At 70.2% G+C, this 115,343-nt stretch carries 96 protein-coding genes and 1 pseudogene (1 of these 97 running past the window's edge); 56 read left to right on the forward strand and 41 right to left on the reverse strand.

The genetic code is table 11. From position 1 onward, the window contains the following. Positions 1 to 657 precede the first annotated feature (657 nt). Positions 658 to 1,512 (forward strand): class II glutamine amidotransferase, encoded by an 855-nt coding sequence (locus tag KIP79_RS19680; RefSeq protein ID WP_250213504.1) that lies wholly within the window; start codon positions 658 to 660, stop codon positions 1,510 to 1,512. A 30-nt stretch (positions 1,513 to 1,542) separates the two neighbouring features. On the opposite strand, the gene KIP79_RS19685 is transcribed toward KIP79_RS19680, so the two are convergent. Beyond that, positions 1,543 to 2,352 carry an SAM-dependent methyltransferase gene (locus tag KIP79_RS19685; protein WP_214106322.1) on the reverse strand — a complete coding sequence of 270 codons (810 nt, stop codon included), beginning with the start codon at positions 2,350 to 2,352 and terminating at the stop codon, positions 1,543 to 1,545. 77 nt (positions 2,353 to 2,429) lie between these two features. Beyond that, positions 2,430 to 3,686, reverse strand: coding sequence for an alpha/beta fold hydrolase (locus tag KIP79_RS19690; protein WP_214106323.1), 1,257 nt, complete (start codon positions 3,684 to 3,686; stop codon positions 2,430 to 2,432). A gap of 63 nt (positions 3,687 to 3,749) precedes the next feature. Between KIP79_RS19690 and KIP79_RS19695 the strand changes: the two genes are divergently transcribed. Continuing rightward, a complete protein-coding gene (locus KIP79_RS19695) occupies positions 3,750 to 4,655 on the forward strand; it encodes a hypothetical protein (protein ID WP_214106324.1) in 906 nt (301 codons plus the stop codon). 10 nt (positions 4,656 to 4,665) lie between these two features. On the opposite strand, the gene KIP79_RS19700 is transcribed toward KIP79_RS19695, so the two are convergent. Then, positions 4,666 to 6,183 (reverse strand): serine/threonine-protein kinase, encoded by a 1,518-nt coding sequence (locus KIP79_RS19700; protein ID WP_214106325.1) that lies wholly within the window; start codon positions 6,181 to 6,183, stop codon positions 4,666 to 4,668. 238 nt (positions 6,184 to 6,421) lie between these two features. Here KIP79_RS19700 and KIP79_RS19705 point away from each other — a divergent pair, with 238 nt between their 5' ends. Both KIP79_RS19705 and KIP79_RS19710 read left to right on the forward strand, forming a co-directional pair. Then, positions 6,422 to 8,668, forward strand: coding sequence for a serine/threonine-protein kinase (locus KIP79_RS19705; RefSeq protein WP_214106326.1), 2,247 nt, complete (start codon positions 6,422 to 6,424; stop codon positions 8,666 to 8,668). 169 nt (positions 8,669 to 8,837) lie between these two features. After that, entirely contained in the window at positions 8,838 to 10,247 is a 1,410-nt protein-coding gene (locus KIP79_RS19710) for a CHAP domain-containing protein (protein WP_214106327.1), read from the forward strand. 139 nt (positions 10,248 to 10,386) lie between these two features. Here the strand turns inward: KIP79_RS19710 and KIP79_RS19715 are convergent, their stop codons facing one another. Further along, complete coding sequence (locus KIP79_RS19715; protein ID WP_214106328.1) at positions 10,387 to 11,385, reverse strand: acyl-CoA dehydrogenase family protein; 999 nt, start codon at positions 11,383 to 11,385, stop codon at positions 10,387 to 10,389. Between the two features lie 338 nt (positions 11,386 to 11,723). On the opposite strand from KIP79_RS19715, the gene KIP79_RS19720 reads away from it, so the two are divergent. Together KIP79_RS19720 and KIP79_RS19725 are read left to right on the forward strand one after the other, a co-directional pair. Then, a complete protein-coding gene (locus tag KIP79_RS19720; protein WP_214106329.1) occupies positions 11,724 to 13,736 on the forward strand; it encodes a DUF11 domain-containing protein in 2,013 nt (670 codons plus the stop codon). A 161-nt stretch (positions 13,737 to 13,897) separates the two neighbouring features. Next, complete coding sequence (locus KIP79_RS19725) at positions 13,898 to 16,540, forward strand: ATP-binding protein (RefSeq protein WP_214106330.1); 2,643 nt, start codon at positions 13,898 to 13,900, stop codon at positions 16,538 to 16,540. A 321-nt stretch (positions 16,541 to 16,861) separates the two neighbouring features. On the opposite strand, the gene KIP79_RS19730 is transcribed toward KIP79_RS19725, so the two are convergent. Continuing rightward, positions 16,862 to 20,284, reverse strand: coding sequence for an NACHT domain-containing protein (locus KIP79_RS19730; protein ID WP_214106331.1), 3,423 nt, complete (start codon positions 20,282 to 20,284; stop codon positions 16,862 to 16,864). Between the two features lie 259 nt (positions 20,285 to 20,543). Here KIP79_RS19730 and KIP79_RS19735 point away from each other — a divergent pair, with 259 nt between their 5' ends. After that, positions 20,544 to 21,608, forward strand: a complete 1,065-nt coding sequence (locus tag KIP79_RS19735; protein WP_214106332.1) for an enolase C-terminal domain-like protein — start codon at positions 20,544 to 20,546, stop codon at positions 21,606 to 21,608. Between the two features lie 3 nt (positions 21,609 to 21,611). Here the strand turns inward: KIP79_RS19735 and KIP79_RS19740 are convergent, their stop codons facing one another. Then, the gene (locus tag KIP79_RS19740) at positions 21,612 to 22,112 is read right to left on the reverse strand and encodes an STAS domain-containing protein (protein WP_214106333.1); all 501 of its coding nucleotides are present in this window, start codon (positions 22,110 to 22,112) and stop codon (positions 21,612 to 21,614) included. Between the two features lie 248 nt (positions 22,113 to 22,360). Between KIP79_RS19740 and KIP79_RS19745 the strand changes: the two genes are divergently transcribed. Together KIP79_RS19745 and KIP79_RS19750 are read left to right on the forward strand one after the other, a co-directional pair. Then, complete coding sequence (locus KIP79_RS19745) at positions 22,361 to 22,510, forward strand: GPGG-motif small membrane protein (protein WP_214106334.1); 150 nt, start codon at positions 22,361 to 22,363, stop codon at positions 22,508 to 22,510. Positions 22,511 to 22,806: 296 nt separating this feature from the next. Further along, positions 22,807 to 24,198 carry a glycosyltransferase gene (locus tag KIP79_RS19750; RefSeq protein ID WP_308169796.1) on the forward strand — a complete coding sequence of 464 codons (1,392 nt, stop codon included), beginning with the start codon at positions 22,807 to 22,809 and terminating at the stop codon, positions 24,196 to 24,198. On the opposite strand, the gene KIP79_RS19755 is transcribed toward KIP79_RS19750, so the two are convergent. From KIP79_RS19755 to KIP79_RS19765, 3 genes are read right to left on the reverse strand one after another with little or no spacing between them, the layout of a single operon-like run. Continuing rightward, entirely contained in the window at positions 24,193 to 24,843 is a 651-nt protein-coding gene (locus tag KIP79_RS19755; RefSeq protein ID WP_214106335.1) for a MerR family transcriptional regulator, read from the reverse strand. The genes KIP79_RS19750 and KIP79_RS19755 overlap by 6 nt on opposite strands. Positions 24,844 to 24,876: 33 nt before the next feature. Next, positions 24,877 to 25,827 carry an SIS domain-containing protein gene (locus tag KIP79_RS19760; protein WP_214106336.1) on the reverse strand — a complete coding sequence of 317 codons (951 nt, stop codon included), beginning with the start codon at positions 25,825 to 25,827 and terminating at the stop codon, positions 24,877 to 24,879. 12 nt (positions 25,828 to 25,839) lie between these two features. Further along, positions 25,840 to 26,916, reverse strand: a complete 1,077-nt coding sequence (locus KIP79_RS19765; RefSeq protein ID WP_214106337.1) for a hypothetical protein — start codon at positions 26,914 to 26,916, stop codon at positions 25,840 to 25,842. Positions 26,917 to 27,067: 151 nt separating this feature from the next. On the opposite strand from KIP79_RS19765, the gene KIP79_RS19770 reads away from it, so the two are divergent. From KIP79_RS19770 to KIP79_RS19780, 3 genes are read left to right on the forward strand one after another with little or no spacing between them, the layout of a single operon-like run. Next, positions 27,068 to 27,922 carry an ABC transporter permease gene (locus KIP79_RS19770; protein WP_214106338.1) on the forward strand — a complete coding sequence of 285 codons (855 nt, stop codon included), beginning with the start codon at positions 27,068 to 27,070 and terminating at the stop codon, positions 27,920 to 27,922. Further along, positions 27,915 to 28,700 (forward strand): ABC transporter permease, encoded by a 786-nt coding sequence (locus tag KIP79_RS19775; protein ID WP_214106339.1) that lies wholly within the window; start codon positions 27,915 to 27,917, stop codon positions 28,698 to 28,700. The genes KIP79_RS19770 and KIP79_RS19775 overlap by 8 nt, the downstream gene beginning before the upstream one ends. Next, positions 28,697 to 29,731, forward strand: coding sequence for an ABC transporter ATP-binding protein (locus KIP79_RS19780; RefSeq protein ID WP_214106340.1), 1,035 nt, complete (start codon positions 28,697 to 28,699; stop codon positions 29,729 to 29,731). Before KIP79_RS19775 ends, KIP79_RS19780 begins: the two co-directional genes overlap by 4 nt. Here the strand turns inward: KIP79_RS19780 and KIP79_RS19785 are convergent. Continuing rightward, on the reverse strand, positions 29,728 to 30,387 hold the full coding sequence (locus tag KIP79_RS19785; RefSeq protein WP_214106341.1) for a TetR/AcrR family transcriptional regulator: 660 nt from the start codon (positions 30,385 to 30,387) through the stop codon (positions 29,728 to 29,730). The genes KIP79_RS19780 and KIP79_RS19785 overlap by 4 nt on opposite strands. 192 nt (positions 30,388 to 30,579) lie before the next feature. Between KIP79_RS19785 and KIP79_RS19790 the strand changes: the two genes are divergently transcribed. Together KIP79_RS19790 and KIP79_RS19795 are read left to right on the forward strand one after the other, a co-directional pair. Then, the gene (locus KIP79_RS19790) at positions 30,580 to 31,881 is read left to right on the forward strand and encodes an NAD(P)/FAD-dependent oxidoreductase (protein WP_250213506.1); all 1,302 of its coding nucleotides are present in this window, start codon (positions 30,580 to 30,582) and stop codon (positions 31,879 to 31,881) included. Between the two features lie 32 nt (positions 31,882 to 31,913). Further along, positions 31,914 to 33,311: an aldehyde dehydrogenase family protein gene (locus KIP79_RS19795; protein WP_214106343.1), complete on the forward strand. Its 1,398-nt coding sequence runs from the start codon at positions 31,914 to 31,916 to the stop codon at positions 33,309 to 33,311. 217 nt (positions 33,312 to 33,528) lie between these two features. Here the strand turns inward: KIP79_RS19795 and KIP79_RS19800 are convergent, their stop codons facing one another. The 6 genes from KIP79_RS19800 to KIP79_RS50100 all read right to left on the reverse strand — a co-directional run bounded on the left by KIP79_RS19800 (position 33,529) and on the right by KIP79_RS50100 (position 40,948). After that, positions 33,529 to 36,162, reverse strand: coding sequence for a DUF5682 family protein (locus KIP79_RS19800; protein ID WP_214106344.1), 2,634 nt, complete (start codon positions 36,160 to 36,162; stop codon positions 33,529 to 33,531). Continuing rightward, positions 36,159 to 37,265 (reverse strand): ATP-binding protein, encoded by a 1,107-nt coding sequence (locus KIP79_RS19805; RefSeq protein ID WP_214106345.1) that lies wholly within the window; start codon positions 37,263 to 37,265, stop codon positions 36,159 to 36,161. Before KIP79_RS19805 ends, KIP79_RS19800 begins: the two co-directional genes overlap by 4 nt. A 9-nt stretch (positions 37,266 to 37,274) precedes the next feature. Next, the gene (locus tag KIP79_RS19810) at positions 37,275 to 38,534 is read right to left on the reverse strand and encodes a VWA domain-containing protein (RefSeq protein ID WP_214106346.1); all 1,260 of its coding nucleotides are present in this window, start codon (positions 38,532 to 38,534) and stop codon (positions 37,275 to 37,277) included. Then, the gene (locus KIP79_RS19815) at positions 38,531 to 39,895 is read right to left on the reverse strand and encodes a hypothetical protein (protein WP_214106347.1); all 1,365 of its coding nucleotides are present in this window, start codon (positions 39,893 to 39,895) and stop codon (positions 38,531 to 38,533) included. Before KIP79_RS19815 ends, KIP79_RS19810 begins: the two co-directional genes overlap by 4 nt. Beyond that, positions 39,895 to 40,386 (reverse strand): hypothetical protein, encoded by a 492-nt coding sequence (locus KIP79_RS19820; protein ID WP_250213507.1) that lies wholly within the window; start codon positions 40,384 to 40,386, stop codon positions 39,895 to 39,897. The genes KIP79_RS19815 and KIP79_RS19820 overlap by 1 nt, the downstream gene beginning before the upstream one ends. Before the next feature lie 148 nt (positions 40,387 to 40,534). Beyond that, complete coding sequence (locus tag KIP79_RS50100) at positions 40,535 to 40,948, reverse strand: helix-turn-helix transcriptional regulator (RefSeq protein ID WP_372453617.1); 414 nt, start codon at positions 40,946 to 40,948, stop codon at positions 40,535 to 40,537. Between the two features lie 192 nt (positions 40,949 to 41,140). Here KIP79_RS50100 and KIP79_RS19830 point away from each other — a divergent pair, with 192 nt between their 5' ends. The 5 genes from KIP79_RS19830 to KIP79_RS19850 all read left to right on the forward strand — a co-directional run bounded on the left by KIP79_RS19830 (position 41,141) and on the right by KIP79_RS19850 (position 44,867). Then, positions 41,141 to 41,290 carry a hypothetical protein gene (locus KIP79_RS19830; RefSeq protein ID WP_214106349.1) on the forward strand — a complete coding sequence of 50 codons (150 nt, stop codon included), beginning with the start codon at positions 41,141 to 41,143 and terminating at the stop codon, positions 41,288 to 41,290. A 198-nt stretch (positions 41,291 to 41,488) separates the two neighbouring features. Continuing rightward, on the forward strand, positions 41,489 to 42,802 hold the full coding sequence (locus KIP79_RS19835; RefSeq protein WP_214106350.1) for an AAA family ATPase: 1,314 nt from the start codon (positions 41,489 to 41,491) through the stop codon (positions 42,800 to 42,802). A 74-nt stretch (positions 42,803 to 42,876) separates the two neighbouring features. After that, positions 42,877 to 43,407, forward strand: coding sequence for an RloB family protein (locus tag KIP79_RS19840; RefSeq protein WP_214106351.1), 531 nt, complete (start codon positions 42,877 to 42,879; stop codon positions 43,405 to 43,407). A 90-nt stretch (positions 43,408 to 43,497) separates the two neighbouring features. After that, on the forward strand, positions 43,498 to 44,181 hold the full coding sequence (locus tag KIP79_RS19845; RefSeq protein ID WP_214106352.1) for a TetR/AcrR family transcriptional regulator: 684 nt from the start codon (positions 43,498 to 43,500) through the stop codon (positions 44,179 to 44,181). Further along, complete coding sequence (locus KIP79_RS19850; RefSeq protein ID WP_214106353.1) at positions 44,178 to 44,867, forward strand: DNA alkylation repair protein; 690 nt, start codon at positions 44,178 to 44,180, stop codon at positions 44,865 to 44,867. The genes KIP79_RS19845 and KIP79_RS19850 overlap by 4 nt, the downstream gene beginning before the upstream one ends. A 45-nt stretch (positions 44,868 to 44,912) precedes the next feature. On the opposite strand, the gene KIP79_RS19855 is transcribed toward KIP79_RS19850, so the two are convergent. From KIP79_RS19855 to KIP79_RS19875, 5 genes are all read right to left on the reverse strand, one after another. Then, on the reverse strand, positions 44,913 to 46,298 hold the full coding sequence (locus tag KIP79_RS19855) for a cellulose binding domain-containing protein (RefSeq protein WP_250213508.1): 1,386 nt from the start codon (positions 46,296 to 46,298) through the stop codon (positions 44,913 to 44,915). Between the two features lie 69 nt (positions 46,299 to 46,367). Further along, a complete protein-coding gene (locus KIP79_RS19860; protein WP_214106355.1) occupies positions 46,368 to 47,657 on the reverse strand; it encodes a beta-N-acetylhexosaminidase in 1,290 nt (429 codons plus the stop codon). A gap of 18 nt (positions 47,658 to 47,675) precedes the next feature. Further along, complete coding sequence (locus tag KIP79_RS19865) at positions 47,676 to 48,500, reverse strand: carbohydrate ABC transporter permease (RefSeq protein ID WP_214106356.1); 825 nt, start codon at positions 48,498 to 48,500, stop codon at positions 47,676 to 47,678. After that, positions 48,497 to 49,465 carry a carbohydrate ABC transporter permease gene (locus KIP79_RS49525; RefSeq protein WP_214106357.1) on the reverse strand — a complete coding sequence of 323 codons (969 nt, stop codon included), beginning with the start codon at positions 49,463 to 49,465 and terminating at the stop codon, positions 48,497 to 48,499. The genes KIP79_RS19865 and KIP79_RS49525 overlap by 4 nt, the downstream gene beginning before the upstream one ends. 462 nt (positions 49,466 to 49,927) lie before the next feature. Next, entirely contained in the window at positions 49,928 to 51,199 is a 1,272-nt protein-coding gene (locus KIP79_RS19875) for an extracellular solute-binding protein (protein ID WP_214106358.1), read from the reverse strand. A 136-nt stretch (positions 51,200 to 51,335) separates the two neighbouring features. On the opposite strand from KIP79_RS19875, the gene KIP79_RS19880 reads away from it, so the two are divergent. Beyond that, entirely contained in the window at positions 51,336 to 52,070 is a 735-nt protein-coding gene (locus KIP79_RS19880) for a GntR family transcriptional regulator (protein ID WP_308169797.1), read from the forward strand. Here KIP79_RS19880 and helR read toward each other — a convergent pair. From helR to KIP79_RS19895, 3 genes are all read right to left on the reverse strand, one after another. Continuing rightward, entirely contained in the window at positions 52,062 to 54,221 is a 2,160-nt protein-coding gene (gene helR, locus KIP79_RS19885; RefSeq protein WP_214106359.1) for an RNA polymerase recycling motor ATPase HelR, read from the reverse strand. The two genes, KIP79_RS19880 and helR, sit on opposite strands and share 9 nt — an antisense overlap. Positions 54,222 to 54,543: 322 nt before the next feature. Continuing rightward, positions 54,544 to 54,999 (reverse strand): hypothetical protein, encoded by a 456-nt coding sequence (locus KIP79_RS19890; protein WP_214106360.1) that lies wholly within the window; start codon positions 54,997 to 54,999, stop codon positions 54,544 to 54,546. Continuing rightward, entirely contained in the window at positions 54,996 to 55,715 is a 720-nt protein-coding gene (locus tag KIP79_RS19895; RefSeq protein WP_214106361.1) for a winged helix-turn-helix domain-containing protein, read from the reverse strand. Before KIP79_RS19895 ends, KIP79_RS19890 begins: the two co-directional genes overlap by 4 nt. 402 nt (positions 55,716 to 56,117) lie before the next feature. Here KIP79_RS19895 and KIP79_RS19900 point away from each other — a divergent pair, with 402 nt between their 5' ends. From KIP79_RS19900 to KIP79_RS19945, 10 genes are all read left to right on the forward strand, one after another. Then, positions 56,118 to 57,446 carry a hypothetical protein gene (locus tag KIP79_RS19900; protein ID WP_214106362.1) on the forward strand — a complete coding sequence of 443 codons (1,329 nt, stop codon included), beginning with the start codon at positions 56,118 to 56,120 and terminating at the stop codon, positions 57,444 to 57,446. A 64-nt stretch (positions 57,447 to 57,510) separates the two neighbouring features. Next, positions 57,511 to 58,857, forward strand: a complete 1,347-nt coding sequence (locus KIP79_RS19905) for an alkaline phosphatase D family protein (protein ID WP_214106363.1) — start codon at positions 57,511 to 57,513, stop codon at positions 58,855 to 58,857. Between the two features lie 73 nt (positions 58,858 to 58,930). Then, positions 58,931 to 60,427, forward strand: a complete 1,497-nt coding sequence (locus KIP79_RS19910; RefSeq protein ID WP_214106364.1) for a glycoside hydrolase family 3 protein — start codon at positions 58,931 to 58,933, stop codon at positions 60,425 to 60,427. A 58-nt stretch (positions 60,428 to 60,485) separates the two neighbouring features. Beyond that, the gene (locus KIP79_RS19915) at positions 60,486 to 60,797 is read left to right on the forward strand and encodes a hypothetical protein (protein ID WP_214106365.1); all 312 of its coding nucleotides are present in this window, start codon (positions 60,486 to 60,488) and stop codon (positions 60,795 to 60,797) included. A gap of 47 nt (positions 60,798 to 60,844) precedes the next feature. Continuing rightward, entirely contained in the window at positions 60,845 to 61,105 is a 261-nt protein-coding gene (locus KIP79_RS19920) for a hypothetical protein (RefSeq protein ID WP_214106366.1), read from the forward strand. A gap of 103 nt (positions 61,106 to 61,208) precedes the next feature. After that, on the forward strand, positions 61,209 to 62,027 hold the full coding sequence (locus KIP79_RS19925) for an ATP-grasp domain-containing protein (protein WP_214106367.1): 819 nt from the start codon (positions 61,209 to 61,211) through the stop codon (positions 62,025 to 62,027). Between the two features lie 85 nt (positions 62,028 to 62,112). Then, complete coding sequence (locus KIP79_RS19930) at positions 62,113 to 63,366, forward strand: aspartate aminotransferase type Ic (RefSeq protein ID WP_214106368.1); 1,254 nt, start codon at positions 62,113 to 62,115, stop codon at positions 63,364 to 63,366. A gap of 655 nt (positions 63,367 to 64,021) precedes the next feature. Further along, a complete protein-coding gene (locus KIP79_RS19935; RefSeq protein WP_214106369.1) occupies positions 64,022 to 64,777 on the forward strand; it encodes a GntR family transcriptional regulator in 756 nt (251 codons plus the stop codon). A gap of 266 nt (positions 64,778 to 65,043) precedes the next feature. Further along, on the forward strand, positions 65,044 to 65,649 hold the full coding sequence (locus tag KIP79_RS19940) for a GNAT family N-acetyltransferase (protein ID WP_214106370.1): 606 nt from the start codon (positions 65,044 to 65,046) through the stop codon (positions 65,647 to 65,649). A 72-nt stretch (positions 65,650 to 65,721) separates the two neighbouring features. Continuing rightward, positions 65,722 to 66,399, forward strand: coding sequence for a copper homeostasis protein CutC (locus KIP79_RS19945; RefSeq protein WP_214106371.1), 678 nt, complete (start codon positions 65,722 to 65,724; stop codon positions 66,397 to 66,399). Between the two features lie 10 nt (positions 66,400 to 66,409). Here the strand turns inward: KIP79_RS19945 and KIP79_RS19950 are convergent, their stop codons facing one another. From KIP79_RS19950 to KIP79_RS19970, 5 genes are all read right to left on the reverse strand, one after another. After that, on the reverse strand, positions 66,410 to 67,606 hold the full coding sequence (locus tag KIP79_RS19950; RefSeq protein ID WP_214106372.1) for a DUF6986 family protein: 1,197 nt from the start codon (positions 67,604 to 67,606) through the stop codon (positions 66,410 to 66,412). Between the two features lie 25 nt (positions 67,607 to 67,631). Continuing rightward, positions 67,632 to 68,888, reverse strand: a complete 1,257-nt coding sequence (locus KIP79_RS47120; RefSeq protein ID WP_250213510.1) for a helix-turn-helix transcriptional regulator — start codon at positions 68,886 to 68,888, stop codon at positions 67,632 to 67,634. Beyond that, positions 68,888 to 69,322 (reverse strand): hypothetical protein, encoded by a 435-nt coding sequence (locus tag KIP79_RS19960; protein ID WP_214106373.1) that lies wholly within the window; start codon positions 69,320 to 69,322, stop codon positions 68,888 to 68,890. The genes KIP79_RS47120 and KIP79_RS19960 overlap by 1 nt, the downstream gene beginning before the upstream one ends. Positions 69,323 to 69,389: 67 nt before the next feature. Continuing rightward, positions 69,390 to 73,427, reverse strand: a complete 4,038-nt coding sequence (locus tag KIP79_RS48975; protein ID WP_214106374.1) for an nSTAND1 domain-containing NTPase — start codon at positions 73,425 to 73,427, stop codon at positions 69,390 to 69,392. A gap of 41 nt (positions 73,428 to 73,468) precedes the next feature. Then, positions 73,469 to 74,824, reverse strand: a complete 1,356-nt coding sequence (locus tag KIP79_RS19970) for an FAD-dependent oxidoreductase (protein ID WP_214106375.1) — start codon at positions 74,822 to 74,824, stop codon at positions 73,469 to 73,471. A gap of 147 nt (positions 74,825 to 74,971) precedes the next feature. On the opposite strand from KIP79_RS19970, the gene KIP79_RS19975 reads away from it, so the two are divergent. From KIP79_RS19975 to KIP79_RS19985, 3 genes are all read left to right on the forward strand, one after another. Beyond that, positions 74,972 to 75,400, forward strand: a complete 429-nt coding sequence (locus KIP79_RS19975; RefSeq protein ID WP_308169799.1) for a hypothetical protein — start codon at positions 74,972 to 74,974, stop codon at positions 75,398 to 75,400. A 271-nt stretch (positions 75,401 to 75,671) separates the two neighbouring features. Beyond that, a complete protein-coding gene (locus KIP79_RS19980; protein ID WP_214106376.1) occupies positions 75,672 to 76,247 on the forward strand; it encodes a hypothetical protein in 576 nt (191 codons plus the stop codon). A gap of 59 nt (positions 76,248 to 76,306) precedes the next feature. Further along, positions 76,307 to 78,049 carry a proline--tRNA ligase gene (locus KIP79_RS19985; RefSeq protein WP_214106377.1) on the forward strand — a complete coding sequence of 581 codons (1,743 nt, stop codon included), beginning with the start codon at positions 76,307 to 76,309 and terminating at the stop codon, positions 78,047 to 78,049. 124 nt (positions 78,050 to 78,173) lie between these two features. On the opposite strand, the gene KIP79_RS19990 is transcribed toward KIP79_RS19985, so the two are convergent. After that, positions 78,174 to 78,683, reverse strand: a complete 510-nt coding sequence (locus KIP79_RS19990; protein ID WP_214106378.1) for a ferritin-like domain-containing protein — start codon at positions 78,681 to 78,683, stop codon at positions 78,174 to 78,176. Then, positions 78,680 to 79,213 (reverse strand): hypothetical protein, encoded by a 534-nt coding sequence (locus tag KIP79_RS19995; RefSeq protein ID WP_214106379.1) that lies wholly within the window; start codon positions 79,211 to 79,213, stop codon positions 78,680 to 78,682. The genes KIP79_RS19990 and KIP79_RS19995 overlap by 4 nt, the downstream gene beginning before the upstream one ends. Before the next feature lie 106 nt (positions 79,214 to 79,319). On the opposite strand from KIP79_RS19995, the pseudogene rimP reads away from it, so the two are divergent. The 14 genes and pseudogenes from rimP to dapB all read left to right on the forward strand — a co-directional run. Next, a pseudogene (rimP, locus tag KIP79_RS20000) lies at positions 79,320 to 79,835 on the forward strand (ribosome maturation factor RimP); the annotation flags it as partial. A 104-nt stretch (positions 79,836 to 79,939) separates the two neighbouring features. Beyond that, complete coding sequence (nusA, locus tag KIP79_RS20005) at positions 79,940 to 80,941, forward strand: transcription termination factor NusA (protein ID WP_308169800.1); 1,002 nt, start codon at positions 79,940 to 79,942, stop codon at positions 80,939 to 80,941. Continuing rightward, a complete protein-coding gene (locus tag KIP79_RS20010) occupies positions 80,925 to 81,215 on the forward strand; it encodes a YlxR family protein (RefSeq protein ID WP_214106381.1) in 291 nt (96 codons plus the stop codon). The genes nusA and KIP79_RS20010 overlap by 17 nt, the downstream gene beginning before the upstream one ends. Before the next feature lie 224 nt (positions 81,216 to 81,439). Beyond that, entirely contained in the window at positions 81,440 to 84,649 is a 3,210-nt protein-coding gene (gene infB / locus KIP79_RS20015; protein ID WP_250213530.1) for a translation initiation factor IF-2, read from the forward strand. Between the two features lie 90 nt (positions 84,650 to 84,739). Continuing rightward, a complete protein-coding gene (locus KIP79_RS20020) occupies positions 84,740 to 85,048 on the forward strand; it encodes a DUF503 domain-containing protein (RefSeq protein ID WP_214106383.1) in 309 nt (102 codons plus the stop codon). Between the two features lie 48 nt (positions 85,049 to 85,096). After that, complete coding sequence (rbfA, locus tag KIP79_RS20025; protein WP_214106422.1) at positions 85,097 to 85,600, forward strand: 30S ribosome-binding factor RbfA; 504 nt, start codon at positions 85,097 to 85,099, stop codon at positions 85,598 to 85,600. Further along, the gene (locus tag KIP79_RS20030) at positions 85,597 to 86,607 is read left to right on the forward strand and encodes a DHH family phosphoesterase (RefSeq protein WP_214106384.1); all 1,011 of its coding nucleotides are present in this window, start codon (positions 85,597 to 85,599) and stop codon (positions 86,605 to 86,607) included. The genes rbfA and KIP79_RS20030 overlap by 4 nt, the downstream gene beginning before the upstream one ends. After that, positions 86,604 to 87,497: a tRNA pseudouridine(55) synthase TruB gene (truB, locus tag KIP79_RS20035; protein ID WP_214106385.1), complete on the forward strand. Its 894-nt coding sequence runs from the start codon at positions 86,604 to 86,606 to the stop codon at positions 87,495 to 87,497. The genes KIP79_RS20030 and truB overlap by 4 nt, the downstream gene beginning before the upstream one ends. Before the next feature lie 75 nt (positions 87,498 to 87,572). Beyond that, on the forward strand, positions 87,573 to 88,520 hold the full coding sequence (locus KIP79_RS20040) for a bifunctional riboflavin kinase/FAD synthetase (RefSeq protein ID WP_214106386.1): 948 nt from the start codon (positions 87,573 to 87,575) through the stop codon (positions 88,518 to 88,520). A gap of 189 nt (positions 88,521 to 88,709) precedes the next feature. Continuing rightward, positions 88,710 to 89,726, forward strand: a complete 1,017-nt coding sequence (locus tag KIP79_RS20045; RefSeq protein ID WP_214106387.1) for a DUF6461 domain-containing protein — start codon at positions 88,710 to 88,712, stop codon at positions 89,724 to 89,726. A 124-nt stretch (positions 89,727 to 89,850) separates the two neighbouring features. Then, positions 89,851 to 90,120, forward strand: coding sequence for a 30S ribosomal protein S15 (gene rpsO, locus KIP79_RS20050; RefSeq protein WP_214106388.1), 270 nt, complete (start codon positions 89,851 to 89,853; stop codon positions 90,118 to 90,120). 319 nt (positions 90,121 to 90,439) lie between these two features. Continuing rightward, positions 90,440 to 92,764: a polyribonucleotide nucleotidyltransferase gene (locus KIP79_RS20055; protein ID WP_214106389.1), complete on the forward strand. Its 2,325-nt coding sequence runs from the start codon at positions 90,440 to 90,442 to the stop codon at positions 92,762 to 92,764. Beyond that, positions 92,761 to 94,083, forward strand: coding sequence for a M16 family metallopeptidase (locus KIP79_RS20060; protein ID WP_308169802.1), 1,323 nt, complete (start codon positions 92,761 to 92,763; stop codon positions 94,081 to 94,083). The genes KIP79_RS20055 and KIP79_RS20060 overlap by 4 nt, the downstream gene beginning before the upstream one ends. A gap of 130 nt (positions 94,084 to 94,213) precedes the next feature. Then, positions 94,214 to 94,951 (forward strand): 4-hydroxy-tetrahydrodipicolinate reductase, encoded by a 738-nt coding sequence (gene dapB / locus KIP79_RS20065; RefSeq protein ID WP_214106390.1) that lies wholly within the window; start codon positions 94,214 to 94,216, stop codon positions 94,949 to 94,951. 11 nt (positions 94,952 to 94,962) lie between these two features. Here the strand turns inward: dapB and KIP79_RS20070 are convergent, their stop codons facing one another. The 4 genes from KIP79_RS20070 to KIP79_RS20085 form a co-directional block, all read right to left on the reverse strand. Continuing rightward, a complete protein-coding gene (locus tag KIP79_RS20070; RefSeq protein WP_214106424.1) occupies positions 94,963 to 95,835 on the reverse strand; it encodes a 1,4-dihydroxy-2-naphthoate polyprenyltransferase in 873 nt (290 codons plus the stop codon). 84 nt (positions 95,836 to 95,919) lie between these two features. Beyond that, complete coding sequence (locus KIP79_RS20075) at positions 95,920 to 96,525, reverse strand: GNAT family N-acetyltransferase (RefSeq protein ID WP_214106391.1); 606 nt, start codon at positions 96,523 to 96,525, stop codon at positions 95,920 to 95,922. 38 nt (positions 96,526 to 96,563) lie between these two features. After that, the gene (locus KIP79_RS20080) at positions 96,564 to 97,100 is read right to left on the reverse strand and encodes a CGNR zinc finger domain-containing protein (RefSeq protein ID WP_214106392.1); all 537 of its coding nucleotides are present in this window, start codon (positions 97,098 to 97,100) and stop codon (positions 96,564 to 96,566) included. A gap of 191 nt (positions 97,101 to 97,291) precedes the next feature. Beyond that, positions 97,292 to 98,677 (reverse strand): aminotransferase-like domain-containing protein, encoded by a 1,386-nt coding sequence (locus KIP79_RS20085; RefSeq protein WP_214106393.1) that lies wholly within the window; start codon positions 98,675 to 98,677, stop codon positions 97,292 to 97,294. On the opposite strand from KIP79_RS20085, the gene KIP79_RS20090 reads away from it, so the two are divergent. Continuing rightward, positions 98,676 to 99,629 carry a DMT family transporter gene (locus KIP79_RS20090; RefSeq protein ID WP_214106394.1) on the forward strand — a complete coding sequence of 318 codons (954 nt, stop codon included), beginning with the start codon at positions 98,676 to 98,678 and terminating at the stop codon, positions 99,627 to 99,629. The genes KIP79_RS20085 and KIP79_RS20090 overlap by 2 nt on opposite strands. On the opposite strand, the gene KIP79_RS20095 is transcribed toward KIP79_RS20090, so the two are convergent. The 4 genes from KIP79_RS20095 to KIP79_RS20110 all read right to left on the reverse strand — a co-directional run bounded on the left by KIP79_RS20095 (position 99,575) and on the right by KIP79_RS20110 (position 102,276). Then, positions 99,575 to 100,060: a GntR family transcriptional regulator gene (locus KIP79_RS20095; RefSeq protein ID WP_214106395.1), complete on the reverse strand. Its 486-nt coding sequence runs from the start codon at positions 100,058 to 100,060 to the stop codon at positions 99,575 to 99,577. The two genes, KIP79_RS20090 and KIP79_RS20095, sit on opposite strands and share 55 nt — an antisense overlap. A gap of 37 nt (positions 100,061 to 100,097) precedes the next feature. Then, positions 100,098 to 100,574 (reverse strand): GntR family transcriptional regulator, encoded by a 477-nt coding sequence (locus KIP79_RS20100; RefSeq protein ID WP_214106396.1) that lies wholly within the window; start codon positions 100,572 to 100,574, stop codon positions 100,098 to 100,100. 198 nt (positions 100,575 to 100,772) lie between these two features. Then, positions 100,773 to 101,453 (reverse strand): JAB domain-containing protein, encoded by a 681-nt coding sequence (locus tag KIP79_RS20105; protein ID WP_308169804.1) that lies wholly within the window; start codon positions 101,451 to 101,453, stop codon positions 100,773 to 100,775. A 100-nt stretch (positions 101,454 to 101,553) separates the two neighbouring features. Beyond that, entirely contained in the window at positions 101,554 to 102,276 is a 723-nt protein-coding gene (locus tag KIP79_RS20110; protein WP_214106397.1) for a GntR family transcriptional regulator, read from the reverse strand. 134 nt (positions 102,277 to 102,410) lie between these two features. Between KIP79_RS20110 and KIP79_RS20115 the strand changes: the two genes are divergently transcribed. The 3 genes from KIP79_RS20115 to KIP79_RS20125 all read left to right on the forward strand — a co-directional run bounded on the left by KIP79_RS20115 (position 102,411) and on the right by KIP79_RS20125 (position 105,610). After that, positions 102,411 to 102,716, forward strand: a complete 306-nt coding sequence (locus KIP79_RS20115; protein ID WP_214106398.1) for a hypothetical protein — start codon at positions 102,411 to 102,413, stop codon at positions 102,714 to 102,716. Between the two features lie 225 nt (positions 102,717 to 102,941). Next, positions 102,942 to 103,862, forward strand: coding sequence for a 4-hydroxy-tetrahydrodipicolinate synthase (dapA, locus tag KIP79_RS20120; protein WP_214106399.1), 921 nt, complete (start codon positions 102,942 to 102,944; stop codon positions 103,860 to 103,862). 62 nt (positions 103,863 to 103,924) lie between these two features. Next, positions 103,925 to 105,610: a ribonuclease J gene (locus KIP79_RS20125; RefSeq protein WP_214106400.1), complete on the forward strand. Its 1,686-nt coding sequence runs from the start codon at positions 103,925 to 103,927 to the stop codon at positions 105,608 to 105,610. 65 nt (positions 105,611 to 105,675) lie between these two features. On the opposite strand, the gene KIP79_RS20130 is transcribed toward KIP79_RS20125, so the two are convergent. Both KIP79_RS20130 and KIP79_RS20135 read right to left on the reverse strand, forming a co-directional pair. After that, on the reverse strand, positions 105,676 to 107,223 hold the full coding sequence (locus tag KIP79_RS20130; RefSeq protein WP_214106401.1) for an MFS transporter: 1,548 nt from the start codon (positions 107,221 to 107,223) through the stop codon (positions 105,676 to 105,678). Between the two features lie 90 nt (positions 107,224 to 107,313). Next, positions 107,314 to 110,595: an AfsR/SARP family transcriptional regulator gene (locus KIP79_RS20135; RefSeq protein ID WP_214106402.1), complete on the reverse strand. Its 3,282-nt coding sequence runs from the start codon at positions 110,593 to 110,595 to the stop codon at positions 107,314 to 107,316. 43 nt (positions 110,596 to 110,638) lie between these two features. On the opposite strand from KIP79_RS20135, the gene KIP79_RS20140 reads away from it, so the two are divergent. The 5 genes from KIP79_RS20140 to KIP79_RS20160 all read left to right on the forward strand — a co-directional run. Continuing rightward, positions 110,639 to 111,148, forward strand: coding sequence for a DUF402 domain-containing protein (locus KIP79_RS20140; protein ID WP_214106426.1), 510 nt, complete (start codon positions 110,639 to 110,641; stop codon positions 111,146 to 111,148). 116 nt (positions 111,149 to 111,264) lie between these two features. Continuing rightward, positions 111,265 to 112,752 (forward strand): aldehyde dehydrogenase (NADP(+)), encoded by a 1,488-nt coding sequence (locus KIP79_RS20145; protein WP_214106403.1) that lies wholly within the window; start codon positions 111,265 to 111,267, stop codon positions 112,750 to 112,752. A 138-nt stretch (positions 112,753 to 112,890) separates the two neighbouring features. After that, a complete protein-coding gene (locus KIP79_RS20150) occupies positions 112,891 to 114,306 on the forward strand; it encodes a xylulokinase (RefSeq protein WP_214106404.1) in 1,416 nt (471 codons plus the stop codon). 414 nt (positions 114,307 to 114,720) lie between these two features. Beyond that, positions 114,721 to 115,074, forward strand: a complete 354-nt coding sequence (locus KIP79_RS20155; RefSeq protein ID WP_308169806.1) for an effector-associated constant component EACC1 — start codon at positions 114,721 to 114,723, stop codon at positions 115,072 to 115,074. Next, positions 115,064 to 115,343, forward strand: partial view of a caspase, EACC1-associated type gene (locus tag KIP79_RS20160; RefSeq protein ID WP_214106406.1) — the beginning only. It continues 1,034 nt past the right edge of the window; the window shows 280 of its 1,314 coding nt (coding positions 1-280); it begins with the start codon at positions 115,064 to 115,066; the stop codon falls past the right edge of the window. Before KIP79_RS20155 ends, KIP79_RS20160 begins: the two co-directional genes overlap by 11 nt.

Raw genomic sequence — 115,343 nt, forward strand, 5'->3', positions numbered from 1 at the left:
CCGCACGGAGTGCCCGCCTCCAGAGGGAGGCGGGCACTCCCCACCGGACGCACCACCGCCGTGCCTGAAACGCTCGAAAATCTTGAGTTGATCGCTTTGTAAGCCTGTGACCTGCATCGTCTCGCTCAAAGAGACCGTCCTTGACGAGGTTCAGTGTCAAGTGAGCTACGTCCAGTGCGTCCATGCCGTCCACCCAGCGGTGGGGAAATCCGACGAATCCAGGCTCCTGTTCGCTTAAGAAGCGCAATCCCGGTGATCAGAGACGGGATCGTCGGGATGAGCGGCAACAGTTTTCCTAGTGGCAGGGCCGAAAAGGAATCTGGACCTGGAGAGCTGCCCCTTGGCAGGTGGAAGCCCTCCCGGCGACCGATCGTTCGTGTGCAGCCTGATCGTCCGCCGCACAGATGGACTCACTCACCGCCTGCCCAGGTCCCCATCTCTACCACCGCGCCCGGAGAACCATCCGCTCCGACGGAGGGCGCTACCGCCTCGTCTCGCCAGGGCGAGCGGGCCGGACAAGGGTCTCGTCAAGCCTTCCTATCGGGGTTGATAAGTCCGATTCGAGGGAGGCGTCCGGGAGGAACGTTTGTCGGAATACCCAGAGAGGAGAGGGCAGGGTCCAGCACCGGGCTGAGCTGGGATGACGGGGGAACCGGGATGTGTCGGTTGTTTGGGTTGAGTGGTGCTTCTCGGCGTAGTCGGGCGACCTTCTGGTTGCTGGAGGCGCCGGACAATCTGATGGTGCAGAGTCGGCGTGAGCCGGATGGTGTGGGGTTGGGGTACTTCGGGGAGGATGGCAGGCCGCGGGTGTACAAGGCGCCTATCGCGGCTTATGAGGATCGGTGTTTTGCTGAAGAGGCGCGGGAGGTGGAGTCGACCACCTTTATTGCGCATGTGAGGTACGCGTCCACGGGTGGGCTGGAGATGCGGAACACTCACCCGTTTGAGCAGGATGGGCGGTTGTTCGCGCACAACGGGGTGGTTGAGGGGCTTGATCTGCTTGACGAGTATCTGGGGGAGGACATGGCGCTGGTGAGCGGGGACACCGATTCTGAGCGGGTGTTCGCGCTGATCACTCGGGAGGCCCGGAAGAACGGCGGGGACGTGGGCGCCGCCATCGAGAGCGCCGCTCGCTGGATCGCGGACAAGCTTCCCCTGTTCGCCCTCAACCTGATCCTGATCACGAAAGACGACCTGTGGGCCCTCCGCTATCCCAGCACCCACCAGCTCCACGTGCTGTCCCGGAAACCCTGCGACCGCGACCTCGAACACGCAGGAACCGGCGGGCGTATCCACGTACGCTCGCCCGACCTGAGCACCACGTCCACCGTCGTCGTAGCGAGCGAGCAGATGGACGACGACCCCCACTGGCGCATGCTGGAATCCGGCGAACTCCTCCACGCGGGTCCGGACGCCACGCTGACCTGCCGGGTGATCCTCCCCGACCTGCCTGCCCACCCGCTGACCCTGTCCGACCTACGCCCCGAGGCCGTTGCCTCGCAACGGAGTTGACGGCTCAGGGGTTAAGGGGGGCGGTAGAGGTCAGGGAAGCAGGCCGACGCCGGTGTAGCCGTCCACGCCGGGGAGGGCGGGGAGTTGCGGCTGGCGGGGGTCGGGGCGCCAGGTGTCGGTGGAGACGAGGCCGGGCTCGACGAGGGTGAAGCCGTCGAAGTAGCGGAGGATCTGCGCGTGGGAGCGGGGGCGGACGGCCCCGGCGCTGGTGCGGGTGTAGACGGCCTGGCCTTCGGCCAGTTGGTCTTCGTCCAGGTCGCCGTAGGAGAGGTGGCTGATGACGAGGCCGCTGCCGGGGGCGAGGCGGTCGCGGAGGGTGCCGACGATGGACTCGGCCAGGTCGTCTTCGGGGATGAAGTGGAGGACGGCGAGTAGGAGCACGGCCACGGGCTGAGTGAAGTCCAGGTGGGCGTTGACCCGGGGGTCGTCCAGGATCGCCCGGGGTTCGCGGAGGTCGCCGTCCAGGACGATGGTCTGCTTGTTGTCCTCAAGGAGGGCCCGGCCGTGGGCGAGCACGATCGGGTCGTTGTCGATGTAGACGATCCGCGCGTCGGGGTTGGCCCTGAGGGCGACCTGGTGGACGTTCTCCTGGGTGGGCAGGCCCGCGCCGATGTCCAGGAACTGGCGGACGCCGGTGTCGGCCAGGAAGCGGACCGCGCGGCTGAGGAAGCGCCGGTTGGCCTGCACGCCTTCCCGGACGTTGGGGGTCAGGTCGATGATCTTCTGCGCCGCGGCCCGGTCGGAGGCGAAGTTGTCCTTGCCGCCCAGCAGGTAGTCGTAGATCCGCGCCACGCTCGGAACGGCGGGATCGATTCCTACCGGTGCCTGCTCCGCTTCCATCGGTCCTCCCAAACCGCCATGATCGTTGCCGATATTAACCTATCGGCAAATATGAGGACCCATCGCCTTATTTCCGCTCATATGTGGCCTGTCGCCATGTCCATCAACCGCGCCAGCACCCGCCCCCCGGACACCCGCGCCCCATCATGCTCGTACTCATTCGTCACCCATGTACGGACATTTCCGACTCGTTGGGCGGTTTCCAGGGAGAACGCCGTGTCCACGTACATGTCATCGAAGTAGACCGCCGCCACCACCGGCACCTCGTTGGCCGCCAGGCGTACCGGATCGTAGAGCGCCGGCCAGTCGTCGACGGCGGCCAGCCGGTCGGCGGCCGACCGGAAGGGGCGGAGGGCGCGGATGTCGTCGAACATCCAGGGATAGATCATTTCACCGGTGAACCGCACGGGGTTCGCGTCCTCGGACAGTTCCGGAGGGAGCAGGCGATCGGCGGACCAGTTGGTGGCCGCCCCCTGGGCGTAGATCGACTCGTGCATGACGGCGTAGAGCGGCCCGGCGGCGAAGCTGGTCTCGGCCATGACCTCGTAGCGGAACTCGTCGGAGAGCGAGGACCCGTGGAACGCCTCGGTCAGCAGCCAGTGCAGGCGCTCGGAGCCGTCCCCGCTGCCCAGCTCGATGCCCAGCATCTGGAACCGCCGCACGGTGAGCGGGTCCCCGTCGGGCAGCACCACCTTGGTGGTACGGAGATGCTCGGCGATGGCCTGAATCCGCCCCTCATCCTCGGGAAAGCGGGACAGGTGCCGCCGCACCTTCTCCATCACCTTCGGGTAGGTCCGCGCGTACACGTCGTCGGCCGTCGCGTCCAACCCCGCCAGCCCACCCGTGACGTAACAGGTCCGCAGGCCCTCGGGAGCCCGCGACAGGTACGTCAACGTGATGAATCCCCCGTAACTCTGCCCCAGCGTGTCCCAGGGACGGTCACCGATCAACCGCCGCCGGATGATCTCGGCATCCGCGACAATGGAATCCGCCCGAAAATTCCGCAAATAGTCGGCTAGGGCGGCGTCGCTGAAGCCGCCGATGGTCACCCCCGTGACCGGGCTGCTCCGGCCGGTCCCCCGCTGGTCGAGCAGCAGCACCCGATGCGTGCGCAACGCCTGCCCCAACCACCCGTCCCCGCCGAGCGGTCGCGGCGCCTGCCCCCCTGGCCCGCCCTGCAGGAAGAGCAGCCAGGGCAGATCGTCACCGCGCCGGGCCGGATCGACCGCCTCCCGCGCGAACACCTCGATCGTGGCACCGCTGGGATCGTCATGATCGAGCGGAACGGTGAACACATGATCGGTGAGCGCGACACCGGGGAACAGAACGGTCATCGCGCCAACTTATCGTTAGCGACGCTCAACCCCGCTGTAAGCGGCCTGGCGAGAATCGGAGACATGACGATTTCTCCCTCCGTCTCCCGCCTGGCGAAGCCAGCCGTCGCAATTGTGTTCTTCAGCCTGACGCTCGCCGGATGCGGTGCCATCAACCCCGCCTCGAACGCCGGCGACGCGGCCACCCCCGAGGTGGTCAGCACCGCCACCCAGGAAGCCGCGGCCCCCGTCGAGACCTCCGACACAACGACCGCCGAAGAGACCACCGAAGAGACCACTGAGCAGTCCACGGACACCGGTGCGGCGACCGGGAACACCGTCCAGCCCGGCGGCACCCTCACCGACGGCAGCGTCGTCTCGGCCGAGCTCACCCGGGCCGGTCAGAAGGACGTCTTCAAGCTCGACCTGGGCGATGCCCGCGAGTTCTACATCGCCGACATGCACGGCGACAACATCCAGTTCCAGGCCTTCTCCGACGTCGACGACCAACCGGTCGGCCTGCCGAACCTGAGCCTGTCCTTCGGGACCTGGGTGATGAAGTTCACCAAGTCCGGCACCCACCGCCTGGAGATCTGGGGCGACACCAACGTCGTCGGCCAGTACGGCTTCCGCATCGCGACCGTGAAGCCGCGCACCTTCCCGGTCGCCATCGGCATGAAGATCGGCGAAGGCTCCCCGGCGGGCGCCGGACGCCTGGACGTCTCCGGACGGGTCGAGCGTTTCGAGTTCGACTCCGACGGCGCCTCGGCCATCAAGGTCATCGGCGGCACCGGCGCCTGCACCGCCATCGAGCTGGAGCTGGTGGACGCGGCCTACACCGAGATCGCCAACGCCCGGATGCCGATCCCGCTCTGCGGGTACGAGTCCGACCTGCCACTCTCCAACGGGGACGGCAAGTACGCGCTGATCGTCCGCTCCAACACGGCCAAGACCGGCCCGTACTCCTTCCAGATCGTCCGGGGCGGCTGAGCGGCGGGGCTCACGGGCGGCGGCTGAGTTCTCCCCGGTACGCCAGGGCGCTGCCGCCCTCCTGTCCATCGAAGATCACCTTTCCCCCGGCGGCCAGGGTCAGCGTGATGTCGCCCCCGATACACAGGTCCTTCTGCTCCAGGGTCATGTCGATCGCGTTCCTCCGGTTCCGGGTCAGCTGGACCACCTGGTCGCACTGGTCCCGGACCATCCGGCCCGCCGGGTTGCCCGCCTCCAGGGTGAGGGCCAGCCGGTAGGTGTCCTTGCGCGTGTCCTGGGAGGTGACTTCGCCCTCCCAGGACCCGGCGAACGCCTGCGGCACCCCGGAACCGGCGGCTGCCGGGGCGGTCGACGCACCGGCGCTTTCCGATGCCCCTGTGTCGTCCGACCCGCCCGCGTTCTCCGCGTCACCGGTGCTCCCCGAATCGGCTGGTTCGGCACTGTCCAAAGCCTGCTCGCCGGAACCGGTCACTTCGGCGGCCGGGGTACCGCCGTTTCGCTCCCGTTCCAGCAGCACCGTTCCGTACACCAGACCCGCCGCGACGACCACGGCCACCAGCCCGGTGAGCGCCGCCACCTTGCGGCGCGGGCGACGGGGGGCGGGGGGCATCCCCGGTTCGGCCGCCAGGGTCGGCGCCGTCTCCGCCACCATCGTCGGCGCCATTCCCGCCGCCATGGTGGGCGCGGTGGCCGGCGCGGTGAACTGCGGAGGCCCCACCCGGGTCTGGTGGGCGTCCGGGTCCACCAGCCGGATCATCAGCTCCTTCGCCGTCGGCCGCCGCGCCGGATCCTTGGCCAGGCAGGCTTCCAGCGTCCCCCGAAGACTGTCGGGCACCCCGGTCAGGTCCGGGGGCCGGCTCAGGATGCGGTGGAACACCGCCGCCACCGTGTCGATGCCGAACGGCGCCCGCCCGGTCGCCGCGACCGCCATGGTGGCCGCCCAGGAGAACACGTCGGCGGCCGGCGAGGCGGGCTCCCCGCGCAGCTGCTCGGGCGCCATGTACGGCGGCGTGCCCGCCAGCTGCGAAGTCGCGGTATCGGCGTCCAGCGGGCGGGCGATCCCGAAGTCGACCACCCGGGGACCGTCGGGCCCGAGCAGCACGTTGCCCGGTTTGAAGTCACGGTGCACGATCCCGGCGGCGTGGATGGCGGCCAGGGCGGACGCCGTGCCGACCGCCAGCCGGTCCAGGTCCCCGCCCTGCAACGGCCCGCCCGCACGCACCCGCTCGTGCAGGGACGGCCCCGCCACGAACTCGCTCACCACGTAGGGCTCGGCACGGTCCAGGTCGGCGGCGAGCACCCTGGCGGTGCAGAACGGGGCCACCCGCTGGGCGGCGGCCAGCTCGCGGGCTAGGCGGCGGCGGGTGTCGGGATCGGTGCCGCCCTTGAGCACCTTGATGGCGACCCGCTCGCCGGAGACCGCCCAGCCTTCGTAGACGATGCCCTGACCGCCCTCGCCCAGCCGGGCCACCACGTCGAAGCCGCCCAGCGAGCGCGGGTCGGTGGGGTGCAGCGGGCCAGCCGCCATCGGGCTCCTCCTCGTACGGCTCCGCGTAAGCGCCTCCACCGTACCGAGAAACCCGGATTGGCACCCCTTTCGGCCTCACCGGAAATGACGGACGCACGTCCGGTCGGCCATACCCATTCGGTTTGCAGCTAATAGGTGACATTTCTGCTCCGGTGACAAGCTGGCGGCCAGGTGAGACCTTCGTATGAGTACGCGGCGATAGATGCGTCTTCGCCGGGTGCCCACTGAAGGGGGTTCGGTGAGCGCGTGGGTGGTCCCGGGATACCGGGAGGTACGGGAACTCGGCGTCGGCGGCAGTGGCAGGGTCGTGCTGGCGACCTACGCGTCCACCGGCGCCTACGTGGCGATCAAGTACCTGGGCGAGCGCCTCCGTACCGACCCCGGCTTCCTGGCCGGCTTCCAGCGCGAGGCCCGCCTGATGGTGGAGCTCCAGGACCCGAACATCGTGCGCCTCTACGAGTACGTGCAGTCCCCGTACGGCGACGCCGCCATCGTGATGGAGTTGGTGGACGGGGTGCCGCTCCGCCGCATCCTGGCCGAGCACGGCACCACCAGCCCGGAGGCGGCCCTGGTGGTGCTGAAGGGTTCGCTGCTGGGGCTGTCCACCGCGCACGCGCAGGGCATCGTGCACCGAGACTACAAGCCGGAGAACGTGCTCATCCAGGCGGACGGCTTCAGCAAGCTGGCCGACTTCGGCATCGCCGCGCACAGCGGGGAGTCGGGGGTGACCTCGGGCACGCCCGCGTACATGGCGCCCGAGCAGTGGCAGGCCAACCCGTCCAGCCCCGCGACCGACGTGTACGCGGCGACCTGCGTGTTCTTCGAGTGTCTTACCGGGCGCCGGCCGTACCGGGCCGACCATGTGGCGGGGCTGCGGCACGCGCACCTGTACGCGCCCATCCCGACCATGGAGGTGCCCTCCTCGGTGCGGGCGCTGGTCGGGCGGGGCATGGCGAAGAACCCGATCGACCGGCCGCCGACCGCGCGGGCGTTCGTGGCCGATCTGGAGGCGGCGGCGGTCGCCGCGTACGGGACCGACTGGGAGGAGCGGGGGCGGCGGCACCTGGCCGAGCTGGCCACCCTGCTGGCGCTGTTCTTCCCGCTGGCCCGGCCGTCGGAGACGCCCCAGGTGGGCACCTCGCTGGCGCGTACCGTGCTGTCGGACCGGCTGGGCGCGTTCGCGCCGCGGTTCGCCATCGGCGGGTCGCTGATCGCGGCGGCGGTGATCGCGGTGCTGGTGGCCTCCAACGGGCAGACGCCGGTGGCGGAGGGAACCACGCTCACCACACCGCCGACCACCCGGTCCTCGCCCGCCGTCCCGGCCCCGGAGTCCCCGGAGGAGGAGACGGCCGAGCCGGCGACGACCCCGGCGCCGCCCGAGGAGGCGAGCGTCGAGCCCACCAAGCAGGCACCCGGGGTCGCGCAGCCGCCGGGCACCACGGAACCGGAACCCGTGCCCACGGTGACGGCCACCGCGACGGCGACCGCCACCGCCGCCCCGATCAAGGTGACCGGGCTGGCCATCTCGTCCTTCGACGGGCAGTCGGCGGCGCTGCGGGTGCGCGCGTCGGGGTCGCGGCCGGTCACGCTGACCGTGCGGTTCGCGGAGGGGCCTGACGCCGATCATCTGGTGGCCCGGCCGGATCAGGTGCTCCCGCTGTCGGGGATGACCACGTACACGCCGGTGGTGCAGGCGGCGTTCACCGCGCCCGCCTGCGGGACCAGCGTCCTGCGGCGGATCACCGTGGTCACCGTGCCGAAGGCGGGGCCGGTGAGCAAGAGCAAGGAGGTCAAGGGGGAGCCCTGCCCGCCGCCGGCCGTGGAGAGCGTCGCCATCTCCGGCTGGGACGGCAAGTCCGCGGGCATCGACGTCAAGACCGATGGTCTGGGGCCGGTGAAGGTGGTCGCCGAGTTCACCAGGGACGGCAAGGGCATGGGGGCCAAGTCGACCACGGTGTCGGGGAAGAAGGCGTACCCGCTGACCGTCAAGGCCCCCGACCTGGGCGAGGTCGCCTGTGAGACGAGTGCCCGGCTGAGCGTACGGGTGACCACGACCCCGGCCGCCGCCAACGGCCCGCAGACCAAGGAGGTGACCGTCACCGGGCCGAAGTGCGCGCCCCCGGCGGTGGCCATCGGCTCATGGAACGGGTACACCGGGCTGGTCAACTTGACCTCCGGGTCCACGGCGCCGGTGCGGCTCAATGTGACGATCACGCAGGAACTCACCTACCAGGGGCGTACGCTTCGGCTCAGCGCACCGGAGCAGCAGGCCACCCTGGAAGGGGACAAGAAGTACAGCAGGGAGTTCTCGGCCTCCTTCAAGCAGCCGCAGTGCGGGTTCGCCGATGTCCGGACGATCACGGTCACCGCGTCGCCCGGGGGTGCCTCCGCGAGCCGGTCGTTCACCATCGAGGGTCCCGCGTGCCCGGAGCCCGACGACGAGCCCTCGACCACCCAGGACTCGCCGGGCCCCATCCTGCGCTAGCCGTTCCGCCGTCGCCCCAGTGATTGATTCCCGATCACTGGGGCTTTTTGGTCATGTTTGGGCAAAGTTCGTTGACTTCGTACTGGTATGTCATTGAACATCCCTTTTCAGGAGATTTTGTCTCTTATGACCGTATGCCCCCGGACGGAACGGCAGGCCCCTGCTGCTCATGAGCCCCGAGATGAACAAGCTGATCGCCCTGCTCACGAAAGAGATCGGCTACACCGAAAAACCGGACGGGTACACCAAGTTCGGCGACTGGTACAACAACGTCGAACAGGACGCGGACTACTCGACCCAGCCGTGGTGCGACATGTTCCTCTCCTGGGGAGCGAAGAAGCTCGGCTACGAGTCGTGGTTCGGCACCTTCGCGTACACCGTGGACCACGCGCGCTGGTTCCAGGCGCAGGACGCCTGGGGTTACACCCCGAAGCCTGGCGCGGTGGTCTTCTTCGACTGGGGTGGCAGCGACTCCATCGACGCGATCGACCACGTCGGCATCGTCACGGCCGTGCACGGCAACCGGATCACCACCATCGAGGGCAACGTCGACGGTTACTACGTCAAGGAGAAGAACCGAGGTCCGGAGACCATCGTCGGGTACGGCTACCCGGACAAGATCAAGCAGCGCCAGGAGGCCGAATCGGCTCCTGCTCGGGACCGTACCGAGCGGAACAAGGAGCACGGGAGCAAGCCGGAGCAGCGTCCCCAGGACCAGCGTCCTCAGGACCAGCAGGGCGAGTTCCCGGGATACGACACGACCGACCCGGAGATCTTGATCGAGGACGACCCCGGGCCCGACTTCCCCCAACCGGACGAGCCCCCTCCGCCGGACGAGACCGCCTCAAGCACCCCCCACCCCCGCAAGACCGAACACAGCACGACCCCCGAACAGAGCAAGACCCCGGAACAGGGCAAGACCTCCGAACAGGGCAAGACAAAGGAACAACCCGCGAAGCCGTCCCACAAGGCGCAGCAGCCTGCTCCGAAACACCAGCCCAAGCAGGCCCCGAAGAAGGATGAGGGCCTGCTCAGCCAGCTGACGTCCATCCCCGTCGCCGCCATCCAGGAACTCCCCGCCGGCGGCCTGGGCGCCTCGGCCCTGCTCGCCCCCGTCCTGGTGGCGATCGTGGCCATCTCCTACACCAAGACCCGCGCCCGCCGCCTCCGCCTGGCCGGGGCCTCCGCCACGCGCCCGGCTCCCCGTACCCGCTCGCGCGCCCGGGCGGCCGCCCGGCCCGCGAACGACCCCAAACACCGCCGCACCGATTCCACCCCCACGCCCCCTCCGCCGCCCCCGGTCCGGCGGACCTCCGAACCCACCGCCGTCTACTACCTCCCGCCCGACCCGGCCGGCCCTCGCCACGCCGGCCCCAGCGCCGACAGCGCCCCGCACCCCAGCCCCGGCTACCAGGGCAGACGTCGCAAGCATCAGGACCACGACCTCTACCAGAGCGGCGGCCTCGCCGACGCCCTTGAGAAAAGCTGGACCGCCGCCCGCCAAGCGGAGACCCAGCCCTTCCCCGCCCAGGACCCCGAGGAGACCCAGCAGTTCCACTGGTTCCGAACCACCGACTGACAGGAGCGAATCATGAGATTCCGCGGCCGCCTCCACACCCGCCGGCGCATCTTATTAGGACGCGGCGGACTCCCCGGCTCGGGCGCGAAAGGAGGCTTATTACTCTGCCAGTCCTGCTAACCCACCAGTGAGAATGCCCTCACCAGCCCGGACATGATCCGGGAGATTCCGGGCGATGATCGAGCAGCCACCGCCCGGACCCGGAATTCGCGGTGGTCAGCCGGGTGCGGTGCAGATCGGTGGCCCCGTAGGCGGAGGCCAGGGACCAGACGCGGGCGAGCCAGGGGTACAGGTCGGAGTTCCGGGCGATGGAGCCGTGGATGTGGAGCGCGATCCGGGTGGCGTCGGCGGCCGCCTGTCCGGCGGTGGCCTTGGCGGCGCTGACGACGGGACCGGGTTCGCTGCCCCCGCTGCCGAGGGCCGCGGCGGCGGCGTAGACGTGGGTGGCGGCGTAGTCGATGGCCAGGGCCACGTCGGCGAGCCGGGGTTTGAGATCAGCGTAGGACGGGCCGGTCCTGGCCCGGGTGACCGAGGTCTCCAGCAGGTGGCGGGCGAGACCGACCAGCTGGGCGGCGACGGCCACGGTGGCGGCGCGGAGGGCGGGGACGCTCTGGGCGCGGGTGGCAATCTCGGTACCGGGGGGAGGGTCGGTCACGGTGAACAGGCGGCGGACGGGGTCGACGCCGGGTTGGGGCGTGAGCCGTACCGAGTCGCGGGGGACGGCGTGCACGGCGCCGCGGTGGCCGACGATGAGCAGCTCGGCGAGGTCGGCGTCGGGGACGTGCACCTGATCTCCGAGGCGGGCTGAGACGCGGAGCCCGCCTCGGGCCAGCTCGTCGAGCTGGTCGGCGGGAAGCAGGCCGGGGGCGATCACGGCGGTCTCCACCACGGGCCCGGGCAGGGCGGCCCGGCCGGTCTCCTCGAAGGCGAGGATGGTGTCGGCCAGGCGGCGGCCCTCGCGGCGCACCCCGAACAGCCCGGCCGCGGCGAGTTGCCGCCACCCGGGCAGCCGTTCGCCGCTCCGATCCGTGCCTACGGCGCGCACCGCGCCCGGCGGGCAGTGCTTGGCCAGCACGCCGCGTACGGCGGTGGCGAGGGCCAGCTGGTCGTCGGTGAAGGGGTATTCCGTCCTCACCATCAGAGATGTACGGCCGTCGCGGTGCGAAGACTATGGCAGTTGCTGCCGAAGATGGGGGATTGACCCCCGTATCAGATGTCATGCGACGCTGACCGCGACCACAGAGTGTGAGCATCTTCGAGTGAAGGCCAGCAGACAGCCCGGGAACGGTACGCGCCGCCTCAGGGCCCCATTGTCCAGGCCTTCACCGGCAAAAATGGGCAAGCCTCTCCCAGCGCGCGGAACGGCCTCTCGACGGAGCGACAAGCAATTGTTACGCTCCGTAATCGCGTGAACACGCAAAGGGGATCGGGGGATTTCTTAACATGGCCATGGTTCGACGTGGGCGGAGACGGTGGTTGCCGGTCTTGATCGGTTGTCTGCTGGTCGGTGTGGTGGTCGGGCTGGTGCTACCGGCGGCGGCCAGCCGCAAACCCAGCCGGAAGCCGGCGTTGACCGTCCGGGTGACCGACAACCGGACGTACGTGGGGCCGCACAGCGAGATCACCTACCGCGTGACGGTGCTCAACGAGGGGGAGGACCGGGTCTCCGCTATTGACACCCGGCTCCGGCTGGCCTCCGGTTTGTCCTTCTTGGCAGCATCCCATGGGGGCACCGGCCGGGGCACCTCGGGAGCGTGGTCCAAGTTCTCGCTCGGCGCGGGCGAGCAGCGCACCTTCACCTTGCGGGCCAGCGTGCCGGACAAGCCCGAGGCGGGCACCCGGTACGAGTCGACGGCCACCGCCACCGCGCCGGGGGCGATCGCCGACGCCACCGACGAGACGTTCGTGGGAGCCGCCCAGCTCGCCGTGCGCATCACCGACAACGCCCAGGAGGCGGGCAGGGGCGACACCCTGAGTTACACGGTCATCGCCGCCAACTCGGGCACCCTCCCGCTCCAGGACGTGCGCCTGACCAGCACGCTGGCAGCGGGACTGAGCTTCGTCTCCGCCGACCACGCCGGCTCCTGGACCGCCGGCGACCGCCGGGTGGCCTGGGCGCCGTTCGCTCTCGCCGCAGGGGAGGAGCGGCGGTTCAACATCGTGGCCACCGTGCCGGCCGGCGCCCGCTCCGGGCAGGTGCTGCGCACCTCGGGCGAGGCGACCGCGCAGGGCCTGAGCCACTCCGCGCTGGACGAGACGCTGGTCACCGTGGCCACCGGCCTGGCGCTGAGCAAGACCGACGGCCGCGCCGACGCCCAGCCCGGCGAGGAGCTCACCTACACCATCACCGTGCGGAACACCGGCGAGGTGGACCTGGACGACATCTCGCTGCTGGACCGGTTCGGCGACCGCCTCAAGTTCGTCTCGGTGTCCGGGGGCGGCAGCCACCACGCCGGGCAGGTCAGCTGGCCCAAGTTCGGGCTGCAGTCCGGGGAGATCCGGGACTTCTCGGTGGTGGCCCGGGTGCTGGAACAGGGCGAGAACAACGTGATCACCAACGAGGTGATCGCGACCACCCCGAGCGGGCGGCGCAGCCGGGCCGAGGACCGCACCCTGGTGGTCCGGCCGGCGCGCATCCAGATCCGGCCGACCCGGGAGCACGTGCCGGACAAGCCGGAGAAGCCCTGCCGACCCCACATCCCGCGGCGTCCCGGGGCGGACACCTCCCGCTCGCACGGCGAATCCGGCTGGGCCAACGGGCCGGAGGACACCGGGAACCCGGGCCGCTCGCACGGCGGATCCGGCTGGGCCAATGGGCCGGAGGACACGGGGAACCCGGGCCGCTCGCACGGCGGATCCGGCTGGGCCAATGGGCCGGAGGACACGGGGAACCCGGGCCGCTCGCACGGCGGATCCGGCTGGGCCAATGGGCCGGAGGACACGGGGAACCCCGGCCGCTCGCACGGCGGATCCGGCTGCTGCGGCGGGCCCGACGGAACCCCGGGTCGTTCCCACGGTGGATCCGGCTGCTGCGCCGCGCCGGACGGAACCCCGGGTGGTTCCCACGGCAAATCCGGCTGCTGCGGCGTGCCGGACGACACCGGGAACCCGGGCCGCTCGCACGGTGGGTCCGGCTGCTGTGGCGGGCCCGGCGACACCGGCGAGCCGGGGCGGGGCCACGGCGGCGGGGGCTGCTCCCCCCGTCACCCGTTCGGGCCTGACCGCCCGTACCAGCCCGGTCACCCCGGCTACCCAGGTGGGCCGTACGGCCGCGGGGGCTTCGGGCCGGGCGGACCTGGCGTCCCTGGCGTTCCGGACCTTCCAGACGTTCCGGACGTTCCGGACGTTCCGGATGGGGGCGGGCCTGGCCTGCCGCAGTTGCCCTTCACCGGACCGTCCGTGCTCCCGGTGATCGGCATCGCGGCGCTGCTGCTCGGCATCGGCGGCACCGTCCTGTTCGTGAACCGGCGGCGCAGGTTCCGCGCCTGACACATCACGATCAAGGCCCCGGAGCGATCTCCGGGGCCTTTCGTCTGTCCCGATCCCCTTGTGACCGTTTACGATTTCCAGGCCCAATCGGTCTGCTGGGTGAACGTTGAACCAGATCACGGCGTCACTTCTGTGACACACGTGAAGGGGGTGACGTCAGGATGGTCAGCGGGAGCCGGGCCCAGCTGGTGGACGAGCTGGAGTCGGCCATCCGTGACACGCCGAAGACCGTTCTGGTCACCGGCGCCGCCGGAATCGGCAAGACCCACCTGCTGGGCGTGCTCACCGCGCGGACCACCGGCTTCCGGGTGCTGCGCGGCCGGGCCCGCGAACTCGACGAGGGCCTGGCGTTCGCGCCGCTGGTGGACGCCATCGAATCGCTCGGCCGGGACAAGGGCGTGCAGACCGGGCTCTGGGAGCTCTACGACGCCATCGACCGGGCCGCGCTCGGCCACCCCGGCAAGCAGGTGCCCGGCAACCCGGTCGGCGCCCCGGCCGTGCTCGCCGCCCAGTTGCTGGAGTCGCTGCCCGGCCGCACGCTGCTGGCCATCGACGACATCCACCACGCCGACGCCGACACCCTCCGGCTGCTCGCCGCGCTCCCGCGCAGCGCCCCCAGCCTGGCCATCCTCTGCACCGCCCGCCAGGTCCCCGCCCTGGACGTGGACCTCACCGTACGGCTGGAGCCGCTCTCCCGCGCCGAGGTCACCGACCTGATCACCACGCTGCTCGACCGCACCCCCAGCGACGCGATGATCGACCGCATTCTCACCGAGAGCGGCGGCAACCCCTGGCTCGTCCAGGAGTCGGTGCTGGCCCTGGTGCAGGGCGGGGCGGTCCGCTCCCCCGACCCGGGGGCCCGCCGGGGCGCCATCCTGTCCCGGGTGTTCCAGCGCGACCGAGCCGGGCGCGACCTGGCCCGGGTGCTGGCCACGCTGGGCCGTACCCGGGACACCAGCGCCATCGACACCCCCGGCACCCTGGAGGCGATCGCCGAGGTGGCCGGGCTGGACGCGCGGGCCGCCGAACGCGCCCTGGTCGGCCTGGTCAGGGACGGCGTGCTCGTCTACACCGGCGACGGGTACTCCTTCGCCCACCCGCTGGTGGCCGAGGCACTCTACGCCGACCTGAACGCGGGCGAGCGGCGGCGCCTGCACGCGCGGATCGCCGAACTGCTCAACCGGCAGGGCCTGGCCGGCGCCCGCCGCGTCCTGGAGTGGGCCACCCACCTGGCCGAGGGCGGCAAACCGGCCGACGCGCTGGCCGCCATGCTCCGCGCCGCCGAACTGACCCGGTGGACCGCCCCGCTCTCGGCCGCCCACTGGTACGGCCGGGCCGCCGAGGTGGCCGATCCCGCCCAGCGTGGGGAGTTGCTGGCCCGCCAGTCGCTGTCGTACTGGAAGGGGTCCCGGCCGGCGCTGGCGCTCAACTCGGGGCAGCGGGCGCTGGCGGTGCTCCCGCAGGGGCGGCGGCACACCCGCACCGCGTACACGGTGGTGGGCGCGGCGCACGCGATGGGCTGGTACGACGTGGCCCTGACCATCGCGGCCCAGCAGATCCCGCGGGCCGACGACCCGACCGCGCTGGTGGCACAGCGGGCGCTGCTCCTGGCCGAACTGGGCCGCCCGCTCGGCGACCACGTGGAGCGGGCCTGGCGCGGGCTGCCCGCCTGCCCGCCGGAGGACCGGATCATCACCGCCGGGTGCCTGGCGCTGCGGGCGCTGATCGACGGAGCCTGGAGCGAGGCCCAGCGGGCGGTCGACGACCTGCTCGGGTTCGCCGCCGCGCTGCCGCCGGGGGCTCGGCTGGCGGCGCTGGAGTCGGCGGCGCACGTGATGAGCACGGCAGGGGTGCGGGGGCGGGCCACCGCCCTGCTGGAGCAGGCCGAGCAGATCCACCGGGGGCTTGGCTGGCACGACATCGCGGGACAGAACGTGCGGGTGACCGCGGTGATCCGGCGGCTGGCCGGGGAGTGGGACAGGGCCCTCGCCGACATCAGGGCCGGGGCGGGGCCGCTGGCCGAGGCGGGCCTGCTGGAGAACCACGCCCTGCTCCGCAACATCGAACTGGACATCCTGCTCGACCAGGGACGGTACGAGGAGGCGTCGGCGGTGCTCGACGACCCGCCGCCGTCCTGCGCCCTGCACAACGGACTGCGCCACCTGCTCAGGGCCCGGCTGGCGCTCGGCCTCGGGGACCGGGCGGCCGCCCGCACCTGGGCGGAACGTTCGCTGGCGGTCGCCCCGCCGGACGTCTCGCACCGGGCGATGGCCGTGCTGGTCCTCATCCACGCCGCCGCCGACGACCGGGAGTCCGGCCGCGCGGTCGCCCGCGAACTCGACGAGCGCGCCACCGACTCCACGCCCCGCGCCCGCCTCGCCGCCGACCTCGCCATGGCCTGGGCCTTCGAGGACCCCGCCCGGGCCGGCGCCGCCCTGGAACAGGCCCGCGCCGACAACCTCCCCTTCGAGGAGGCCCGCGCCCGCCTCATCCTCGGCACCCTCGGCGACCACCCCCAGCTCACCCGCGCCCACACCACCTTCACCGCCCTCGGCGCCACCCCCTGGCGCAACCGCACCGCCCATTTGATGCGCACCGCCGGCCTGGCCCCCACCGGCGCCCTCACCCCCGCCGAACGCCGCGTCATCGAACTGGTCGCCGGCGGCCTCAGCAACCCCCAAATCGCCGACGAACTCCACTACAGCCGCAAAACCGTCGAGGTCTACCTGACCCGCGTCTACGCCAAAACCGGCCTGAAGTCCCGCGTCGAACTCGCCCTGGCCGTAGAACGCGGCGAACTGTGACTTCGGGTCTGTCCACCGAGACCTATCGGTGAGCTTGCGGTCCAACCCGGTGGCGCCGACCCCGCCGTCCGCGTCGTCACCCTCACTGTGACGGAGAAGGGGTACCGGCTGGCCCCGACCGGCCGCCTCGACCACCAGGACGACAAGACCCTTCGCGACCTGCTGATCCACCACACCTGGCGCCTTCTCTCGCGGAGCCTGGGACCAGATCGATCCGAAGATCTCGTGTGGTGGATGGCAAAACGCCGATCCTCATAAGTCGCGATAGGCGCCACATCCAACCTCGATAAGAAGGCTTGACGAGACCCTTGTCCGGCCCGCTCACCCTGGCCAGACGAGGCGGTAGCGCCCGCCGTCGGAGCGGATGGCTCTCCGGGCGCGGTGGTAGAGGTGGGGATCCTCGGTCTGGATTTTGAGCAGGTCATCCGAAGTCATGCGCCGGACGACTTCGAAGGCCGTTACTCCGGCTTCGCCGGGGTCGATTTCCATTTCGATCAGAGCGGTGGCCGCTTCCAGGTGGGAGCGTTGCGGGAGTTCCGGTTCGTCAAGGATTCTGTCGAGAAGGGCAAGGTGCGTCCGGTCGCGGGCGACGAGCGCCAGCGCGCAGTACGCCAGTCGGTGACAGGTCCAGCCGTCTCGCAAGGACATTGAGTTATCAGACAATATTTCCATAATTTGGGAGAGGATGTTGGCGCCTCCTTTTGGAGGCATTGAATTCACATCCAAGGCGAATCGATCGATCGTGAGCGGTATGAGGGAGTGGGAGTATTGGGATAGCTCTCTAGCTATTTGTAAGAATTGTTCGTAGGCGGCGAGTCGATCGGGGAGGTTGTCGTAAGATTCGGCCATTTTTGATTGCTGTTCGTGAGGCTTCCATATCTTAAATGGGAGGTGTATGTCCATTATAATGGCAAATGCCGATCTGGACCGGCCGAAATCCGGAATGTAGAAGTATGGCATGCCTGATGTCCAAAACATGTTCATTACTCTGGCGAACACTTCTATGTTCACTGATCGTCCTGCTCCGATATCCAAAGAAGTGTGGGCCGGAAATGCTTCCCAACGATGCGAATCGGAACCTGGAGGGCGGTTATGTGCCCAGTCGAGGGTGTCCGAAGTCATCTGTATCGCCTGTTCTTCCTGCTGCCCGTTCAGCTCTGACGAGACGGAGCGAGGGGGCAGAGTTATATGTGACCCCGTCCAGAAGACGGTGAGTTCACGTTGTTGTCCGGACCAGGAGCGCGCGATATCAAGAGTCTCCGACAGGCTTGGCCACTCGTCTTCGCCGTGTGCTCCGGCCCGCCAGAGATCCACCAGATGTTGCCACTGCCAGATGGACTCCTCGCCCTTTCCGAACAGCTTGGCCGCAGTCACCGGGCCCGTCATGACGACGGCCAGCAGAACGAGATTGGTGGTGTGCCGGGCAAGTCGTTGCACTGCGGTTCGTCGCATCGGCTCGTATTCGGCGGTAGGGAGGCCGGTGCCGAAGTAGCTGTGCTGGAACCACCGGATGAGCAGCGACTTGAGCTCCTCCTGCTGTTCCGCTGTTTCGTGGAGGAAATTCAGGATGGGCGAGCGGGTAGAGAGGACTCCGAACGACAGCAAGGCACCGAGTAGCTCCGGCTCGGGCCGGGTACCGGTCATGCCTCCCAGGATGTCTTGCTGGTCGAGAGCCTCCCGCCGGACGGCTTGGCGGAGCAGGCCGCGGATCAGCCGGGCGATCAGGTACTCGCCGAAGGTCGAATGCAGGAACTCGTAGGTCCTCAACTCCTGCGAATCCTGCACAGCCCGTGTCTGATGGATGAAGAAGAAGCGCCCGATCACCGTTTGCGCTGCGGAGAGCGGACGGTGGAATCCCTGTCCGGCAGCAGGCGAAAGGTTGGGCAGGAGGGTGGTCAGATCCTGGTCCAGTTCTTCGTGGGTCACCCATTGCTGACCACGGTTGAACATGGCGAAAGCGGCGATGGAGAGCCGGTGTAGCTCCTTCTCCACGGCCGTCGCCTGGGCGTCGGCGGGTAGTCCGGGCTCGTGCTTGGCGACCTCCCGCGCGGCGAAACGCCGGAGCAGGCGTTCGTAGAGTCCGGCTCGGCTCAACTGACCGACGCCCGCCAACGATCCTTCCCCGGCGTTGGGGTCGGCGTCGTACAGGGCGAGCATCAGCAGGAGCAAGGGTTGTTCGGCCAACTCGCGGTGGGCGAGGACGTTTTCGGCGCTCAGCGGGCTCCGCCCGCGCCGTTCGAAGTAGCTCCTGTTGGTGTCGTTCCATGTCTCTATCCACTGCCCGACCTGGGCGTCGGAGAACGGTTCGAGCCGTATCGCCAGGGTGCCGGGGGAGAGTCGGCAGCGATCCGCGACAGCGGTCCGAGTTGTGACGATCACGGCGACCGGGGACCCCATATCGGCTTCCCGCGCCTGGAACTCGGCCACCTGGATCAAGTAGTCGGCTCGGTTTACGCCGGTTGCCTGGAGGAGTTCGTCGAGGCCGTCGAGCAGGATGACCGGACGGGCGCCGTTCACGCTTCGGGCGATGTCCCGCCAGTTCACGGTCTCGCCGGTGGTGACCCGGATCGCGGCTTCGACCTGTTCCTGGATTCCGGCGTCAGCGGGAACCTGGCGGAGGGGGACGCGGATGGGCAGGAAGTCGGCCTCGGGCAGCCGGGCGGCGAGCATCCGGGTGAGCAGGGACTTGCCCACGCCTGGCTGGCCGAGCACCAACAGAGGGGCGGCGGTCGCCGCCATTGAAGTCAACCAGCCGGCGAGGAACTGCTGAAGGTCGTCCCTGACGGACTCCGCTGCCCAGGTTTCCTCAAGACTGAGATCCCGGTCACCGGTGGACAGCCGGAAGGCGGGGTTCACGTAGGCGTCGGCGAGCTTGGGGAGCGCGAGCCCGTCGGGAAGGTCGTCGCCTGGGGCGATCGCACGACCCAGGGCAGCCTTGTTCACGGTCAGGATGGTGTGGAGCTTGGGCTGAGGAACCTGGCCGGAGGCCAGCGGCGTCAGCAGGTCCGCCAGTCCGCCGAGACCACACCGGGTCTCTTCCTTGGCACTTCGCTGCTCCCGCAGATTCGCCCAGAACGCGAACTCCGGGAAGTCGCCGGCCAGCCGCAGATACAGATCTTCATAACGGGCCAGTGCGGCCACCCGTAGCTTGTGCCCCAGCGTCAGGGTGACGTGTTTCCGCTGGTCATGAGATAAGGAGTCCCAGATCGCCAGCCCTTCACAGAACCGCAGCAGCATCGTCCCCGCCATGACGTAGACGATCGAGAGATCGGTGTTCGCCGGATCCCCGGGGAGCTTGAGCTCCTTTCTCTTCGGCGTTGTCGCGGACCCTCCCGGAAGGAGGTACGCGAGGTCTTCCCACTGGAAGATGAAGCACTGCTCGATCCGGTCAAGCTGAAGATCCTTCAACCCGAACGGCAGATCGATGTCATCGAGCGCCTCGAAGAAGGCGGTGACGACGATGACCGCGTGCGCGGCCTGCAGACGCTCACTCCTGGTGTGCCTGCTGACACCGGTGATCTTGTCCCGGAGCGCGCCGACCAGTCGATGCCCCAACCGGATGCCCTCGGCCTTGGCATCGAAGAGGCTCAACGCCAGAGCCCCCGCAGCCGCGGTGGCAGGGAGGCCCCCCACGGCAGCCGTGCCGATAAGCGTCCCACCCAAGGCGACATCCAGAGCCCTGAGACTCTTCGTTTCGCCTCCCAGGATGCGTACCGCGTCGGCGTAGGTAAGCGGCTTGGCCATGGGGGCTCCTGAGTGGCTGATAACGGCTCTGCTTCAGGTGGAGAGATCGGTATCGCGTGCTTCCCAGGATGCCCATCGAGTGGCGTAGGCGCGCGGTTTCCGGCCGTGAGCCGGGACAAGCCAAATGGCCGGTGACAGTGCCGCCACCGGCATCCGCTCACGCTGACGAGCACGCCCTGGGCTTTTGAAGCGCATATGACTTTGGGGTGGAGGGACGGGGGAAGGCTGGGGATGGTTCGTGGAGGTTGGGGGTAAGGCGATGACTCCGATCGGTGGGGTTGAGGCTGCTGTCTACACCGTGCCGACCGACCGGCCGGAGGCCGATGGCACGCTCGACTGGGATCGGACCACGATGGTGCTGGTCCATACGGTGGCGGGCGGGCAGCGCGGGATCGGGTGGACCTACGGACCGGCCGCCTGCGCGTCGGTGGTCGTGGGGGAGCTTGCGCCGGTGGTCTGCGGTATGGACGTGTTCGATATCCCGGCGGCGCTCGCCGCGATGGTCCGGCGGATTCGCAACGCGGGGCGCACGGGGGTGGCGGGGTATGCGGTCTCTGCCGTGGAGACGTCCCTGTGGGATCTCAAGGCGCGGCTGCTGGGGTTGCCGTTGTGCAGTCTGCTCGGTCAGGCCAGGCCGGAGCTGCCGGTTTATGGCAGCGGGGGCTTCACCTCCTATTCCGACGAGGTGCTTCAGGAACAGCTCATCGGGTGGAAGGACCTTCCCCGGGTCAAGATCAAGATAGGCCGGGGGCGGGATCTGGACCGGGTACGGCTCGCGCGTGCCACCCTCGGTCCCGGTACCGAGCTCTTCGTCGACGCCAACGGCGCCTACAGCGCCAAGGAGGCGATCAGGATCGCCCACGCGATGGACGACCAGGACGTGCGCTGGTTCGAGGAGCCCGTCTCCTCCGATGATCCGGACGGCCTGCGTCAGGTCCGCGACGCGATCCGCGCCGACGTGGCGGCCGGGGAGTACGGCTGTGATCTGACGGCGTTCGCCCGGTTGACGGGCGCGGTGGACTGTCTGCAGATCGATGTGACGCGCTGCGGTGGCGTACTGGAGTGGCAACGTGCGGCGGCGCTGGCGGCGGCGGCCGGGCTTCAGGTGTCGGCCCACTGTGCTCCCGGCCTGCACCGGCACGTGGCGTTGTCCGTCCCGAACGTACGGCACGCCGAATGGTTCCACGATCACGTGCGGATCGAGTCGATGTTCTTCGACGGGTTCCCGGAGCCGGTCAACGGCGCCGTTTCGCCAGATCTGTCACGGCCTGGGATGGGCCTGGAACTTCGGGGGTCCGACAGCGAGCGGTATCGCGTGAAATGAGCTCTAGATCATCTTCGGGAGTGGGGGTCGTGGATCGGCGTCCTGGGCGCGGGGACGCAGGAGCATGTCCAGGAGGAAGCGCATTCGGGGCGGGATGTTGCGCAGGCTGACGTTCTCGCGGTCGAGGATGATCAGCAGCCGGGCTCCGGCCACGTCGACGAAGGTGACACGGCCGACGTCGACGATGAGGGGAAGGTCGCGTCGCCGGACGAGGGTGAGGGCGTTCTGGACGGCGAAACTGTTGGAGATGTCGAGTTCGCCGGACAGCCGTACCAGCGAGGAGTCAGGTGTCGCCACGTGGGTGACGTTCAGGATGGCGTCGGTGTGGAGCACCTGGATGTTGGCGCAACCCTTGACGGAGAGGGAGGTGCCCTGGGTTGCCGGTCGGTCGTAGCTGGTCATCGCGTCCTCCGCGCGTCCGGTGCAGGCAGACGGCGGGCTCCCGGACCGGCTCGCCCGGGCCGCGTCCATGTAGTGCCGCCGGTAGTGGTGCGTGCGGGACATCGTGGTCTCCAGGTCACGATGATCTAGATGAACGTTGCTTACCTGCCTTTTCACCATAAGACCGTATACAGATTGCCGGAACAAGTTTTCGGTATAAGGACCTCCGGCATTGGGTAGAGATGTGCAAACGCCGCGACAGATCCTGGTCGTAGGCGAAGGGGCGGGCGAGGCCGCTGGGGTCATTCCATCTGGACATTCCTGACCGACCACGCCCGTTAGTGACCCGTTCGCGGGGGCAGGGGAGAACTATGAGTACTCTGCTATGGCTGATCGCCGTAATTCTGGTAATCGCCGGGATCTGGGTCATTCTGGCCCGCAGGCAGATCCTCTGGGGGATCGTCCTCATCATCGTCGGGCTCCTGGTCGGACCGGGGGGCATCAGCATCTTCCATCCCTAGCGGGGTGAGACCGGCCGAGATGGCGGCGGCACGCGGGGCCCGACCGAGGTCACCCGGGCGGAGCCGGTCGCCGACCTGATCGCGGCGGTTGGCCTGCTGCCAGCCGGGCGATGATCGTTCCGAGGGAAAAGACGACCTCTGTAAACACCCACTTTAAAGTCAATTCCTGAACGCCTCCCGATATAGCGAGACCTGCGGGTAGTGCGGCTGATTTGCCGAGAATCATCCCCCCGGGACGGTCGGGACCTGAGGTTTGGTGCTGGTTTCCCCGGATAGAGCCCTATTCATTCGCATTCGTGGGCGGTTGGCGGTCGGGAAATGTCCTGCTCGCCCGTCTCGACAGCGTCGGGGATGTGCTGCTCACCGGTCCCGCCGTACGGGCGGTGGCGGCACGCGAGGCGGTCCTGCCCGACGCGGGCGTGCCCTCCACCGACCCCAACCGCTTCCTGGTGGACGGGGGACCGGCTACTCCAGGAGGTGACCCGGTGAGGATCGCGATGATTTCCGAGCATGCCAGTCCGCTGGCCGGGCTCGGCACGTCCGATGCGGGCGGCCAGAACGTGCACGTGGCCGCGCTGGCGAGCGCCGTCGCCGCCCTGGATCACCAGGTGACCGTCTACACCCGCCGCGACGACCCCCGGCTGCCCGAGCAGGTGCCGCTCGCGCCGGGGGTGACGGTCGTGCATGTCCCGGCCGGGCCGCCGGAGCCGATCCCGAAGGACGAGATCCCGCCCTGGGTGCCGCACTTCGCCAAGTGGCTCCAGGAACAGTGGCTGTTCGAGCGGCCCGACGTGGTGCACAGCCACTTCTGGATGAGCGGGCTCATCGCGCTCGCCGCCGCCCGGCCGTGCGCCGTGCCCGTGGTGCACACCTACCACGCGCTCGGCACGGTCAAGCGCCGCCACCTGGGGACCGCCGACACCAGCCCGCCCGGCAGGATCGAGGCCGAGGCCCGCATCGGCAGGACCGCCGACCTGATCCTCTCCACCTGCCCCGACGAGGTGGACGAACTGGTCCGGATGGGCATTCCCCGGCAGCGCGCCCGGGTGGTGCCGTGCGGGGTGGACCTGGACCTCTTCCATCCCAACGTGGTGCCGGGTGACCAGCCGGACCGCCCTCGGCTGCTGTCGATCGGGCGGCTGGTACCGCGTAAGGGCATCGAAACGATCATCCAGGCGTTGCGGTACCTGCCGGAGGTGGAGCTGGTGGTGAGCGGCGGGCCACCCCTGGCGCGGCTGCACTGCGACCCCGATGCCACCCGGCTGCGCGGGGAGGCCGACTGGGCCGGGGTGGCCGACCGGGTGGTCTTCACCGGGCAGGTGCCCCGGGCGGAGGTGCCCGCGCTGATGCGTTCGGCCGCCGCCGTGGTCACCGTGCCCTGGTACGAACCCTTCGGCATCGTCGCCCTGGAGGCCATGGCCTGCGGCGTGCCGGTGATCGCCTCCGACGTCGGCGGCCAGAAGGACACCGTCGTCAACGAGGTCACCGGCCTGCTGATCGGCCCGCGCCGCCCGCGGGCCCTGGCCCAGGCGGTCCGCCGCCTCCTGGACGACCAGGACCGGAGCACCGCCTACGGCATCGCCGGCGCCGACCGGGCCAGATCCCGGTACGGCTGGGACCGCATCGCCCGCGAGACCGTCACCGCCTACCGGGGAGCGCTCGCGCAGACGAAAAGAGACGCCTCATGAACCGGTGACGGGCCGTCCGGCCAGGGTGCGCGCGGAGACGGACTCCTCGGCCAGGAGGCGGATGGCGTCGAGCACGCGGCCGTACATGACGGTGCCGATGACCAGGGCTTCGACGGCCGACTCGCGGGGGGCGTCCAGGGGGATCTTGTGGATCTCGTGGGTCTGCACGAGGGTCTGCGCGGCCGTCGCGTACGGGACCAGGTCGGCCAGGGTCGGTTCGGCGCCGAGTTGCCGGAGGGTGAGCAGGGTGTGGGCGAGTTCCTCGCGGGCAGGTGCGTCCGGGGTGATCTCCCAGCCGAACTCGTCGATCAGCTGGTTGACCAGCTCGTACGCCTCCGTCCACGCGGGCGAGTCCTCGTGGGGTTCGACGGCGGGGCTGAGGGCGTAGTGGGCCGTGCCGAGCATCGCGTGCATGCTCAGCGACTCGTCGTCCACGGCCTCCAGGATCTTGCCGATGGCGGCGACCGAGAGGCGGCCGACCTCGAGCAGGGCGCGGATCAGGCGGAGGCGGCGCAGGTGGGCCTGGCCGTACTCGGCGCGGGTGGCCGAGGTCTGCTCGCCCGGCGGGAGGATGCCTTCCCGGAGGTAGTACTTGATGGTCGGGATGGGCACCCCGGATTCGGCGCTGAGCTGGGAGATCCGCATGGGGCCAGGGTACCGGCTGATTGGATAGAAAGACTATCCAATGCGCCAGTAGGCGGCGGCGATCAGCTCGGCGACCAGGGTCTCGGTGAGCAGGGCGACGTCGGGGTCCTCGTCGTGGCGGTAGCGGATCGAGCCGGATTCGCCGTCCAGGGAGCCGCCGACCGTCAGGACGGTCGAGTTCCGTTGCCGGATCCAGTCCATGGCCTGCTCGTCGTACGGGGAACCGGGGAAGACCAGGGCGCGGTAGTCGTAGGTCTTGGTGAGGTAGACGTCAACGTGGGCCCAGTCGCCGGTTTCGCAGGCGTCGGCCTGGCGGCGGGGGCCCTCGCGGAACATCAACGCCGACTGCCGGGCGGAGGAGAGGCGTTCGGCGGGGGCGATCGTGTAGACGCCGTGGGGGCCGTCGAGCAGGGCCACCGCTTCGTCGAGCCAGGCGCCCCGCCGGTCGAGCAGGTCCGCCGTGGCCTCCGCCGCCCGCCGCACGAGTCCCGAAATATCGGGATGAGTTCCGGTTAGCTGGTCGACGAGGGCCAGGAGCAACACCAGCGTGTGCTGAAATGTCCGGCAGGCTACGCCGCCGGTCTCCTCGCCCGCCAGCATGGGCACCACCAGATCCGCGCCCTCGGTGATCGCCGACCCCGGCTTGTTGGTGAGGGCGACCACGAACGACCGCCCCCGGTACCGGGCGACCGCGTCCAGGGTCTCCCGGCTTCCCCCGGACGCGGAGATCGCCACGACCAGGGTGGACGGATCGGCCGGGTAGCCCAGCCGGGCCGAGGCGTACTCCGCCACCGCGTCCACCCCCGCAGCCCGCAACCGGGACGCCGCCACGTCGGCCGCGTACCGCGAACTCCCCATGCCGAGGAAGACCACCCGGCGCACCTGCGCGGGAACGCCCGCGAAGGGGCGGTCAAGCGCGTCCGCGAGGGTGTGCAGAGCCGGTGGCTTGGCCTCCAGATCGGCCAGGAACAGAGCGGCGTCCATCGATCAATCCTCCTAGAACCAGCTGCGCAGTACGCCCATCGGGGCGTACCGCCACCGGGGCAGATGTCGGGCCGCGTAGATCAGCTCCCGGCACTCCTGTTCGACCTCGAACGGCCGGATCAGCGCCCGGTCGAGCAGATCCTCCCGCCCGCCCGCCGCCAGCCGTGCGACATACGCCCCCTCCAGGGACTCCCGGGTCATCCACACCCAGGCCGCCATCGACTGGGGATCGGCCCCGCGCCGCTTCACCGCCACCTGCGCGACATGCTCCAGGCTCGTGGTCAGCTGGGCCAGGTCCCGCGCCACCGGCTGGTAGAGCGACTCACCGGAAACCGTCGGATTCCCATCGAAGTCCACGATGGCGTACCCGTCCCGCCACTGGAGCACCTGCCCCACGTGCAGATCCCCGTGGATGCGGATGACCGGGGTCTCCTCCGCCACCGCCAGTGGGGCCAGCTCCCGCCGCAGGTCGTCGGCGTGCTCGGCCAGCCACCGGGAGTCCTCCTGGTCCTCGGTCACGGCCAGCGCCTCCTGGAGCGCGTGCGACGCCCGCGCCAGCCAGCCCCCCGCGGCGCTGCGGACGGGCTCTCGGAACACGCTGGACGGGGTCGCCATCGCCAGGTGCAGTTCGGCGGCGAGTTCGCCCAGTTCGGCGGCGAAAGCCGTACCGCCAGAGGCGGCCTCGTCCACGCACCACTCCCAGCCGTCCCGCGCCCCCGGCAGATACCCGGTCACCAGCGCGATCAGCAGGTCATGGCAGAACACCGCCGCGTACGGCTCGGCGGTGCGCGCGAACCCCACCTCCGACAGGTGGGCGAGCAACTCGGGCGCCGGGCCGGCGGCGGGCCGGGGGAACCACTTCACCACCACGGTTTCGCCTACGATCACCGAGTGGTTGGTCTGGTCGACCGGGATGTCCTGTTCGCCCGGCGGGACCGCCGGAAGGGAGCGGAACGACCGCACCGAGAACGGCGCCGGAGCCGTGCCCAGACCGCGGAGCAACGCCTCCGACAGTCCAGGCGATATCTGGACGTCCTCCGCCACTCCGAGGACGGCCGTATCCGAGAGTCGCCACCGTGCCGTACCCACCCGTGCTCCTGAACTTCGCTTCAACAAGAAACACGAACTTAAAGCTCATCGTGCCCGGCAAAGTCTTGTCTAAGTTGACGTCTCCTGCAACACTCGCGAATCATCGTGAAGGGAGCACCGCTTGTCCGGAAATCTCACAGAGACTTCCAGGATGTCGCGCAGGTCGGGAAGGACGCTGGCCCGGCTGGTCTTCCTCGGCCCCGGACTGATCGCGCTGGTCACCCTGGCCGTCGTGCCGATGATCCTCACTCTCAGCTTCATGTTCCTGAAGCGCGGCCGGTTCAACGGTGTGATCTACGAGTTCACCACCGAGAACTTCACCCGCCTGATGGACCCGCTCTACCTGGGCGTGATCGGCAACTCGGTGCAGATCGCGGGCACCGTCACCCTGCTGGCGCTGTTACTGGGCTACCCCACCGCGTACGCCATCGCCCAGCTCTCCCCGAAGTGGAAGACGATCGCGCTGATCGCGATCATGCTGCCGTTCTGGACCAACTTCCTGATCCGCATCTACGCCTGGATCATTCTGCTCAGCGGTCCCGGGCTGGTGAACAGCACGCTGACCGGGGTCGGCCTGATCGACAAGCCGCTGGAGTTCCTCTACAACGAGGGCACCGTCGTGGTCGGCCTGCTCTACGGCTACCTTTCGCTCATGGTGTTGCCGATCTACTCGGCGGTGGAGCGGGTGGACCCCCGGCTCAGGGAGGCCTCCGCCAACCTGGGCGCCACCCCGCTGCGTACCTTCCTCAGCGTCACGCTCCCGCTCACCCTGCCCAGCGCGCTGATCGGCTGCGTGCTGGTGTTCGTGCCGAGCTTCGGCAACTACGTGGTGCCGGAGCTGCTCGGCGGCGGGCACGCGATCATGCTGGGCAACGTGATCAGGGACCAGTTCCTCAAGGCCAGGGACTGGCCGTTCGGGGCCACTCTGTCGCTGGTCATGATCCTGATCACCCTGGCGCTGATGCTGCTCCAGGCTCTCGCCTCCCGGAGGTCGCGCCATGCGTAGCCTGCGCAAGCGGAACCCGGTGGTCTTCCTGCCGCTCTGGCTGACCTACGTGTTCTTCTACACGCCGATCGTGGTCGTGATCGCGATGTCCTTCAACGCGGGCTCCTCGGCGTACACCTGGGAGGGCTTCTCCCTCAAGTGGTACGGCACGCTGGCCGGCAACGCCGACGTGCTCAAGGGCCTGGGCAACACGATCATTGTGGCGCTGGGCACCACGCTCGTCTCCACCGTGCTCGGCACCCTGCTCGGCGTCGGCCTGGCCCGCTACACCCGGTCCAAGATCCTCGAGGCGCTGGGCACCATGCCCGCCATCCTGCCCGAGCTGATGCTGGCCATCGGCCTGATCATCTTCTACGCCTCGGTCAACTTCACCCTGGGCCTGCACTCGGTGCTGCTGGCCCACATGACCTTCGGCATACCGCTGGTGGCGGTGGTGGTCCGGGTGCGGCTGGCGTCCATGGACATGTCCCTGGAGGAGGCCTCCCGGGACCTGGGCGCCGGGCCGGTGCCCACCTTCCTGCGCATCACCCTCCCCGGCCTGCTGCCCGGCATCGCGGCCGGGGCGCTGCTGGCCTTCACCTTCTCGCTGGACGAGTTCGTGCTGGCCTTCTTCACCGCCGCCCCCACCGAACCCACCCTGCCGATCGTGATCTACTCGATGATCAGGTTCGGCGTGACCCCCGACATCAACGCCCTGGCGACGATCCTGCTGACGGTCAGCTTCACCGCGGTGCTCGCCGTCCAGCGGATGACCCGACTGACGGAGTCCTTCAAATGACGCTGCTTTCCATCGCGGGGGTCTCCCGGAACTTCGGAGACGTGCAGGCCCTCGCCGACGTCACCCTCGACATCCGGCAGGGGGAGTTCTTCGCGCTCCTCGGGCCCTCCGGCTGCGGCAAGACCACGCTGCTGCGCATCCTGGCCGGGTTCGAGTTCCCCGACCGGGGCGCGGTCCGGCTGGACGGGGCCGACCTGCTCGCCCAGGCCGCGCACCGGCGGCCGGTCAACCTCATGTTCCAGTCCTACGCGCTCTTCCCGCACATGACGGTGGCCAAGAACGTGGCGTACGGCCTTGAGCGGGAGCGCCTGCCCCGGGCGGAGATCAAGACCAGGGTAAGCGAGGTGCTGGAGACCGTCGGGCTGACCGCGCTGGCCGGGCGGCGGCCCGCCCAGCTGTCCGGCGGCCAGCAGCAGCGGGTGGCGCTGGCCAGGGCCATCGTGAAACGCCCCCGGCTGCTGCTGCTGGACGAGCCGCTCTCCGCGCTGGACAAGAAGGTGCGGGCGGAGATGCAGCTGGAGCTGAAGCGGCTGCAGCACGAGGTCGGCATCACCTTCGTGGTGGTCACCCACGACCAGGAGGAGGCGATGTCGCTGGCCGACCGCATCGCGGTGATGGACAGCGGCAGGGTCGAGCAGGTGGACGCGCCGGTGGCCCTCTACGAGCGCCCGCGCACCCGGTTCGTGGCCGACTTCATCGGGGCCAACAACCTCTTCCCCGGTACGGTCACCGGCGGCGGCTTCGAGGTGCCGGGCCTGGGCCCGCTGCCCTGCAAGACCGACCTGCCCAACGGCACGGCCGTGCTGGCGGTACGGCCGGAGCGGATCCGCCTGGGCGACCCCGGGCGGGGCGCCGCGGACGGGACCGTGGCGGACGTCAGCTTCTACGGCGGGATCTCGCACATCGCGGTGGACGTGGCAGGGCACGACCGCAAGGTCCTGGTGGCCACCCAGGGGCCGGCCAGGATCACGCCGGGTGCGCAGGTCGGGCTGACCTGGAACCCGGATGACGCGGTGCTGGTGCCTGCTTAGGCGTTGCGGGTGGCCGGGCGGCGGGCGGCCGTCGTCCGGTGCGGGACGGGGAGCGTCTTCAGCGGGTGGCCGGTGGCCAGGCGGGCGTAGTCGAGGATGAGCTCGGCCGCCTCATCCGGGCCGATGGTGTGGTGCCTGGCCACGATGCGGTAGCCGTAGGCGTCCTCCAGGGCGACCAGGTTCCGGCCGACGGTCTCGGAGTCCTGGATGAGGGTGAAGGCGCCCTGGGCGGCGCCGATCTCCAGGATGGTCTGGTACAGGGCCACCTGGCGGTCGAACAGGGTGGTGAGCAGGGTGCCGTAGACGCGGTTGCGGCCGGCCGCGCCGCCGAGCTCGCAGAGCAGGCGCACCCCGGCGTCGTCGGGCCCGGAGGGCAGCCCGGAGCGGATGGTGACGATCAGCTTCTGGGCCGGGTCGGAGATACCGTTGATCTTCTTCAGGCGCTGCTCGTAGAAGCGCTCCATGCCCGCGTGGTGCGCCTCGATGAGCAGGTCGCGCAGGTCCGGATAGTGGTAGAGCACCGCGCCCGAGGTCAGGCCGGCCTCCTCCGCGATCTGGTTCAAGTGCACGCCCTCGGCGCCGTGCTGGATCATCGCCCGCCGCGCCGCGTCGATCAGCTCAATGCGCCGATCGGCCTTGCTCTTGCGCTGAGTCATGGCACCAACCCCGTCTGAACGATCTCGCAACTAGTGTCGCAGGTATTGACGTAGTAACTCGATACGTATTTGAATCACGATTCAACAAACATGGGGTTGGTGGACACGGTGATCAAGGATGCGGCACCCCGGGTCTTCTGGACGGACTGGACGCTCTGGCCGGATGGTCAAACTCCTGCGGAATACCCATCTTTGGAGCGTCGTACTACCGCCGATATCCTGATTGTTGGATCAGGTTTCACCGGGCTCTGGGCCGCGGTACTGGCCAAGCAGGAGAATCCCGGGTGCGACGTGGTGCTGACCGACGCGCAGACGCTCGGGTTCGGGGCCACCGGGCGCAACGGCGGGTTCATCTCCGACTCCCTCACCCACGGTCTGGTGCACGGCGCGCACCGCTGGCCGGGGGAGCTGCCGCTGTTGCTCGCCCTCGGCCGGGAGAATCTGGCCGAGATCGCGGCCTTCGTGGCCGAGCACCGGATCGACGCCGACCTGCGGCTGGTCGGCAAGACCAACGTGGCCGTGCTGCCGCACCAGGTGGACGAGCTGCGCCAGACCGAGAAACTGCACCGGGAGCACGGCGAGGACGTGAGCTTCCTCGGCCGCGAGGAGATGCGCGCCGACGTCGCCTCGCCGACCTACCTGGCCGGTCTGCGCATCCGCGGCGCCGGCGGACTGGTCGATCCGGTACGGCTGGCCGTCGGCCTGCGCCGGGTCGCGGAGGGCCTGGGGGTGCGCATCTACGAGAACACCCCGGTCACCCAGCTGGAACGTGCCACCTCCCGAGTCCTAGCGAAGACGGATAAATCGGTATTTGATGCTGGTCAGGTGTTGCTGGCCACCAACGCTTTCCCGGGGCCGCTGCGGCGGTTACGCCACTTCGTGCTGCCGGTCTGGGACTACGTCCTGGTCACCGAACCCCTCGACGCCGAGCGCCGGGCGGCGCTGCGCTGGCCGCAGGCACAGGGCATCACCGACGCGGGAAACCAGTTCCACTACTACCGGCTCACCCGCGACCAGCGCCTGCTCTTCGGCGGGTACGACGCCGTCTACAACTTCGGCGGGGGCGGCTCCGAGCAGCGGGAATCCTCGCACCGGATGCTGGCCGAGCACTTGTTCACCACCTTCCCCCAGCTGGCGGGGGTGCGCTTCACCCACCGCTGGGGCGGCATGATCGACTCCACCAGCCGGTTCACGCCCTTCTTCGGCACCGCCATGGGCGGGCGGGTGGCCTACGCGCTGGGCTACACCGGCCTGGGCGTGGGCGCCTCCCGGTTCGGCGCCCTGGTCGGCCTGGACCTGCTGGCCCGCAGGACCACCCCCAGGACCGGGCTGCGCATGGTCCGCCGCCACCCCGTGCCCTTCCCGCCCGAGCCGCTGCGCTGGCCGGTGGTCGAGTTCACCCGCCGCGCGCTGGCCCGGGCCGACGCCAACGGCGGACGGCGGGGGCCCTGGCTCCGGCTGCTCGACCGGTTCGGCATCGGCTTCGACAGCTGAGCACCACCCGCACAAGGTAAGGAACCACCCTGATGACCATCCTCATCAACCCCGCCAGCGGCGAACCCGTTGACGAGATCCCGGACAGCAGCCCCGCCGACGTCGCTCGTGCCGTACAGCGCGGGCGGGAGGCGTTCCGGCAGTGGCGGGACACCACCCCCGCGGAACGGGCCCGGCTGCTGCTCCGGCTGGCCGACCTGGTCGAGGAGCACGCCGAGGAGCTGACCGAACTGGAGGTGGCCGAGACCGGTAAACCGGCCGCCGTGTTCCGGGACGGCGAGCTGCCGTTCGCGGTGGACAACCTGCGCTACTTCGCGGGGGCCGCGCGCTCGCTGGACGGCACCGGCGCGGGCGTGCTCAGCTCCGGCTACACCTCGGCGCTGATCCGGCGGCCGATCGGGGTGGTCGGCTCGATCGCGCCGTGGAACTTCCCGTTCATCATGGGCGTCTGGAAGGTCGGTCCGGCGCTCGCCGCGGGTAACGCCGTGGTGATCAAGCCTGCCCCGAACACCCCGCGCAGTACGCTCCGGCTGGCCGAACTGCTGGCCGAGGCGGGCGGGCCCGAGCACCTGCTCCAGGTGGTGACCGGCGGCGCCGAGATCGGCCAGGCCCTGGTCACCGACCCCGGCGTGGACATGGTCGGGGTCACCGGCTCCACCGCCACCGGGCGCGCGGTCATGCGCGGCGCGGTGGACGGGTTGAAGCGGGTACACCTGGAGCTCGGCGGCAAGGCCCCCGCCCTGGTCTTCGAGGACGCCGACCTGGAGGCCATGGCCTTCGGCGTCACCATGGGTGCCACCTACAACACCGGCCAGGACTGCACCGCCGCCACCCGCGTCTACATCGCCAGATCCCGGTACGCGGAGGCGCTGGAGGCCCTGGCCGCGACCATGGAACGGGTGCGCCCCGGCGACCCCTGGTCCGCGGAGACCGACATCGGCCCGCTGATCAGCCGGGCCCACCGGGAGCGGGTGCACGGCTTCGTCACCCGGGCCTCCGGCCGCGTGGTGCTGGGCGGCAAGCCGATCGAGGCGCCCGGCTTCTTCTACCCGCCCACGCTGATCGCCGACGCCGAGCAGGGCAGCGAGATCGTCCAGGGCGAGGTGTTCGGCCCGGTCCTGGTGGCGCTGCCGTTCGACGGTGAGGAGGAGGCGGTCCGGCTCGCCAACGACACCCCCTACGGCCTGGCCTCCTCGATCTGGTCGGCCGACGTGGCCAGGGCGCTGCGGGTGGCCCACCAGCTGGACGTCGGCGTCACCTGGATCAACGACCACCTGCCCATCGCCTCCGAAGCCCCGCACGGGGGCGTGAAGGGCAGCGGCTTCGGCAAGGACATGAGCCAGGAGGCGGTCCACGAGTACTCGGTGGTCCGTCACCTCATGATCAAACACGCCGCCCCCGAACCGAAGGACTCCTTCCGCCCGGCCTGATACCCATTAAGGGAAAAATCCCATTAAGGGGTATGTGTCCCTTCTGCTCCATTGACAGTGATTCGGCCCGGGAACAGGCTGGCGCCACGTGCCGGACGCACGCGGCCTCGATCGGCTTCAACGCCCAACGCGACAACTTCATCCTCAACAACGGCTGGAGGCTGATACCCACGGCGCCGGGCGACCGCGAACGGTCACCCGGCGCCGACCGTCGCCGTCAGCCGGCCGTCAGCACCCCCGCGACGGCCTCGCCGGTCTGGGGATGCGCTGCCAGCAGCGCCGCCACCTCACCGCTCGGGCCAGCGACCGGAACCGCCGCACAGCCCAGCAGCTCCGCCACCGCCGCACCGGTCTCGTGATGTACGGCCAGCAACTCGCTGACCGGCCCGGAAGCGGGCCGCGCGACCGCCTTCCTGGGCGCCCGAGCCAGCCAGGGCGGCGTGAAGGAGTCCACGTCGGCAAGCAGGGCGGGGAAGGTTCGCCCCGCCTCCCGCACGAGCACCGGCACCAGCTCAGGCGCCTGGTCACGCAGGGTCGTGATCAGCTTCGGCAGCCAGGGCAGCAGCACGCTGTCGGGAAGCTGCCCGAACGCCCTGGACAGCACCTCGACCACGAACGGCGCCAGTGCGGGCGCGGACTCCAGCGCCTGGACGAATCCGCTGACGTACTGCGGCACCGACGGCACCACCAGCGGGTTGCCGAGCAACTCGCCCACCCGCTCGCGCAACTCGGCCATGCTCAGCAGCCCGAGCTGGAAGCGCGCCGTCCACAGCAACGCCACTTTGGCGGGGGCTTCGGGGTGTGACTGCTGGACGGCCAGTTCGAGCTGGGCCCGGTCGCAGCCCAGCGACAGCGCCAGGCTCTCCATCGTGAACAGGAACCCGAGCATCGCGCCCACCTGGCGCACCCCGGTCTCCTCCTCCACGAAGGCGGTGGGCAGCAGCGTGCAGTAGTGCGCGTACCCGGTGGTCACGAACGACTTGGCCCACGCGGGCAGCTCCGGTTCGACGGCCCGGTGGTGCGCGAGCAGCCGGCGGATGCGCCGCAGCACGTCCGGCGCGTCGTCCACGGTTCGCTCGCCCGCCAGCAGTTCCACGGCCCGGGCCCCGAGCTCCTCGGTGAGGCGCCGACTGCCCAGGTAGAGGATGGCGTCCTCGACCGCGTCCAGCGCGGTGGCCGCGGTGGCCTTCTCGTCCCAGCAGGCGCGCCGAAGCCGCTGCTCCAGCACCTGCTCGATGGTGACGCCCTCGTAGCCGAGTTCGATGATCGAGCGCTGGTTGCGCCCGATCGCCAGGTCCCAGCTCTCCTGATGGGAGCGCTCGCCCAGCCTCCGCGAGCCCATGATGGGCCGCACGGCGTCGCCCGGCAGCAGGCGGCGCAGGATCCACAGCAGGTGGGAGCAGGGTTCCAGCTCAGGGTGGGCGTCGAGGTCGATCAGCGCCCGCTGGATCGTCCGCTTCTCCAGGTCGAGCCCGAGCGGCTGGAGCCGGTCGAGTACGTCGCGGGCCAGCGGCGGGAGCGAGTCGTAGCCAACCTGGCCGATCTTGTCGCCGCCGAGCAGGATCTCGCAGAGCCGCCGCACGTCGCGGCGGCCGGGCACGACATCCTTCTCGATGCAGGTGACCGCCGCGTCCTGGAAGTCGTACGGCGTGGGCCGCTTCCTGTTGCGCATGCCCGCGAGCAGGATCGAGGTCTCGTAGACCGCGATGGCGTCGGCGGTACTGGCCAGATATCCGTTCCGGCGGGCCAGCCTGACGATCTCCACACACCAGCCGAGCAGCTCCGCCTCGTCGAAGCCGTCCAGGGAGGGCGGCTGGGTGAGGAAGCCGGACAGCCGGTCCTCCGTCTCCCCGGGCGCGCTCGGCGGCAGGTCCGTGCGCGTGCTCTTCCCACCCAGCTTGTACGGCGTGAGCCCACTGCGCCTGACCGACTTGCTCCAGGTGGCCGCGGCGATCGAGACCGAGCCGGGAGCCAGCCCGAACTGCTCCTCGATCGCCGAATGGCTGGCAGGGATGAGCCCGTAGAGCCAGGTGGTGGCGGTGCGCGGACTGATGTCGAGGCGCTCGTCCAGCACCGGGCTGGCAGCGTGGAAGGCCCCGCACACGTACAGGCACTGGGCAGGGTCGGTGCCCGTCGCGGCCAGGTGCTCGCGCATCCTGGTCCACATGTAGCGCTCGCGATCCTCGTCCACCTCGTTGCCCTGGGGATTGAGCCGGCGGAAGAGGCTGCCGATGAGCACCATGACCTGGCGGTAGGTGGCGTAGTCCGCGCCGGACAGCGGCTGCTCGACGTACTGGTCCCACCACTCCGACCAGTGCCGCACCTTGCCGTGGTGGAGCAGGTGCTCCTCCAGCGCGGCGAATCCGGGCCGCAGATCGCCGATCTCGATGCCGACGTCGGCCGCGGCGCCGGCGCGCGGCTCCCACTGGAAGACATGGTCGACCGACCGGTCCACCAGGACGATCTCCACGCCCGGCGTGTCGAGGGCGTAGGCGATGGCCTGGTATTCCGCCGAGGACTCGGTGATGGGCGCGATCACGCTCAGCGGTGCCCAGTCGGGCGGGAAACCATCGATGTCCGAGGCGAAGGCCTGCAACGCGACCGGCAGCCTGCAGTTGCGCAGCTCCTCCAGCACCGGCCGCAGGTCCTCGCAGAGCTCCAGGTAGATGACCTTGGGCTGCTTCTCTCTCAGCCGTCTGACCATCGCCAGCGCGGAGGCGGGCGAGTGATGGCAGACGGGGAAGATCTCCACGTCCGTCTTCAGCGCCTGCTCGACGTCGTCGACCAGGCCGTCGCCGAAGGCCGCGGCGGCGCTGGCGAGTTGCTCGCGCAGGGGATCGAAGGGGCTCATGACAGGGTGGCGATCGCGTTCCGGCCGCCGTCGAGGAATTCCTTCCACGAGCCGCCCTCGTCCTGCTTGCTGCGCGGCTCCACGACGCCATGCAGGTATTTGTTGAGGATGGCCAGGTCCTCCGGGCTGCGCCGGGCCAGCGAGCCCACCAGCGAGCCGGCCAGCGTGGCGGCCTTCAGCGTGCTGTCGCCGAAGAATCTGCTGTGCAGGATGGCGTCCTCCAGAACGCCGATCTGCTCGGCCGTGGACAGTGCCGACTCCAGCTTCTCGTCCTCGCCGGTGGCCGAGGCGGCGGCCGCTCGCAGGTCGGCGAAGCTCTGCAGCAGGATGTCCAGCAGCGTGGGCGGCAGCTCCAGGTCGATCTGGTGCCTGCGCAACAGCTCGGCCGTGCGGAAGCGGACGATCTCAGCCTCGCTCTTCTTGTTCGTCACCACGGGGATGCGGACGAAATTGAAGCGCCGCTTCAGCGCCGAGGACAGGTCGTTGACGCCGCGGTCGCGGCTGTTGGCGGTGGCGATGATGGAGAAGCCGGGCTGGGCGAAGACGATGTTGTCGTCGTCGAGCTCGGGGATGGACACGTACTTCTCGGAGAGTATCGAGATCAGCGCGTCCTGGACGTCGCTGGTGGATCTGGTCAGCTCCTCGAAGCGGCCGATCACGCCGCGCTCCATGGCGGTCATGATGGGCGAGGGGATCATCGACTCCCGGGACTGGCCCTTGGCGATGACCATGGAGACGTTCCAGGAGTACTTGATGTGGTCTTCGGTGGTGCCTGCCGTACCCTGCACGACCAGCGTGGAGTTGCGGGAGATGGCGGCGGCGAGCAGCTCGGCCAGCCAGCTCTTGCCGGTGCCCGGGTCGCCGATGAGCAGCAGGCCGCGGTCGGAGGCGAGCGTGACGATGCTGCGTTCGACGAAGCTACGGTCGCCGAACCACTTCTGCGGGATCTCGCGGTCGAGGCCGTCGGAGCGCTCGGAGCCGAGTACGAAGATCCTCACCATGCGGGGGCTGAGCCGCCAGGAGAACGGCTTGAAGCCGGTGTCGATCGACTCGAGGTAGTCGAGTTCGTCGGCGTACTTGATCTCTGCGGGGGCGCGCAGCAAGGAAGTCTCCTAGGTGTTCAGAAAGGTCTTGAGCTCGAGCACGAGCTTGCGGATGTGTCCGGAGATGACCGGAGTGCCAAGGGCTTTGAACTTCTGCCGGAACCAGGGGTTCACGCTCTGCTGACCCGAGCTGTTCACCGAGCCGACCGGGATGAACTTGACCCCGGAGCGGTAGACGGACTCGATGCCGTCGAACAGGGGCTGGGACCGGTCGAACTCGTAGAAGTCGGAGATCCACACCATCACGGTGTTGCGTGGATCGGTGATCTTCGGCCGAGCCATGGCCATGGCGACGGGACCGTCGTTGCCGCCGCCGAGATTCGTCCGCAGCAGCACTTCGAACGGGTCGTTCACCCAGGGGGTCAGGTCGATCGCGCGCGTGTCGTAGGCGATCAGGTGCACGTCCACCTTGGGGAGGCCGGCGAAGATCGAGGCGAGGATCGTGCAGTTGACCATCGAGTCCACCATCGACCCCGACTGGTCGACGACCACGATCAGCTTGGCCGGGGTGGTGCGCTTGGCCGTCTGCCGGTAGAAGAGCCTGTCCACGTAGAGCCGCTCGTCCTCAGGGCTCCAGTTGGTGAGGTTCTTCCAGATCGTGCGATCGAGGTCGAGGTTGCGGAAGACCCGCTTCGGCGGCACCGATCGGTCGATCACGCCCGTGCTGGTCTTCTCCACCTGCGTGCGCAGCACCTCGGCGACCTCATCGACGAACCTGCGGATCAGCGCCTTGGCGTTGGCCAGCGCTGTCCCCGACAGGTTCGACTTGTCGCGGAGCAACTGCTCGATGAGCGACATACTCGGCGTGAGTTGCCTGGCCAGTTTCGGGTCGGCGAGCACCTCGCGCAGATGCATGCGCCTGACGAGGTCGCCTTCGACGGCGGCGAGGTCGCCCGCGGCCTGTTCGCCGAGCGCCTGCGTCAGCCAGCCCGCGTCCTGCTTCCACCCGGCGAGCTGCGTGGCGGTGACCGTGCCGCCGCCGGTCGCGAAGACGTTGAGCAGCAGCTTCGACACCAGCGCCGCGTTGCGTACCTCGTCGCCGTCCAGGTCGCTGTCCAGGTCGCTGTCCAGGTTGCGCAACTGCTCGCCCAGTTCGGGGAAGCGTTGCACCAGGTTGTCCACGGAGACGCCGGGGTCGAGCAGCGCGGGCGGCAGCCCGAGGTCCTCGACGATGGCCACACTCGCCGCCTCCAGCGACGGCTGCTCCTCGGCGTCGAACACGCGCGCCAGCAGGCGCCAGTAGAGGATCTGACGTCTGGTCTCGGTCATTTTCTCAGCAGCCGCCCTGCCCGCTCCTTCAGCACGGCGACGGGATCGCCGGCCTTGGCGTAGCTCTTGAGCACCTTCTGGTCAGTGGGTCCCTGCGCCCAGTCGCCGTTGTGCACGGCGAGCAGTTCCTTCTTCACATTCGCCTGTACGGCCAGCGGTTGCAGCCGCCACTGCCCGCCGTCCCAGCGCATCAGCCCGATGCACGCGGTCGACGCCTTGAGCAACTGGGGCGTCAGCGGACCTGACGTCGGCAGCCGGTCGAGGTCGAAGGCCAGGCTGGCGCCGTCGAGCTGGAGGGTGTGGCCGTCACTCCGGTAGCCCTCGATGAACACGGGCTCGGCGATGCGGACCGGGTGGCGTTCCAGCGGCGGCACCGCCGGCGCGCTCGCCCCGCTCAGCTGGACCCTGGCGGCGGCGAACGGGTCGCTGGACGGGCCACTGCTCGCCTTGCCCTCCTGCCACAGCAGGTCGCCGCCGGGCAGCAGCGGCATGTCGGTGATCTCCAGGCTGAGACGCTTCGCCAGCGCGCCCAGCAGCACGGGGTAGGAGCTCAGCAACTGCCAGACGAACGGGCCGGAGATCGTGTCGACCTTGGCGGCGGCCACACTCGTGCGCACCAGGCGGCCCTGCGGCTCCAGGATCGCGTGGATCTGGATCTGCGCCGCCGTACCGTGCTCATGGATGTCGACGCCGAGGGGCAGCAGACGCCCCGAGACCCGCTCGGTCGCTTCGAGGCTGCCCGTCTTGGTGAGGAGCGACGCGCGCGCCCACAGATCGGCCCAGCGACGGGCGGGCAGCCGCGCCATGGCGCCGATCGGGGAGGAGGCCCGCAGCTCGGCGGCGAGCCCGTCGAGCAGCATCGCCAGGCGCCGCAGCCGGGGCTCGGCGAGCAGGTTCTGGATCGCCTGGTCGGCGGCGGAGGCGAGGTCGTGGTCGACGCCGCGCCATCCGGTGATGGCCAGCTCGGCGAGCCAGGAGCGGCATGCTCCGGCAAGGGGGTCGGTGCTCTGGGGTTGCGCGCCCTCCCAGGCCGCTCTGGTACGGCCGAGCGCACTGTCCAGCCGGTCGAGGAGCGCGTCGTGGACCGCGCCGAACAGGGCGGTACGCGCTCCGGCCAGCGTCGTCAGGTGCTCTTCCGAGATCGAGCCTGCCCCGATCTTCTCGGCCGCCTCGGCTGCCGCCGGGCCGAGTGGGGTGCCACCCACTGCCCCGGCCAGCGCGACGAGGGCCGCGGTCCGCTCCTCACCCAGGCGGGCGAATCCGTTCACCAGCGCGTCGTCGAAACCGGCGATCAGGTCGACCGCCTCGTCCACGCCGGGCAGGGCGCCGTCGTGCAGCGCCGTCAGCTGTGTTCCGAGCATCAGCTCACCGCGCCAAGGGAGGGGAACCAGTGCAGTTCGGCGATCGGCTCGGAGGTGTCGGGCAGCTCCAGGTAGGCCAGGTGCCGGAGGAAGCGGCTGAAGACCACGGCGGCCGGGATGGACTCGGGCCCACCGCTCAGGTTGTGCATCAGGCTCGCCGCGCTGTCACCCTCCAGGCGCAGGTAGCGCGCCACGCGCTCCAGGCCGTACTGCAGGACGGCCTCCTCGACGAGCGACCACAGGTGCTTGCACGGGGCTCCGCGCAGTCCGCCGCAGGGGCGGTTGTTGTTGGTGCTGCAGTTGTAGCCGTGCGTCCCGGCGATGATCGAGGAGACGTACACCCGCTCGATGTCGGAACCGCTCGACACGACGCCCTGCAGCCGGCCTTCCGCCATCTCGACAAAAGGCACTTTCGCCAGCTTGCGCGGCTGCACGGGAGAAAGCACCCGGGCCCCGCTGAGCTGCTCACACGCGGGTCTTTCCGCGTTCAAAGGACGACCTCCATCCGGTAGCGGTCGATCAGTGAACGGGAACCTATCCGACCCGTCTGACAAATTCCGATCAACGGAAGCCCCGACCGTGGACGCACCTTCCTTGGAGGGCGCGGATCACGATGGCGACCCGCCAGCCGTCAGCCGGTCAGCCGTCTGCCGGGTCCGGTTCGTTCGTGAAACCAGTGACTCCCGCCGGCCCCGTCTTTACTGTTCGCGAAAGCCTGCCCACAACTAACCAACGTCTCCGACACCCGATCCCGGCAGACCCCGGCCGCGCATGCACGATCACCACCTCCGGCCAGGCACGCCTGCCCCCCGCAGTCGCCCGCTGGCTGTCGAAAAACCCCAGCTTGATCGCCCTGGCCACCGCATGAGCCTGACTGACGACCCCAAGCTTCCGATAAATGCCGCGCTTGCAACTCTCCACGGCACACACAGTGACCCCGAGCGTGGCGGCGATCCGCGCGGTACTCAACCCCGATCCCAGCAAACCGAGCACGGTCATCTCCGACGAGGTGAGCCCGCTATCGCCTCCGATTCCGTAGGCAGTCCTGTCCATGAGCACGTCCCGGCCCCTGGGATGCGACGAGCTGGAAACTGACCACAACCCCAACTCATGTCAAGAAAAGTCCATCACCGCCTCCTGCGAACTGCATGGGCCCATGAACATTTCATGTCGGAACCACAGCCATCACCAAGCGCTTGTTTGTGCGAACTAATGATGTGACTGGCAGTGGCGGAGGCATGGTCGATGGCAGCGAGTCGGACACTTGGCCACAAGATCATCTTGCTCGCTGCGGTGATGCTGGAGTGCGCGGAGCCGCAGTTCCTCGCCGACCCGACGCAGCCGGCGGCTCCGACTGACCTGCTGACCGCCACGCCCACGCCGGGATCACCGTAGGCGGGCACGGGCGCCGGTGGAGGGAGGCCTGCGGTTGCGCGCGGCGATCTCCGACCTGGGCGATGACACAGTTCCCCGACTCGTTGAGATCGCATTTAGCGGCAGTGCAACTACACTTAGGGTGCAGGTTCAAGTCTGCAATCGTTCAAGATCGCCCTCTGGTGGCCGGAAACTGCACCAGAGGGGCGGGGAGGCGTCATGCTGTTGCGGTTTCGGGTCGCGAACTACAGGAGTATCCGCGACGTCATGGAACTATCGCTGGTCACCAGTCAGTTGACCGGTGCCAAGCCGGTTGATGAAGACTGGATCTCGGTGACCACTCGCGTCGCCGGTATATATGGGGCAAATGCCTCCGGCAAGTCCACCGTGTTGGATGCTCTCGACTTCCTCACCGCAGCGGTAGCCAAGTCCGCCACTCTCTGGGGGGACCGGAACCAATTTCCGCATTCTCCGTTCGAGCTGGACAGGGAATCCAGGGGGCGGACCTCGCTGTTTGAAATAGATTTCGTTCTCGCGGGCGTGCGATTTACCTACGGATTCGAGTCGGACTCTCGCGGGATTCCCAACGAGTGGCTTTACTCCTATCCAACAGGGCGCAAGAGGGTGCTCTTCGAGCGTCACGGGTTCGAGGGGTCAGATATCGACTTCGGCCGGACGCTGGATGGCGAGAACATGCGGATCGCGCGCCTCCTGCGCCCTACGGCTCTCTATCTCTCCACTGCGGCGAACAGTAATCATAAGTTCCTTGTGGGAATCCATCACTGGATCTCTCGGCATATTCGGTACGCTCAGTACACGGAGGCCAACCGAAAGGCGCGCCTGAGGTGGATACGGAATATTTTAGAGGATGAAAAGATGCTGGCCAAGGCGGTCGGCCTGCTGAGATTCGCCGACTTGGGCATCACGAACATGATTCTCGACGTCGAAGATTTCGATGACAGACTCGTCGAGATGCTGAAACGCGTGATGGACGGCATCGATGACGCCACGCACTCCAGTCTCGACAGGGAGCAGCTGGTAAACGAACTGAAGAAGAACATCAAGTTCGTCCATTCGAGCAGCGACTCCGAGGAGACGTTCTCTCTTCCGCTGGAGATGGAGAGTAGTGGGACCATCGCCTGGCTGGCTTTGAGTATTCCGGCCCTGACCTGCCTGCGCAATGGCGAGGTTCTGGCCGTGGACGAGCTGGACGCCAGCCTCCATCCACGTCTGGCGGCCGCTCTCATCGAGATGTTCAAGGATCCTGAACTGAATCGGAAAGGCGCTCAGCTACTCTTCACCTCACATGAGACGGCACTGCTCGGCCAGACATCCGGTTCTCCGCTGTCGAAGGATGAGATCTGGTTCACCGAGAAGGGGGCCGACGGGGCCACGGCTATGTTCGCCCTGTCCGAGTTTCCGGTACGGCCCACGGACAACGTGGAAAGAAGATACCTTCAGGGTCGCTATGGAGCGATTCCGATGATCTCACAAGAGGAGCTCCATTCCGTCGTTCTGGAGGATGCGCAGTGAGTGGTCGCAGCCGCGGGGGAAGCGATCTCCGGCGTCGCCGAAATACACGATCAGAAAAACCTAGGATTCTTATAGTGGCGGAGGGGGAGAATACCGAGCCCCAGTATTTCAGGGGGTTGGCCCGGGAGCTCCGAGCCACCGGCGTAGAGATATTCAGGCTTTCCGTTGAGGGCATTGGCCGGGATCCGGCGCGAGTAGTACGGCGTGCTGCCGCAGCGATGTCAGAGGTGGCGGCGGGGAGCGAGTATGATCACGTGTGGTGTGTGGTAGACGTTGACGACCACGAAACACTAGGTGAGGCGTTACGTGAGGCAAAACGCCTCGCAATAAGGATCGCTATCAGTAATCCATGCTTTGAGCTGTGGATTCTCTGGCATTTTTTGGACCACCGTGCCCATATCGGTAAGAGAGCCTTGGAGGAGAAGCTTAAGCGACTGGGGCTGGTGGGCAAGAACTTGCCGGCCAACTTTCCCTACGAAAATTATCTATCGGCTATCAAACGTGGCGAAGTGCGCGCATCGGGCGATGAGTACCGGGTCCCTGACAATCCGGCCAGCACTGTGTATCGCTTGGCGCGGCTCCTTGCCTCTGGTGCGGCGGGCTGATCGGGGGTTCGGAAGGTTCCGGTGGGGTGACTTCCCCCGGGTCCGGTCCTGGCTCCGCCGTGGCTGGTGGGTCAGGCCCATAATGGGGGCGTGAGTCAGCGAAAGGCCTCCGCCGCCACTGCGGTGAAGCGTCCGGGTGGTGGGAAGCGGGCCGGTGGGAGTGCGAGTGCCGCTTCGGAGCGGCGGGAGCATCTGGTCAGGCTTGCGGCGGAGCTCTTTGCCAGGAAGGGGTTTCAGGCCACCACGGTGCGGGAGATCGCTGAGGAGGCGGGGATTCTGTCGGGGAGCCTCTATCACCACTTCGACTCCAAGGAGTCGATCGTGGATGAGGTGCTGCGGACGTTTCTGGAGGATCTGGTCGCCCGGTATCGGGTGGCGATCCAGTCGGGGAGCGATGCGCGGACCGTGCTGGCGGAGATGGTGCGGATCGGGTTCAGTACGTTGGAGCCGCACCGGGCCGCTGTCACGGTGATGCAGAACGACTGGAACTATCTGCGGTCGTTGCCGGACAACCGGTTCGACTACCTGGTGAAGGCCGAGGACGAGGTCGAGCGTATGTGGATCGAGCAGATCAAGCGCGGCCAGGCGGCGGGGCAGTTCCGGGGGGATGTGGATCCCAAGCTGACGTACCGGATGATCCGGGACACGATCTGGGTGGCGGTGCGCTGGTTCCGGCCCGGAGGGCGGTTGAATCCGGCGGGGCTGGCCGAGCACTACGTCAAGGTGTTGTTCGACGGGCTCGGTATCGGGGACCGCGTTAGTCAGCAAGTATGAACACCCAGGGCAAGGCACTCGTCGAAGCGGTGCGCCGGGCGCTGGCGGAGTTGGCCGATCCGGTGAAGGCGCCGGTCATGCGGGCGTACATGAAGTCGGAGATGCCGTTCCTTGGCGTACAGACCGGGCCGAGGCGGGCGGCGCTGAAGAAGCTTTTCGCCGAGCATCGGCTGGAGGCGGCGCCGGACTGGCGTAAGGCGACGCTGCTGCTCTGGCGGGAGGCCGAGTACCGGGAGGAGCGGTACGCGGCGATCGAGCTGACGGGGGCCCGGCAGTATCGGTCGTGGCAGACGCTCTACACGCTGCCGATGTACGAGGAGATGATCGTCAGCGGCGCCTGGTGGGACCTGGTGGACGAGCTGGCGGTGCATCGGATCGGGACGCTGCTGCGGCTCTTCCCGGAGCCGGTGAAGGGCACTTTGCTGGAGTGGGCGCACAGTCCTGATCTGTGGAAGCGCCGGACCGCGATTCTCTGCCAGAACACGTTCAAGGACCGTACCGATCTGGGGCTGCTGTACGCCTGTATCGAGCCGAGCCTGTCCGACACCGACTTCTTCGCGCGCAAGGCCATCGGATGGGCGTTGCGCGAGTACGCCAGGACGGATCCGGCGGAGGTCGTCCGCTACGTCACCGAGCGCGGCATCAGCGGTCTGTCCCGGCGCGAGGCGCTGAAGAACGTCCGGTGACGGCTCGCGCGCCCCGAATACGCGCGAGCCGTCGAGGATGATCCGTTAGGCGCCGGGAACCGTGTCCACCCAGCGCGTCGAGGAGGCCCGGTAGCCGTTCACCCGGTTGAGTACCTCGCTGGGCGCGACGACCTCGTTCTTGGAGTGGTAGAACCAGTCGACCTGCTGGACGTAGGTCCGCGGGGTCGAACTGCCGAGCAGGCCGCCGCTGATGAACCACAGGTTGAAGTTCACCGACTGCACCGTCTCGGGGTAGTAGATGTCACCGTGCGTGGCGAACAGCGCCCCGTCGATGTAGTACTTGATCTGGCCGCCGGAGACCTGAAGGACCAGGTCGTGCCAGCCGTCGTAACTGGCCCTGACCTCGGTGTGCGTGTTGACCGCCAGCCAGGGCTCGTTCCGGTACGTCTCCCAGGAGGTGGCGTACATGATGTTGGACGGCTCGCCCCAGCCCCCGTTGGGCAGGTACTCGAAGTCCTGCTCGCTGTAGTTGGGGTCGAGGTCGAAGGCCAGCGGGGTGATGGTGAAGAAGGTCTGCACGATGTGGTCGCCGTCCGGGCCGCTGGTGGGCGCGTCGGAGAACTTGACCCGGGCCGCGTACGTGCCTTCCAGGAACTTGCGCTGGTGGAGCACCTCGGACTGCTGGGTGCCGGCGGAGGTGCCGTCGGTGACCGACTTGAGCTGCAGCGCCTTGTTGGTGCCGGAGATGATCGGGAAGGAGATGTTCCCCTTCGGCCAGGTCGCGCCGGGGATGCCGGGGCCACCCTGGTTGGTGCGGATGGTCCAGTTGTGTGCGGTGATCGTGCTGTCGTTGGCGTCGACGTAGTTGAAGTCGTCGAACACGACGCCGGATCCGCCCGGCGGGGGACCGGAGGGCGATCCGGACGGGGACGGCGACGGCGAGGGCGACGGGGAGGGGTTGCCTCCCGCCGGGGCCACGCCCCAGAGCAGGGTGCCGTTCTGGTAGACGGTCACCTTGTCCCAGTCCGCGTACGTGGTGCGGGCGGCCGAGAACGAGTAGTCGTCGCTCTGGGTGACCCGCTGCCAGTCCGCCCGGTAGAAGCGCAACTGCATGTCGCTGCTCTGCGCGCCCGCGGCGAGCGTGCCGGAGGTGAAGCCCACCTCCAGGTAACGGTCGGCGGTGGCCGTACCGGGCGAGATGGTGCCGAAGGCGCCGGTGATGGTGGAGCAGCTGAGCACCGCCCAGGAGCAGGCGAACCGGTACTCCTGGGTCGGCGAGTCGGCCTTGAAGTAGTAGCGGATCTTGACCGTGTTCAACGCCACGGCCGTCGTGCCGTTGTTGACCAGGTTGAACCAGGGCTCCACCTGGTCGGCGGTGGCGCCGGTGGCGCTGGTCTTGTACTGGATCTTGAGTGAGGTGGCGGCGTCGGCGGGCAGCGCGATCATGCCGGTCAGGGCGAGGGCGGACATCAGTCCGCCGGCTAACCACTTCCGTCTGGACAACATTCTTCCTTTCGGTTCACAGGCGTCCCCCGAGGTCTAGGGAATGAGCGGGCCGATCACCGTGCCCTGGGCGGCCAGCCGGGCCAGATGCGGATCGAGCCTGCGGAGGAAGTCCGGGTAGTCCCGGGGCGAGCCCCAGGCCACCTCGGCGAAGGCGCAGAGCCGGGGGAACGTCTGCCGTTCCACGTCGGCGGGGGTGGGCAGGTACTCGGTCCAGAGCTGGGCCTGCACGCCGATGATCCTGCCCATGGCGCCGGGCGGCTCCGGCGGCGGGTCGAAGTGGTAGGTCCCGGTCAGGGTGAGCACCCGGTCGGGGGCGAACGGGCCCGGCTCGGGCTGCACGGGGTAGTCGAAGTAGGTACGCCGGTGCGGGGCCAGCACCACGTCCCGGCCCTCCAGCGTGGCCAGCGGGCCGCTCTCCTCGTCCAGCCAGGTCATCGTGGTGGCGCCGGAGGGGCCGTCGTCCGTGTCGTACCAGTAGACCAGCCGCCGGTCGTGCCGCCGCAGGTGCTCGGCCATCCTGGCGGTGATCCAGCCGCGGGCCGCGTGCGCGCCGGACAGGCCCAGCTCGCGGATGCGCTCCTGGGCGCGCGGGGTGGCCTCCCACTCGCCGGGGCGGCACTCGTCGCCGCCCACGTGCACGTACGGGCCGGGGAAGAGCTCGACCACCTCGTCCAGCACCTCCTCGAAGAAGGTGATCGTGGACTCCTCCAGGTTGAGGGTGTGCGGGCTGATGCCCCACTCGGCCCAGACCGGCAGCCGCCTGGCGGGGTCATTGCCCAGGTGGGGGTAGGCGGCCAGGGCGGCCTGGACGTGCCCAGGCAGGCCGATCTCCGGGACCACCCGGACGAAACGTTCGGCCGCGTACTCGACGATGGCCCGGATGTCGTCGTGGCTGTAGTGGTCGCCGGAGACCTCGGTGAGCCGGGGGTGGCGCTTGATCTCCAGCCGCCAGCCCTGGTCGTCGGTGAGGTGGAGCTGGAGCACGTTGAGCTTGTGCGCGGCCAGGTGGTCGATCATCCGGAGCACGAAGTCCACCGGCATGAAGTGGCGGGCCACATCGAGCATGACCCCCCGCCAGGGGAACCTGGGGCGGTCCTCGATCTCGCCGAGCGGCAGTCTTTCGCCGTACGCGACGAGGGTTTGCCGGGCGTAGAACTGTCCGGCGGGGCCGCCGGGGGTCAGGTGGACGGCGGTGGGGCCGATCCGCAGGCGGTAGCCCTCGGGGCCGAGGGTCGGGTCTGGGGGTTCGAGCCGGACGAGGTCGGGGTCGTACGCGATTGTGCCCCCGAGGACGGCCAGCTCCCGCGGCCGCGGAATGATCACGTGTGAGATCCCTTCGGGTCAGCCCTTGATCGCGCCCGCGGTGAACCCGGAGGTCACCCGGCGCTGCAGGACGAGGAAGATGAGCAGGACAGGCAGCATGAAGAGGGTGGCGGCGGCCATCGTGGCGCCCCAGTCGGTGCCGAAGACGTTGCTGAAGGAGGAGAGCCAGACTGGCAGGGTGCGGTCGTCCTGGTTCTTGATGATCAGCGCGTTGGCGAACGCGAACTCGTTCCAGGCGGTGATGAAGCCGAACAGCGAGGTGGCCATCAGGCCGGGCGCGAGCAGCGGGAAGACCACCCGGCGGAAGGCCGTCACCCGGCCGGCGCCGTCCATCATCGCGGCCTCCTCCAGCTCAGGGGGGATGGCCGCCAGGAAGCCGCGCAGGGTGACGATGGTGAACGGCAGCGTGGTCATGAAGTAGATCAGGCTCAGCATGGAGAGCCGGTCGAGCATGCCGGTGTCCCTGGCGATGATGAACATCGAGATCAGCAGCGCCTCCCAGGGGGCCATCTGGGCGATGAAGACCATCAGGATGAAGCCCCGGCGGCCCCTCCAGCGCAGCCGGGCCACCGCGAAGGCGGCCAGCAGCGCCACCACCAGCGCGCCCAGCACCGCGCTCGCCGTGACCAGCAGGCTGTTGCGCCAGAACAGTCCGAACCCGTCGGCTTCGACGGCGGTGTGGAAGTGCTCCAGGGTGGGGTGGGCCGGCCAGAACGTCGGGGTGTCGGCCTGGATCTCCCTGGTCGGCTTGAACGCGGTCAGCACCATCCAGTAGACGGGGAAGACCGAGACGACCAGGACCGACAGGGCGGCCAGGGTGAGCGGGAGGCGGCGCGGGCTCACAGTTGTTCTCCTTCGTGGCGGAGCATGCGCCGTAGGTGGGTGATCAGGGCGGCGACCAGGATGAGCACGGTCAGCGTGGAGATGGCCGCGCCCAGGTCGTACTTGTGCAGGGACTGGGCGACCTGGAAGGCGTAGACGGGGAGGGTGGTGGTGGCGCCGTCCGGGCCGCCGCGGCTGATCGCCCAGATCTGGGCGAAGCACTTGAACACCCAGATCACCTCCAGGGAGGTGATCAGGCCGAACAGCGGGCGCAGGATGGGGAAGGTGACGTTCCGGAAGATCTGCCGGCCGGTGGCGCCGTCGATCCTGGCCGACTCGTAGAGCTCCGTGGGGATCGTGGTGAGGCCCGCGTACAGGGTCAGCGCCGCGAACGGGACCGACTGCCAGACCACCAGCAGCACCAGGATGACGAAGGTGGAGGCGCCGTCGGCGAACCAGGTGTACTCGCGGAAGGACTCGAAGCCGAGCGTGGCCAGAACCCAGTTGACCACGCCCAGCCTCGACTGGAACAACCACTGGAAGATCGTGGTCGCCGCCAGGACCGGCGTCGCCCAGGTGAGCACCAGACCGCTCATCACGGCCAGCCGCAGGCGCCGCCGCAGCCGGGCGATCATCAACGCGACGAGGGTGGAGATCACCATGATCAGGACGACGTTCACGGCCGTCCACAGGACGGTCCTCCCGGCCACCGACCAGAACTCGCCGCTGCCGAGAACCTCCTGGTAGTTCTCCAGCCCGACGAAGGCCGCCCCGCCACGGATCAGCTCGCCGGTCCGGAAGTGCTGGAAGGAGATGACCACACTGCGCAGCAGCGGGTAGATCAGGAGGTAGGCGGCCCCGACCACGGTAGGCGCGACCAGCAGGTACGGCCAGAGCCCGGTGAGCCTTGGGCGTCGGGGTTGGGGGTGGTTGGCCGGCGGGGCAGGGGACTGCCGGCGGGGGGCGGCCACGGGGGGTGCGGACACGGGGTTCCCTCGGAGGTCTCGGGATGGGTTCAGCGCAGGATCTGGTGGTCAGGCGGAGCTGGGTCCAGGTGAGTTACGGGTGGGCCAGAGTTCCACGGCAATGACAGGCCGAATACGTGTCCGGCGAGTACCGCCGATTCGTCGCCGACTAGGAACGCGTCTGGTTCCCCGCCTATCGCCAACCCACCATGCGGCAGGTGGACGCATCGTCATCGGGTCATGGCTTGGTTTCTGGATACGCCCACCTGGCAGAGCCGGGGTCTCGGCGGCGCCGAGTCCGGCCGAAGGCCGATCGCGGGTGGGGCAGAGTTCCACGGCAATCGATCTCCCTGCGGGCGGGACGGTGATCAGTGGTCCCGGCGGGAGCCGGGTCCGGACCCGAAGGGTCAGAAGGGTGGGTGGGAGTTCCACGGCAACCATTTGGCGGCCCGCCCCTTGGTTGAGGGGCGGGGCCGGGTGTGGTTATGACTTGGTGTTGAGGATGTCGGTGATGACCTGGGAGGCGGCGGTAGCTTCCTTTGTGGGGTCGCCGCCGGTGAGGACCTTGGTCATGTATTCCTTGATGACGTTCTTGGCCTCGACGGCCGCCCAGTTGGGGGAGTTCGGGGTGGCGTGACCGTTGGTGGCACCGATGGCCATCGCCGCCGCGCCCTCACTGCCGCTGAGCGCGCCGGCGAAGGAGGCCTTGTTCGGGACGTACGACATCTCTTTGGCCATGTCGAGCTGGAACTTCTCTCCAGCCAGGGCCTTGACCACCTCGTACGCCTGATCGGGGAACCTGGACGCCTCCGGAACGATCAGGTCGGAGCCCCCCGTGAAGACCGCGCCGGGCTTGTCGGCCGTCTTGCCGGGGATCGGGAAGAAGCCGAGCTTCCCGGCCAGCTCCGGATTGGCCTTCTCGATCGCGGTCGCGCCACCGGGAGAGGAGATCAGCTGCGCCACGTCCCCCTTGGCGAACACGTCAGCCTGCGGCGGCTTGGCCTCATCGGAGTCCCGCGGCCCTTCACCGAGCGCCTGAAGCTTCTGATAGAAGCCGATCCCGGCCAACGCCTGCGGCGTGTCCAGGACGCCCTTCCACTGCTCCCCTTCCTTGACCGCCAGGTCGCCCCCCTCATCCCAGATGAACCCGGCGAGCGTGTACCAGTTCTGCCCCGGCAGATAGATCCCCTGAGTCCCGTCCTTGTTCAGCTTGGTGGTGATCTCGACCCACTCGTCGCGGGTCTTCGGCGGCGCGCTGACACCCGCCTTCTCGAAGAGAGACTTGTTGTAGATCACAACCCGGTTCGCGGCGTACCAGGGAATCCCGTACTGCCGCCCGTCGATCTTGCCAGGTTCGGCCAGCCCCGGGATCCAGTCGGTCCCCCCGAGCTCGGCCACCTTGTCGGTGAGATCCCGCACCCCGCCGCTGGCCGCGTACTCGGCCACCTGGGTGTTCCCGACCTCGATGACGTCGGGCGCGTCGTTGCTGGCCAGCGCGCTGGTGACCTTCTGGCCGATGCCGTCCCACTCCTGGATCTGGATGTCCAGCGTGGTCCCGGGATGGGTCGCCTCGAAGTCGGTCTTGAAGCGGTTGACGACCCCGTCGGTCAGACTGTCGCGCATGAACCAGACGGTCAGCTTGACGGACTCGCCCCCACCGGAGGGAGCGGGGGATTGTTCCGCGGTCGAGCCGCACGCGGCCAGTCCGGCGCCCAGCGCCAGCGCCGCCACGGCGGTAAGGAATCGGGACGTCATAGGTACTCCCGGTGGTCAGATATTGGTAAGCAATCTGCCTGCTTGGGAGTAGAGTGGTCTTAACCAGTTGGCCCGTCAAGCCCCGTTATCAACCGTTAACCGAGCCAACTGGTCAGTTGCTGGTAAGGTCTGGTCTGTGACTCTGAACATGCGGGCCGGGCTGAAGCGCGACCGGGTGCGCGACTTCCTGCTCGACTACATCGCCGACAAGAAGCCGGGTGAGGCCATCCCGTCCGAGCGGGACCTGTGCAAGGAGCTGGGCGTCTCCCGCCCGACCCTGCGCGCCGCCATCGACGACCTGGTCCGCTCCGGCCAGCTCGTCCGCGAGCACGGCCGGGGCACCTTCACCGGCCCGCACCGCGTCACCCAGGCCCTGGCCGCCACCACCAGTGGATCGTTCTACGCGCCCCCCGCCGAAGGCCACTGGGAGAGCCGCATCCTCGAATTCGGCTCCGCCCCCGCCGGCCCCCAGCTCGCCAGCCGCCTCCAGCTGGCCCCCGCCGCCCCCGTGCTCCGCGTCGTACGCCTCCGGGTCGTCGACGACGAGCCCATGGCCATCGAACGCCTGCACCTCCCGCAGGCCCTGGTCGACGGCCTGGCCCCCACCGACATGGAATCCGGCTCCTTCTACCACTTCCTGCGCGAACGTTTCGGCGTGGACGTCCGCAGCGCCGTCCAGACCATCGAGGCCACCGTCACCGACGACACCGAAGCCGTCCTCCTCAACGTCCCCGAACACTTCCCGGCCCTGATGGTCGAACGCACCACCCGAGACGTGAACAACCGGATAGTCGAGTTCACCCGCTCCATCTACCGAGGCGACCGCTACCGCGTCACCTCGGAACTCAACTTCGACGCCGCCTCAGGCTGACCCGGCGCTCGTGAGGACGACGAGCCGCTGGGTCGCCCGGGTCATCGCGACATAGCGGTCGACCGCTCCTTCGATGCCCTCGCCGAACCCCTCCGGGTCGATGAGGACGACCAGGTCGAACTCCAGCCCCTTCGCCAGCTCCGGGGTCAGCGACCGGACCCTGGACTTCCCCTGGAACGTGGGATCGCCGATGACGCAGGCGATCCCTTCGGCATGCGCGGCGAGCCAGGCGTCGAGGATCGCGCCCAGATCAGAAACAGATCCGTGTACGACGGGTACGCCGTTGCTGCGGATGGAGGTCGGCACGTTGGCGTCCGGGAGCACGGCCCGGATGACCGGCTCGGCTTCCGCCATGACCTCTTCCGGCGTCCGGTAGTTGATGCTCAGCGAGGCCAGGTTGATCCGGTCGAGCCCGATCCGCTCCAGCCGTTCCTGCCACGACTCGGTGAACCCGTGCCTGGCCTGGGCACGGTCCCCGACGATGGTGAAGCTCCGGGACGGGCAGCGCAGCAGCAACATCTGCCACTCCGCGTCGGTGAGTTCCTGCGCCTCGTCCACGACGATGTGCGCGAACGGGCCGGCGAGCAGGTCCGGAGCGATGCCGGGCAGTGCGGTCTCATCGACCAGCGTGTTCCGCATGTCCTCGCCGATCAGCATCGTCACCAGGCCTTCACCGTCGTCGTCGGCCTGGAGCAGGTCGTCGATGACCCGGGACATGCGCTCGCGTTGGGCGGCGAGAGAGGCGTCCTGTCGGCGCTTGCGTCGTGACGCCTCCGGGTCGCCGAGCCGCTGCCGTGCCGCGTCCAGGAGCGGCAGGTCGGACACCGTCCAGGCCTGGGCGTCCGCGCGCTGCAGCTTCCGTACCTCGTCAGGGCTGAGCCAGGGAGCGCACATCCGCAGGTAGGCGGGCACCGACCAGAGGTCTCCGACGAGGTCGGCCGCTTCGATCAGCGGCCACGCGCGGTTGAAGGTCGTGAGCAGCTCCCTGTTCTGCTGCAGCGACCTGCGGAGCAGATGATCCGGTGCCTCGTCGTCCTCGTGCTTGTCCATCAGGATCGTGAGCAGTTCCTCCCAGATCTGGTCGCGAGCCTCGTTGTGCGGGGTGCCGGGATCCGGTGCTCCGAACGCCTCGGCCCAGTCGGCGGCGTCCAGCCAGATGTCGGACCAGTGGGTCGTGACCGTCATCCCCTTGGCAGGCGGATTCTCGTAGAACCTGACGGCCGGCTCGATCGCGTTCACCAGGTTCGCGGACGACTTCAGGAGGGCCACGTCCGGGTCGGCCTCGATCGTCGCCGTGGCTCCCTCGGCGACGAGGTCCCGCAGCGTGCAGGTCTGCACGCCCTCCTCGCCGAGGCTGGGGAGGACGTCGGCGACGTAGGCCAGGTAGGGCTGGTGCGGACCGACGAACAGCACGCCGCCCCGGTGGTGACCGAGGCGAGGGTCGGAGTAGAGGAGGTAGGCCGAGCGGTGCAGCGCGACGACGGTCTTCCCCGTGCCAGGACCGCCGTCCACGACGAGAGCGCCGCGGGAGCCCGCGCGGATGATGGCGTCCTGGTCGGCCTGGATGGTGCCGAGCACGTCTCGCATCCTGTCTGACCGGTTGCCGCCCAGGCTGGCGATGAAGGCGGACTGGTCGTCGAGCGCGGCGTGCCCGGCCAGCCCGTCCGGGGTGAACACCTCGTCCCAGTAGTCGCTGATCCGGCCGCGGGTCCAGCGATACCTGCGGCGACTCGCCAGACCCATCGGGTTGGCGTGGGTCGCGCCGAAGAACGGCTCAGCCGCGGGGGAGCGCCAGTCGAGCAGCAGCCGGCGACCCGCCTTGTCCGTGAGGCCGAGTCGTCCGACGTACACCGGCTCGGGGTTGTCCGCGCTGACCATGTGCCCGAGGCACAGGTCCAACCCGAAGCGCCGCAGCGCCCGCAGTCGAGCGGTCAGCCGGTGAACCTCCATATCCCGGTCCATCGCCTGCCGACCCTTGCCACCGGGCGACTTGCGCTCGGCGTCGAGCCGGTCTGACAACTCGGCGATCGACTGCTCAAGGCTCTCCCCGATCGCCGCGAAGTGCCGCTCATCCCCGGCGATCAGCGTCGCATCCGCCTTGGCCGAGAGATGTTCGGGAAGATCGAACGCGCTGGTGGTCGAAGTGCTCACGTCATCAGCTCCAATCTGAGGTAGACGAGGCACTCTCCCGGTTCGACGTCCCGCGTGACCCATGCATCGACAACAACACACGCACTGCGCATCCCCCGTTTCCGCAGGCACTGGCCTCGGCCGACGATTCTGCGCCACAACCCGGGTCTTGCCGCAAGCCCCCCGGCGCGCTATACGTTGAGAGTGGAAAGGAGTGAACCCCCCTCCTTCCCAGCACCGCAGGCGACCTCGGCCAGGTTTCAGCCATAGTGAGGCGACCTCTACCGCGTCACCCAGAACTCAACTTCGAAGCTTCCTCCGGCTGACCTGGTCCGCCGACGGGTCAGAACATGCCGAGGTGGCCCATGAGTTGCCGAGCGGCATCAATGACCGACCCGGCCAAGGCGATCGCCTCGGCGGCTTCTCCCGCCTCCACCAACTCGTCGGGAAACTCCGGATACTCCAGCTCATTTCTCCGTCTACGCATCGTCCCGAACGGTTCGAAGGCCTTGCCGAACTGCCGGATCATGGCCTGCTGAACGACGTAGTGGCCGCCGGTCGTGGTGGCCCGCAGACCCTGTTGGGCAAGCACCCCCGCGCAGGCGAACCGCGCGGCGTCGTAGGCCAGGGTGTATGCCGAGTTCGGATCGTTGCTGGCAAGTTCTGCCGCGCTGGCCAGGGTGACCGTGGCCTTCTCCAGCCAGCCGGTCCCGTCAGCCGCGTCGCCTTTGATCCGCTGGAGTTCTCGGGCGGCGAGCATACGTTCGATATCGGCCTCGCCGCGGGTCCAGCGGGTCACTTCTGTTCCTGGTGTTTGATCGCGGGGGTGAGGTCAAGGGTGGGAGCTGATCGGATCTGGCGGATCAGCGCGTCGGAACTGGTCTCCCAGCGTTTCGGTGAGGCGAGGACGGGATTGACGGGCATCCCGATGCGCTCCTGGCTTCGGTCGGCGGCCGCGTATACGGCGGATCGATCTACGGAACCCACGACCAGGACATCGATGTCGTTGGGGGCGGGGCCTGGTTCTCCGCTCTGGCGGGCCGCCCAGGATCCGAAGATGAGTAGGAGGTCGATGTTGGGAATCGAGCCGAACTCATCCGCGATGATCGTGTTCGGACCGTACGTGTAGGTCAGGATCTCGGTGAGCGGCTGGGCGATCGGGTGCCGCGAATCGGCTTCAAGCACTCGTGACCTGCCGATCGTCCGGGCGGTGATCAGCCCGGCTTCCTCCAGTCGCCGCACTTCGGGATGAAGAGTGGACGGTGACACGTTCAGTTCGCGAGCCAATGACGCCAGCGTCCAGGTTTCGCCCGAGCGAAGGAAGAGCGCGGCCAGCACTCGCGCCTGGGTATCCGTGCGAAAGAGCGGCACGACAGGCGCCCCGATCATTCGCATATACCGAAGATATCTTCGGGATTCTCGAACGGTCAATCTCGCTGTGGCCCCGGCAAGCCCGCCCAGGGATCGCGCAGGCCGAACCGAGCGACCAGGCTCCACCGCCTGCAATCCGGACACAGTGCCTCCATGATCTGCTCGGGCCTCATATTTGATCCAGAAGTGACACGAAGTGTAGGTGATACTAGACAGATATAAGACGTCTTATGTGAATCAAGACATGAGCGGTGGGGTGCGTGGCCGCCATGCAGGCCAGGTGGGGCTTGATCGGCTGCGTGGATGTAAGCCGTGGAGGGGTCGGGGGATCTTTGGGGCTGGCCTTTGGTGAGTGGGATTCTTGGGGATTTGTGGGGTCTTCGCGGGTGCTGGGCGTGCCTGATGATTACTTTGTGTAACTACACTGTTCCTATATGTGCTCATTTGGGCGTTGTCACCCGAGATGTTCCGCAGAGGGATGGTGCGTATGGCTAAGGGTGGCTGGGCGGTTCCGGGCGGGTGTGGTTGGCGCGATGGTTGGGCGCCGTGAGCGGGGGGGATTTTCCGCTGGTGGATCCGGAGCGGCGGTTGGGGCATCCGTCGGGGCGGGCGCGGTCGGCGGCGTTGGGGCTGGGGCAGGCGTGGCGGCAGGTCAGGGAGCGGGTGGCGGCGGAGTCGCTGATGGGGCTGGCGGTGCCGGGGCAGGAGCGGCGGCCCTTTCCGGTGCGGCCGGCGCTCGGGGTGCTGCATCCGGCGGCCGAGCCGGTGCTGCGGCAGCGGGTTCAGGGCGTGGTCCAGTGCCTGAACCGGCTGGTCCAGCAGTATCCGGTTGATCGGGAGTTGCAGGAATTCCTGGATATTCCCGAGCCCTTGCATCGGTGGATCATGAGGGAGCCCAACCCGGAGCTGCTGCGTGTGGACTACTGCCGCCTGGACCTGCTGGGCAGCACGCTCGACACCGTAAGGGTCCTGGAGTTCAACCCGAGCAGCCCAGGTGGCGTGATCTCCTCGGGCATGCTCAACCGGTTCTGGCGGGGCTCCAAACTCGGGGCGACGCTCGCCGAGTGGGCGCCGCACGCCGCCCCCTTCGAGGGCGACGACTGGTTCGCCCGCTGGCTGCTCCGGTTCGGACGGGAGCACATCGGCTCCCGGGACGGCCGCCGTGTCGCGCTCTTCCACTCCCACGACAGCACGAAGTTCGAACTCGACCAGGTACGCAGGCAGCTGACCGGCTGGGGACGGCAGGTCGTGGAGGTCGAGCCGTGCGACGTCGACGCCGTGGCGGACGTCCGGCTGGGCTACCTCAAGTACATTCCGCTGGAACCGGACGAGGTACGGCGGTGGGACCGCTTCTGCGCCCGCCTCATGGAAGGCTCGCTGGTGGTGCCCAACCCGCTGGGCCAGCGCTGGGTGGCGGAGAACAAGCTCTGCCTGGCCGTGCTGTCCGACCCGCGTTTCCGCCGGCTCTTCGCCGGCATGGACGTGGACTGCCTGGACGCCCTGGTCCCCTACAGCCGCAAGCTCGGGGACGGCATCGCGGTGGACGAGCTCGTGGACGGCCAGGAGCACCTGGTGCTGAAGGCCCCCTACAGCTTCCACGGCAAGGACGTGCTCATCGGCTGCGAGTACGACGCGAGCACGTGGTCGCGGGCGGTGCGCGACCCCGGCCACCGGGGCTGGCTGGTTCAGGAGCGGGTACGGCCCGCGTCGGTGGAGACCCAGGACGGCCGGTACCTGCACGATGTGGTGGTCCCGGTGCTGGAAGGAAAGGTCATCGGCTATTCCGCCCGGATGAACAACGGCCCGTTGCTCAACGGCGCCCAGGGCGGCGGGGCGTACTCGCTCTTCAGCCCGCACGCGCTGGAGGCCGCATGACATTTCCCTGAGAATTTCACCATCGGGCAATCGGCGCCCACCGTGAATGCACGAGTATTCGGGGATGGCGAAAATTCAGTTTCCGTTCACCCTTGGCGTGGGATCGGGGGAGCCGTACCCGGATGGGGTGATTCTGTGGACGCGGCTGGCCCCTGAGCCGGTGCATCCGACCAAGCCAGGGGGGATGCCCAACCGCTCGGTGAGCGTGCGGTGGGAGGTGGCGGAGGACGCCGCGTTCCGGACGGTGCTGCAGGCGGGAACGGCCACGGCCCAGCCCGACTGGGCGCACAGCGTGCACGTCAGGGTCACCGGGCTACGGGCGGGAACGGAGTACTTCTACCGGTTCACGGCGGAGGGCCACACCAGTCCGGTCGGCCGCACGAAGACCGCGCCGGACCCGCTTTCCGAGCAGCCGGTACGGATCGGGGTGATCTCCTGCCAGCGCTACGAGCACGGGTACTTCACGGCGCTGAAGCATCTGGCGGCGGAACGCCCGGATGTGATCCTGCATCTCGGGGACTACATCTACGAATACGGAAAACCCGCCAATCCGGCCCCCGGGCGATATATCCGGCCGCTGGAGTCGACCACCGAGTGCAAGACGCTCGGCGCGTACCGCGACAGGTACGCCCGGTACAAGACCGACAAGGACCTCCAGGCCGCGCACGCCGCCGCCCCGTGGCTCACCCTCCCGGATGACCACGAGGTGAAGGACAACTACGCGGGCCTGTTACCGGGCGACGGCTCCAGCCCGTCGGCGTTCCTGAAGCGCAGGAACGCGGCCTTCAAGGCGTACTACGAGCATCTGCCGCTCCGGGTGAAGCCGGTGGGCAACAACTCCCAGTTCTACCGCTGGCGGCCGTACGGGAAGGTCGCGGATCTGATGATCGTGGACGCGCGGCAGTACCGGGACGGCAGGGACATGCTCGGCCCCACCCAGGAGCAGTGGCTGACCTCGCGGCTGCGGAGTTCCACGGCGCGGTGGAAGGTGATCGCGCAGGCGCTGTTCTTCGCGCCCAGGAAGTTCCCGCTGGAGCCGGCCAGCTCGGACGCCTGGGACGGGTTCCCGCAGTCGCGGGCCAGGGTGCTGGCGGCCGTGCCGGGGGACCTGGTGGTGCTCAGCGGGGACGTGCACAACGCCTGGGCAGCCGAGCTGGGCAACGGGGTCGAGTTCGTGACCAGTTCGGTGACCAGCCACCCGCCCGGCACCGACGGCTCGGCCATGCTCGCGCTCAACCCGCACCTGAAGTTCTTCGACGGCCGCCGGGGCTACCTGCTGGTGACGGCGAGTATGACCGAGTTCACGGTGGACTACCGCGCGGTGCCGTACGTGGACCGGACCGGCGCCCCGGTGGTCACAGCGGGTGGCTTCCGTGTCCAGGACAACAAACTACAACGAACCGATCTGTGAAATAGGAGGTCAGAGGACTAGCGAATAGGAAAGTTTCCTATTAGATTTCGGGCATGCCCAAGTGCGGTGCCGCATGACGCGAAGCCTGGAGCTGCTGCGTCTGGCAGACACGGTCCTGTTCCCCGGCTTCGTGGGAACCTCGCCCCCCGACTGGCTTCGGCGTCGGCTCGCCGCCGGTCTGGCAGGGGTCGTCCTCTTCTCCCGGAATGTGGACACGCCCACCCAGCTCGCCGAACTGACCGCGGCCCTGCGCGCGGAGAACCCGGACATCATCGTCGGCATTGACGAGGAGGCGGGGGAGGTGACCCGGCTGGAGGCCCGCACGGGCAGTTCCCGGCCGGGCAACTACGCCCTGGGCGTGGTTGACGACGAGGCGCTGACCGAGGCGGTCGCCCGGGACGTCGGCTGGGACCTGGCCGCGGCGGGGGTGACCATCGACTTCGCCCCGGCCGCCGACGTGAACTCCAACCCGGACAACCCGGTGATCGGCCTGCGCTCGTTCGGCGCCGACCCGCACCTGGTCGCCCGGCACACCGCCGCCTGGGTGCGCGGCCTCCAGTCGGCCGGCGTGGCCGCCTGCGCCAAGCACTTCCCCGGGCACGGCGACACCTCGGTGGACTCGCACTACAGCGTGCCCGTGGTCGGCGTCACCCGGGAGGAACTGCACGAGGTCGAGCTCTGGCCGTTCCGGGCCGCCATCGCCGAGGGCGTGCGCGCCATCATGACCGGCCACCTGCTGGTCTCCGCGTACGACACGGAGCTGCCCGCCACGCTCAGCCCGCGCATCCTCACCGGGCTGCTCCGCGACGAGCTCGGCTTCGAGGGTCTGGTCATCACCGACGGCATCGAGATGGCCGCCGTCTCCGGGCCGTACGGCATCGGCGGGGCCAGCGCGCTGGCCATCGCCGCCGGGGCGGACGCGATCTGTGTGGGCGGCGAGCACGCCGACGAGGCGATTGTGGAGGTGATCAGGGACGCCATCGTGGACGCCGTCCTCGAGGGGCGGCTGCCGGAGGAGCGGCTGGCCGAGGCGGCCGAGCGGGTGCGCGTGCTGGCCGCCTGGCGGCCGGAGCGGGCGCCGTCCGCGGCCCGGGAGCCGGTCGGCCTGGCGGCGGCCCGGCGGGCCGTCCGGATCAGCCACGACGACGGGCGCTCGCTGCCCATCGTGGTCGCCCCGCACGTGGTGGAGCTGGCGCCGGAGACCAACCTGGCCATCGACAAGGGCATGCCGTGGGGGGTGGGGGAGCCGCTGGGCAAGCTGCTGCCCGGGACCACGGTGACCCGGCTGCACGAGCAGGACCTGGCCGACGGCCTCCCCGCCGACGTGCTGGCCCAGGCGGCGGACCGGCCGCTGGTGGTCGTGGTACGGGACGCGCACCGGCACGCCTGGCAGCTGGACGCGCTCGGGCACATGCTGGCCGACCGGCCGGACGGCATCGTGGTGGAGATGGGCCTGCCGGGCCGTACCGACCTGGGGGCCGCGCACATCGCCACGCACGGGGCGGCGCGGGTCTGCGGGCAGGCCGCGGCCGAAACGCTCACCGGTCAGGTGGCCGCCTTCCCGGCGTGACGACACGCCGGGCAAGATTTTGACCACGGAGCGCTATGCTTCAGTCACTCTCAGTTATATGCTCGCTACTGCTTTGACCGACCAGATCAACTGGAAGTCAAGAGGGAGCGAGATGTTCAAGAAGATCGCTGTGACCGGTGCCGTGCTCGCCGCCGCCTGTGGCGCGGCGCTGATCGCCGCACCGGCCCAGGCGGACACCGGGACCGGCAACTGGAGCCGCAACGCCGGCTCCGCCCAGTCGGGCAACAACTTCGGCTGGGTCGTGGCCCGCAACTTCGGCACCGCGGGCGCCACCAATGTCAACAACATCAACGGCATCGCGGCGACCGCCTCCGGCGGCGGCGTGACCGTGTTCTACATCTTCAGGTAGCCGGTCCCGTCCCTGAGCGTCTTGTGATCGACAAAGGAGAGCTGACGATGTTCAAGAAGATGATGGTGACCGGTGCCGTGCTCGCCGCCGCCTGTGGCGCCGCCCTGGCGGCCACCCCGGCCCACGCCGACAGCTGGACCGGCAACGGCAGCTGGAACCGCAACTCCGCCCAGTCGGGGAACAACTTCGGCAACATCGCCGCCACCAACATCGGCGGCAGCCGAGCGACCAACGTCAACAACATCAACGGCGTCACGGTCACCGCCACCAACGGTGGGCGCGCCGGGCTCTACTACCGCTTCAACTGATATCCCACACGCGTGCGCGCCGGGCCTGGCGGATGGGCCCGGCGCGCACCACCATCCCGCCTGTTGTATTCATGTAGGCGCAATGAGTACGACAAGGAGTGACATGAGAGTCGCGTACGTGACCTGGGACGGCCCGGACGACGAGCGGGAGCCGGTGCTGGCCGCCTGGCTCGGGCTCGGCATCGAGGGCGCCCCGGCGCGCTGGGACGACCCCGCGGTGGACTGGTCCTCGTTCGACGCGGCCGTGGTCCGTTCCGCCTGGGACTACGTCGATCGGCGGGATGAGTTCCTGGCCTGGGCGCGCCGCGCGGAGGCGGCCACCCGGCTGTTCAACCCCGCCTCGGTGCTGACCTGGAACACCGACAAGACCTACCTGCGCGACCTCGGCGTCCCGATCGTGCCCACCCACTGGAGCTCCACCGGCCTCCCCGACTGGGCGGAGTACGTGGTGAAGCCCGCCATCTCCGCCGGGGCCAGGGACACCATCCGCACCGCCGACCGGGCGCGCGCCGAGGCGTTCGCGGCGGAGCTGGAGAGCCAGGGGCGCACGGTCATGATCCAGCCCTACCTGGAGTCCGTCGAGCACGAGGGCGAGCTGTCCCTGCACTACTTCGCCGGTCAGTTCAGCCACGCGGTGCGCCGCAACCCCATGCTGGTGCCCGGCCTCGGCGACCTCGGCGAGGCCAACGGCAAGGCCACCCTGCGCGACCCCGACGACGACCAGTTCGAGCTGGCAGAACGGGTGCTCGGCCAGGTGGCCGAGGACCTGCTCTACGCCCGGGTGGACCTGGTCCGCATGCCGGACGGCGAGCCGGTGCTGATCGAACTGGAACTCACCGAGCCGTACCTGTACCTCGCCTACGAGCTGGACGCGGCCGACATGTTCGCCCGCGCGCTGGCCGGGATGCTCACGCCCTCATGACAAGGTCTTCTGGTCGACGGCCGTCGTCTCAGGGTCGGTCGGCGGGGGCGTCTATCCTTTCGTAACGGAGAAACAGGTGTGACGGGTGGAGGAGAAGACGGTGGACCAGCTGGGCGCGGTTCGGGCGGAGTACGCGGCGTTGCGGGAGAAGGGGCTGGCGTTGGATCTGACCCGGGGGAAGCCGTCGGCCGCGCAGCTGGATCTGGCGGCGGGGCTGTTGACGCTGCCGGGGGAGAGGTTCGTCGCGGCGGACGGGACGGACACCCGGAACTACGGAGGGCTGCAGGGCCTGCCGGAGCTGCGGGCCCTGTTCGGTCCGGCGTTGCAGGTGCCGCCGGGGCAGCTGATCGTCGGAGGGAACTCCAGCCTGGCGCTCATGCACGACTCGATCGTCTACTCGCTGCTCGGGGTGCCGGTGGGCGGGTCGCGGCGGTGGGTGGACGAGGAGCGGGTGGCGTTCCTCTGCCCGGTGCCCGGGTATGACCGGCACTTCGCGCTGTGCGAGCGGTTCGGGATCGAGCTGATCCCGGTGGCCATGACCCCCGAGGGGCCGGACATGGACGCCGTCGAGCGGCTGGTCGCGACCGACCCCGGGATCAAGGGGATCTGGTGCGTGCCGAAGTACAGCAACCCGGACGGGGTCTGCTACAGCGCCGAGACGGTGGCGCGGCTGGCGGCCATGCCCACGGCGGCGCCCGATTTCCGGATCTTCTGGGACAACGCGTACGCGGTGCACCACCTGACGGACGAGCCGGTGGAGATCGCCGACCTGCTGACCCTGGCCGCCGAGGCCGGAAATCCCGACCGGGTCTTCGTGTTCGGCTCCACCTCGAAGGTGACGCTGGCCGGGAGCGGGGTCTCCTTCTTCGGGTCCTCGCCCGCCAACGTGGCCTGGTTCCTCGGGTTCATGGGCAAGGGCACCATCGGCGCGGACAAGGTCAACCAGCTCCGGCACGTGGAGTTCCTCCGTGACGAGGCCGGGCTGCGCGAGCACATGCGCCGCCACGCCGAGCTGATCCGGCCCAAGTTCGAGGTGGTGGACCGCATCCTGAGCAAGGAGCTCGGCGGGACCGGGCTGGCCGGCTGGTCCAGCCCCGCCGGGGGCTACTTCATCAGCCTGGAGGTGCCGGAGGGCTGCGCCAAGGAGGTCGTGCGGAAGGCCGCCGAGGCGGGTATCGCGCTGACCCCCGCCGGGGCCACCCACCCGTACGGCAACGACCCGGCCGACCGGACGATCCGGATCGCCCCGACCTATCCGGACCTGGAGGAGCTGGAGGAGGCCATCCTCGGGCTGACCGTCTGCATCCGGCTGGTCGGCGCCGAGAAGGCCACCGCCTGACCCAGGCTCCCATGGTTGAGCCGATAAGAGCAGCTTGACCGGACAGCACAGCGGCTCCCATTCCCGTGGCGCGGGGAGTGGGAGCCGCTTTTTCTTGCATAACGGAAGCGTGTCCTGGCGGGCGTGGGGGACCCGCCAGGACACGTTCCGCCCCGGCGTGGCGCGTACGACCCCGGCGAGGGATGGGGTCGTCCGCGCCGTTAGTCGCGCGGAGTCGGCGGGATCCGGTCCTCCTCGGCAGCGGCGACCGGACCTCGATAGTGGCGTTGGATCAGACAGGCGGCGCCGGTCGGGTCGTCGGCGGGGTGGCTTACCTCGAACCCCTCCGCAGCCCAGACAAACGATCCGTTTTCGCACCAAACAGTCAGATCAGCGGATACCGACAGTACGGAGATGCCGTTCCCGTTGCTCTGGTAGGTGTGGGTGAAACCCTGACGATGTAACGCGTAGCGCAGTAAACGCGTTGCCTCACCGGGGTTCCCCGAAGGCGGGTAGGACCTACCCGCACGGACCGCCAACACCGGCCCACCCCCATTGGATGGATTTGTACCAACGTTTGGATAATGCGCGGATCCCACCGTCAGGTCAAGTGGTTGTTCCAAGTCAGACCGAGATCGTCTAGATTTGTTGGCACAAAAGGGTGGATTGAGGGAAAATGGCACGATCGTCGCTCTACCAGCAGGTGGCCTCCGAACTCCGGCGGGCGATCTACTCGGGCGAATTCGGGCCCGGCGATCAGATCCCCACCGAGACCGAGCTCATGGACGGCCACCAGGTCAGCCGCAACACGGTGCGCCTGGCCCTCGGCGAGCTCGAGAACGAGGGACTCATCCTCCGGATGCGCCGGCGCGGCACCTTCGTCCGGGAACGCCGTCCGCTGCTCATGCGCCCACAGGACGAGCTGTTGTCGCGAGACGACTCCCGTCCCCGATTCGACGCGTTCGTCTCCGCCGTCACCGCCGAAGGCCGCCAGGCCGACCAGAACATCGAGGTCCAGATCGTCCAGCCGCCGGCGGAGATCGCCACCCGGCTGGCGCTGGAGGAGGACCGGGCCCTGGCGGTGGTACGCCGCCGGTTACGGTTCGTGGACGGGCAGCCGTACAACACCAACGACTCCTACTACCCGCTGAAGCTGGTGAGCGACTCCGAGATCGTGCGCCCCGGCGACATCAAGCGGGGCGCCAACCGGGTGCTGGAGGAGCTGGGCCATCCCCAGGTACGGCTGGTCGACGACATTTCGGCAAGGATGCCGACCCCTGAGGAATCGGCCCGGCTGCACCTGGAGCCGGGCACGCCAGTTGTCGTGTATGTCCGAGTCGGGTATGACGAGGAGGACGTTCCGGTCCGCGTCGCCGTATCCGTGTTGCCCGCCGACAAACATCTAATCAGGTACGAGCTGGAACGCCATTGACCGAACACAGGCCGCCCCAATAGGGCGGCCTTTCGCGTGGTGCCGCCACGAGCGCCCCCCAGGCCGGGCTCGGGGCTGTGGTGACGTCTGCCGGAAACGCCGTCACCGGCGCTATCACGCTCGCCTGCTGTCCCGCGGGCATCCCTTACGGCTGGCCGTAACGGCCTGCTGATCTCCTGCCGCACTCCCCTCCGTGGAAGCCGTGCGGCATCAAGTCGTCACTCTCCGCTATCACAACGACACCCATAGCAACGAAAGGACCTCTCATGCGCTCTGACACCCTCAATCTCTCTACAGAACTCACGCTCCGCAGGGCCACCCTCGGCGACCTTTCGGATGTGCTCTCGCTACTGGCCCGGACCGCGGGCTGGCTGCACACCCTGGGCGTCCGCCAGTGGCCGGCGGCCGGCTTTCCCGCCGAGCGCATCGCGCCACTCATCGACGAAGGCGTGCTGTACGTGATCGACGGCGACCACGCGCCCGCCGGCGTGATGGCGCTCGACGACAACGCCGACCCCGAGTTCTGGACCCCGGCCGACCGTCCCGAGTCGGCCATGTACGTGCACAAGCTGGCCGTGGACCGGGCCTACTCGGGCCAGGGCGTCGGTGAGGCGTTACTGGACTGGGCCGGGCTGCGCGCGCTGGCGGCCGGGTGCCGGTATCTTCGCCTGGACTGCTCCAAGGACAACACCCGGCTCCAGCGGTACTACCTGGGCCAGTGTTTCCGTCACGTCCGGACCGTGGATCTGCCGCACCGGGCCTCCGGGGCGCTGTTCGAGCGGGCCGCCGGGGTGCGGGGTGGCTTCCTGCCGGCCCGGGTGGTGGACCTCACCGCGTACGTGCCGAAGCAAAAGGCCCTGGTATCGCATTGACTCGGGACGAGCAAGTGCTGAACAGGGCGGATGCCGTACGGCCCCGCAAAGGGACCCGATAATGTTCGGTCCATGACCGGATCGCTGCTTGAAGTGATCGCGCTGGACGTGCGCGATGCCGTTGCCGCCGAGGAGGGCGGCGCGGACCGCGTGGAGGTGGTGGCGGACATGTCCGCCGACGGGCTCACCCCGTCGGCGGAGACGGTCGCCGCGATCGCCAAGGACTGCGCGCTCCCGCAGATGGTCATGTTGCGGTCCAACGCGGGGTTCACGGTCGCCCCCGAGGAACTCGAACGGCTGCGCCGGGCCGCCAGGGAACTGGCGGACGCCGGCGCGGCCGGGTTCGTCTTCGGCTTCCTCGACGGGGACGGCGCCGTGGACCGCGCCGCCACCGAGGCGCTGATCCACGCGGTCGCGCCGCTGCCGTGGACGTTCCACCGCGCGGTGGACCACGCCGTGGACCTCCAGGCGTCCTGGCGCGCGGTCCGGTTGCTCCCCAACCTGGCCACCGTGCTCACGTCCGGCTCCCCCGAGGGCGTCGGCTCCGGTCTTCCCGTCCTGCGCGCCCGCGCCGAAGCCGGCGACGGCGCTCTGATCATGGCCGGGGGCGCCCTGCGCCGCGAACACGTCCCCGTGCTCCACGACTACGGCGTCCGCGCCTTCCACATCGGCAGCGCGGTCCGCGACTCCTGGAACTCACCCGTGGTACGCGGCCGTGTCGCCCAGTGGCGGCACCTGCTCGACGCCTGAAGCCAGCTGCCTAGGACCCGATGCCCAGGGCGAAATCAGCCCGCTGAAGGGCCGCCGTCAGCGTTTTGATCGTCGCGGGCTCGTCCATGATCCCGCCCTCCTGCCGCTGCTCCTCCCACGCCCGGACCCGGGCCTCGTACTCCTCGTAGTGCCGCAGGTGGAACTCGTAAACCGTCATGTACCTGCTGACCAGGTGCGACGGATGCATGTCCCAGCCCTGGTAGAAGCCGTGACGCAGCGAGTGCCGGACCGTTTCCGCGTGCCGGTCCAGGAGGGCCACGACGTCCTCGTCGGCGTCGGAGGCCGGGGCGGCGGCCAGCGAACCGTCCGACAGTTCGATGCCCCTCGCCCGTAGGTGCGTCTGCATCAGGTGCCGGGCGTGGTCGCAGGCGGGGTGGTCGAGTCGCTGCTCGTGCGGAGGAAGTCCGATGGCCGCCGTGTAGTCGAACACGCCGAAGTGCGCCGCGCGCAGCCGCCCACCGGACGCCGTGACGGCCTCGCTGAGGAACAGGAGCGTCTGCGGCGCCTCCACCTGCATCTCGAATCCCAGGCTCAGGTGCGGGAGGTCGAGATCCTCTTCCAGATCGGACAGACGGTCCGCGAACTGGCGCAGATAGTCAACCATCAGCACCTTGGGAAATGTCACGACAAATCCGGGTGGAAGTTCTCCGGCGGCGCGGATCACGCCCGTCAGGAAGCCGTCCAGGGTGCGGATGGAGCGGTCCGCGTGCCCGTCCGCGAACGATTTCACGCGGATGCCCCAGCGCCGGGGGAGCGCGCCCGAGGCATGCCAGGCCGCGACCGTATTCGCCGCCCGCTCGGTGTCCTCGTCCTCGGTGGACCGAATCCCGTAGCCGTCCTCGAAATCGATCCGCAGATCCTCGATGGGTTCGGTCGTCAGTTTCTGGCGGACAAGGGCGGGCACCGAATGTCCGTAGGTGCGATGGCGGGGGCTGGCCATCCGCACGACGATCTTCTCGGGCAGGGCGGACTGAGGATCACGACCACGGATCCTGTGCCAGTCCGCCAGGTTGCGGAGGGCGGTCTTGGCCCACGTGTTGATGGTGGCGGGGGTCAGCTGATGGGCAGGGACGTACACGGTGTGCACCGGCTGCCAAGTGGGTTCCCGGGCCGGGTACAGCTCCTGTTGCCGCTGGTAGGTGGTGGTGAAGCCGGGGATCTCCACCTGGCCCAAGGTTGTTTCCATGTCCGCGATAATCGCAGACCGCCGATCAGCGCGGGGGCGTGGGGAAGGTGAGCAGGGCCGCCAGGTGGGTGCGGTCGTTGACGCCCAGTTTGGCGTAGAGGCGGTGGAGGTGGTTGCCGACCGTGCGGTGGGACAACCCCAGCCAGTCGGCGATTTCGCGGTTGGTGAGGCCCCAGGAGGCGAGCTGGCCGATCTGCTGTTCGCGGTCGGTCATGGGGGTGGGGTTGTGGTCGGGGGTGGACGGGATCACCCGGTGGATCTGGTGGCGGGCGCGGAGGGGGCCCACCGATTCGCGGACGACGGCCTGGTACATGGGGTGCGCGAGTCGTACCAGGAGGGAACGGCCGCGGAGGTGGGTGGTGATCAGGCCGCGGCGTTCCACGCGGTGGACGGCGTCGGCGTCGCTCTGGGCGAGCAGGAGGTCGGCGTCGATGGACTCGTGGACCGCGACCAGTTCGAGGACGTCGCGCTCGTCGTCGTCGAGGTCGCCGATCTCGGCGCGGATCAGGTCGCGCAGCCGCCGGCTGAGCACCACCTGCCCGCGCGAGCACCACACCCCGTCCACCTGCGCGACGGCCCCGGCGGCCAGCGCGGCCTCCACCAGCTCGCGGAGGAACCGCAGGTCACCGGCGGCGGCCCGGTGGAAACGCCGGGCGGTCGCCCCTTCGACCCGCCCGCCGAGCGCCACCGCCATCAGCCGCGCCGCCCAGTCCGCACCGAGCGGCGCGACCTCCAGCCGCCGCAGCCCGAGCGCCTTCACCGGCGCCGGCAGCGCGACCTCGGACCGGGTGACCGCCACCACGCTCACCCCCGAACAGGCCACCAGATGGTGCACCAGCGCCGCCGACAGATCGTCCAGCAGGTGCGCGTCGTCGACGACCAGCACCCGGCAGCCGGCCAACTGGGAGGCCGCCCAGGCCAGCGGGTTGGCCTGCGGCGAACCGGCAGGCAGCAGGTGAGCGAAAGCACCCAGCGGGACGCCCGGGCTGGTGCCGGACACCCACAGGATTTCAGGGCAGACGCCGGAAACCGGCGGGACCTCAGGGCAGACGTAAACCGGCGGGACCTCAGGGCTGTTATCGGGCATTGGCAGGACTTTGGGGCTGCTGCCGGGTACTCGCAGGACGTCGCTCCCGTGTACGTCCTGGCCGCCGAACTCCCGTGCCGCCAGGGCGCTCTTGCCGACGCCGTGCGGGCCGGTGAGCAGCGCCCCACCGTCCCGCACCGCGGCCGTGAGCGCCGCACGCTCCTCGTCCCGGCCCAGGAAAGGCCAACGTCTCATCAGCCCACCACGGTCTTCCAGTTGCCGCAGCCGGGATTGCTTGCCGTCTTCGGCTTGTCGCAGACCCGCAGCTTGACGACCGTGGGCGAGCGGAATTTGGCCACCACCCGCTGACTGCTGGGCGCCCCGACCCGGTCGTTCCCTGGATCGAAGCCGATCCAGCTGCCACGGGGGCTCCAGCTGATGTACAGGTACGCCGAGGAACCCTCCCCGTGGCGGTCCCTGAGCGTGCCCGAGAGCGTGTACACGTCACCGGATTTGGTGACAGACCCCACGAAGTCGTCCCGCTTCCTGGGGGAGGAGGCCGTGAGCCGCACCCAGGCCGAGTAGACGGTGAACGAACGATGCTGAGCCGTGGCCTGCGCGGCGGTGCCGGGCACCAGCCCCCCGCAGAGCAGCCCGGCCACCAGCAGACCGGAGGAGATAAGTCGCATATGACCAGTGCAACCGGTCATGCTTGCCGAACGCTCACCAGACGCTTGTCCCGCGCTTGCCCGCAGGTCAGCAGGTCGGCCGGTACTCGTACCCTGGCAGGAACGCCGCCCACTCGGCCGGGCTGAGATCCCGCCCGGCCACCGCGCAGGCCCGCCGCCGCGCCGACCCCAGATCGAGATCCCACCGGTGCATGGCCCGATCGCTGGACACGCTCACCAGCGACTCCCCTTGGAACACCAGGAACCGCGAGGTGTTGTCGTACGGCCCCGGCGAGGCCCCCACCAGCTGCCCGGTGGCCAGCTCGTGCAGCGAGACCCGCCCGTCGGCCTGGCTGCCGGCCACGTACCGCCCGTCGGGGGAGACCGTCACGCTGCGGTACGAGCCCGGCCGGGTCCGCGCCATCACCCGCTGCCGGGCCCACCCGCGCCAGATCGAGAGCTGCCCGTCGTCGGCCCCGAACGCGACCAGGCCGTCCGGACCGTACCCGATGGCCGACACCTCGGCGTCGCCTCGCGCCACCTTGAGCGGATCCAGCACCCGCCGCCCGGTCCGCACGTCCAGGACCTCCACGGTGCCGTTCACCAGTCCGGCCAGCAGCCGGGCGCCGTCCGGGGTGAAGGCCATCGTGGAGGCCCGCGCGCTGAGCTCGGCGGTGGCCAGGGTGTCCCCGGCCGCCGTGACGATCTCGACCTGGGGCCGGTCGGCGACGGTGTCGGTGGGCTGGGTGGTGATGGCCAGCAGCGTGCCGTCCGGGGAGAGGGCGGCCAGCGGGTTGAGGATGTCGCGGACCAGCAGCGGGCGGCCGGTGGCCAGGTCGGCGAGCAGGACCAGGTCGTTGGCGGCCACCGCCAGCCGGCCGCCGCCCGCCCCGGCCAGCACGGGGTCCTCGCCCGTCACCGGGAAGAGCGGGCGCTCCACCGAGCCGGGGCCGACCTCCCAGACCTGGCCGTCCTTCACGTACCTGGCCGTGCCGTCCGGGGTGAAGAAGGCGCGGAAGCCGTCCAGCCGGTCGTCCGGGCCGCCGGTGGCCACCCGGGTGGGGGCGCCGAAGCCGCGGGTGCCGGTCAGGTCCCAGCTGAGGATGATCCCGTCCAGGGTGACGCTCACCAGGGTCCGGCCCCCCTCGGCGATCTCCGCCCCGGCCACCCGCCCGGCCGCCGGGAAGTCCCGCAGCAGCTGCCGGGTCCCGGCGTCCCACAGGTGCACCCGGCCCTGGCCGTCGCCGGAGACCACCTGCGGTCCCGTGGCCGACCAGGAGCCCCAGGTGATGTCGCTGCCGTACCGGACCGGGCCCGTCTGTTTCCCGGTGCGCACGTCCCAGAGGATGACCTGGCCGATGTCGGTGGTGAGCAGGGCGGTGCCGTCCCGGTTGAGCGCCTGGGTCTCGGCGGCGGTGGGCAGGTCGCCGAGCAGCCGCCCGTCCAGGTCGATCACCCGGGTCCGCCCGGCGACCGTGGTGACCGCCAGGTGGGCCAGGTCGCCGCTGGTGATCAGTCCGCTGTTGGTCTCCGAGTTGGGCAGCCTGCGCGCCCCTTCCGGGGTCCAGAGCTCCACGTGCTCGCCGACCACGGCGGCGACGGCGTCCCCGGCCACGAAGACCGCCGTGTCCGGCTCGTGCCCGGCGGGGGAGGTGAGCGGCCGTGGGGTGGCGGTGGCCACGTTCCAGATCCGGACCGGCACCCCCGCCCGGTTCATGGTGATCAGCCGCTGCCCGTCCCGGTCCAGCGAGATGCGGCGGACCGTGCGGGGCCCGGCGTCGATCGGCGGCCCGACGGGGCGGAGCGTGGCGATGTCGTAGACCCAGACCCTGCCCAGCTCGGAGGCGACCGCCAGCCGGGAGCCGTCCCCGCTGAGCGTGGTGTCGCTGACCAACTCGGGCAGGGCCGCGGTGCCGCGCAGCAGCCTCGGGTTGGCGAACAGCAGCGCCAGCAGATTGTGCCGGGCGGCGGCGCTGGGATCCAGCCGTACGGCCTGCGCCGCCAGCAGCCCGCCCAGCGCCGGATCGGGTTCGGTGAGCGCCTGCGACCCGAGCCGTTCCACGTCGGCCACCAGCCGGGCCCGGTCGGAACCGGTCTTCTGGGTCCAGCCCATGGCGGCGATGACCAGCACCGCCACCAGGCTCACCGCCATCGCCCGCAGCCGCCGGTTGGACCGGATCCTGGACTCCCGGTCCGCCGCCGCGGCCGAGGCGTCCAGGAACTCCCGCTCGCCCTCGGTGAGCAGGTCCGGATGGGCGCCCGCCCAGTCCAGCGCCCCCGACAGCCGCGCCCCCCGGTAGAGCTCGGCGGGGTCGCGGCCCCGCGCGGCCCATTCGGCGGCGGCGGGGGACAGGTGGCGGCGGATGGCCCGGCCGTCCGCGTCGGCCTCCAGCCAGCCGCGCAGCCGCGGCCACTCGGTGAGCAGCGCCTCGTGCGCCACCTGCACGGTCTCCTGGTCGATGATCAGCAGGCGGCGGTCGAGCAGCAGGCCGAGCACCCGCCGCACCTGCGGATCGGCCAGCTCGTCCAGGGCCGCCCGCCGCCGGGTGAAACCGGCGCCCTGCCCGCTGTCGGCCAGGCGCAGGAGGACCGCCCTGGCGACCACCCGCTCCCGCTCGTCCAGCGCCGTGTACGCCCGCTCGGCCAGCCGTTCGATCGCGCCGCGCACCCCGCCCGAGCGCTGGTAGGCGGCCAGCGTGAGCAACCGCCCCTTCCGGTGCTCCCACAGGTCCAGCAGTGCCGTGGACAGCAGCGGCAGCGCCCCCGGCTGGTCCCGCACGTCGGCCAGCAACGCCTGGGGGAGTCCGTCCTGCACGGTCAGCCCGACCTGCCGGGCGGGGGCCTCGATGGCCTCCGCGAGCTCCGCCTCGCTCATCGGCCCGACCAGCACCTGGGCGGCCACCACCAGCTGGGCCAGCTCCCGGTGGGACGCGCAGCCCCCGTAGTAGTCGGCCCGCAGGGTGAGCACCACCTTGCCGCGCGCCGCGGCCGCCACCACCGTGTCCAGAAATATCCGGCGCGGCTCGGCGGGCAGGATGGTGAAGACCTCCTCGAACTGGTCTACGAAGAGCACCCAGCGCCCTTGCTCCGGCAGTACGGCCGCCAGGTCGGGGGTGGCCGCCGGGGTCACCACGAGCTGCCGCCACCCCGCCGACCCCGGCAGCGCCCCGAGCGCCAGCCGGGGCAGCAATCCGGCCCGCACCGCCGAGGACTTCCCGCTCCCGGACGGCCCCACCACCGCGACGAGCCCCGCCCCCGACAGGTGAGCCACCAGCTTGTCCACCAGCCGGTCCCGCCCGTGAAAGTAGGCCGCGTCATCGCTCTCGAACCGCGCCAGCCCCTTGTACGGGCAGGCCACCTCCTCAGCGGTCTCCCCGACCCCACTCCGGGCTGTGTTCCCGCCTGGCGGGGGCGCCAGGGTCTGGGCGAGCACCGCGCGCTGGATCGCCACCAGCTCAGGACCCGGCTCCAGACCCTCCGCGAGCAGCGCCGCGCGGGCCCGGTGGTATGCCTGGGCCGCCTCGGCCGCCCGCCCCGCGCGGTAGAGGGCCAGCATCAGCTGCCCCCAGAGCCGCTCCCGGGTCGGATGGAGCACCAGCAGCCCCTCCAGGTCGGCGACCAGCTCGGCGCCGCCGCCGGCTGCCAGCCGGGACTCGGTCCGCCGCTCCACGGCCTCCCCGTGTAACGCCGCCAGCCGGGTCCGCTCGGCCGCCAGGAACCCGAACTCCCCGTACGGCTCACCCCGCCAGAGGGCCAGGGCCTCGGTCAGCGGCCCGTCGGGGTCGGCGGCCGTCCGGGCACCCGCGACCAGCTCCGCGAACCGGACCGCGTCGATCACCACCACGCCGGTGTCCAGCGCGTACCCACCGGCGACGGTGCGGACCACCCCGGCGGGCAGCGCGCGGCGCAACCGGGAGACCGCGGACTGGAGGTTGCCCTTGGAGGCGAAGTCCAGTCGGCGCAGGATCACCTCGGTCCGCACCGGCCGCCCGGCCGCGGCCGTGAGCAGGGCGAGCACCTCACGCGGCCGGCCCTCCAACGGCACCGGAGCGGCCGGGGAGCGCACCTCGAAAGGCCCGAGCACCTGGATCTCCAGCACCCGGCTGTCCATCCGGTTCTCCGGCATCCGGCTCTCCATCCGGCTCTCCGGCATCCGGCGACGGCGGGCTACTCCGGGCCGGGGGTGCGGCCCATCGCGTCCAGCATGGCGTCCCGGCCGACCAGCTTGACCCGGTCGCCCCGGTCCAGCGTGCGGGCCAGTTTCTCCTCGGCCGCCTCGATGGCCAGCCAGTCCTGGTAGGTGATCGGCCGCACGCCGCGCTCGGCCAGCAGCCGGTCCAGGGCGGGCCGCTCGGCGGCGGGGGTCACCTCGGCCAGCAGGGTGCGCACGGTCTCGGCGGCGTCGGACTTGTTGGTGCCGATCACCCCGGTCGGGCCGCGCTTGAGCCAGCCCGCCACGTACTCCCGGTCCCGGACCCTGCCCGCCTCGTTCGGCACGGTCATGGTGCGCTCGTCGAAGGGCACCCCCGGCAGCGGCACGCTCTGGTAGCCGACCGAGCGGAGCACCAGGTCAGCGGGGATGGTCTCGAACTCGCCGGTGCCGACCACCCGGCCGCCCGCCAGCCGGGTGCGCTCCAGCCGCAGGCCCTCCACCCGGGAGACGCCGAGGATCTCCACCGGGCGCAGCCAGAACCGCACCTCCATGCGGCGCGGCCGGTCCTCGGGCGCCCGTCCGGCCCAGGACTGGAGCACGTCCACGTTCCCGCGCACCTGCCGGGAGAGCGTGGTCAGGTCCTCGACCCGGACCTCGTCCGGGTAGGTCAGGATGTCGGCGTTGAGCAGCTCGCCCAGCTCGCGCAGTTCCTTGAGGGTGAACTTGGCGTGCGCGGCCCCACGCCGCCCGATCATGTGGATACGCTTCACCCGGGACTGCTCCAGCGCCCCGAGCACCTGGTCGGGCACGTCGGTGGCGCGCAGCTCCTCGGCGCTCTTGGCCAGGATCCGGACCACGTCCACCGCGACGTTGCCGACCCCGATGACCGCGACCTCCTCGGCGTCCAGCGTGAACTCGGGCGCGTCCGGGTGGCCGCAGTACCAGTTGACGAAGTCGGTGGCGGCGACGCTGCCCGGCAGGTCCTCGCCGGGGATGCCGAGCTGCCGGTCCACCATCGCGCCGGTGCAGTAGACCACGGCGTCGTAGCAGGTGAGCAGGTCGGACACGGACAGGTCGGCGCCGAGTTCCACGCCGCCGAGGAAGCGCACGCCCGGGGTCTCCAGCACCCGGCGCAGGTATCCGGCGATGGATTTGATCGACGTGTGGTCCGGCGCCACGCCGTACCGCACCAGCCCGTACGGCGTGGGCAGGCGCTCCAGCACATCGACTGCGACCGGCCCGGACGCCTGCTTGGTCAGCGCTTCCGCCGTGTAGATGCCGGCGGGGCCCGAGCCCACGATCGCAACACGCAAGGTCACCAGATCCTCCAAGGGAGAGTTACCCGGAATTCTTCCCCCATCCGCCACCATGGGACCAGAGGTCAAGTTCTACGGCGCGCCGGAGCGTTCCCGCAAGAGCGAATTGGGGCTTGCCTGGGGGACCAACCACGATCACAGTTGTCTCCCGTGAGCTCTGGGGCGAAGAGGCGGCGGCAACCTGCGCGGAATCCACGAGGCGTGAGCCCCGGCCCCGGATCCCCCGGCCCCGGCTCCGACGCTCGGCGGTACGAGGTGCTCGGCCGGGTGCTGGCCGCGCTGGCCGCCGAGCCCGAGGCGATCGAGTCCTGCCGGGACCTGGCCTGGTGGCAGGGCGCCGGCGACGGCTGGGAGATCGAGTGGCGGGAGGGCCCGTACGCCGGCGAGCTGTCCGCGCTGCTGGCCGACCGGCTCCGCGACGGCGGCCTGGACGAGCTCCGCCGGGGGCCCGCCGAGCACGCCACCGCCGTGCTCGAGGTGCTGGGGGTTCCGGTCACGCTCTGTGCGATCGATCCGATCGGCCTGGACCGGATGCGGCACCGCCCCGGGGTCTGGCGGATGGCCCAGGCGCTCGACCCGCTCCAGCACACGGCCGTGCGCAGCCCCTGGGAGGAACTGCTCGGCGGCTGATTTTCCGGTTCCTTCACCAGCCCGGATGCCCTGTGGCTGCGTGCTTGGCACGGTGCCGGCCGATCGTTCTTTACCGGTTTGTGCGTGTTGCTATTTGCGGTTCTTTGATGCCCGAATATCCTGTGATATAGCCGCACGTAGATCGGGGGATCGGGTGGCCTGGGCTTTTGTAAAAGCCAAGCAAAAAAGACGAAAAGACAAGGTAAGCAATATCGGTCCAGACCAGGACTATGTAGCGCTCGACCGGCGGGAACGCCGGATCCAGTGGTACATGGTCGCGTCATTGGTCGTCGGTGCTCTGATTGGCGGGCTGGGCGGGGGCCTGGCCGAAATCGTGCCCGAATGGGTGCTGTCGATCTATGACCCCTTCATCTTCATGGCCCTCACCGTGGTGGTCGGCTGGAACGCGGCAAGTTTCGGCTGGTCGCTGGTGAACGGCGCGCTCGCCGCGTTCGGCAGCCTGGTCGGGCAGATCATGGCCAGCGTCGCCGTCCACGGGTTGTCGCCCTTCGACGGACTCGCCGGGGGTGCCTCGGGGTTGAATGTGCTGCTCCTGGCGCTGACCGTGCTGGGACCTCTCGCGTATCTGGCCAACCGGACGGACGGCTGGGGCGTCGTCGCCTGCGGCATGACCGCCGGGGTGGTCCTCGGCGAGGCCGTCGAGGAACTGGTGCACCTGCTGCACGGCCAGCCGTACCAGGGCTGGCAGTGGGCCGTCGGCACCGGCTTCGCGCTGGCCGCCGTCATCCTGCTGGTCTTCGCCCGCCGGGCCGCCGCCCGCCTGTACGCGCTGCTGGTGGCCATGGCCTACTCCAGCTCGTACGGCATGCTCGCGCTGGCGCTCTAACGGCCCGCAGAAGTCGCTAGCCTTAGCGCTAGCATCAGCGACCAAGCCGAGGAGTAGCCGTGCTACTGCGTATGTCGACCCTGTTCCTGCGCACCCTGCGTGAGGATCCGGCGGACGCGGAAGTGCCGAGCCACAAGCTGCTCGTCCGCGCCGGATACGTGCGCAGGGTCGCCCCCGGCATCTACTCCTGGCTGCCGCTCGGCAAGATCGTGCTGGAGAACGTGGCCCGGGTCGTCCGCGAGGAGATGAACCGGATGGGCGCCCAGGAGGTGCTATTCCCGGCCCTGCTGCCCCGCGAGTTCTACGAGCCCACCGGCCGCTGGACCGAGTACGGGGACACCCTCTTCCGGCTCAAGGACCGCAAGGGCGTCGACTACCTGCTCGGGCCCACCCACGAGGAGATGTTCACCGACATGGTCAAGGGGGAGTACTCCTCCTACAAGGACTACCCGGTGACCCTCTACCAGATCCAGACCAAGTACCGGGACGAGGCCCGCCCCCGGGCGGGCATCCTGCGCGGCCGCGAGTTCGTCATGAAGGACTCCTACTCCTTCGACCTGGATGACGACGGCCTCAAGCGCTCCTACGAGCAGCACCGCGAGGCCTACATCCGGATCTTCGAGCGGCTCGGCATCGAGGTGCGGATCTGCTTCGCCACCTCCGGCGCGATGGGCGGCTCGGCCTCCGAGGAGTTCCTGGCCCCCAGCCCGACCGGCGAGGACACCTTCGTGGCCTGCCACACCTGCGGCTACGCGGCCAACGCCGAGGCGGTCACCACCCCGGCGCCGCACGCCGACCGCGGCGTCACGCCCCCGCTCCAGGTGCTGGACACCCCGAACACGCCCACCATCGAGACCCTGGTCAACCACCTCAACGAGCACCACGGCCTGGGCATCACCGCCGCCGACACGCTCAAGAACGTGGTGATCAAGGTCGCCACGCCGGGCGTCAAGGAGCCGGAGACGCTGATCATCGGCGTGCCCGGGGACCGCGAGGTGGACTTCAAGCGCCTGGAGGCCGCGCTGGCCCCCGGCGAGCCCGCCATCTTCGAGGCCGAGGACTTCGCCCGCCACCCCGGCCTGGTGCGCGGCTACATCGGCCCCCAGGTGCTCAAGGAGCTCGGCATCCGCTACCTGGTCGACCCCCGCGTGGTGGACGGCACCGCCTGGGTCACCGGCGCCAACGAGCCGGGACGGCACGCGGTCAACGTGGTGGCCGGGCGGGACTTCACCCCCGACGGCACCATCGAGGCCGCCGAGGTCCGGGCCGGGGACGCCTGCCCGGTCTGCGGCTCCGGCCTGTCCATCGACCGGGGCATCGAGATCGGCCACATCTTCCAGCTGGGCCGCAAGTACGCCGACGCCGCCCAGCTCGACGCGCTCGGCCCCGACGGCAAGCCGATCCGGATCACCATGGGCTCCTACGGCATCGGGGTCTCCCGGGCGGTGGCCCTGCTGGCCGAACAGCGCCACGACGAGCTGGGCCTGGTCTGGCCGCGCGAGGTGGCCCCCGCCGACGTGCACATCGTGGGCACCGGCAAGGAGAACCAGATCGAGGTGGCCACCGGGCTGGCCGAGGAACTGGAGGCGCGCGGCCTGCGGGTGCTGCTGGACGACCGCGCCGGGGTCTCGCCGGGCGTCAAGTTCAAGGACGCCGAGCTGCTCGGCATGCCCACCGTGCTGATCGTCGGCCGGGGCGTCTCCCAGGGCGTCGTGGAGCTACGCGACCGCGCCTCCGGGACCAAGGAGGAGATCCCGCTCGACGAGGCCGTGAGCCGCGTTCTGGCCGCCGCCCAGGGCTGATCACACAGAGCCGCCCAGGGTTGATCACACAGAACGGCGACCCGCTGTCACGGGGGAGGGGCAGCGGGCCGCTCGTTCTGGTGAACTACCCGTCAAAAGAAGTTCAAACTTGTCCCGCGCGGGCCTATTGGCTCGTGGAGGCCGGCGGCACCGGCGTCGGGTCGGTACGGCCGGGCGTGGCTCCCGGGAAGGCGCCGGACGGCATGCCCGGCAGCGTGTCGATCACCGGGCGCCAGCCGTACCCCCGGACCGCGCACTCCTGCAGGGCCAGCGCGGCCAGGCGGCGCAGCCCCGGATCGGGGTCGGCGGACAGCTCCAGGTAGGCCATGCCCACCCGCTCCTCGATGTAGGCGGCCAGCCGGGCCGCCTGGGCGGGCGTGGTCACCTCGAACGGCAGCTGGTAGGTGGGCCCTGGCTCGGCCGGGGCCTCCCCCCGCTGGGTCATCAGCGCGCGTAGCTGGTCACGCCTGGCCCGGTGCGCGTCGAACCCGGCGTTGGCCCTGGTCCGCAGCGTGCCCCCGGTCCGGGCGCCGATCACTCCGTAGGCGTACACGGCGGCGTGCTCGGCGGCCAGCGCCTTGCCCAGCGCCCCCGGTCCCGACCTCCCGACCCCGCTCATCCCGAACCCGCTCATCGCAGCCGCCCGAGGGCGATCACGTGCAGCGCCTCGCAGGCGCCGATGCTGCTCAGCAGCTGGGAGAGCACGGGGGAGGCGACCGACAGCTGCTCGGGCCTGGTCGCGGCGGCCTTCCGCTCGGCCTCCCGCAGGAACGCCACCGAGACGTCCGTAGCGGTGACCGGGGAGGAGGAGCTCGACGGGGAGGCGACAGCCTGCTCCGCGAGGGCCTTCTCCGGGAGATGACGGCGCAGCGCGGTCAGGTGGGCCAGGTGCCGCTGCTGGAAGGGTTGGAGCGCTCCCGCCAGGTCCGCGTCGGAGAGTGTGGCCTGCTGGTAGTAGGACACCATCTGCTCCTTGCCGGCGATCACTCCGGCCAGCAGCGTGAGCTCCGGGTCCGGCGGCTCGGGCGCGGCCTGCTCGGGGGCCGGGGCGCTCGCGCAGCCCACCGCCAACGCGGCCGTGGCGCCGATGGTGACCCCGAAGAGAGAACGCCGGGAGATGCCGGAGTTACCGGAATCCCTGGTGCCCGCCGCTTCCTGCCTCACGACGTCCCATCGTACGGCTCGGCGGGCAGTGCTGCTCTTTCTGCGCCCTCGTGTCGATAGGCTGTGGGCACGTTGGGCGAGGTACGCCCGTGAATGGGAGGTCGGCATGGGCAGCGACGCTCGACGCGACCGCCTTGTGGCGCTTCTCGGCCCGGTGGTCGCCGCCGAGGGGCTTGATCTGGAGGATGTCACCATCACTCCGGCGGGCAAACGGCGGCTGGTGCGCGTGGTGGTCGACCGCGACGGCGGCATCAGCCTCGACGACGTCTCCGAGGTGAGCCGCTCGGTCTCCGAACGGCTGGACGCCACCGACGTGCTCGGCGGCGGGCCGTACGTGCTGGAGGTGACCTCCCCGGGCGTGGACCGGCCGCTCACCCAGCCCCGCCACTGGCGGCGTGCCAGCGGCCGGCTGGTCAAGGCCGAGCTGCGCGACGGGGCCGTGGCCGAGGGCCGCATCCTGGCGGTGGACGAGGCCGGCGTGGAGATCGAGGGCGCCGGGCGGTACGGGTTCCCCGATCTGGTCAAGGGCAAGGTCCAGGTGGAGTTCCGCCGCCCCGGCGAGGACCGCGACGAACTTGACGAACTCGAGGACTCCGAAGTCTCCGCAGATGACGACACAGACGCAGATACAGACGTAGATATAGACATAGACGACGAGGAAGACATCGATGGCGATGATGCCGCCGATGGCATCGCACACCGCGATGCGGGCTAAGGGGGAGCCTTGTGGACATTGACATGAGCGTCCTGCGCAGCCTGGAGCGGGAGAAGGACATCTCGTTCGACCTCGTCGTGAAAGCGATCGAGGACGCGCTGCTGATCGCCTACTTCCGGACCGAGGGCGCCGCGCAGAAGGCCCGCGCCCAGCTCGACCGGGTCTCCGGCCACGTCTCGATCCTCGCCGCCGAGCTGGACGACGAGGGCGCCGTGGTCCGGGAGTACGACGACACCCCGGGCAACTTCAGCCGGATCGCCGCGACCACCGCCAAGCAGGTCATCCTCCAGCAACTGCGGGACGCGGAGGACGAGATCAACTTCGGCGAGTTCGCCAGCCGGGAGGGCGAGTTGGTGGCCGGCATCATCCAGCAGGGCAAGGACCCTCGGGTGGTGCTGGTGGACCTCGGCAAGATCGAGGCCATCCTACCGCACAACGAGCAGGTGCCCGGCGAGGAGTACACCCACGGCGAGCGCATCCGCTGCTTCGTGGTGCAGGTGAAGAAGGGCAACAAGGGGCCCTCGGTCACGCTCAGCCGCACCCACCCGAACCTGGTGAAGAAGCTGTTCGCGCTGGAGGTCCCGGAGATCGCCGACGGCTCGGTGGAGATCGCCGCCATCGCCCGCGAGGCCGGGCACCGCACGAAGATCGCGGTGCGCTCCCGGAAGAGCGGGGTCAACGCCAAGGGCGCCTGCATCGGCCCGATGGGCTCGCGGGTGCGGAACGTGATGACCGAGCTGCACGGCGAGAAGATCGACATCATCGACTGGTCGGAGGACCCGGCCGAGTTCGTGGGGAATGCGCTGTCACCCGCACGTGTTTCCCGCGTTGAGGTCGTGGACGCGGAGGGCCGGGTGGCCCGGGTCACGGTGCCCGATTACCAGCTCTCGCTGGCGATCGGCAAGGAGGGCCAGAACGCGCGGCTCGCGGCCCGGCTCACCGGGTGGCGCATCGACATCCGGCCGGACACTCAAGAGGCACCGGCCGATCCCGCTGATGCGTCGGCAAGGTAAGCTGGAATATGGTGGCCAGGCCGTCCCGCTGAGAACATGCGTGGGCTGCCGGGTTCGCACGGCCAAGTCCGAGCTACTCCGTCTGGTAGTGGTCGAGGGTGTCATCACCCCTGACCAGCAAGGACGGCTCCCCGGCCGGGGTGCGTCACTGCATCCGGCCATGAGCTGTCTGGAGCTCGCCGAACGTCGCCGGGCGTTCACTCGCGCTTTTCGCGCCGAGGGAACGCTCGATGTCACGTGTCTGCGGGCTTACCTGCTGGATGGCCGGGCTTGACGCGATCAAGCAGCCGGGTGAAGGGTTACCAACCTGTCATGAAAGACGCCGAGTTGATGGGCGGAGTCAGATTGCTATGAGCGCCTGATGAGCACGCGGCAATGAGTACGTCCAGGTAGCGACGGTCCGGCGGCACAGCCTCCCGGGCCGAGTTAGGGAGTGCAGTGGCGAAGGTCCGGGTATACGAACTCGCCAAGGAGTTCGGAGTGGAGAGCAAGGTCGTCATGGCCAAGCTCACCGAAATGGGCGAGTTTGTGAGATCGGCTTCTTCAACGATTGAAGCGCCGGTCGTCCGTAAACTCACGGAGGCGTTCGGTAAGGGCGACTCCAGGGGCGGGAAGTCCGCTCCGCGGCCACAGCCGAGGCCGATGCCTCGGCCGGCCGAGAACCAGTCGGGAAACGGCGCGCAGGCGCCCGCTTCCCCCTCTACTTCTGCTGCTCCGATTCCGGAGGGCATCCGCCCGGCCCCGCCGAAGCCCGGCCCGCGGCCGGCGCCTCGGCCGGTGCCGATGCCGCACCCGCCGCAGCAGGCCGTGCCCCAGCCTCCGCAGGGTGGCGGCCCGCGTCCGGGTCAGGAGCACCGCGAGCCGCAGCGGGAGCGCGAGCACCGTCCGGAGCCGCGTCAGGAACGCCAGGAGCGTCAGGAACACCGGCACGAGCCGCGTCCCGAGGCGCCGCGTCCGGCGGCCGCGTCCGGCCCCCGGCCGCCGGTGCCGGGGGTGCCCGGCGCCGGGCCCAAGCCGGGCCCGCGTCCGACTCCCGGCCCGCGTCCGGGTGGTCCCGGCGCGCCCCAGGGCGGCCGTCCGTCCGGCTCGTCGGCGCCCAAGCCGGGCCCGCGTGGCCCGCGCCCGGGCAACAACCCGTTCTCGTCCACGGCCAGCGGCATGGGCCAGCGTCCGGCACGGCCGGGCGGCCCCGACCGCCCGGACCGTCCGGAGCGCGGTGACCGGGGCGACCGTCCCGACCACCGTGACCGTGGCCCGCGTGAGGATCGCGGTCCCCGCGACGACCACCGTGGCGACCACCGCGGCGACCGTCCGGACCGTGGTCCCCGCGAGCCGCGCCGCGACGGCGGGCCGCGTCCCGGTGGGCCGCGTCCCGGCCCGGTGGGTGCCGGTCCGCGTCCTGGGCCGCCTTCGGGTGGTCCGCGCCCCGGCCCCGGCGCCGGTGGTCCGCGTCCGCCGGCGGGTGCCGGTGGCCCCCGTCCCGGTGGGCCGCGGCCGAACCCGTCGATGATGCCGCAGGGCCGTCCGTCCGGTCCCGGTGGCGGTGGCCCGCGTCCCGGCGGTGGCGGCGGTGGCCGTCCCGGCGGTGGCGGCGGTGGCGGCCGTCCGGGTGGCGGCGCCGGTGGCGGCCGTCCCGGTGGCGGCACCGGCTTCGCCGGTCGCCCGGGTGGTGCCGGTGGCGGCGGTGGCCGTCCCGGTGGTGCCGGTGGTGGGCCCGGCGGTGGCGGCGGCGGTGGCTTCGGCGGCCGTCCCGGCCCCGGTGGCCGTGGCCGCGGTGGCGGCACGGCGGGTGCCTTCGGCCGTCCCGGCGGGCGTCCGACCCGGGGTCGCAAGTCCAAGCGCCAGCGGCGCCAGGAGTTCGACAACATGTCGGCCCCGGCGATCGGCGGCGTGCAGGCTCCCCGTGGTGGCGGCCAGACCATCCGCCTGCCGCGCGGCGCCTCGCTGTCGGACTTCGCCGACCGGATCGGCGCCAACCCGGCCGCTCTGGTGCAGATCATGCTGCACCTCGGCGAGATGGTGACCGCCACCCAGTCGGTCAACGAGGAGACCCTGCAGCTGCTCGGCGCGGAGCTGGACTACGTGGTCCAGGTCGTCAGCCCCGAGGAGGAGGACCGCGAGCTGCTGGAGTCCTTCAAGATCGAGTTCGGTGAGGACGAGGGCGACGAGGCCGACCTCGCGCCGCGTCCGCCGGTGGTGACCGTCATGGGTCACGTCGACCACGGTAAGACCAAGCTGCTGGACGCCATCCGGAACACCAACGTGGTGGCCCGGGAGGCCGGCGGCATCACCCAGCACATCGGCGCCTACCAGGTCTCCACCCAGCACGAGGGTGAGGACCGGAAGATCACCTTCATCGACACCCCGGGTCACGAGGCGTTCACCGCCATGCGGGCCCGCGGCGCCCAGGCCACCGACATCGCGGTGCTGGTGGTCGCGGCCGACGACGGTGTGAAGCCGCAGACCATCGAGGCGCTCAACCACGCCCAGGCGGCCGACGTGCCGATCGTGGTCGCGGTCAACAAGGTGGACAAGGAGGGGGCGGACCCGATGAAGGTCCGGTCCCAGCTCACCGAGTACGGCCTGGTCGCCGAGGAGTTCGGTGGCTCCACCCTGTTCGTGGACATCTCCGCCAAGCAGGGCACCGGCATCGACAACCTGCTGGAGGCGATCCTGCTCACCGCGGACGCCGAGCTGGACCTGCGGGCCAACCCGGACATGGACGCCCAGGGTCTGGCCATCGAGGCCCACCTGGACAAGGGCCGTGGTCCGGTGGCGACCGTGCTGGTGCAGCGCGGCACGCTCCGGGTCGGCGACTCGATCGTCTGTGGCGAGGCGTTCGGCCGAGTCCGGGCCATGCTGGACGACAACCTGGCCACCGTGGAGGAGGCCGACCCGTCCCGTCCGGTGCAGGTGCTCGGCCTCACCGCGGTGCCGCGCGCCGGTGACAACTTCCTGGTGGTCACCGACGACCGGATGGCCCGGCAGATCGCCCAGCAGCGGGCGGCCCGCCAGCGCATCGCCGACATGGCCAAGGCCGGCCGGCGCCGCACGCTGGAGGAGCTGTTCAGCGACTACGAGAAGGGCAAGATCGACGAGCTCAAGCTCATCATCAAGGGCGACGTGTCCGGTTCGGTGGAAGCACTGGAGGACGCGCTGCTCAAGATCGATGTGGGCGAGGAGGTCAACCTCCGGGTGCTGCACCGCGCGGTCGGTGCGATCACCGAGTACGACGTCAACCTGGCGATCGCGGACGACAACGCCGTGATCATCGGCTTCAACGTGCGGCCCGAGGTCCGGGCCCGCGACCTGGCCGAGCGCGAGGGCGTCGACATCCGCTACTACTCGGTGATCTACCAGGCCATCGAGGAGATCGAGGCGGCCCTGAAGGGCATGCTCAAGCCGGAGTTCGAGGAGATCAGGACCGGCACCGCCGAGGTCCGCGAGGTCTTCAAGGTGCCGAAGGTCGGCAACATCGCGGGCTGCCTGGTGCGGTCCGGCGTCATCACCCGCAACAGCAAGGCCCGGATCATCCGCGACGGCGTGGTCATCGCGGACAACCTCACGGTCAGCTCGCTGCGCCGGTTCAAGGACGACGCCACCGAGGTCCGCGAGGGCTACGAGTGTGGTATCGGTGTCGGGTACAACGACATCAAGATCGACGACGTCGTCGAGACGTTCGAGATGCAGGAGAAGCCCCGCACCTGACGAGGCTCTCACCCGGTTCCCGGGCCGTCACGGCCCGGGAACCGTCCCTTCCCACGACCCTTCGCGCCAGGGTTGATGGCGCACAAAACCATGTATGTCGGTGCTCTGACGTTGGACATCCTGCTCGGCGAGGTGCACTCGCTGAAGGAGAAGCGCTCCGTGGTCCGTCCCCTCGTGGCCGAGGTGAAACGCCGTTTCCCGGCGGTCGCGGTGGCCGAGACCGGCTACCAGGACCTGTACCGGCGGGCCGAGATCGGCATCGCCGTGGTCTCCGGTTCCGCGGTCAACTGCAACGAGGTGCTGGACGCCTGCGAGCGGGTGATCGCCTTCCATCCGGAGATCGAGCTGCTCTCGGCACGGCACCGGTTGTTCAACGACGAGGACAGCGGCGAGGAATAGGCGGCGTCGTCTCAGCGTCTGCCGTACATCCAAGGAAAGGGGAGCGCGATCATGGATGCCGCGCGAGCCAGGAAGCTGGCGGACCGGATTCAGCAGGTCGTCGCCGAGATGCTGGAACGCCGGATCAAGGATCCGCGGCTCGGTTTCGTGACCGTCACCGACACCCGGGTGACCAACGACCTGAGCGACGCCACCGTCTTCTACACCGTGTTCGGCTCCGAGGCCGCGCGGAAGGACACCGCCGCCGCGCTGGAGAGCGCCAAGGGCATCATCCGCTCGGAGGTGGGCCGGCAGACCGGCCTGCGGCACACCCCCACGCTGACGTTCGTGCACGACCCGCTGCCGGACAGCGCCCGGCACCTGGATGATCTGCTGGCCGAGGCCAAGGCCCGGGACGAGGAGATCGCCCGCCGGGCCGAGGGCGCCGAGTACGCCGGAGACGCCGACCCCTACCGGCGTGACGAGGAAGAGGCCGAGGCCGAGTTCGAGGACGAGATCAAGAACGAAGACCTCGAGGCCGGTCTACCCGGAGCCGGACGCGCCGCCACGTGACATCGGAAGTACAGATCCAGCCCAGCGACGTGGCCGAAGCCGACTGGGAACGCGCCGTGGCGCTGCTGCGGCGGCACGAGACGGTCGCGCTGGCCTGCCACGTGACGCCGGACGGCGACGCGCTCGGCTCGATGCTCGCCTGCGGTCTGGCGCTCCGCCAGGCCGGCAAGCGGGTGGTGGCCTCCTTCGGGGACCAGGCCTTCCAGGTGCCCCGGCTGCTGCGCTTCCTGCCCGGCCAGGAGCTGCTGGTGCCGCCGGCGGAGTTCCCCGCCGGGCCGCCGCTGATGATCACGTTCGACGCCTCCACGGTGGACCGGCTCGGGCTGCTCATCCCGGCCGCCAGGGAGGCCGGTGAGCTGGTCGTGGTGGACCACCACGCCTCCAATACCGGCTTCGGCTCGGTGCACCTGGTGAACCCGGTCGCCGCGGCCACCGCGGTGCTGGTCGAGGAGCTGATCGAGCGGCTCGGTCTGGTGGTCACCAAGGACATCGCCACCTGCCTGTACACGGGTCTGGTGACCGACACCGGATCCTTCCGCTACCCCGCCACCACACCGGCCGTGCACGCCATGGCCGGGCGGCTGCTGGCCACCGGCCTCGACCCGGACGCCATCGCCAGGGAGCTCTGGGACCGCTCGCCCTTCGGCTACCTGCGGGTGCTGGGCGTCGCGCTGTCCCGGGCCGCCTTCGAGCCGGACGCGGCCGGTGGGGCCGGGCTGGTCTGGACCAGGGTCACCCGGCAGGACCGGGCCCAGTGCGGCCTCCCGTACGACGAGGTGGAGGGCATGATCGACGTGATCCGCAAGGTGGACGGCGCCGACGTGGCCGTGGTGCTCAAGGAGGACGACGCGGGTGCCTGGAACGTGTCCACCAGGTCCAAGGGCCGGGTGGACGTGGGCCGGGCCTGCGCGGCGCTGGGCGGCGGCGGCCACCGGGGCGCGGCCGGCTTCACCTCCGCCGATTCCCCGGAACAGACCATGGCCCGGCTGAGAGAGCTGCTGTCTTGAGTAACGCGAAAAGCAGGCGCACCCCGCCGCCGAGCGGGATCGTCGTCGTCGACAAACCGGCTGGCTGGACCTCGCACGACGTGGTCGCCAAGATGCGTGGCATCGCGGGCACCAGGAAGGTCGGCCACGCCGGCACCCTGGACCCGATGGCCACCGGCGTGCTGGTGGTCGGGGTGGAGAAGGCCACCCGGCTGCTGGGCCACCTGGCGCTGACCGAGAAGGTGTACGAGGCGAGCATCCGCCTGGGGGTGTCCACCAACACCGACGACGCCGAGGGCGAGGTCACCGCGACGGCTCCGGCCGGCCATCTGGCCGACGCGGAGATCATGTCCGGGGTGGCCGCGCTGACCGGGGAGATCATGCAGATTCCCCCGCAGGTCAGCGCGATCAAGGTGAACGGCGAACGGGCCTACAAGCGGGCCCGGGCGGGCGAGGAAGTGGAACTCCAGGCCCGGCCGGTGACCGTGTACGCCTTCGAGGTGACCGCGATCCGGCGGGACGGTGAGGCCGTGGACGTGGACGCGGTGATCACCTGCTCGTCCGGGACCTACATCCGGGCGCTGGCCCGGGACCTGGGGGCCGGGCTCGGGGTGGGCGGGCATCTGACCGCCCTGCGCCGCACCCGGGTGGGCCCGTACACGGCGGGACGCACCCTGGAGGAGCTCCAGAAGGAGTGCGTGATCATGCCGATCGGGGAGGCCGTCGCGGCGGCCTTCCCGCGCCGGGACGTGACCGAGGAGCAGGCCAGACTGGTCGCGCACGGCGGGCGGCTGCCCGCGGCCGGGCTCGGCGCGGGCCCCATCGGGGTCTTCGGCCCGGACGGCGGGCTGCTCGCGCTGGTGGAGGAGCGCGGCGGCAACGCCAAGCCCCTGGCCGTCTTCGTGTCCTGACCTTGTGGCACGCTTGTGGTCGGACAGTCAACATCCAGCGTCCAGAGATTCACGCGTTTCGAGATTGGGGTCGACGTGCGGGGCTGGCACGGATTGCCCGAGGTGCCCGGGGACTGGGGCAGGTCGGTTGTCACCATCGGTGTCTTCGACGGCGTGCACCGTGGGCACGTGGGCCTGGTGGGCCGCGCGGTGGCGCTCGCCCGTGAGCTGGGCGTGTCGTCGGTCGCGGTCACCTTCGACCCGCACCCGGACGAGGTGATCCGCCCCGGCAGCCATCCGCCGCAGCTCACCCAGGAGCGGCGGCGCACCGAACTGCTGGCCGAACTGGGGGTGGACGCGGTGCTGGTGCTCCCGTTCACGCTGGAGTTCTCCCGGATGTCGCCGGACGAGTTCGTGCAGACCGCCCTGGTGGACCGGCTGCACGCGGCCGGCGTGGTGGTGGGGGAGAACTTCCGGTTCGGCCACAAGGCCGCCGGCGACCTGGAGACCCTGCGCACGCTGGGCGAGAAGTACGACTTCTTCGCCGAGGGCGTGCCGCTGGTCAGCAACGGGGAGACGATCTCGTCCACCATGGTCAGGGAGCGCCTGGCGGAAGGTGACGTGACGGGCGCCGCCGCGGCCCTGGGCCGCCCGCACCGGGTGGAGGGCGTGGTGGTCCGCGGCCACCAGCGGGGCCGGGCGCTCGGCTTCCCCACCGCCAACGTGGAGTCCCCCCGGTACACCGCGATCCCGGCGGACGGGGTCTACGCGGGCTGGCTCCAGGTGACTCAGTCGCCCTCGCCGTACCAGGGGGAGCGGTGGCCGGCCGCGATCTCGATCGGCACCAACCCGACCTTCGCCGGCGTGGAGCGCACCGTCGAGGCGTACGCGCTGGACCGTGACGACCTGGACCTCTACGGCGCGCACGTGGGCGTGGACTTCTCCGCCCGGCTCAGGGACACCCTGCGGTTCGACTCGATCGAGGCGCTGGTCGAGCAGATGGGCGCGGACGTGGCCGAGGCGCGGCGGTTGACCACGGGTTGACCCGGCCCTGACCGATCCGCTCCGCGAGAGGCCCGATCCGGCGTAATGTCGCCGTGGGCCGTTTCCGGTGGGACTGCTGATCCCCGGGAACGGTGAGTGACGGGTGGGGGCCCGGCACTGTGCACGGTTGACCCATCCGATTTCGGTCCCGTACGCGCCCGGCGGGGCCCTGGCTACTGGCGGCAGCACATGGCTGACGATCTTCTTGAGTACTACCGGCACCTGCTCGACAAGCACTGGGTCCTGCGCGATCACGCCACCCTCTGCTGGATCGAGGGCGGCACCAGCGCCACGGCCGCCCGCAGATACGGCACCGACGTGGTCGGCCCCGACCCGCAGACCCTGCTGGAGGCGGCCGATGAGGGCTACGACGACGGGGTGGTCGTGCTCGACGACCTGGGCGGCTGGGTGGTGGGCGTGGAGTTCCACGCGCAGGGCATCCGGCCGGAGGTGATGCGGGGCCTGTCGGCGTACGGCTCGGCGTTCGCGGTGCGGCCCGGCGGCGTGCCCGAGTTCGCCCTCTACCGGGACGGCGTACGGGTCACCCACGTGCGCCGCCAGTCCGGGCGGTGGGGTCACTCCCCGCACGAGCTGGAGGAGCTGATGAAGGGCCTGCCGTGCGCCGAGGGCTCCCCGGTCGACTCCTGGGGCGAGGCGGCACTGGCGCTCGGCGAGCGGGTGACCGGGGTCCGGCTGGAGGTGGAGCGGCTGGGCGGGGTGCTCGACCGGTACACCGTGCTCCGCCCGCTGCCGCTGGACCCGGTCCCGCTGGCGCTGCGCGAGCACCCGGTGGCCAGGGACCCGGAGCTGGCCGCCGTGCTGGCCGACCCGGCCGGGCGCCGTCGGGCCATCGCGGTGCTGGCCGCCCGGCAGGCGGTGACCGACACCGGGCTGACCGGCGCGGAGGTGAGCACGGCGCTGCGCGTGCTGGCCGGGATGAGCGCGGGAAACCCCGGCGGCGCGAAGCTCGCGAGCGCGGCCCGGCTGGACGTGGCCGCGCTGCGCGCCGGCCTGCGCACGCTGCTGCCCGGCCTGGACGGCGACCGCGCCCAGGCGCTCAAGGTGCTGATCGCGGCGCTGGACCCGGACGAGACCGCCGCCGCCGGCGAGGCCACCCGCCTCGGCTGGCGCCTCGACGCCGGCGACCCGGAGGCAGAGGTGCGCTGGACGATTTTGCGCACCTGCGCACGCGCGGTCAGGCACTGAGCTGCGGTGGTAACCTTGACCGTCGGCTGAGTATTCGTCGGCCTCGTCACGGCGACTGTAGGCACGCACGGTCGTTCGCGGGCATCGGAAATTTTACGCGTGCCTCCCATGTGAAGGAGAGAGAGTGTCGCTCGACACCGCAACCACGAAGGCCATCATCAGCGAGTACGGCACCGCCGAAGGCGACACCGGCTCCCCTGAGGTGCAGATCGCGCTGCTCAGCCGTCGCATCAGCGACCTGACCGAGCACCTCAAGACGCACAAGCACGACCACCACAGCCGCCGCGGCCTGCTCCTGCTGGTCGGCCGTCGGCGTCGCCTGCTCAAGTACCTGCAGGCCAAGGACATCACGCGCTACCGCAGCCTGATCGAGCGGCTGGGTCTGCGCCGATAGCGTGAAACGGAGCGGTGGGTATCGCCGCTCCGTTTCGTACGTGGATCGCAACGTACCTAGAGTCGTACTGATACGACTACAACTGAACAGCCGAAAGGGAGAGCGGGCCGTGTCGGCCCGCTCGACCCCGAGAACCAGTGCCCCGCGTCCGCACAGCAAGCACACCCGCGCGATCCCGCGGCGTGAGAGGGCCGGTCCTCGGTAGTGGCCCCCGGTCATGGTGAACCGGGCGCTTCGATCGAAGACCGGCGCTGCACCAACGGGGAGCGGCGGAGAACACACGGACGTGGGGTGACCGACCCGAGCAAGGAGGTCCCCCGTGGAGGGTGTCCACAGCACGGAAGCCGTCATCGACAACGGCTCATTCGGCACGCGTACCATCCGGTTCGAGACCGGCCGGCTGGCGCGCCAGGCGGCGGGTTCCGCCGTCGTCTACCTGGACGACGAGACCATGGTCCTGTCCGCCACCACCGCGTCCAAGAATCCCAAGGACAGCCTCGACTTCTTCCCGCTGACGGTGGACGTCGAGGAGCGCATGTACGCGGCGGGCCGCATTCCCGGCTCGTTCTTCCGCCGGGAGGGCCGGCCGTCCGAGGACGCGATCCTCACCTGCCGGCTGATCGACCGGCCGCTCCGCCCGTCCTTCGTGAAGGGCCTGCGCAACGAGATCCAGGTCGTGGCGACGATCATGTCGCTGCACCCCGACCACCTCTACGACGTGGTCGCCATCAACGCCGCCAGCCTCTCCACCCAGCTGGCCGGGCTGCCGTTCTCCGGCCCCATCGGCGGCGTGCGGGTGGCCCTGATCAGCGGCCAGTGGGTGGCCTTCCCGACCCACACCGAGCTGGAGGGCGCCACCTTCGACATGGTGGTGGCCGGCCGGGTGCTGTCCGACGGGGACGTCGCGATCATGATGGTCGAGGCGGAGTCCACCAAGGACACGCTGAAGCTGGTGGCCGAGGGCGCGCTCGCGCCCACCGAGGAGAGCGTCGCCCAGGGTCTTGAGGCGGCCAAGCCGTTCATCAAGGTGCTCTGCGAGGCGCAGGCCAAGCTGGCCGAGGTGGCCGGCAAGGAGACCGCCGAGTACCCGATCTTCCTGGACTACCAGGAGGACGCGCTGCAGGCCGTGGAGGGCGCGGTCCGCAGCGAGCTGGCCGCCGCGCTCACCATCGCCGCCAAGCAGGACCGCGAGACCGAGATCGAGCGGGTCAAGGCGCTGGCCGCGGAGAAGCTGCTGGCCGACTTCGAGGGCCGGGAGAAGGAGATCTCCGCCGCCTTCCGCAGCCTCACCAAGAAGCTCATGCGGGAGCGGGTCATCAGCGAGGGCATCCGCATCGACGGGCGCGGCCCCAAGGACATCCGGCAGCTCAACGCCGAGGTCCACGTGGTGCCCCGGGTGCACGGCTCGGCCCTGTTCGAGCGCGGGGAGACCCAGATCCTGGGCATCACCACGCTGAACATGCTCCGGATGGAGCAGATGATCGACACGCTCAACCCCGAGCGCACCAAGCGCTACATGCACAACTACAACTTCCCGCCGTACTCCACCGGTGAGACCGGCCGGGTGGGCTCGCCCAAGCGGCGCGAGATCGGCCACGGCGCGCTGGCCGAGCGGGCACTCATCCCCGTGCTGCCCACCCGCGAGGAGTTCCCGTACGCGATCCGCCAGGTCTCCGAGGCGCTCGGCTCCAACGGCTCCACCTCGATGGGGTCGGTCTGCGCCTCCACGATGGCGCTGCTGGACGCCGGCGTGCCGCTCAAGGAGATGGTCGCGGGCATCGCGATGGGCCTGATCGGCGAGGGTGACCAGTTCATCACGCTCACCGACATCCTGGGCGCCGAGGACGCCATGGGCGACATGGACTTCAAGGTCGCCGGCACCAAGGACGTGATCACCGCCCTCCAGCTGGACACCAAGCTGGACGGCATCCCGGCCACCGTGCTGGCCGCCGCGCTCAAGCAGGCCCGCGGCGCCCGGCTGGCCATCCTGGAGGTCATGCAGGAGGCCATCGACTCCCCGGCCGAGATGAACCCGACCGCGCCGCGGATCATCACCATCAAGGTCCCGGTGGACAAGATCGGCGAGGTCATCGGCCCCAAGGGCAAGATGATCAACCAGATCCAGGACGACACCGGCGCCGAGATCACCATCGAGGACGACGGCACCATCTACATCGGCGCCACCGACGGCCCGTCCGCCGAGGCGGCGCGCAGCGCCATCAACGCGATCGCCAACCCGCACATGCCGGAGGTGGGCGAGCGTTACCTGGGCACGGTCGTGAAGATCGCGGCGTTCGGCGCGTTCGTCTCGCTGATGCCCGGTAAGGACGGTCTGCTGCACGTCTCCCAGATCCGCAAGCTGCACGGCGGCAAGCGCATCGAGAACGTCGAGGACGTGATGGGCGTCGGCGAGAAGATCCAGGTGGAGATCGCCGAGATCGACGCGCGCGGCAAGCTCTCCCTGGTCCCCGTCGAGGTGGTGGAGAAGGAGGCGGCCGAGAAGGCGGCCCGCGCCGAGGCCGGCGAGCCCGAGCCCGCCGAGGCCCCCGCACGCGAGCCGCGTGAGCCGCGTGAGGGGCGCGAGTCCGGTGATGGCCGGCCGCGCCGTCGCACCAGAGGCGGACGGGACGAGCGCAACTCGTGAGCGTCTTGACGGCCACCAGCACGCTGTTCTCCGGGAAGGACGGTGCCGGTGTGGTTCGCCGCACCGTCCTGCCCGGGGGGCTCCGGGTGGTGACGGAGACCATGCCGACCGTGCGCAGCGTGGCGGTCGGCGCCTGGGTGGGCATCGGGTCCCGGGACGAGGCCCCCGAGCACACGGGGGCCACCCACTTCCTGGAGCACCTGCTCTTCAAGGGCACCCCCACCCGGGACTCGATGGAGATCTCCGCCTCCATCGAGGGCATCGGCGGCGAGATCAACGCCTTCACCGCCAAGGAGTACACCTGCTACTACGCGCGGGTGCTCGACGAGGACCTGCCGCTGGCCATCGACGTGCTGGCCGACGTGGTGACCTCCTCGCTGATCAGTGACGCGGACGTGGAGTCGGAGCGTGGCGTGATCCTGGAGGAGATCGCCATGCACGACGACGACCCCTCCGACGTGGTGCACGAGGCGTTCGCCGGGGAACTCTACGGCGACACCCCCATCGGGCGGCCCATCCTGGGCAACGAGGACTCCATCAACGCGCTCTCCCGGGGGCGCATCCACGAGTACTACCAGCGGTTCTACCTGCCCTCGCACACGGTCATCTCGGTGGCGGGGAACGTGGAGCACGAGCGGGTGGTGGAGCTGGTGGCCCTGGCCTATCAGCGGGCCGGGGCGTTCGGCGGGTCCGCGGAGCCGATTCCGCCCCGGCTGGGCGGGCCCGGCGTGGCCGAGCGGTCCGGGGTGCGGGTGGTGGACCGGCCGACCGAGCAGGCCAACCTGGTGCTGGGCACCACCGGCGTGAGCCGTACCGACGACCGGCGGTTCGCGCTCGGGGTGCTGAACGCGGCACTCGGCGGCGGGATGTCGTCGCGGTTGTTCCAGGAGATCCGGGAGAAGCGCGGGCTGGCGTACTCCGCCTACAGCTTCACCTCGCAGTACGCGGACACCGGGCAGTTCGGGATCTATGTCGGCTGCCTGCCGTCCAAGATAGACGACGTGCTCAAGATCTGCCGGGACGAGGTCGCCCGGGTGGTCGCCGAAGGGCTCACCGAGGAGGAGATCGCCCGGGGCAAGGGTCAGATGCGCGGTGGTCTGGTGCTCGGCCTGGAGGACACCGGTTCGCGGATGTCACGCATCGGCAAGAGCGAGCTCGTCTACGACCGCCTGATGTCGGTGGACGAGGTGCTCTCCCGAATCGAGCAGGTGACCTCGGACGACATCAACCAGGTAGCCCAAGCGGTCCTCAGCCGCCCGATGACCCTGGCCGTGATCGGACCATATGGCGACAAGGACTTCACGTCCGCCATCGCGTGATCCCATAGTTTGTGGAAGGGCCCGCTCGCGCGGGCCTTTCTTTTTTCCTTTACGGCTTCGCCCACCACCCCTGCGGCGCTCCTCACCGTTGAGGGTGATCGCCGTTACGGCCGACCGATAGGCTGGGCCGATGATTAAGGTTGGGGTGCTTGGGGCGCGGGGGCGTGTTGGGGTCGAGGTTTGTAAGGCTGTGCATGCGGCGCAGGATATGGAGCTGGTCGCGGCTGTCGACAAGGATGATTCGCTGGAGTTGTTGAGCCCGGCTGAGGTCGTTGTCGACTTCACTCACCCTGATGTGGTGATGGGGAATCTGGAGTGGTGCATCGGGCGGGGGATTCATCCTGTGGTGGGGACCACGGGGTTCGACGCGGAGCGGCTGGAGTCGGTGCGGGGGATGCTCGCGCGTAACCCGGGGACCAATGCCTTGATCGCGCCGAATTTCGGGATCGCGGCCGTGCTGATGATGCACTTCGCGCAGCAGGCGGCCAGGTACTTCGAGTCGGTGGAGATCGTCGAGCTGCACCACCCGAACAAGGCCGACGCGCCCTCGGGGACCGCGCGCCGGACGGCCGAGCTGGTCGCGGAGGCGCGGCGGAAGGCCGGCGTCGGCGTGTCGCCGGACGCCACGACGCAGGAGCTCGACGGGGCTCGCGGGGCGACCGTGGACGGGGTGCGGGTGCACGCGGTCCGGCTGTCCGGGCTGGTGGCCCACCAGGAGGTCATCATGGGGGGCGAGGGGGAGATCCTCACCATTCGCCATGACTCCATGAACCGGGCCTCGTTCACGCCTGGCGTGCTGCTGGGGGTGCGGCGGGTGCGGGACCTGCCGGGGCTGACAGTCGGGCTGGAGAGCCTTCTGGATCTCTAGGAGAGCGATCCCTAGGAGAGCGCCAGGCCGAGGGCCAGCAGGAGGCCGAAGACCAGCTGCAGGCGGCCGGTCTGCTGGAGGGTGGCGATCAGGGCGGGGCCGACGGCCCCGCCGCGCACGGCCTTCACGGGCGGGATCGCCAGGGGAAGGGCCAGCAGCCCGATCAACACCCAGGGATCCGTGGGCGCCAGGCCGAGCAGCAGCGTGAAGGGCAGCAGCAGGCAGAGCGTGTAGAGGGTCCGGGTACGGGTGTCGCCCAGCACGACCGCCAGCGTGCGCTTCCCGGACGGGGTGTCGGTGACGATGTCGCGGAGGTTGTTGACCACCAGGAGGGCGCAGGCCAGCAGGCCCACCGGCACCGCGGCGACGACCGCCTGCCAGGGCAGCCCTTCCAGTTGCACGTAGGCGGTCCCGGCCACGGCCACCAGGCCGAAGAACACGAAGACCGAGATCTCGCCCAGCGCGCGGTAGCCGTACGGCCGGGAGCCGCCGGTGTAGAACCAGGCGGCCAGCAGACAGAGCGCCCCGACCCCGAACAGCCACCAGGCCTGGATGGACACCACCAGCACCAGCCCGGCCACGGCGGCCACCAGGAGGCAGCCGAGGGCGGCGGCGAGCACCTGGGGGGCGGGGGCGGCTCCGGAGCCGACCAGCCGCATGGGCCCGACCCGGTCGCTGTCGGTGCCCTTCACCCCGTCGCTGTAGTCGTTGGCATAGTTCACGCCGACCTGGAGCGCCAGCGACACGAGCAAGGCCAGCAGCGCCCGCCACCAGACCCCGCCGCCGGCCCCGGCGGCCACCCCGGTGCCCACCGCGACCGGCACCACAGCCGCCGGGAGCGTACGCGGACGGGCGCCCGCAAACCACTGCGCAGGTGTCGCCACGACTTCAACCCTCATTCACAAGACAATCGGCCGCTCGACCCTAGCCCACCCCGGCGAGGCCTCCGATGGCCGGGGTTCCGGCCGTCAGCTGATGTCGGTGGTGAGACGGATCATCCGGATCGGGCGGCCCATGTCGAGCACCCGCTCGGCCATGTCCTCGCCCCACCCGGCCGACTCCAGGAAGCCGAGCATCGGGTAGTTCTCGGCGAACACCCAGGTCACGATGGTGCTGTAGCCGTCCTCGCGGAGGTGGTCCACGGTCGCGTTGAGCAGGCGGCTGCCGTGCCCGCGGCGGATGTGGTTGGGGTCCACCAGCAGGGTGAGCAGCTCGGCGGTGGTGCCGGGGTACAGGTCGGGGTCCTCGGCGGGGCCGTGCGAGGCCAGGCCGACCACCCGGTCGGAGGCGCGCTCGTGGGAGGGCGGGGCCAGGATGCCGCCGGGGCCGAGCGCGCTCCAGTGGTCGGTGTCCATGACCACCCGTTCGACCGCGACCAGCACCCGGTGCCGGGGGCTGGGCGGGGAGAGGATGGCCTCGTCCCACTGGCGGCGCCACATCTTCTCGGCGGCCGGACCGGTCATCTGCTCCAGCGGGCCCGGGGGAATGAACTCCCGGTAGCACTGCTTCCAGGCCCGAATCTGGGTGCTCGTCACCGCGTCGACGTCTTCGAGACGGGCTTGTCTAACACCCATGGGGCCGGCTCCCTTCTGTGCCTGTAACACCGTACTGGTCAGGCGGAGGTCGCCGAACCTTCCGCCTGACGTCGTGCCCTATATGTCCGGGTTTTCGTTCGATTTCCGCAGACCCGCATCGAGCACCACGCGCGAGAGCGGTTCTTGGAGGAGTCGATGAAGGCCCACTGGCAACCGCTCTCGACGCACACCTTAAGGCGTGGCCAGGTTCCATCGGCGTGACTGGCCGCGATGAGTGCCGCGATCCGGGCCAGCCCGCCGGTCACCCCCGGCGCGATCGGCTCCAGCCCCGGCACTCCCGGGGTCAACGTCACCCGCAACGGTAGCGCAGTCAGGGCCCGCTCCAGTTCCTCGGGAGCCCGCTGCCCGGGGTTGTGGTGGAGCACGAGCCGCAGGCCCTCCCTGAGCCGCACGGCGAGCTCCAGGTCGTGGTCCAGAGCCCGGTCGGCGGGCCCGACGAGGCCGCGCTCGCGCAGCCAGAGGGTCAGCTCGGCGGGGGAGGCCAGCTCGTCGGCGGCTCCCTCCACGTCGTAGGTGTTGACGAAGTCGCGGAGCAACTCAGCCGGAGCGGACATACGCACGATCACCTCGACCTCACTCTAGTCCTACGGAATATTCGACACCCTCATAACGCTTTAGCCGGTGTCGAACTTCCGAAGGAGTCATCATGCACGTCAGTTACCTGGCCTATCTGGCCTTCCAGGAGAAGAACCGCCGCGAGCGGACGCGCGGCGACCGGCGCCCGCGCCGCCGCGTGACGCGGTCCTCAGCCGAACGCTGAGGCCAGCCGCAGCACGCCCTCGGTCAGCTCCGCCGTGCCGGTCACGGCCGTGTGGGTGAGCCGCAGGTACGGCCCCGGGGGCTCGGTGGGGAAGTAGGGCCTGCCGGGGGTGACCAGCACCCCGCTCCGCTGGGCCCGCTCGACCAGCGCCGTCTCGTCGGTCTCCGGGGGCAGCCGCACCCACAGGTGGAGCCCGCCCGCGGGCACCAGGTCCACGGTCGCCGACGGGATGTGCTGGGCCAGCCCGGTCAGCAGGATCTGCCGCCGCTCCTCGAGCATCCGGTGCACGGCGGCCAGGTGGCGCCGCCAGGCGGGGGCGGTGACGAACTCGACCGCCGTCTCCTGCAGCGGCCGGGCCAGGAAGAAGGACTCCACCAGCTGGCTGGTCCGCAGGCGGTGCGCGACCGGCCCCCGGGCGCTCAGCGCGGCCACCCGAAGGCTGGGGGCGGAGATCTTGCTCAGCGAGAGCACGTGCACCACGGTGCCGTGCTCGTCCAGCGCGACCAGCGGGGGCGCCGGCGGCACGGGCGACAGGTAATGGGCGTAGTCGTCCTCGATGATGAACGCCCCGGCCGCCCGCGCCACCGCCAGCACCTGTTGTCTGCGCTCCCTGGGCTGCGTCGCGCCGGTCGGGTTGGCCAGGGTGGGCTGGCAGTAGAAGACCCGTGCGCCGGTGCGCGCGAACGCCTCCGCCAGCAGTTCCGGCCGGACCCCGTCGGCGTCCACGGGCACCGCCGCGACCCGCAGTCCGGCCGCCCTGGCCGAGGCCAGCGCCCCCTGGTAGGTGGGCGTCTCCACCAGGACCGGCTCCCCGGGCGCGGCCAGCGAGCGGAACGCGTGCGTGATCGCGGCCTGGCCGCCGCTGACCACCAGCACGTCGTGCTGGGTCACCCCGACCTCGTCCGCGAACCAGCGGCGCAGCTCAGGGATGCCGCTGAGCGGGGGCAGCCCCCAGGCGTCCGGACGGCGCATCGCCCGGATGGCGGCGGCCGACAGCTCGCGGTCCGGCCGCAGCGCGGGGTTGAGGTAGCCGCCGGTCAGCGGGATCACGCCCTCGGCCGGCTGGGACAGCAGACTGGCCACCGCCGAATCGTCGACCACCCGGTCGCCCAGGGCAACCGTCTGCCACGAGGAGTCCACCTGGTCGCCGGACGGCCGCCGGACGGCGGTCACGAAAGCGCCGGCGCCCGGCCGGGTGATCACCCGGCCCTCGGCGGTGAGCCGCGCGATCGCCCGGGACACGGTGACCGGGCTGACTCCGAGCTCCCTGACCAGCTCCCGGCTGGAGCGCAGCTTGCCGCCGGGGCCGAGCCGGGCGGCCTCCCGGCGGAGGATGTCCGCCACTTTGGCGATACTGCTATCCTCATTCATGAAGCTACATGATAGCGCTATCGAAGCTGAGTCAGTAGCGCTTGCCCCCCGGACCGCCTGGCGCGGAACCCTGCTGGCCGGGATGGGCGTGCTCGCCTTCTCCGGCACCTTTCCCGCCACCGTCTTCGCGCTGCGCGGCTTCGATCCGTACCTGGTGGGGGTCGGCCGCGCGGTGCTCGCGGGCGCCGTGGCGGCGGCCTGCCTGCTGGTGGCGGGAGCACCCCTGCTCCCGCCACGGCACCAGCTCCGTTCCTACCTGGTCACCTCGCTCACCGTCGTGTTCGGGTTCCCCGTCGCCAGCGGCCTGGCCCTGGACGGCGGCGCGAGCGCGGCGCACTCGGCGGTGGTCATCGGGCTGCTGCCCGCCGCTACCGCCGTGTTCGCCGTGCTCCGCGCGGGGGAGCGGCCCCGGCCGATGTTCTGGCTGGCCTGCGCGCTCGGCGCGGCGTCAATCACCGTGTTCACCCTCACCCAGGGCGGCGGCCGGTTCTCGGCGGCCGACCTGCTGCTGGTGTTCGCCCTGCTGTCCGCCGCGGTCGGCTACACCGAGGGGGCCAGGCTGGCCAGGACGACTCCCGGCTGGCAGGTCGTCTCGTACGCGCTGGTGGTCGCGCTGCCGGTCAGCGTGCCGGTCACCGTGGTGCTGGCGGCCACCACCGGCCCCGCGCCCACGGCCGAGTCGCTGGCCGGGTTCGCCTACGCCGGGCTGATCTCGATGTTCCTGGGCTTCGTGCCGTGGTACGCCGGGCTCGCCATGGGCGGCATCGCCCGCGCGGGCCAGACCCAGCTGGCGCAGCCGCTGCTCACGCTGCTCTGGTCCTGGCTGCTGCTGGGGGAGCGGTTCGGCTCGGCCACCGTGCTGGCGGCGCTGGCCGTGCTGGGCTGCGTGGCCGCCACTCAGCGGGCCCGGGCCGGCCAGCTCTCCGGCGGGGCCGCGAAGGTGCCCCGGTAGGGCACCGTGAACACCCACCCCTCGGTACGGAGCAGCGAGATGGCCTGCCGGATGGTGGCCTTGGCCACGCCGTGCTCCAGCATGAGGTTGCGTTCGCTGGGGATCGGGCGGTTGGCGGGGATCCTGCCGTCCTGGATGCCGCCCGCGACCTGGTCGGCGATCTTGCGGTAGAGGGGCGCCAGGTATTCGGCCCGTGGGGTGCCCGCCGGGCCGACGAAGGAGCCCTCGCCGGGCACGGTGTGGATGAGCCCGCGCTCGCGGAGCTCCCGGTGCACCCGCCGGGCGGTCATCTGCGCGACGCCGTACTCGCGCTTGAGTTCGGTCTCGCTGGGGATCGGTTCGCCCGGGCTCAGCTCCCCACGGGTGATACGGTCGCCGATGATGTCGGCGATCTGCCGGTAAAGAGGTATGTGGCCTTCCCTGTCGAGCATGCTCGTACTATAGACGTATCCATACGGGTGATGCGACCTACTTCGGCCACTTCTCCGGATCATTCGGGTACGTGCCACGGTGCGGCACGGTGAAGACCCAGCCCTGCTCCCTGAGCAGTCCCGCCGCCAGCCGTGCGGTGACCTTGGAGACGCCGAACTCGTCCATCAGGCCCTGCTCGCTGGGGATCGGCCGGTTGATCGGGATGACCCCGCTCCGGATGCGCTCGGCGATCGCGGCGGCGATCTGGTGGTACTTGGGCACCTTGAGCTGACCCCGCGGCTCCGACCCGTCGCCGACGAAGCTGCCCTCTCCCTGAACCGTGTACGCCAGGCCCTGCTCGCGCAGTTCCCTGACCACCCGCCGGGCGGTGGTGCGGGCGACGCCGTACTCCGCGACCAGGGCGGCCTCGCTGGGCAGCGGGCTGCCGGCCGGGAGTTCGCCGCTGGTGATCCTGCCTTTAAGGATCGCCGCGATCTGCTGGTAGACCGGGAGCGGCCCCTCTCTGTCAAGCATGAACAGATCGTAGGTCAAACGGGACACATAGCCACAAACCAGACACCTGAAAAGCTGTCTTCATACGTGTAATACGAGTGAAGACATTGCAACGAGGGCATACGTCTGGCTAACGTGATCCCGCGACCGGTGTCACCCCGGCTCTCCGGGGCGGGCGACGCGCTCGGGCGGCTCAGGCAGTTCAGGCAGTTCAGGCAGCTAGTGCAGCTCGATGCGGCGCCAGGCCGTGTCGGTGACGACGAGGTGGTCGAGGAGGCGAAGACCCACGGTCTCGGCGGCGTGCAGGAGCTGGGTGGTGACGGCGAGGTCGGACGGGCTCGGTTCGAGCGAGCCGCCGGGGTGGTTGTGGGCGAGGCCGAAGGCGGCGCCGCGCGAGACGAGCACCGTGGTGAGGATGTCGCGGATCGGGGCCGCGGTGTGGTCGTCGCCGCCCTCGCTGACCACGGCCAGGCGCAGCAGGGATCCCCGGATGTCGCAGACGGCCACCACCAGGCGCTCCCTGGCCTGGCCGCGCAGCAGCGGGCCCGCCGCGGCGGCCAGGTCGGCGGAGCTGGTGATCCTGGGCCGGGGCGGCTCGGCCTGGGCCCGCCTGACCAGGTGGAAGGCGGCGCAGACGCGGGCCGCCTTGGCCGGGCCGACGCCGGGCACGGCGAGCAGCCGGTGCGCCTCGGCGCGGGAGAGCTCGGCCAGGTCGCCGCAGTGCGCGATGACGCGGGAGGCCAGTTCGACCGCGTCGACCCCCTTGCCGCCCGAGCCGAGCAGCAGCGCGAGCAGTTCCCGGTCGGCCAGCGCCACCGGGCCCCCGGCCAGCAGCCGCTCCCTTGGCCGGTCGGCCACCGGCATGTCCTTGACGCGCATCCCCACCCCCGGCTCGGTCACCCGCTCCGGTTGTACCAGCCCCCACCGACGTTCCCGTCAGGCGGACGCCGGGGCGGGCCGACGTCCGCGGCCGCCGGTTCCCGCGGCAGGCCGCGGGGGCTCAGGACGGCAGGGGCAGGCTGTACACCAGCCGGAACTGGTCGCAGGGGATGACGATGTCGCTGGTCTCCACCGGGCGGTCGCCGGACCAGTGGGTGCGCTCGATGTGCAGCACGTGCACCCCCGCGGGCAGGTCGAGCACGTCGCTCTCGCCGGGCTGTGGGACCCGGCTGGAGACCTGCTCCACCACTTCGGTGATCTTCACGCCGGCGCCGGCACGCGCGTCCTCCGCGCCCTCGGCGGGCCCGGCCGGCTCGTAGGAGGTGGCCAGCTGCACCGGCTTGCCGTCCCCCCGGTAGACGAACCGGGTCCGGGTGACGGGGGCGGCCACCGCCAGCCGGAGCCGGGCGGCGATGTCGGGGGTGGCCTCGGCGGGCTCGATCTGCCGGTCCCAGGTGGCGCGGCGGCCCTGCGCCTGCATGTCGGCGGAGAACTCGGCGGGGAAGGAGGCCGGGAACGGGGCGGGGAACGTGGTCTGGCCCCGGAGCAGGGGCAGGAGGGTGGGCCGCTGCCTGACCCGGTGGCCGGAGCCGACCCGGCCGATGATCAGCCCTTCCTGGGCCAGCACCCGGAGAGCGTGGCGGGCGGCGGTCTCGCCGACCCCGTACTTGCGGGTGATCTGGTGCCGGGAGGGGATCGGGGCGCCGGGCGGAAGCGTGCCGTCGGTGATCTGCCGGCGGAGGTCCTCAACGACGCGCAAGTAGACCGGATCGGAGTTGGCCATCCATCCATCCCTCGGGATTGTGAACCGTTTTCCAATCTTGGCGTATCCGATGGACAACCCTGAGTAATGGCCACGATCTGTGACTCCAACTTTACCCGCCATCACCACTCGGTCTTAAGGATCACCGGCACCCGATGGAACGCGAGTCCACCCTGGTCGATCTGTCCGACGGCCACGGGCTGCACGTGGCCCCCGCGCAGCCGAACTGCGAGCGGTTACGCTGGCTGCCCGCCGTGTCCAGGACGGACCGGACCCGGGTGCGGGCGCACACCTGCGAGTGCCGGACCACCATCTACGAGTTCTGTCAGGCGGGCGGCCTGCGTTTCGTCCGCCGTACGGTACGCGCCGCGGACGGCAACCGGGTGCACGAGACCGAGCGGCTGATCGCGGCCAGGGCGGAACGCGTGTGGCAGCGGTTGCTTCTCGGGCTGGCTCGCTGACCTGCGATTCCCCGCTCAGGCCCCAGCCGCCGCAGAAGGTGGGAAAATTCTCGCGAGAAGTCTGTAACACGGGCGTAAGGAACGCCGATTCTTCGGATAGAGGCCGCTGATGTGTGTACCCCCGAGCACATATCGGCGGCCTCTTTCCTGTTCAGGACTCCTCTGACAGTGGGTAGCGGGGTGGCGAGGTCCACCGTTTCGGCGGATCCGGGTACCGTTCGGTCTATGGCACCGCCAACTGGAACCTCCGACGCCCCCTTCGGCCGCATGCTCACCGCGATGGTCACCCCCTTCACCGCCGACGGCGCGGTGGACTACGCCGCGGCCCGCCGCCTGGCGGCCTACCTGGTGGACGAACAGCGCAACGACGGCCTCATCGTCAGCGGCACCACCGGTGAGTCCCCGACCACCACCGACGACGAGAAAGAGCGCCTGCTGCGCGCCGTGGTCGAGACGGTGGGCGACCGGGCCGCCGTGGTCGCCGGGGTGGGGACCTACGACACCGCGCACAGCGTCGAGGCGGCCAGGACCGCCCAGCGCGCCGGGGCGCACGGCCTGCTGGCGGTCACGCCGTACTACAGCAAGCCCCCGCAGGAGGGGATCTACCAGCACTTCGTGGCCATCGCCGAGGCCACCGCGCTGCCGGTCATGCTCTACGACATCCCGGGGCGCTCCGTGGTGCCGATCGCCCCGGAGACGCTGATCCGGCTCGCCCAGCACCCCGCCATCCGCGCGGTCAAGGACGCCAAGGGCGACCTGTTCACCAGCTCCCAGGTGATGGCGGCCTGCCCGGACCTGGCCTTCTACTGTGGTGACGACGCGCTCAACCTGCCCTGGCTCTCGGTGGGCGCGGCCGGCTTCGTCAGCGTGGTGGGCCACGTGGCCGGGGCCGACCTGGCGGCGATGATCGGGCATTACCGGGCCGGGGAGGTCGCGGCGGCGCTGGAGATCCACCAGCGGCTGCTCCCCGTGGTGCACGGGATCATGAACAGGTCCGCGGGGGCCATCATGGTCAAGGCCGCGCTCCGACTTGTCGGCCAGGATGTCGGTGGAAACCGGCTCCCGCTGGTCGAGGCAACATCAGAACAAATCGCGCTGCTCCGCGCGGATCTCGTCGCGGGTGGCCTGAAGATCACAGGAGACTGAGTGCGTCCAGCAGAACATAGTGAACACGGCTCCGGCTTCGCCGGGCGGAACGGAGCCCGCCGATGAGCCATCCTCACCCCGAGCTCGGCCCCCCGCCCCCCCTCCCGGAGCACGGCCTGCGCATCGTGGCGCTGGGCGGCCTCGGTGAGATCGGCCGCAACATGGCGGTCTTCGAGTACGACGGGCGGCTGCTGGTCGTCGACTGCGGGGTGCTCTTCCCGGAGCCGGACCAGCCCGGCGTCGATCTGATCCTGCCGGACTTCGAGTACATCCGGGGCCGGCTGGAGCACATCGAGGCCGTGGTGCTCACCCACGCCCACGAGGACCACATCGGGGCGGTGCCGTACCTGCTCCGGGAGCGGCGGGACATCCCGCTGGTCGGGGCCAAGCTGACGCTGGCCCTGATCGAGGCCAAGCTCACCGAGCACCGCATCCAGCCGGTCAAGCAGGAGGTCATCGAGGGGGAGCGGCGCCGGTTCGGGCCGTTCGAGTGCGAGTTCTTCGCCGTCAACCACTCCATCCCGGACGCGCTGGCGGTGGCCGTGCGCACGCCGGCCGGGATCGTGCTGCACACCGGCGACTTCAAGATGGACCAGCTGCCGATGGACGGGCGGCTGACCGACCTCGGGGGGTTCGCCCGGCTCGGCTCCGAGGGCGTGGACCTGCTCATGTCGGACTCCACCAACTCCGAGGTGCCCGGCTTCGTCACCAGTGAGCGGGACATCGCCCCGGTCATCGACGACGTGGTCCGTACCGCCGAGAAGCGCATCATCGTGGCCTGCTTCGCCTCGCACATCCACCGCGTGCAGCAGGCCATCGACTCGGCCGAGAAGTACGGCCGCAAGGTGGCCCTGATCGGCAGGTCCATGGTGCGGAACATGGGGGTGGCCCGGGATCTGGGCTACCTGCGGGTGCCGGCGGGGCTGCTGGTGGACTCCCGGGAGATCGAGGAGTGGCCGCCGGAGGACGTGGTGCTGATCTGCACCGGCTCCCAGGGCGAGCCGATGGCCGCGCTGTCCCGGATGGCCAACCGGGACCACCCGATCCGGGTCGCCGAGGGTGACACCGTGCTGCTGGCCTCCTCCCTGGTGCCGGGGAACGAGACCGCGGTGAACAAGGTCATCAACGGGCTGACCCGGTGGGGCGCCCGGGTGATCCACAAGGGGAACGCGCTGGTGCACGTCTCCGGCCACGCCGCCGCGGGCGAGCTGCTGTACGTGCTGAACGCCACCAAGCCGTCCAACTTCATGCCGGTGCACGGCGAGTGGCGGCACCTGCGGGCGCACGCCAAGCTGGCCCGGATGACCGGGGTGCCCGAGGAGAACATCGTCATCGCCGAGGACGGCGTGGTGGTGGACCTGCTGGACGGCCAGGCCAAGGTGGTCGGCGCGGTCCCCGCCGGATACGTGTTCGTGGACGGCACCTCGGTGGGCGACATCACCGAGGTGGCGCTGAAGGACCGGCGCATCCTGGGCGACGAGGGCTTCATCTCGGTCGTCGTCGTGGTGGACACCACCACGGGCAAACTGACCGGTGGCCCCGAGATCACCGCGCGTGGTTCCGGCATCGACCCGGACTCGCTGGACGCGGTGCTGCCGCAGATCGAGCGGGCGCTCCAGGACGCGGCCGCGGCCGGGGTGGCCGACGTGCAGCAGATCCGCCGGGTGCTCCGGCGGACCGTGGGCCGCTGGGTGAGCGACACCTACCGGCGCCGCCCGATGATCATTCCGGTGGTCATCGAGATCTGAGATCGAAACGGAAGGACGGCGCGTGGCCGGAGCTACGCGCCGCCATCCCCGTGCCGGGCGGGGGTTCAGGCCGGCACCTGGTCCTGGACCCGGCCTTCGTCGTCCAGGTCGACCTCCGGGATCTCCTTGGGCACGCTCCGCAGCGCGTACAGGACGACCACGGAGAAGACGGCCAGCAGCGTGCCGCCGATGAGCATGCTCACCCGCATGCTGTCCACGAAGGTCTGCCTGGCGGTCAGCGCCAGGGCGTCGCCGAGCTGGGCGGGCAGCGTGCTCGCCGCGTGCAGGGTGGCGCCGAGGGACTCCTTGGCCTCGGCGGGGAAGCCGGGGGGCAGGGTCAGGTTCTGCCGGTAGAGCGCGCCGAGCACGCTCCCCAGTACGGCGATGCCCAGCGAACCCCCGACCTCCTGGGCGGTCTCGGCGATGGCGGAGGCCGCCCCCGCCCGTTCCCTGGGCACCGAGGCCAGCAGCGTGTCGTTGGTGACCGCGAAGGTGAAGCCCAGGCCGACGCCGAACACCATCATGGCCGGGAGCAGGTACCAGTACGAGGTGTCCAGCCCGATGCCCGTGTAGATGAAGAACCCGGCGGCGGTGAGCAGCACGCCGAGGGCGACCACCCGGGCCCGGCCGATGGCGCCCACCAGCACCCCGGCCAGCCCGCCGCCGATCGCCCCCGACACCCCGCCCGGCAGCCCCGCCAGGCCGGCCATCAGCGGCGACCAGCCCCTGACCAGCTGGAAGTACTGCGCGAAGGCCACCGACATGGCCAGCGAGCTGAAGATGACCACCAGGTTGGCCCCGATCGAGCCGGAGAAGGCCGGCAGGCGGAAGAGCCGGACGTCGATCAGCGGCTCGGCCAGCCGGGTCTGCCGCCGTACGAAGACCACCATGGCCGTCAGGCCGATCGCGGCCGAGATCCAGAACCCGGGGTGGCCGAGGCCGTCGTGCGCGGCCGCCTTCAGCGCGTACACCAGGCCGATCACCCCGGCCATCGAGAGCGGCACGCTGACCAGGTCCAGCGGCCGGGAGCGCGGGTTGCGCGACTCGGGGAGCACCAGCAGGCCGCCGAGCAGCAGGCCGGCCGTGATGGGCACGTTGATCAGGAACACCGAGCCCCACCAGAAGTGATCGAGCAGCAGGCCGCCGACCACCGGGCCGACCGCGAAGCCGAGCGCGGAGACGCTGCTCCACAGGCCCACGGCCGCCGTGCGCTCCTTGGGGTTGGTGAAGACGTTGCGGACGATGGAGAGGGTGGAGGGCATGATGGTGGCCCCGGCCACGCCCAGCAGGGTGCGGGCCGCGATCAGCAGTTCCGGGGTGGGCGCGTACGCGGTGAGCACGGACGCGGCCCCGAAGGCGGCGGTGCCGATCAGCAGGAGGCGCTTGCGGCCGATCCGGTCTCCCAGATTGCCCATGGTGATGAGCAGGCCGGCCAGCGCGAAGCCGTACATGTCCAGGATCCAGAGCAGCTGGGTGCCGGTCGGGGCCATGTCCTCGACCAGTTTGGGGGCGGCCAGGTGCAGCACGGTCAGGTCGAGGGCGAGCAGCAACATGGCGAGGCAGGAGATGACGAGGGTGCCCCACTTGCGGGAGTTCGTTATCGGAGCGGTCATGGGGCGAGCATCGGGCGGCGCGCTGACGGGGCGCCCACCGGCCGCTGACGGGCGCTGACGGCGGCTGACCGGGCGCCTGTTCGGGGAGGCTCAGGCGGTGGCGCCCTCGATGGCGGCCAGGACGGCGGTTCCGGTGGCGATGTGGACCAGCTGTTCGCGGGGGACCGCCGCGCCGCGCCGGAGGGCCGCGGTGAAGCGGGCGGGGCCCAGCGCCGCGTGGCAGAGCCGGCTCACCCAGGCGCGGTCCGGGTCGTCGGGCTCCGGCTCGCCGCGCAGGGCCGTGCCGACGCCGAGCAGGGCGGCGGCCCGGGTGTGGTCGCCGCGGAGCAGGGCCACGCCGGCCAGGCCTTCGGCGACCCGGGCGGCGACCAGCAGGTTGCGGTGGCCGAAGCCGGAGACGAGCGCGGCCCGGTGCCACCGCTCGGCCTCGTCGGCGTCGCCCTCGGCCAGCGCGGTCCAGCCGAGCGCGATGTGCGTGGATATCCGGATCTCATCGGCGCTGAACCAGTCGCCGCTCCCGGCCAGCGCGCGGTGGCAGAGCTCCCTGGCCGCCGCCAGGTCGCCGCCCCTGCGGGCCAGCTCGGCCAGTCCCACCGTGGCCCTGGCCAGGATCTCCGGCGCGCCCGCCCGGCGGGCCAGCTCAGCGGCGCGCTCGTAGTCGGCACGGGCCTCGGCGATCACTTCCGGCCGTTCCCCGGCGACGATGGTCCGGTTGGCGGCCCGCCGGCACATCAGCTCGGCCATGTCGACGGTGGCGTTCAGCCGCTCCATCAGCTCCAGCGCACGGTCGAGCAGGGCCAGCGCGCGCTCCCGGTCGCCCCGCCACTCGGCCACCTCGGAGAGGCCGACCAGCGTCATCGACATGCCCCACCGCTCGCCCAGCCGCTGGAAGGCCGCGAAGGCGGGCTCCAGCATGCGCTCCGCCTCCGCCACCCGGCCGTCCATGAGCGCCAGCAGGCCCCAGCCGAAGTCCGACAGCGCCCGCATCCAGGGCTCCATCGGCAGTGTGCGCTGCTCGGCCAGGAGGATGTCGGCGAGCTCCCGGCTGGGTGGGCCGATCACCATCGACCAGAGCACGGACACGTAGGGCTGGCGCGGGAGCCAGTTCATTTCGCGCATGATCGCGTCCGCCCTGGTCAGGTGCGCCGGCAGCCCGGGGACGCGCGCGCCGCCGGCGGCCAGGGTGAGCACGACCAGCGCGTACTGCTCCTGATCCGGTGGCTCGGGGCCCAGCCGGGCCACCAGCTCGGCGGCCAGGGTGGCGCTCTCGCTGCGCAGCCCGCGCAGCCACCAGTAGGAGCTGAGCGCGCTGAACAGCCGCAGCGCCCGGTCCAGGTCGGCCCGGCGCAGCGCGGCGACCAGGTTGTCGTGCTCGGCGTCCAGCAGCCGCAGCCAGTCCAGCTGCTCGGCCGCGCGCAGGTGCGGGTCGGCGGTCTCGGCCAGCTCCAGGTAGTAGGCCGTGTACGCCTCCCGGAGCGCGTCCGCCTCGCCCGCCTCGGCCAGCTTCTCGGCGCAGAAGGCCCGGATCGTGTCGAGCATCCGGTACCGGTCGCCGGACACCTCGACCAGCGACTTGTCGGCCAGGTCGGCGAGCAGGTCGACCAGCTCGTCCCCGGGCAGGCCGCAGACCCGCTCGGCCGCCGCGAGGGTGGCCCCGCCCGCGAACACGGTCAGCCGCCGGGCGAGCGTGCGCCCGGCCTCGTCGAGCAGGTCCCAGCTCCACTCGATGACCGCGCGCAGCGTGCGGTGGCGCGGCTCGGCCACCCTGCTGCCTTTCGACAGCAGCCGGAACGGGTCGGCGGAGGCGCCCGCCGCCAGCCGGGTGGCGATCTCGGCGACGGGGAGCGAGCGCACCCGCGCGGCGGCCAGCTCGATGGCCAGCGGTAGCCCGTCCAGGGCCCGGCAGATGGCGATCACCGAGCCCAGGTCCGCCGCGGTCACCGGGTAACCGGGCCGGACCGCCGCGGCCCGTTCGGTGAACAGCCGGATCGCGGGGTAGTCCAGCGCCTGCGTCACATCCGGCATTTCCGGATTTAGTGGGGTTGTTGGGGGTGGTGGGGGGAGTGCCAGCGGCGGCACCGGGTACAGGTGTTCGCCCGTGATGCCGAGGCCTTCGCGGCTGGTGGCCAGGATCCGCAGCAGCGGGCAGGCGGCCAGCAGGCGGTCGGCCAGCGCGGCGGCGTCCGCGATCACGTGTTCGCAGTTGTCCAGGACGATCAGCAACGACCGGCCGGCCAGCGCGGCGGCCAGCCGGTCCAGTCGGTCCGGCGGATCCGTGTGCTCGTGGTGGGCGGTGCGGTCGGGGTGGGGGCGGTGGAACAGCCCGGTCTCGCGCAGGCCCACGGCGGTGAGCACGGCCTGCACCACATCGCGGCCGTCCGCCAGCGGCGAGCGCGCCACCTCGCGGCGTTCCGTCAGAGGCGACAGCGCCACGAAGCGGACCTCCAGCCCGGCCAGACCCGCCGCCTCCACCGCCAGGCGCGTCTTGCCGGTGCCGCCCGGGCCGGTCAGCGTGACCAGCCGGGACGCGCCGAGCAGCTCGCCGATGGCGGCCAGCTCACCGGCGCGGCCGATCAGCGGGGTGAGCTGGGCGGGCAGCGCACCGCGCGGTCCTTCCCCCGGGCCGCCCTCGGGGGCGGGCGGGGTCTGCGCGCGCAGGATGGCCAGGTGGACGGCGGCCAGCTCAGGGGAGGGGTCCACCCCCAGCTCCTCGGCCAGCAGCCGCCGTCCCTCCTCGTAGGCGGCCAAAGCCTCCGCCTGGCGGCCCTCCGCGACCAGGGCGCGCATGTAGAGCCCGCGCAGGCGTTCCCTGAGCGGGTGCGCCGCGACCAGGTCGGCCAGCTCCGGGGTGATCGCGTCGGGCCCGGCCGCCAGGCCCAGTACGGCCTCGGCGTGATCCTCCACCGCGCTCAGCCGCAGCTCCTCCAGCCGGGCGGCCGGTCCGGCCAGCGTCTCGCTCAGGTCGGCCAGGGCCGGGCCACGCCAGAGCGCCAGGCCCTCCCGGAGCAGTCCGGCGGCCCTGCGGTGGTCCCCCGCCCTGAGCGCGGTACGGCCCGCGGCGGCCAGTCGTTCGAAGCGGTGCGCGTCCACCTGATCTGGGTTCGCCGCCAGCCGGTACCCGGCCGGGTGCCGGACCACGAGGTCGGCGGCGAGCAGCTGCCGGAGCCGGGAGACCTGGGCCTGGAGCGCGTTGGGCGCGTTCGCCGGGGGGCCGTCACCGTACAGGACGTCGATGAGACGTTCGGCGGGCACCACCCTGTTCGCCTCCAGGACCAGCAGGCCGAGCAGGGTGCGCAGGCGCAGGCCGCTGATGGCCACGGGTTCGCCGTCTTCCCGGCGGACCTCGGTGGGTCCCAGGATGCCGAAGCGCATACCTAAGATTCTGGCGCACGATCAGTTATCGTCGTTTTTCGTGATGTCGGACATCGGGGTGGTGTACCGCAAGTACGACGGCAGGCTGCACTGGAACTACCGGGCAGTCCGCCTCGGTGAGGACGAGCACGGCGTCTGGGTGGGCTGCCCGCCGGGGACGGTCGGCCGGTTGGGCGAGGGGCCGCCCATCGTGTGGGAGCTCCCGTACGTGAAACTGTTTCCCCGGGACACCTGGTGGACGGCGACGTTCAACCCGGCGACTCACTCGATGGCGTCCTACTGCGACATCACGACCGTCCCGGTGTGGCAGGACGGCGGTGTCACCATGGTGGACCTGGACCTCGACGTGATCCGCCTCCAGGACGGCACGGTCTTCCTCGACGACGAGGACGAGTTCGCCGATCACCAGGTCTGGTTCGGCTACCCGCCCGACGTGATCGAGAACGCCCGCCACGCGGCCGACTGGCTCCTGTCTGCCGTCGCGGGCGGCGACGGCCCGTTCGGCGGCGCCCACACCCGCTGGCTGAACCGGGTTTCGGGTTCCGTTCCGTAATCCCGGATCGCTTCCCTGAGCGGCCTGCCGCGGCCTCCTCGGGCTGAGGCGCTCTTGGACCGGTTGGCGGGTCCCTTTGGTAATAAGGTGTTACATATTACTGAAAGGTGGCTCTTATGCTGTTCGCTCAGGATCCGCGTACCGGCCAGGCGGTCGGCGAGCCGATCCCCGAGAGCACCGAGGACGAGGTCGCCGCGACCGTGGTGGCGGCGGCCGAGGCGGGCCGCGCCTGGCGCGCCACCCCCGCCCCCGACCGCGCGGCCGTCCTGGAGTCGATCGCCGACGTGCTCCTGGCCGCCACCGACGAGCTCTGGCGCGCGGCCGACGACGAAACCGCCCTCGGCGAGGTACGCCTCCGGGGGGAGATCGCCAGGTCTGCCGGGCAGTTCCGGCTCTTCGCCGAGGTGCTCGGGGACGGCGGCTACCTGGACGCGACCATCGACCACGCCGACCCCGGGCAGACCCCGCCCCGGCCGGACGTCCGGCGCATGAACCACCCGCTCCCCGGCGTGGTCGGCGTCTTCGCCGCCGGCAACTTCCCGTTCGCCTTCTCGGTGGCCGGTGGGGACGTGGCCTCCGCCCTGGCCGCCGGCTGCCCCGTCGTGGTGAAGGCCCATCCCGGGCATCCTGTCCTGTCCGGGCTGGTCGCCTCCGTCATCCGTACGGCCCTGCCCGACCCGGCCCTGCTCGGCCTCGTACACGGCGCCGACGCCGGTCGCCACCTCGTCCAGCACCCCTCCGTCGCGGCGGTCGGCTTCACCGGGTCGATCCCCGGCGGCACGGCGATCCAGCGGCTGATCCAGGAGCGCCCGGACCCCATCCCGTTCTACGGCGAACTGGGCAGCGTCAACCCGGTCGTGGTCCTGCCCTCGGCGCTCACCGGTGACCTCTCGGCCCTGGCCACCGGCTTCGCCGCCTCCCTCACTCTGGGCGTCGGCCAGTTCTGCACCAACCCGGGCCTGGTCTTCGTCCCCTCGGACGACACCCTGCTCAAGGCCATCGCCGACGCGGTCTCCGCCACCACCGGCGGTCCGATGCTGACGCCCAGAATCAGGGACGGCTACGCACACGGCCTCGCCCGCCTGTCGTCCCAGGCGGACGAACTCGCCACCGGAACCCCCGGAGATGCCCCCACCTCGGTCGTGCCGCACGTCTACCTCACCGATGTCGACGCGTTCACGACCGGCCTCCCCGACCTGGCCGAGGAATGCTTCGGCCCCGCCGCCCTGATCGTGAAATATCGCGAAATTTCGGACCTGTTCGACGTGCTGGACCGCCTGCCCGGGTCCCTGACCGCGACCATCCACGCCCAAGAGCCCACCGAGGCGGCGGAGATCGTCCCCCTCCTCACCCGGCTCGCCGGACGCGTGATCTGGAACGGCTGGCCCACCGGCGTGGCCGTCTGCTGGTCCATGCACCACGGCGGCCCCTGGCCCGCCTCCACCTCCCCCGCCCACACCTCCGTCGGAGCCGCCGCGATCACCCGCTGGCTGACCCCGGTGGCGTACCAGAACTGGCCGGCCGCCCTGCTGCCACCAGAACTACGGGACGACAACCCGGGCAACCTCCCCCGGCGGGTGAACGGAACACTGACGCCGATCTGATGACCGGCGTGCCAACGGGCTCGACAACTGATCATCGGGTTCATCCGCTCAACCAGCTCGCCGTCGACCGCCTGGGTCCGCGGCCCCCGCTGACCAATCGCGCCCCCTGACCCGCACCCCGACACCCCTGGAGGACCGGTGCCCCTCGTCGCCGGGATCGACTCGTCGACCCAGTCGTGCAAAGTCGTCATCCGCGACGCCGAGACCGGGAAGCTGGTGCGCGAAGGGCGCGCACCACACCCCGTCGGCACCGTCGTGCCGCCGGCCGCGTGGGAGGCCGCACTGTCCGACGCGGTCGCACAGGCCGGCGGACTGGACGACGTGGCGGCCGCCTCGATCGCCGGGCAGATGCAGGGCATGGTGTGCCTGGACGCCGGCGGCGCGGTGATCCGGGACGCCGTGCTGTGGAACGACACCCGCTCGGCCGGCGCCGCCGCCGACCTGATCTCGGATCTCGGCGGCGGCCAGGCGGGACAGCGAGCATGGGCGGAGGCGGTCGGCCTGGTGCCGGTGGCCAGTTTCACCGTCACCAAGCTGCGCTGGCTGGCCTCGGCGGAACCGGACAACGCCGCCCGTACCGCCGCGGTGTGTCTGCCGCATGACTGGCTGACCTGGCGACTGTCCGGCGCACCGGGGCTCGATGCGCTGCGCACCGACCGCAGCGAGGCCAGCGGGACCGGATACTGGTCGGCCGCGACCGGTGAGTATCGCCTGGACCTGCTCCGGTTGGCGTTCGGTCGCGACGATGTGCTGCTGCCGCGGGTGCTCGGGCCGACCGGTCAGGCCGGGCACCTGCGCACCGATGCGCTGCTGGGCCCCGGCGCCGGCGACTGCGCCGCAGCGGCGCTGGGTGCCGGCGCCGAGCCGGGCGACGTGATCGTGTCGATCGGCACCTCCGGCATCGTGTCCACCGTTTCCGACGTGCCGGCCGCGGACCCGAGCGGGATCGTGGCCGGGTTCGCCGACGCGACCGGCCGGTTCCTGCCGCTGGTGTGCACGCTCAACGCCGCCCGGGTGCTGGACGCGGCCGCGACCATGCTGCGGGTGGACCACGCAGGGCTGTCCGCGCTGGCGCTGTCCGCCCCGCCGGGCGCCGACGGGCTGGTCCTGGTGCCCTACCTGGAGGGCGAGCGCACCCCGAACCGCCCGCACGCCACCGGAGCCGTACACGGCCTGACCCTGCGGACCTCGACCCCCGCGCACCTGGCCCGCGCGGCGGTGGAGGGCATGCTGTGCGCACTCGCCGACGGGCTGGACGCAATGATCGCGCAGGGCACGACGGTCAACCGGGTCATCCTGGTCGGCGGCGGCGCCCGCTCGGAGGCGGTGCGCCGGATCGCGCCCACAGTCTTCGGCCGCCCCGTGCTCGTCCCACCACTGGGGGAGTACGTCGCCGACGGCGCCGCCCGCCAGGCGGCCTGGGTGCTGTCGGGCGGGCAGCGCCCGCCGTCGTGGACGGTCGGGCAGGTCGAGACGCACGAGCCGGACGCCGTGCCGGCGATCCGCGAACGGTACGCCGTGGCCCGCACAAACGTCCTCGACCGCACTGACTGAGAGCGACCCACGCTCGGGGATGAGTCACCTACTGATCTTTAATTCGTGATGTCGACTCCTGTCGTGAGAGTCTGGCCGGTCTCGGTGAGGCATCCGTCCACGAGGTGTGGCCGGTACTGGATCTTCTTCAGGCCACGCCCGGTACCGTGTAGCCGATGTGGAACATCCGGCCGATCAGCCGTACCGCCTCGCGACGCTGTTGCTCCTGGGGGTGAAGCCGCCGCTTTGCGCGTACCGCACACACCGGTCGTACCTGGCGGGTCAGCCCTCGTCAGCTGCCCGATAAGACGCATTTAAGTTCGGTAATAGCCGCGCCGCGCGAACATTGTGGGATCTGGTACTTCGCCTCCATGATGGCTGTCTGATGCTTCCGGCTGGAGTTGTGTGAGGGTAAGCGAACGATGTGAGGTGTTCGTGGAGGCAAGGATTGGAGTCTCCGGTGACGACGAGGTCGCGGAGTTAGCTGACCTGCAAGAATGGCTGCGAGGCGAGCGGGCTCTGATCGGTAGGGTGCGGTCGGTCTCCCGCCCCCCTGCCGAGAACGAGTTGGGTGGGGCGCTCGATGTGCTCGTGGTGGCGTTGGGGACCGGCGGCGCCGGGGTCGCGCTCGCGCGGTCATTGACCGCCTGGCTGCAGACCCGTCGCGTCAATGTGGCGATCACAGTGACCTCCCCGTCCGGCAGCGTGAAGGTCGACGCACAACGGATCAAGGACGAGGCGGTCCTGCCGATGTTGCAGGAAGTGCTACGGGCAGGCGATGAGCTCTGAACACACCGACTACTCCCGTTCCACAGCGATCCTGATCGGCACATCGAACTATCAGGATTCGTCATACCTTCCACTTCCCGCGGTCACCAACAGTCTGAACGGACTGCGCGAGGTACTGACCGATTCGGAATTGTGCGGATGGCCCGCTGACCGAATCATCGAGTGGCGAGATCCCTCGGATGTCCGGCAAATCCTGCAGAAGCTTCGGCGGATTGCCCGGGATACCGAGGATGTGCTGCTGGTGTACTTCGTCGGACACGGCACCATCG

The sequence above is a fragment of the Acrocarpospora catenulata genome (assembly GCF_018476525.1).
GTDB classification, from domain to species: Bacteria; Actinomycetota; Actinomycetes; order Streptosporangiales; family Streptosporangiaceae; genus Acrocarpospora; species Acrocarpospora catenulata.

Bases quoted from the DNA above. Each gene is read 5' to 3' on its own strand.
- KIP79_RS19680 (WP_250213504.1), top strand. From the start codon at position 658: ATGTGTCGGTTGTTTGGGTTGAGTGGTGCTTCTCGGCGTAGTCGGGCG.
- KIP79_RS19685 (WP_214106322.1), bottom strand. From the start codon at position 2,352: ATGGAAGCGGAGCAGGCACCGGTAGGAATCGATCCCGCCGTTCCGAGC.
- KIP79_RS19690 (WP_214106323.1), bottom strand. From the start codon at position 3,686: ATGACCGTTCTGTTCCCCGGTGTCGCGCTCACCGATCATGTGTTCACC.
- KIP79_RS19695 (WP_214106324.1), top strand. From the start codon at position 3,750: ATGACGATTTCTCCCTCCGTCTCCCGCCTGGCGAAGCCAGCCGTCGCA.
- KIP79_RS19700 (WP_214106325.1), bottom strand. From the start codon at position 6,183: ATGGCGGCTGGCCCGCTGCACCCCACCGACCCGCGCTCGCTGGGCGGC.
- KIP79_RS19710 (WP_214106327.1), top strand. From the start codon at position 8,838: ATGAGCCCCGAGATGAACAAGCTGATCGCCCTGCTCACGAAAGAGATC.
- KIP79_RS19715 (WP_214106328.1), bottom strand. From the start codon at position 11,385: ATGGTGAGGACGGAATACCCCTTCACCGACGACCAGCTGGCCCTCGCC.
- KIP79_RS19725 (WP_214106330.1), top strand. From the start codon at position 13,898: ATGGTCAGCGGGAGCCGGGCCCAGCTGGTGGACGAGCTGGAGTCGGCC.
- KIP79_RS19730 (WP_214106331.1), bottom strand. From the start codon at position 20,284: ATGGCCAAGCCGCTTACCTACGCCGACGCGGTACGCATCCTGGGAGGC.
- KIP79_RS19735 (WP_214106332.1), top strand. From the start codon at position 20,544: ATGACTCCGATCGGTGGGGTTGAGGCTGCTGTCTACACCGTGCCGACC.
- KIP79_RS19740 (WP_214106333.1), bottom strand. From the start codon at position 22,112: ATGTCCCGCACGCACCACTACCGGCGGCACTACATGGACGCGGCCCGG.
- KIP79_RS19745 (WP_214106334.1), top strand. From the start codon at position 22,361: ATGAGTACTCTGCTATGGCTGATCGCCGTAATTCTGGTAATCGCCGGG.
- KIP79_RS19755 (WP_214106335.1), bottom strand. From the start codon at position 24,843: ATGCGGATCTCCCAGCTCAGCGCCGAATCCGGGGTGCCCATCCCGACC.
- KIP79_RS19760 (WP_214106336.1), bottom strand. From the start codon at position 25,827: ATGGACGCCGCTCTGTTCCTGGCCGATCTGGAGGCCAAGCCACCGGCT.
- KIP79_RS19770 (WP_214106338.1), top strand. From the start codon at position 27,068: ATGTCGCGCAGGTCGGGAAGGACGCTGGCCCGGCTGGTCTTCCTCGGC.
- KIP79_RS19775 (WP_214106339.1), top strand. From the start codon at position 27,915: ATGCGTAGCCTGCGCAAGCGGAACCCGGTGGTCTTCCTGCCGCTCTGG.
- KIP79_RS19780 (WP_214106340.1), top strand. From the start codon at position 28,697: ATGACGCTGCTTTCCATCGCGGGGGTCTCCCGGAACTTCGGAGACGTG.
- KIP79_RS19785 (WP_214106341.1), bottom strand. From the start codon at position 30,387: ATGACTCAGCGCAAGAGCAAGGCCGATCGGCGCATTGAGCTGATCGAC.
- KIP79_RS19795 (WP_214106343.1), top strand. From the start codon at position 31,914: ATGACCATCCTCATCAACCCCGCCAGCGGCGAACCCGTTGACGAGATC.
- KIP79_RS19800 (WP_214106344.1), bottom strand. From the start codon at position 36,162: ATGAGCCCCTTCGATCCCCTGCGCGAGCAACTCGCCAGCGCCGCCGCG.
- KIP79_RS19810 (WP_214106346.1), bottom strand. From the start codon at position 38,534: ATGACCGAGACCAGACGTCAGATCCTCTACTGGCGCCTGCTGGCGCGC.
- KIP79_RS19815 (WP_214106347.1), bottom strand. From the start codon at position 39,895: ATGCTCGGAACACAGCTGACGGCGCTGCACGACGGCGCCCTGCCCGGC.
- KIP79_RS50100 (WP_372453617.1), bottom strand. From the start codon at position 40,948: ATGGACAGGACTGCCTACGGAATCGGAGGCGATAGCGGGCTCACCTCG.
- KIP79_RS19830 (WP_214106349.1), top strand. From the start codon at position 41,141: ATGGCAGCGAGTCGGACACTTGGCCACAAGATCATCTTGCTCGCTGCG.
- KIP79_RS19835 (WP_214106350.1), top strand. From the start codon at position 41,489: ATGCTGTTGCGGTTTCGGGTCGCGAACTACAGGAGTATCCGCGACGTC.
- KIP79_RS19850 (WP_214106353.1), top strand. From the start codon at position 44,178: ATGAACACCCAGGGCAAGGCACTCGTCGAAGCGGTGCGCCGGGCGCTG.
- KIP79_RS19855 (WP_250213508.1), bottom strand. From the start codon at position 46,298: ATGTCCGCCCTCGCCCTGACCGGCATGATCGCGCTGCCCGCCGACGCC.
- KIP79_RS19875 (WP_214106358.1), bottom strand. From the start codon at position 51,199: ATGACGTCCCGATTCCTTACCGCCGTGGCGGCGCTGGCGCTGGGCGCC.
- KIP79_RS19905 (WP_214106363.1), top strand. From the start codon at position 57,511: ATGGCGAAAATTCAGTTTCCGTTCACCCTTGGCGTGGGATCGGGGGAG.
- KIP79_RS19910 (WP_214106364.1), top strand. From the start codon at position 58,931: ATGACGCGAAGCCTGGAGCTGCTGCGTCTGGCAGACACGGTCCTGTTC.
- KIP79_RS19915 (WP_214106365.1), top strand. From the start codon at position 60,486: ATGCTCGCTACTGCTTTGACCGACCAGATCAACTGGAAGTCAAGAGGG.
- KIP79_RS19920 (WP_214106366.1), top strand. From the start codon at position 60,845: ATGTTCAAGAAGATGATGGTGACCGGTGCCGTGCTCGCCGCCGCCTGT.
- KIP79_RS19925 (WP_214106367.1), top strand. From the start codon at position 61,209: ATGAGAGTCGCGTACGTGACCTGGGACGGCCCGGACGACGAGCGGGAG.
- KIP79_RS19935 (WP_214106369.1), top strand. From the start codon at position 64,022: ATGGCACGATCGTCGCTCTACCAGCAGGTGGCCTCCGAACTCCGGCGG.
- KIP79_RS19940 (WP_214106370.1), top strand. From the start codon at position 65,044: ATGCGCTCTGACACCCTCAATCTCTCTACAGAACTCACGCTCCGCAGG.
- KIP79_RS19945 (WP_214106371.1), top strand. From the start codon at position 65,722: ATGACCGGATCGCTGCTTGAAGTGATCGCGCTGGACGTGCGCGATGCC.
- KIP79_RS19950 (WP_214106372.1), bottom strand. From the start codon at position 67,606: ATGGAAACAACCTTGGGCCAGGTGGAGATCCCCGGCTTCACCACCACC.
- KIP79_RS47120 (WP_250213510.1), bottom strand. From the start codon at position 68,888: ATGAGACGTTGGCCTTTCCTGGGCCGGGACGAGGAGCGTGCGGCGCTC.
- KIP79_RS19960 (WP_214106373.1), bottom strand. From the start codon at position 69,322: ATGCGACTTATCTCCTCCGGTCTGCTGGTGGCCGGGCTGCTCTGCGGG.
- KIP79_RS48975 (WP_214106374.1), bottom strand. From the start codon at position 73,427: ATGCCGGAGAACCGGATGGACAGCCGGGTGCTGGAGATCCAGGTGCTC.
- KIP79_RS19970 (WP_214106375.1), bottom strand. From the start codon at position 74,824: ATGGTGGCGGATGGGGGAAGAATTCCGGGTAACTCTCCCTTGGAGGAT.
- KIP79_RS19980 (WP_214106376.1), top strand. From the start codon at position 75,672: ATGGTCGCGTCATTGGTCGTCGGTGCTCTGATTGGCGGGCTGGGCGGG.
- KIP79_RS19990 (WP_214106378.1), bottom strand. From the start codon at position 78,683: ATGAGCGGGTTCGGGATGAGCGGGGTCGGGAGGTCGGGACCGGGGGCG.
- KIP79_RS20010 (WP_214106381.1), top strand. From the start codon at position 80,925: ATGCGTCGGCAAGGTAAGCTGGAATATGGTGGCCAGGCCGTCCCGCTG.
- infB (WP_250213530.1), top strand. From the start codon at position 81,440: ATGGCCAAGCTCACCGAAATGGGCGAGTTTGTGAGATCGGCTTCTTCA.
- KIP79_RS20020 (WP_214106383.1), top strand. From the start codon at position 84,740: ATGTATGTCGGTGCTCTGACGTTGGACATCCTGCTCGGCGAGGTGCAC.
- KIP79_RS20045 (WP_214106387.1), top strand. From the start codon at position 88,710: ATGGCTGACGATCTTCTTGAGTACTACCGGCACCTGCTCGACAAGCAC.
- dapB (WP_214106390.1), top strand. From the start codon at position 94,214: ATGATTAAGGTTGGGGTGCTTGGGGCGCGGGGGCGTGTTGGGGTCGAG.
- KIP79_RS20075 (WP_214106391.1), bottom strand. From the start codon at position 96,525: ATGGGTGTTAGACAAGCCCGTCTCGAAGACGTCGACGCGGTGACGAGC.
- KIP79_RS20080 (WP_214106392.1), bottom strand. From the start codon at position 97,100: ATGTCCGCTCCGGCTGAGTTGCTCCGCGACTTCGTCAACACCTACGAC.
- KIP79_RS20090 (WP_214106394.1), top strand. From the start codon at position 98,676: ATGAAGCTACATGATAGCGCTATCGAAGCTGAGTCAGTAGCGCTTGCC.
- KIP79_RS20085 (WP_214106393.1), bottom strand. From the start codon at position 98,677: ATGAATGAGGATAGCAGTATCGCCAAAGTGGCGGACATCCTCCGCCGG.
- KIP79_RS20095 (WP_214106395.1), bottom strand. From the start codon at position 100,060: ATGCTCGACAGGGAAGGCCACATACCTCTTTACCGGCAGATCGCCGAC.
- KIP79_RS20100 (WP_214106396.1), bottom strand. From the start codon at position 100,574: ATGCTTGACAGAGAGGGGCCGCTCCCGGTCTACCAGCAGATCGCGGCG.
- KIP79_RS20110 (WP_214106397.1), bottom strand. From the start codon at position 102,276: ATGGCCAACTCCGATCCGGTCTACTTGCGCGTCGTTGAGGACCTCCGC.
- KIP79_RS20115 (WP_214106398.1), top strand. From the start codon at position 102,411: ATGGAACGCGAGTCCACCCTGGTCGATCTGTCCGACGGCCACGGGCTG.
- dapA (WP_214106399.1), top strand. From the start codon at position 102,942: ATGGCACCGCCAACTGGAACCTCCGACGCCCCCTTCGGCCGCATGCTC.
- KIP79_RS20125 (WP_214106400.1), top strand. From the start codon at position 103,925: ATGAGCCATCCTCACCCCGAGCTCGGCCCCCCGCCCCCCCTCCCGGAG.
- KIP79_RS20130 (WP_214106401.1), bottom strand. From the start codon at position 107,223: ATGACCGCTCCGATAACGAACTCCCGCAAGTGGGGCACCCTCGTCATC.
- KIP79_RS20135 (WP_214106402.1), bottom strand. From the start codon at position 110,595: ATGCGCTTCGGCATCCTGGGACCCACCGAGGTCCGCCGGGAAGACGGC.
- KIP79_RS20140 (WP_214106426.1), top strand. From the start codon at position 110,639: ATGTCGGACATCGGGGTGGTGTACCGCAAGTACGACGGCAGGCTGCAC.
- KIP79_RS20145 (WP_214106403.1), top strand. From the start codon at position 111,265: ATGCTGTTCGCTCAGGATCCGCGTACCGGCCAGGCGGTCGGCGAGCCG.